This is a genomic window from Comamonas odontotermitis (genome assembly GCF_020080045.1).
Lineage (GTDB): Bacteria > Pseudomonadota > Gammaproteobacteria > Burkholderiales > Burkholderiaceae_C > Comamonas > Comamonas odontotermitis.
In genome coordinates, this window is record NZ_CP083451.1 from 1,363,938 (window position 1) to 1,472,093 (window position 108,156).

The window sequence follows — 108,156 nt, forward strand, 5'->3', positions numbered from 1 at the left end:
AGGCACGGCCACGGGGCAGTACAGGCGGGGTGCGGGTCAGATCCAGTGCCAGCAGCCAGGGTTTTTGGTGTGGCTCCAGTGTCAGTTCGTAGCGCAGTGGCTCGCCGGTGGTGACGATGTCGTCAAACAGCTTGTCGTCGGTTGCGCGAAAGCTGGGAGTGGCGCGCCAGGTGGTGCCATCGAAATCAGCCAATACCGGGCCGCGCCAGTAGAGCTGGTTGGAGGGTGGCGGCTGGTTGCCAGGGGTATCGAACCTGACGCGAAACGCGATGCCTTCGTCTTGCGCCAGTGATGCCATGTTGCCGACCGTCATTTCATCGGAGAGCCCTGTTTTCCCGGCATTCGGGTTGGGCACGCCCCATAGCGGAGCCATGCGCGGAAAAAGCACGAACAGAGCCAGTGTCAGTGGCGCGCCGATGGCGATCATCTTCAGCGACAGGCCTGCCGCGTATTTGAGCGAAGGCTGGCCCACCGGCATGTGTGCATTGACCAAGGCGGTCAGCAGGCCCACCAGGCCAATCGCGATGGCCAGGGCGGTGAGCAGCGATTGCGAATGCAGAAAATTGGCCAGCAGCGCAAAAAAGCCGAGAAAGAACACCACCATGGCATCACGCCGGGCGCGCATCTCCATGGTCTTGAGTGCCAGCAGCATGCTGATGAGGGTGACACCGGCTTCCGAACCAACGATGGTTTTGTAGCTGGCAACCGTGGCACCCACCACACAAGCCAGCAGCGCCACCAGCACCCAGCGTCCGGGCAGCGGCTTTTGGCGCACTGCAAGCACACCGCGCCACAACAGCAGGGTGTACGCAAGTGCCGTCGCCCAGATGGGCAGGGATGCCGCAAGTGGCAGCAGCACCCAGGCCACGACGACGAGCAGAAACACGGTATCGCGCGCTTCGCGCGGCAGACTGGGCCATGTGGAGCGCATTGCAGCGGACGGAGGGGACAGGTTGTGTGCCATGTGCTTCCCTCAAGCCAGCGCCAGTGCCCGCAGGCAGGCCAGGCGGTGCTCTGCGCCGGTGTCCGGGGTTATCTCTCCGCGACCAGTCTGTATACGCAAACCGTAGCGCAAACCCTGCTGGTCTGCTGCAAGCACCCAGGCTGTGAGGCGCGAGAGCTGCGCCTCGCGTTCGGCAAGGCCGCAGCGGCTGGCGTCCAGCCACAGGTCCTGCTGGGCCTGGTGCTGGTTGTCGCGCACCACAAAATGGCTGCTGCCAGTGCCCATCTCGGTTGCCATGGCGCTGGCTGCCTTCTTCCACACCACCAGTTTCAAGGGGTCACCGCGCCGGTAGCCGCGCACGCCATCGAATTCGCCACTCGCTGCACGCAGGCTGGAACTGCTGCCCATGCCTGCATCGGCTGCGCCCAGTGGTAATGGCGGCGGGTGGGCCTCGGGGCTGGGGTAGATCAGGGCGTTTTCACTGCTGCGGAACACGGTCCACATCCGGAACACGCCCAGCGGAAAGCGGGTCTCCACCACTACCGCTGGCAAAGGTTGCCATCCGCGCTGCTGTGCCAGTGCGGCGAGCTGCACGGTGGCGCTGGCCTGAGCGCCGACGTCTGCCATGCTGTATTTGTCGTCCTGGTAGTGCCGCACGCCCAGGGCGTAGCGCGCGCGGCGGTTGGGGTTGTCGATGCGCAGCTCTACGCGCAGCGCCTGTCCGGCAAACTGTGTCTGCGGCGCATGCAATGACAATTGCAGGCCCAGCAGGTTGCGGTAGCCGATGCCAATGGAGACCAGGGCCGCTCCAGTCAGCATGAAGGTCAGCAGAAAGCCCAGATTGAGCTGAAAGTTGATGCTGGCCACCAGCAGCACCAGCAAGGTCAGGCCCAGCATGCAACCCGCACGGGTGGGCAGCAGGTACAGATTGCGCCGCGTGATGGTGTGGACGCTGCTATGGGCCAGTTTGCCCAGCCACCACAGGCGCATGCGCTGGCGCCATTGTTTGGGCCAAAATGGGCTTTGGCGCATGTCTGTAAAGCGCAGAGTGCTCACCTTATTGCAGCGGTACGCTGTCCATCATGGCGCGCACCTGCTCGACTGCGCTGCGGCCTGCGCTGCTCACCGGCACCAGGCGGTGCGCCGTGGTCTGCGGCAGAATGGCCTGCACATCATCGGGGGCGACATAGTCGCGGCCATGGATCAGAGCCTGTGCCTTGGCGGCGCGGATGAGACCGATGCCCGCGCGTGGCGACAGGCCCTGCACAAACCACCGCCCCGAGCGTGTGGCCGCAATCAGTGCCTGCACATAGTGAATCAGCGCATCACTGGCGCGCACACTGCTCACTTCCTGCTGCAGGAATTTCAACTCGACGGCAGAGGTCAGGGCGGGCAGCTGGTTGGCGATGTCGCGGTGCCCCTGGCCGGCCAGCAGCTGGAACTCGGCCGCCTGGTCGGGGTAGCCGAGCGAGATGCGCATCAGAAAGCGATCGAGCTGGCTCTCGGGCAGGGCGTAGGTACCCAACTGCTCCAGCGGGTTCTGTGTGGCGATGACAAAGAACGGCTGCGGCAGCGCACGCGTGGCGCCTTCGACGGTGACCTGCTTTTCCTCCATGGCTTCGAGCAGGGCGCTTTGCGTCTTGGGGCTGGCGCGGTTGATCTCGTCGGCCAGCAAGACCTGGGTGAACACGGGGCCCGGGTGGAAGACGAAATTCTGCTGTTCGCGTTCGTACACCGACACGCCCGTCAAGTCGCTGGGCATCAGATCGGCGGTGAACTGCACGCGCGAGAACTGCAGGCCCAATGTGCGCGCCAGAGCGTGCGACAGCGTGGTCTTGCCCACGCCGGGTACGTCTTCGATCAGCAGGTGACCTCCCGCCAGCAAACAGGTCAGACAATCCTGAACCTGAGCCGGTTTCCCCACAATCACCGTGTTAAGCTGAGCCAATAATTTTTGTATGGTGTGCTGCGTTTGCATGCCATAACGATATACGACAAAAACAATCAAGGAGACGAAAGCGGTGTCTAAGACAGGTTATTTCACACATCGCGATTGCTGGATGCACGATATGGGCGCGGGCCATCCAGAGTGTCCGCAGCGACTCGATGCCATTGAAGACCGGCTTTTGATGACGGGCGTGGGCGATGCGTTGGAGCGGCGCGACGCGCCCAAGGCCATGGTTTCCGACCTGGAACTGGGCCACGATCGCTTGCACATCGCCGCGATCCGGGGTCTGTCGGAGATGGCCGCCGACAACCAGGCCGTGGGCGGTCCGGCCACCTTGATGCTGGATACCGACACCTCCGTCAACGCGCATACCTGGAACGCCGCATTGCGCGCTGCCGGGGCTGCATTGGCCGCTACCGATGCCGTGATTGGCGGCGAGATGGAAAATGCCTTCTGCGCGGTGCGCCCACCCGGCCACCATGCCACGCGCAAACAGGCCATGGGATTTTGCTTTTTCAACAATGTGGCACTGGCAGCCAAGTACGCGCTGATGCGCCACCAGCTGCAGCGCGTGGCGATCGTGGATTTCGACGTGCACCACGGCAACGGCACCGAAGACATCTGCGCGGGCGATCCGCACATCCTGATGTGCGGCATCTTTCAGCATCCGTTCTACCCATTCAGTGGCGACAAGGACCCGGCTGGCAACATGCTGAACGTGCCGGTACCTGCCTATACCAAGGGCATGGACATCCGCGAGATTGTGGAGACCTACTGGATGCCGCGGCTGGAAGCGTTCAAGCCCGAGATGATCTTTGTCAGTGCCGGCTTTGATGCCCACCGGGAGGACGACATGGGCCAGTTGGGCATGGTCGAGGCTGACTATGCCTGGATCACGCACCGCATCAAGGATGTGGCGCGGCGTTTCAGCAAGGGGCGGATCGTCTCCTGCCTGGAAGGAGGCTACATGATGGCGCCGCTGGCGGCCAGCGTGGAGGCCCACATCCGTGTTCTGGCTGATTTGTGAGGTGAAGCTCTGATGACGGATTCTGCTGTTCTTCTGCAAACCCGCGATGCGCGGGGCGTTGTGACCCTGACGCTGAATGACCCCGCACGCTTCAATGCACTGGGGGACAAAATGCTCGCCGCACTGCAGGCGGCCCTTGTGACCATTGGCAAGGACGAAACCGTGCGTGCCGTGGTGCTGGCCGCCAATGGCCGCGCGTTTTGCGCGGGCCACAACCTCAAGGACATGGCTGCGCACCCGGATCGCGCCTGGTACCAGGATCTGTTCAACCGCTGTACCAAGGTCATGCTGGCCATTCAAAAACTGCCGGTTCCGGTGATTGCACGGGTGCAGGGCATGGCTACGGCAGCCGGTTGCCAACTGGTTGCGCAGTGCGATCTGGCAGTGGCCAGCAGCGACGCCAGTTTTGCCACCAGTGGCATCCACTACGGACTGTTCTGCGCCACGCCCAGTGTGCCGCTGGTGCGCAACGTACCCATCAAACGGGCAATGGAGATGCTGCTGACGGGCGATTTCATCAGCGCGCAGGACGCGCTGGTGCAAGGGCTGGTCAACCGGGTTGCCAGCGAAGACCAGCTCGATGCCGAGGTGGAGCAGCTGGTTGCTGCAATCGTGAGCAAACCGCGTGTTGCCGTCAGTATGGGCAAGGCCCTGGTCTACCAGCAGCGCGAATTGGGCCTGGAGGCTGCCTACCAGACGGCCAGCCAGTGCATGGCAACGAATATGATGGATGCGGATGCACAAGAGGGCGCGCAGGCCTTTGCCCAAAAGCGCAAGCCGGTCTGGCCGCAGGGCTGAAAAAGCCCGGTAATGGATGGCAAAGGCGGCATGTGCACGGCATATGCCGCCTTTGTGTTTTGGCGTCAATCTTTTCTAGGGAATGGAATGACTACCGGGTGGTCATGGAATGGTCTATGGATATCTTTGAGAAACTGATTCACGATTTTCGCCAGGCCAGCACCTTGCTGGAGCTGGGAGTATTGCTGGCTTGTCTGGTGCTCGCTGGCTTGTTGGCACGCGCCTTGTATCGCCGCTACGATGGCGGGCCATCCGTATGGTTTGGCACTTCAGCCTGGGGTGGTGCCCTGTTTCCACTGCTAGCCCTCTTGTTCACCGCCGGGGCCCGTATGGTGGTGGAGCACTACCAGCCCGTGTTCCTGCTGCGTCTGGGTGCGCAGATTCTGCTGTCGCTGGCAGTCATCCGCCTGGTGGCACGCGTACTGGCCAAAACCTTTCCACACTCCACCGTGGTAAGGCTCATTGAGCGCATCTTCTCCTGGCTGGCCTGGGGTGTCGCCGTGCTGGGCATTCTGGGCGTGCTGCCAGCTGTGACGGGTGAGCTTGATTCGATCCGCTTTGCGTTTGGAAAAACCTCGATCTCCATTCTGGAGCTGCTGCAGGGTGTTTTGTCGGTCGGCATCGTGATGATTGTGGTGCTGTGGATTTCGGCCACATTCGAGCAGCGGGTGATTGATGACATGGTCAGCGATCTGTCGATGCGCAAGATGGCCGTCAATTTGACGCGAATGGTGCTGATCACCGTGGGGCTTTTGGTGGCACTGTCGCTGGTAGGGGTGGATCTGACGGCCTTGTCCGTGTTGGGCGGTGCCTTGGGCGTCGGCCTAGGTTTTGGCATGCAGAAGATCGCCTCCAACTATGTCAGCGGCTTTCTGGTGCTGATCGAGCGGGCCCTGCGCATTGGCGACAACGTTCGAGTGGATGGCTTTGAAGGCCGAATCACCGACATCCGTACCCGCTACACCGTGATACGTGCCGGCAACGGGCGCGAATCCATCGTGCCCAATGAAACCCTGATCACCCAGCGGGTGGAAAACCTTACCGCTGCCGACCAGAAATTCAACCTGACCAGCAATATCGTGGTCGCGGCAGACTGCAATGTGGCCCAGGTTCAGCAGATCCTGCAGGAGGCAGCTCTCGCGCAGACGCGGGTGCTCAAAACGCCGGCACCTGTGGCCTACCTGGTCAATTTTGCCGCCGATGGGCTGGAATTCAGCCTCAGCTACTACATCAACGACCCGGTCAATGGACAGGCCAATATCCGGTCGGCGGTCAATGTCGCGATCCTGGAAGGACTGCGCGCCGCGCAGATCGACATTCCGTTCCCGCAACGGATTTTGCATATTCAGAACAATGCGGGCGGTGCAATACCTGCCGCGCAAGGCTGATGCACTGCCAACTTGTGCGGAAAATGGGGCAGTGCGCAGTGATGCGCAGATAATCAAGGCGACGTTGCCGATTGGGTATGAAAAAGCACGATCGTGCTAATTTGTGCGATGATCGCTTCAGCCATTCCCGTTGTCAGGGGGATGCAAGCAGCAAGCCAACTGGCGCAGACCCATTTCAAATAACTCAGGAGTCGAGGTTTATGAAAGTACTTGTACCCGTCAAGCGCGTGGTGGACTACAACGTGAAAGTGCGCGTCAAAAGCGACGGCACGGGAGTGGACATTGCCAACGTCAAGATGAGCATGAACCCGTTTGACGAAATCGCGGTGGAAGAGGCCGTGCGCCTCAAGGAAAAAGGCGTCGTCACCGAAATCATCGCCGTTTCCTGCGGCGTGGCCCAATGCCAGGAAACCCTGCGCACGGCCATGGCCATCGGCGCCGATCGCGGCATCCTGGTCGAGACCACCGAAGAGCTCCAGCCCCTGGCCGTTGCCAAGCTCCTCAAAGCCCTGGTCGACAAAGAGCAACCCGGCCTCATCATCTGCGGCAAACAAGCCATCGACGACGACTGCAACCAGACCGGCCAGATGCTCGCAGCGCTGGCAGACCTCCCCCAGGCCACCTTCGCCTCCAAGGTCGAAGTCGCGGGCGACAAGGTAAGCGTCACCCGTGAAGTCGACGGCGGCCTCGAAACCCTGCAACTGACAACGCCAGCGGTCATCACCACCGACCTGCGTCTGAACGAGCCGCGCTACGTCACCTTGCCCAACATCATGAAGGCCAAGAAAAAGCAGCTCGACACCGTCAAGCCCGAAGAGCTGGGCGTGGATGTGACCCCTCGCATCAAAACCCTCAAAGTGGCAGAGCCTGCCAAGCGCGGCGCAGGCGTCAAAGTCGCTGACGTCTCGGCCCTGATCGACAAACTCAAGAACGAAGCCAAAGTCATCTAAGCTTCACCCATCCCCCCTGAGTCGCCTGCGGCGCCTTCCCCCCAGGGGGACGACGACCACGCTGGGGCAGCCCCGGCTGCGGGGCGGCCCTTGCTAGTCGTCCCGCCGCACGGGACCGCCAGTTTTGAAGGCCGCAAACGATACCGACACATTGAATTGAAGGACGATAGACATGACCGCTCTCGTTATTGCAGAACACGACAACCACAGCATCAAACCCGCCACCCTCAACACCGTCACGGCCGCCAAGGCCTGCGGAGCCGACGTCCACATCCTCGTGGCGGGTGAAGGCGCAGCCGCTGCAGCCCAGGCCGCAACCCAGATCGCAGGCGTTGCCAAAGTCATCCTCGCTGAAGGCGCATCGCTCAAGGACGGCCTGGCCGAAAACGTGGCAGCGCAAGTGCTCGCCATTGCAGGCAACTACAGCCACATCCTCTTTCCCGCCACGGCAGGCGGCAAGAACGTGGCTCCCCGCGTAGCGGCCAAGCTCGACGTCGCCCAGATCAGCGACATCACCAAGGTAGACGGCCCCGACACCTTCGAGCGCCCCATCTACGCGGGCAACGCCATAGCCACCGTGCAAAGCACCGACGGCAAGAAAGTCATCACCGTGCGCACCACCGGCTTTGATGCAGCAGCAGCCACCGGCGGCACGGCAGCCGTCGAAACCGTGGCCGCTGTCGAGGGCAGCAGCAAAAGCGCCTTCGCAGGCCGCGAAGTCACCAAAAACGACCGGCCCGAACTCACGGCTGCCAAAATCATCGTCTCGGGCGGGCGGGCGCTGGGCAGTGCGGAAAAGTTCAACGAAGTCATCACCCCGCTGGCCGACAAACTGGGCGCGGCCATTGGCGCGAGCCGCGCGGCGGTGGATGCGGGCTACGCGCCCAACGACCTGCAGGTGGGCCAGACGGGCAAGATCGTGGCGCCGCAGCTGTACATTGCAGCGGGCATCTCGGGAGCGATCCAGCACCTGGCGGGCATGAAGGACTCCAAGGTGATCGTGGCGATCAACAAGGACGAGGAGGCGCCGATCTTCAGCGTGGCCGACTATGGCCTGGTGGCCGATCTGTTCGAGGCCGTGCCCGAGATGGTGGGTAAGCTGTAAAAGAGCGCATACAAAAGGCATCCTGCGTGGTGCCTTTTTCTTTGAGCGATACGCGATTGATTTGATGGTTGGAGACAAGACAATGAGCTACAAGGCGCCCGTAAAAGACATGCTGTTTGCGATCGAACATCTGGCAAGGATCGACCGGGTGGCGCAGATTCCGGGCTTTGAGGATGCCGGCCTGGATACCGCTCAGGCTGTGCTGGAAGAGTGCGCGCGCTTCAATGAAGAAGTGGTGGCACCACTCAACGTGCCAGGGGATTTGCATCCCTCCACCTGGAAGGACGGCACGGTCACCACAACCCCCGGCTTCAAGGATGCCTTCAAGCAGTATGTGGAGGGTGGCTGGCAGGGCTTGCAGCACCCCGTGGATGCGGGTGGCCAGGGCTTGCCCAAGACAATTGGCGCGGCCTGTGTCGAAATGCTCAACAGTGCCAACATGAGCTTTGCCCTGTGCCCGTTGCTGACCGATGGCGCCATCGAAGCCCTGCTGACTGCGGGTAGTGATGCGCTCAAGAACACCTATCTCGAAAAGCTGGTTTCCGGCCAGTGGACGGGAACGATGAACCTGACCGAGCCACAGGCTGGCTCCGATCTGGCCCTGGTGCGCACACGTGCCGACAAGGAGGCCGATGGCAGCTACAAGCTCTTTGGCACCAAGATCTTCATCACCTACGGCGAGCACGATATGGCAGAGAACATCGTGCACCTGGTGCTGGCCCGTGTGGCAGGGGCGCCCGAAGGGGTCAAGGGCATCAGCCTGTTTGTCTGCCCCAAGTTCCTGGTGAATGGTGACGGATCACTCGGGGCGCGCAACGATGTGCACTGCGTCAGCATCGAGCACAAGCTGGGCATCAAGGCATCGCCCACCTGCGTGCTGCAGTATGGTGACAACGGCGGTGCGGTGGGTTACCTGGTGGGCGAGGAGAACCGTGGCCTCGAATACATGTTCATCATGATGAACGCTGCGCGTTACGCCGTGGGTATGGAGGGCGTGGCCATTGCCGAGCGCGCCTACCAGCATGCAGTGGCCTACGCCAAGGAGCGTGTGCAGAGCCGCCCGGTGGACGGCAGCGTGGCGGGTAGCGCCACCATCATTCACCACCCGGATATCCGCCGCATGTTGATGACCATGCGCGCCTACACCGAAGCTTGCCGCGCGATGGCGCTGACGGGAGCCGCATCATTTGATGCTGCGCACCAGCACCCCGACGCAGAGGTCCGCAAGGTCAATCAGGCGTTTTATGAATTTCTGGTGCCGCTGATCAAGGGTTACAGCACCGAAATGAGCCAGGAGGTGACCAGCCTGGGCGTGCAGGTGCATGGCGGCATGGGTTTCATCGAGGAAACCGGGGCAGCCCAGTACTACCGGGATTCGAAGATCCTGACCATCTACGAAGGCACCACTGCCATTCAGGCCAATGACCTGGTGGGCCGCAAGACGGCGCGCGATGGCGGGCAAGTGGCCAAGGGCATAGCCAGCCAGATCGAGGCGACCGAGAAGGCACTCATTGCCAGCGGTACCGAGGGTGCAAGGTCACTGGCCATCAATCTGGAAAAAGCCCGCAAGGCGTTTTTGGATGTGGTGGATTTTGTCGTCAGCACCAGCAAATCGGCCCCCAACGACGTGTTTGCCGGCAGCGTGCCGTATGTGATGTTGGCGGGCAATCTGGTGGCGGGTTGGCAGATGGGCCGCGCCTTGCTGGCAGCGCAGGAGCTGCTGACGGCCGGCAGCGGCGACAAGGCCTTCCTCGAAGCCAAGGTGACAACCGCTCGTTTCTATGGCGAGCATATTTTGGTAAAAACCTCGGCATTGCGTGATGAAATTCTGCATGGCGGCGCATCGGTGATGGCCTTGCCGCTCGATAGCTTCTGATGTCAGGGCAGGCGGCCAGTGATCACCCCCTGGATTGCCATGGAGCAGAGGGCTGCTTGCGCAAACATGGTGGGCGTGAGCAGCTTTTTTACACCGATTACCTATGACAGGCGGCCTTTTGCAAAAACAGCTGTTGGCAGGCCCGAAGGCCTTTTGAATCGAAGGAGATCCCATGTCCCAACTTCCTGGCGCATTGAAACACGTGCCGTTTCCGGTGATCGGTTCGCCGCTTTTCATCATCAGCAATCCCAAGTTGGTGATTGCACAGTGCAAGGCGGGCATTGTGGGCTCCATGCCTGCGCTCAATGCCCGGCCGGCCGAGCAACTGGAAGACTGGCTGGCAGAGATTACCGAAGAGTTGGCTGCGCACAACCGCGCCAATCCGGACAGCCCCGCAGCACCGTTTGCCATCAACCAGATCGTGCACCGCACCAACGAGCGTCTGGAGCATGACATGGCGTTGTGCGAAAAGTACAAGGTGCCTATCCTCATCACTTCACTGGGGGCGCGCGAAGACGTGTTCCAGGCAGCGCACAGCTGGGGCGGTGTGGTGCTGCACGACATCATCAACAACACCTTTGCGCACAAGGCCATCGACAAGGGGGCGGATGGCCTGATTGCCGTGGCAGCAGGTGCAGGAGGCCACGCGGGCATCAAGAGCCCGTTTGCACTGGTGCAGGAAATCCGTGAATGGTTCGACGGCCCGCTGGCGCTGTCGGGCAGCATTGCCAGCGGCCGCTCGGTACTGGCGGCGCAGGCCATGGGCGCAGACTTTGCCTATATCGGCTCGGCCTTCATCGCGACCGATGAAGCACGTGCCGTGGAAGAGTACAAGCAGATGATTGTCAGCTCCAATTCGGATGACATCATCTACAGCAACCTGTTCACTGGCGTGCATGGCAACTACCTGAGCCCGTCGATCCGCGCGGCTGGCATGGACCCGGACAACCTGCCGGTCTCCGATCCAAGCTCGATGAGCTTTGGCAAGGAGCGCAAGGCCTGGAAAGACATCTGGGGCAGTGGCCAGGGCATTGGCGCCATCAAGCAGGTGGTGCCGGCCGCAGAATTGGTGGCGCGCCTCAAGCGCGAGTATTTCGCTGCCCGTGACGGATTGGTGGAGCGTGCTGCCGCTGCCGAGCGCTCCGCTGCAGCAAGTGAGAGTGCTGTGGCCTGAGCACCGTGCTGGCCTGCGAGCTTGCGCTTTGGCCGTTGTACAGCTGATTACAGAACTTTTGGCAGATGGTGCGCTCCAATGGTGCGCCATCTGCTATAAGTTTTGTATGTTTCAGCGACGCAGGCCACCTGCCTTTCCAATATCACGCCGCGCCTGTATAGGTGGGCTGCTGGCGTTTTCGGCATTGCCCGGTTTTGCCGCAGGCGTGGAGAGAGCGGCCTCGTCCGCCCTGCCGCAGGGCGCGCGCAGCATCAGCATTACCCAGTCTCAATTGCAGAGCGCTGTGGCGGCCAAGTTTCCGCTGGCGCGGTCGTGGCAGGGTATGGTGGTGATTCAGCTGCAAAAACCCGCCGTGCAGTTGCTGGGCAGCAGCAACAGCCTGCGAACCATGCTGGATATCTGGGTGACTGAAAAGCTGATGAACACCGAGTATCCCGGCCAGATAGCACTGGATTTTGGCCTGTACTACAACGACGCTGACAGTACCATCCGCATGCAGCATGTCCGCGTAGAACAGCTCCACATGCAAGGCGTGCCACCCCAGTACCAGCCCATGTTCCAGACCTATGCGCCGCGCCTGGCGGAGCAGGTGTTGAACGGACTTGCCGTGTATGAGCTTCCCGCCAGCCAGCGCATGCTGCTCAAAGGCCTGGGCTACACGGTGCACAGCATGGACGTGCAGGCGGACAAGCTGCGCATCGTTCTCGCGCCCAAGCCGCTTGGCACTGAGCAGCCCTAGAACGTCGACACGTTCTTAGTCGTTGATTTCTTTTTTGCCTGGTGATTTGCCCGTCAGCCGGTCCTTGAGACTCAGTACGCGGGTGACGGCGCTGCCCATGCCCATCAGCTGCATGGCGGTTTCCGGGTTCAGGCGTTGCACGTCGTCAAACCAGGTCATCAGGCGGTCGATCAGGTCGTACATCTCCTGCATGCGCTGCTGGGCGTATTTCTCATCGTCCGAATGGGTTTCCTGCAGCAGGGCGGAGCGCAGCATGGATTGCGTGGGCTCGATCTCTCGGCGGCGGCGCTCTTCCGCCAGTGTGCGGAATATCTCCCACACATCGTTGGGTGACTCGAAATACTCACGCCGGTCACCAGGCAGGTGGCGCATATGCACAAGGCGCCAGGATTGCAGCTCTTTCAACCCCATGCTGACGTTCGAGCGCGAGAACGACAGGCCTTCTGCGATCTCATCGGCATTGATTGGGCGAGGCGACAGAAAGATCAAAGCATAGATCTGCCCCACCGTGCGGTTGATACCCCAGCGGCTGCCCATTTCGCCAAAATGCGAAACAAACTGGCGGGTGAGTTCGGGCAGAGGAGCTTCGGGCGTTTTCATGGTTGGATTATCGGTCTTTTCAGAAAATGCTGAATCCATTGCGGTCGGGCACCGGAGCGGTGAGGATTCTGCTGTGTAAAGAGGACGAATTTGTGTGTTGCGGCGTCAACCAGCATACGCAAACAGGCGTTAGACCTTGAGCAGCACTGTTTATGCAGTGTTGCGACTGTGTTTGACCATTGTTGGTCTCCACTGCTGGATGGCTTTCCTGGCGTGCCCCTCCAATCCACGTTTGCAGCGATTGAGTGGAACGGGCCAGTCTTCCCCCAGCGGTGAGCGGCCGGCCTGACGACCTTGTCTTCTACAACAACGCATAACAATCGCAATCTGTGGCTGGACGTCATCAAAGGAGCATGCTGCGCGGCGATCGTGTGGCATCACCTGGCCTTCTATGGCCCGATGTCCAACGTGGCTCGCCAAGTCACCCCGGGTGTCATCGACTGGCTGGCGGACTATGCCCGCATCGCCGTGCAGATTTTCCTGGTCATGGGTGGCTACCTGGCTGCCGCGAGCCTGGCGCCCCAGGGCATTGCACGGTTTGGCCAGCCTCTGGAAAAGATCGGCAAACGCGCGCTGCGACTGCTGGCGCCGTATTCCGTTGCACTGCTGTTTGCCGTGCTGATTGCCGCCTTGGTACGCCCCTGGTTTGCGCATGAATCCGTACCCGGAGAGCCCAGCTGGCACCAACTGATTGCCAATGCCCTGATGCTGCAGGACATCACGGGTGAAGATGCGCTGTCGGCCGGTGTCTGGTATGTGGCCATCGATTTCCAGCTGTTTGCCGCAGTGACCTTGCTGTTTGCCGCCACGCGTGGCTGGGAGCGGCGTTGGATGGGGCTGTCCGTCAGCCAGTACCTGGTGATTGGCCTTACCGCACTGTCACTGTGGGTGCTCAATCGCAACAGCGATCTGGACATGTGGTTTGTCTACTTCATCGGCGCCTATGGCGTGGGCATGCTGGCCTATTGGGGCAGGTCCAGCAGCCGACCCTGGGCATGGACGGCGTTGCTTCTCCTGCTGGGGCTCGTTTCGTTCGAGATCGAATTCCGCCTGCGGATTGCCGTAGCCTGCGCCAGTGCCGTGGCTTTGCTGTGGCTGATGCGAGTGCCCTCCGATGGCAAGGTGGGCGATTGGCTGGCGGGCCATATTGCTCCGCTGCGCTGGTTGCAGTCGCTGGGGCAGTTTTCGTATTCGGTGTTCCTCGTCCACTTCTCTATCGTGGTGTTGTGCAATGCCGTGGCTTCGCAGGTGATTGCGACACAGCCCTGGCTCAACTGGCTGGGCATGTGTGTGGCATTCGCACTGTCACTGCTGGCGGGGCGTATGCTCTATCACTTTGTGGAGGCGCGTACGCCCAGCCTCAAAGGCGTGGCGCGCTGGGAGCTGGGCTTTATCGGCGCAGGCCTTGTCGTGAGCTTGTTGAGTGCCCGTTTTGCGCTGTAAGCGCTGGTCAATGTGACCCGTCATTGACTCGTCCTGTCATAGGTTGACACCTATTCGCGACTAATCTCCAGCCCAAGCTGGTTGGCGAGAGACGCCCGATGTACTGCATCGGGCGTTTTGTATTTTAGGGACAGGTGCGGCCGGCGCTCGTTGTACAGCCGTACCGATTCGCCCACCATGGTGCGGGCCTGCGAGAGATCGGCAGGTCGTTGCAACAAGTATTCCATCTTGAGGATTCCATTGACCCGCTCAGCCAGAGCGTTTTGGTAGCAATCGTAGCCATCGGTCATGGAGCAGGTGATGCGGTGGCGTGCATGGATGCGCTGGTATTGAGCCGAGCAGTACTGAACACCTCTATCAGAGTGGTGTACGAGCGGCTGATCTGTTCGCCGCTGACGCAGTGCCATCTTCAACGCTTGGCTGACCTGCTTGGTCTCCAGACTATCGTGCACGTGCCAGCCCACGATCTTGCGCGAGTAGGCATCGGTCACCAGGCTCAGATAGGCAGTCTTCTCCTTGGTGGGTAGATACGTGATGTCAGCGACCCATAGCTGCTCACAACCACTTGCCACTGTTTTGGTCGGGCCCTCCTTGAGTAGATTGGGGTGCCTGCGGTAGTGATGATGGCTATTGGTGGTCTTGTGGTACGCATGCCGTGGCAGCACCAGCATGCGTGCTTGGCGCAGGACAACGAACAGTGCATCGCGCCCGATCTGGATTCCCGCCTGTTCAAGCGGCGGCTTGAGCAAGTGCAGCAGTTTGCGCGTGCCAATGCGTGGCTGATGGCGCCTCTCTTCACTGGCCAACTCCACCACCGCCTTGTCCCGCTCGCTGCGTGCACGCTGGCAGACCAGGCGCTTGTAGTGCGCTTGGCGGCTGATTCCCATGTAGCGGCAAGCCCTCGTGACGCTTAACCCTTTGACGAGCTTTTGCGTGAGGACTTGCCCGCAGGCTTTTTTTTTGACTTGGACTCCGTAGTCGCGCTTGAGCACGTTCACTACCGCTTCAAAGAAGGCCGCTTTCTCGCGGGCTTCTTTCAGCTGCACTTCCAGCTCCTTGATGCGCTGCTCTGGAGTCAGCAGCTTGGGCGATTCAGGCATCTTCTGTAATCCTTTGCCCCTTGATGATGCAGCTTTCCAGTCCTGCCGTCCGTGCTTGCGAAGCCACACCAGTACAGTTGAGGCGCCCTGGATTCCGTACCGCTCATGGGCCTGCCGGTAGGTCAGCTCACCTCTTTCTACTTGATCGACTACTGCGAGTTTAAAAGCCAGCGTGTAGTCCCGTTGCGTTCTCTTAACCCACTGTTCCATTTGACTTTCCTTTCTGTTCTTCAGAAAGGTGTCAACCCAATTCAGGACGGGTCACATGTGAAACAAAAGCACGCCATGGCGTGCTTTTTCATTGGGTTGCCGTGGGCCTGAAGGGTCAGCGGTGCAGTTCGCCAGCGCGCTCCGGCTGGTAGACGATACCGGTCACGCGGACGGTCATGCTCTTGCCGCCCACCGACGGCCATGCCAACTCGTCTCCGACCGACAGACCCAGCAGTGCGCTGCCGACGGGGGCGAAGACCGAGACCTTTTCGGTGCTGCCATCCAGATCCTTGGGGTAGACCAGGGTGAGCTGAAACTGTTTGCCTGATTCAGCCATGTCGAAGGTGACAGTCGAGTTCATGGTCACCACATCGGGCGGAATATCCGTGGGCTCGACGATGTCAGCGCGCGCAATTTCCGCTTCCAGATCCGCTTTTCCAGGGAAAGCCGCAGCAGACATTTGTGCCAGCAATGCCTCCAGGCGATCCACGTCCAGCGACGACAAGATGAGATGGGGCTTGCGAGACATCAAAACTTCCTCCGGATGATGAAAAGTCGAACTGTAGGCGATCCGCAATCTCGCACCATATTGGTGCGAATAGAAGCTGGCCAATTCGTCCGATTGGCAAGTCTGCCTCGTCTTTGTATACTGTATAAATATACAGTATCAGCGATGAAATACCATGCCGCAAAACAAGCATTCCTCTCGCTCTCCCATCATCGCTAATGGTGAGGAGTGGGTGCGCACCAGTGAAGATGCGGAGCCGGCACCAGTGGCGGCTGCGCCGGCTCGTTCTCTTCTGAAAGGGCGCGGTGCGGTCTCTGCGCCCCTGCACCGGTTTGCCAAAGAGCAGCGCGAATGGCTGGATGATGGCTGGAATGGAGCCGTGGCTCAAGGTGTCGGTATGGATGCGGAAGAGCATGATGCCTCGCACGACGAAGCGATCTGGTGGCGGCAGGCTGCGCAGGCACTGGGCACCCAGGTGCACGAGGAGCGGGCACGCAGCGCGATCCAGAAGAACGATTCCCCGGATATCTTCTTCGACCATTCGGTCAACCCGTACCGGGGCTGCGAGCATGGCTGCATCTATTGCTATGCGCGGCCATACCATAGCTACCTCAACCTATCGCCGGGGCTGGATTTCGAGACGCAGTTGTTTGCCAAGACCAATATTGCAGAGGTGCTGCGGCGTGAGATCGGCCATCCCCGCTACCGGCCGGCCTCGCTCAACATTGGCTCGGCGACTGATTGCTACCAGCCCATCGAGCGAGACTGGCGGCTGACGCGGCAGGTGATCGAGGTCCTGAACGAAGCCTGCCACCCGTTCTCGGTGATCACCAAAAGCAGTGGTGTCGAGCGTGATATTGATTTGATAGCGCAAGCCGCAAGCCACAAGCGTGCTGCGGCCTATATCACCATCACCACGCTGGATGGTGGACTGGCGCGGTTGTTGGAGCCCCGCGCTGCCGCTCCGCGCCGAAGGCTGCAGACCATACGCCGCCTCGCAGAAGCTGGGATTCCCGTGGGGGTCAGTGTTGCACCGCACATTCCCTTTCTGAACGACGACATGGAGCAGGTGCTGGATGCTGCACGTGAAGCAGGTGCAACCACCGCTTTCTATACAGTGCTGCGCCTGCCCTGGGAGCTGAACGGTGTGTTTCAGCAATGGTTGCAGGCGCACTACCCACAGAGAGCCCCGCGGGTGATGGAGCGTGTGCGCGACCTGCACCAGATCAGCGACGAGGAGCGCGCGCGCGGCAAAAGCTACAACAGCGACTATCTCACCCGCATGAAAGGCCAGGGCCTGTGGGCGCAATTGGTTCGCCAGCGGTTTGTGCGCAGTTGCGAGCAGCTGGGTTACGGCCGCGAGCGTGAGCCGCTGGATTGGGCTCCGTTTGCTGCATGGCAGCAGGGCCAGCGCGGGCCACAGCAAAGCAGCCTGTTTTAGCCTGGGTTGGGTGCATACAGAGTTGCCACCCGTGCTGCTGGGGCAGATATTCAGGCGGGGGCGCCGGTATGGGCTGCCATGCCCGCCACACCCGGGCGTGCCTGGCTGCTGCCGGGATTGGCGCAACCGGCAAATATATCCAGCTTGGCGTTGTGCAGGCTGGTCTGCACATCCGTCAGGCCCAGCACGGAGTGAAAGTAGTTGTCGTGGCTGATCCTGCTGCTGCCCAGGGATTGCTGCAGGCAGGCCGTGTTGACACCCATGCGCTGCTGCATCAGCGGCGACAGCCAGGTGATCCAGGGTACATGCTTTTGCACGTCGGGTGCTACGGAGTAGGGCAGGCCGTGCAGATAGATGTTGTTCTCGCCCAGCGATTCGCCGTGGTCGGCCACGTACATCATGGCAGTGGGCTGGCGCTGGCCTTTTTGCTCCAGCCAGCCAATCAGGCCGCCCAGCATCCGATCGGTCGCGACAATGCTGTTGTCGTAGGCGTTGACCAGCGACTCACGGTCGCACGATTGCAGGGCCACATTAGTGCACTCGGGCGCAAATTTCTTGTCCTGGGAAAGCGAGCGCTTGAAGTATGCCGGTCCGTGGCTGCCCATCTGGTGCAGTACCAGCACCACACCGCGCGCACGTTGTTCTACAGGCAGCGCGTCGATGCGATTGTCCAGATCGTCCAGCAGGGCCATGTCGACGCACTCGCCGTCCTTGCAAAGGGCGGCCTGTTCCTGTGGATTCAGGCCAATGGCTTTGCCTGCATCGGCTTTTTCGGGAGCGGATGGCTGATTGCTGGCGGGCAGGGTTGCGGCACTGTGTACGCGCGCGCATACGCCCTTGCAGCCAGACTGGTTGTCTACCCACAGCACGGCGAGGCCAGCGCGTTGCAATACATCCAGCAGGTTTTCGTAGGATTTGCTGCTGTTTTGACCATCTTGCCCCAGGTGCGAGAACATGCATGGCAGCGATACCGCAGTGCTGGTGCCGCAGGACCAGGCGTCCTTGGCTACGATCAGGTCATTGCGGGCAGAAAGCTGGGGCGTGGTCGCGCGGTTATAGCCATACAGGCCAAAGTTGCCCGCACGGCCCGTTTCTCCCACCACCAGCACATAGATGGGGTATTGCGACTGGCCGATGTAGCTGGCGCCCAGCTTGGCATCCTGACCAATGGGGTAAAGCGTGGTGTCACGGCGATGGAATTGCTGCACGCCCAGGCTGCCTGCGGCATACAGCGTGGAAAGCGGATTCATCATGTAGCGCAGCTGTGTGTGGTTGCGCATGGTGGAGGAGATGGGGCGAAAGCCTGCCAGAACCACCAGCACCATGGCCACCACGGCCAGCAGCATGAGCGCGAGCTGGCGCAGCAACGGGCGCCAGCTGGTGTTGCGCTGCAGACTCTGGCGCAGCAACCACCAGGTAGGTGGTATGGCGATGGCCCCTACGGTGACAAAGAGGCTCCAGTGCAGCAGATCGCGTGCTTCGCGCACATCGGTTTGCAGCACGTTGACCAGCATGGACGCGTCAATGGCGATGCCGTAATTGAGCATGAAGTACGCAGCGAACGCCGTCACCCAGCACAGAAGCACCATCACCGGCTTGGATGCACGGCCCCAACTGAGCAGATTCAGGATGGCCCAGCAAGCGAAGGCAATGGCCAGGCCGAGGGCGAGACCCAGTCCCCACGGCTGGGTATTTCCCTGGCCGGAGATGCCTGCAACAGCTTTCCACAAGGCCAGATTGCCGATGCTGGCAAGCCATAGGCTGATGACCAGCGCAACCCACCATACGGGGCGAGCCTGTACCAGGCCTCGGCTGGAGCGCAATGCCAGTTCACCCAATGCGGGCGCATTGCCCGCTATGGAGGGAGGAAGTGCAGCACTGCCGGGGGGGACAATGGATTTACCAGCGAGAGAGAGCAGCCGGGCAAGAAACTTCATCCGCGCATGGTCGCGGGGGGAGCTTAAAGCGGCATTAATGTGTCACAGATATGAAGTTGACCCTTGGCAGTCCCTTGAGCAGGCTATTGCACGGTAGGAGGGGACTGCGTGTTGTACAGGTCAAGAAAAAACCCGCCAGAGGCGGGTTTGTGCTGCGGGTGCACCTCATTATGAGGTGCTGGCAGAGGCAGATCAGCGTTGTGCGATAGGCTTGACGTCGCGCACCACCGAGCCGGTGTACAGCTGGCGAGGACGGCCGATCTTGTACTCGGGGTCTGCCATCTGCTCGTTGAGCTGGGCGATCCAGCCCACGGTGCGGGCCAGGGCAAAAATGCCGGTGAACAGCTTGACAGGGATGCCGATGGCGCGCTGCACGATGCCGGAGTAGAAGTCCACGTTCGGGTACAGCTTGCGCGACACGAAGTAGTCGTCTTCCAAGGCAATCTTTTCCAGCTGCTTGGCCAGGGCGAACAGCGGATCGTTTTCCAGGCCCAGTTCTGCCAGGATCTCGTTGCAGGTTTCCTGCATCAGCTTGGCACGTGGGTCATAGTTTTTGTAGACGCGATGGCCAAAGCCCATCAGCTTGACGCCGCTGTTCTTGTCCTTCACCTGTTCCATGAACTCGCCTACCTTGGCAATACCGCCATTGGCCTGGATGTGTTCCAGCATGTTCAGGCAGGCTTCGTTGGCGCCACCGTGCGCAGGGCCCCACAGGCAGGCCACACCAGCGGAAATGGCGGCAAACGGGTTGGTACCCGACGAGCCGCACAGACGCACGGTGGAGGTCGATGCATTCTGCTCGTGGTCTGCGTGCAGGATGAAAATGCGGTCCAGTGCGCGTTCCACCACGGGGTTGACCTGGTATTCCTCGCAAGGGTTGCCGAACATCATGCGCATGAAATTGCCTGCATACGACAGATCGTTCTTGGGGTACATGTAGGGCTGACCAACGCCATACTTGTACGCCATGGCAACCAGGGTTGGCATCTTGGCGATCAGGCGGATCGCGGCGATGTTGCGGTGCTCAGGGTTGTTGATGTCGGTGCTGTCATGGTAGAAGGCCGACATGCCGCCCACCAGACCGGTCAGCACAGCCATAGGGTGTGCATCACGGCGGAAGCCACGCAGGAAGAACTGCATCTGCTCGTTGACCATCGTGTGCTGGGTCACGGTGTTCTCGAAGTCGGCCTTCTGCTTTTCATTGGGCAATTCGCCGTACAGCAGCAGGTAGCAAGTTTCGAGGTAGTTGCAGCTCTTGGCCAACTGTTCGATAGGGTAGCCACGGTACAGCAGTTCACCCTTGTCGCCATCGATGTACGTGATGGCGGACTGGCAGGCAGCCGTCGAGAGGAAACCTGGGTCATAGGTAAACATGCCGGTCTGGGCATACAGCTTGCGGATGTCGATCACATCCGGGCCGATGCTGCCCTGGTAGACCGGCAGGTCCACGCTTGCTGAGCCATTGCTAAACGATAGCGTGGCTTTGTTGTCTGCTAGTTTCATAACTGGTTCCTTCTCGAGTTAGTCCGCTAGGGATGTGCGGTGTTTTCGGCTGCGCAGCATTCCCAGCACTTCATGAACATCAGGTGTGTCGAGGTTGTCTGTTGGTTCCTTGCGGTTGAGCAGCAAGTCCAACAGATCGTTGTCCGACAGATTCATCAAAGCGGTCAGCCCTTGCGCCTGGCGGACATTCAGGCTTGCTCCATAGGTGTGGAAGAACTGTTCGATGAAGATGTCGTTCTCCACCAGGCCGCGGCGGCTGCGCCAACGCAGCAGATCACGGGCACGTTCATCCAGCAGTTCGTTTTCCATCTTTGCTCTACCCGGTTCTTAGACGGCGCGACGCACCATCAGTTCCTTGATCTTGCCAATGGCCTTCGTAGGGTTGAGGTGCTTGGGGCACACATCCACGCAGTTCATGATGGTATGGCAACGGAACAGTCGGTACGGGTCTTCCAGGTTGTCCAGGCGTTCGCTGGTGTGGTCATCGCGGCTGTCCGCGATGAAGCGGTAGGCCTGCAGCAGACCGGCCGGGCCCACGAACTTGTCGGGGTTCCACCAGAACGATGGGCAGCTGGTCGAGCAGCTGGCGCACAGAATGCATTCATACAGGCCATTGAGCTCTTCGCGCTCTTCGGGTGACTGCAGGCGCTCCTTGTCGTTGGCGACAAAGCTGTCAGCCATCAGGTAGGGCTTGATCGAGTGGTACTGCTTGAAGAACTGGGTCATGTCCACGATCAGGTCGCGGATCACTGGCAGGCCAGGCAGCGGCTTGAGCACAATCTCACCCTTCAAGGTGTTCATGTTGGTCAGGCACGCCAGACCATTCTTGCCGTTGATGTTCATGGCGTCCGAGCCGCAAACGCCTTCACGGCAGGAGCGGCGGAACGAGATGGACGGATCCATCTCCTTGAGCTTGACCAGCGCGTCCAGCAGCATGCGCTCGTGGCCGTCGAGTTCCACCTCGACCGTCTGCATGTAAGGCTTGGCGTCTTTATCGGGGTCGTAACGGTAGATTTTGAAAGTACGCTTCATTTGGGATGTTCTTTCGTGGGCTGCGTGGATTTAGAACGTACGGACCTTGGGAGGTACGGATGGCACGGTCAGAGGCTTGAGCTGGACCGGCTTGTAATCCAGGCTGTTGGAATCGCTGTACCACAGGGTGTGCTTGAGCCAGTCGATGTCATTGCGGCCCAGAGGGTACTTGGGATCGTCGGCAGGATGCTCGTAGTCATCCACGGTGTGGGCGCCACGGCATTCGGTACGGGCAGCAGCAGAAACCATGGTGGCCTGCGCCACTTCGATCAGGTTGGCCACTTCCAGTGCTTCCATGCGGGCCGTGTTCCAGACCTTGGATTTGTCCTTCAAGGTCACACCGCCCACGCGAGCGCGGATCTCGGCAATCTTCTTGACGCCTTCGTCCATGCTCTTTTGCGTGCGGAACACACCTGCGTGCTGCTGCATGCAGTTGCGGATGTCGTTGGCCACGTTCTGCGCATACTCGCCGCTGCTCGATTCGTCGAGCTTGTTGAGGCGCGAGAGCGAGAAGTCGGAAGCGTTTTCAGGCATTTCCTTGAATTCGCCATAGCCATTGACGTAGTTGACGATGTGCTTGCCGGCCGACTTGCCGAACACCAGCAGGTCCAGCAGCGAGTTGGTGCCCAGGCGGTTGGCGCCGTGCACCGACACGCAGGAGCATTCGCCCACGGCGTACAGTCCGTTGACCACGTTGTTCTTCTCGCCATCCCACACCACGACCTGGCCGTTGATGTTGGTAGGAATGCCACCCATCTGGTAGTGGATGGTGGGCACCACGGGGATTGGCTCCTTGGTGATGTCCACGTTGGCAAAGTTGTGGCCGATCTCTTCCACGGACGGCAGGCGCTTGTGGATGGTTTCGGCTCCCAGGTGGGTCATGTCCAGCAGGATGTAGTCCTTGTTGGGACCGCAGCCACGGCCTTCCTTGATTTCCTGGTCCATCGAGCGCGAGACGAAGTCGCGGGGTGCCAGATCCTTCAGGGTGGGCGCATAACGCTCCATGAAGCGTTCGCCTTCGCTGTTGCGCAGAATGGCGCCTTCGCCGCGACACCCTTCGGTCAGCAGCACGCCTGCGCCGGCCACGCCGGTGGGGTGGAACTGCCAGAACTCCATGTCCTGCAGCGGAATGCCGGCGCGTGCCGCCATGCCCAGGCCGTCGCCGGTGTTGATGAACGCGTTGGTCGATGCCTGGAAGATGCGGCCAGCGCCGCCGGTAGCCAGCAGCACGGCCTTGGCGTGCAGCTCATAGAGATCACCGGTTTCCAGCTCCAGCGCGGTCACGCCGACCACGTCGCCCGATTCGTCACGGATCAGATCCAGTGCCATCCACTCCACGAAGAAGTTGGTCTTGGACTTGACGTTCTGCTGGTAGAGCGTGTGCAGCATGGCGTGGCCGGTACGGTCGGCTGCAGCGCAGGCACGTTGCACGGGCTTTTCGCCATGGTTGGCCGTGTGGCCGCCAAATGGACGCTGGTAGATCGTGCCATCGGGATTGCGGTCAAAAGGCATGCCGAAGTGTTCAAGTTCGTACACAACCTTGGGTGCTTCACGGCACATGAACTCGATGGCGTCCTGGTCGCCCAGCCAGTCGGAGCCCTTGATGGTGTCGTAGAAGTGCCATTCCCAGTTGTCCGGCGACATGTTGCCCAGCGATGCGGACACGCCACCCTGCGCCGCCACGGTGTGCGAGCGGGTGGGGAAAACCTTGGACAGTGCAGCAACGGACAGGCCAGCCTTCGACAGCTCCAGTGCAGCGCGCAAGCCAGACCCGCCTGCGCCAACGATGACCACGTCAAACTTGCGTTTGGTGATGTTCTCTTTTGTATAGCTCATTGTTTTCTTTCAATCGCAGGGATCACAGACGCCACAGGACCTGGAGACCCCAGCCGAGGCAGCCAACCAACCACACCAGCACGAACACCTGCAGCACGAGGCGCAGGCCGGCAGGCTGGATGTAGTCCATGAAGATTTCGCGCATGCCCACCCAGGCGTGGTAGGCCAGAGCCACCAGGGTGCCGACGGTGATGAACTTCATCCACTGGTGGGCAAAGATGCCTGCCCACTGCTCGTAGCCGATGGGGCCCTTGATCAGCAGTACCTGCACCAGCAGGGCCACGGTGAACAGCGCCATCAGCAGGCCGGTCACGCGCTGGGCCAGCCAGTCGCGCAAGCCGTAGTGGGCACCTGTCACGACACGCTTGGAGCCGTAATTGACGGACATGGGGAGATCCTTTCTATTCTTTGGTAATGCAATCGCAGGTGATCAGTACAGGCCAAACAGCTTGGCGCCCAGGATCGCGGTGAGGATCAGACTGATCGCAAAGCAGGCGAGGGCCGACGAGCGGCCAAATTCCTTGGTGACCGACTTGTGCGAGACATCCATCCAGATGTGGCGCAGGCCGGCGCAGAAGTGGTGAAGATAGGCCCAGATCAGTGCCAGCACCACCAGCTTGATGAACCAGCCAGCAAAAATGCCGACGCCCGTGTTGAAGGCGGCGGCAAATCGGGCGTAAGAGTATTCCGACGAAATCGAGGTATCGAGCAGCCAGATCACGAATGGCAGCAGCAGGAACATGATCAGACCGCTGGCGCGGTGCAGGATCGACAGCTTGGCAGCCGCGGGCAGGCGATAGGTCGTGAGGTCCGATAGAGGGTTGATATTTCGGAACTCTGGCCGCTTTTTCGTGGTATCTGTCATGGTGAGGATATCTTTCGTGGATGTAACTGCTATGTAATCGGGTTGCTCAAACCGGGAAAATTTTATTGCAATGCAGCGCGAAGGTCTAAGGGTTTCTCATTAAACCCCGGGGTGATCGCTATGACTTGACCGGCGCACTAGCTCAGGGTATTGCTGTAGTGGTGGGTGTCCGTGCGGTAAAGTCCTCGTCGTAATTCCATGGGAACATCGTTATAGGTATAGGCCACGCGCTCCACACTGAGAAGCGGGGTGGCCTGGTCTACTTGCAGAAGCTGGGCCTGCGCTTCGTCCGGTAGCACGGCGCGCAGTTTCTCCTCGGCACGCACCATGCGCACGCCGTATTCCACCTCGAACATGGCATAGGTGGCGCCGGGGTAGTCACGCATCTGCTCGGCAGACAGGCCTTTGAAGTTGCTGCTGGGCAGCCAGAGGTCTTCCAGAATGGTGGGCGTGGATGCCAGAACCAGCACGCGCCGCACGTGGATCAGGGATTCACCCGTGGGGACCTGCAGCAGCTTGCAGATGTCGCTCAGGCCTTTGATGGTACGGCACGAAATGATATTGCGCTGGGTGGGCCCTTCCTCGTTGCGGTCACCGGCATCGGGCAGCAGCCGCAGAAAGCGGTATTGCACATTGCGCTCCGCATGGGTGGCCACAAAAGTGCCCTTGCCCTGGCGGCGTAGCAGCAGATTCTCGGCAGCCAGTTCGTCAATGGCCTTGCGCACGGTCCCCTGGCTGACACGGTAGCGGGCAGCCAGCTCCATTTCGCTGGGAATCATCTCCCCTGGCTTCCAGGCCCCTGCCTGCAGGCTTTGCAGGATCAGGCTCTTGATCTGCTGATAGAGCGGGCTGAATGCCGGTGCGCCGCCACCCACGCTGTCGCCTGCAGGCGTGCTGCTGGTGTCGTTTGCGTTGGGGGTGGAGGATGTCATGCGCTTGTCTCTTCGGAGGCTTAACCTCTCGTGCGCCGCTCGTCGGGCGGCGCCAGTCAGTTCGTATCTGGGATGCACATATTGTAGCAACCGAAGCTGCAATCATATCTTATATAAGACATAAGACAAATTGACTGAGTGATCTGTTCAAGAGTACACTTGCACGTTGTTTACAGGCCTGTAACTGGGATGCTGCCAGCCGTAAAGCGACATGTTTTACCGGTAATGGCCTGGATGGACACCTCTCATCTATTTTCTGGAGTTTTCCCATGAGCAAGAAGCCCGTACGTGTCGCTGTCACCGGCGCCGCTGGTCAAATCGGTTACGCCCTGTTGTTCCGCATCGCTTCCGGCGAAATGCTGGGCAAGGACCAGCCAGTCATCCTGCAATTGCTGGAAATCCCGGACGAAAAGGCCCAGAACGCGCTCAAGGGCGTGATCATGGAGCTGGAAGACTGCGCATTCCCCCTGCTGGCTGGCATCGAAGCCCACAGCGACCCCATGCAGGCTTTCAAGGACACCGACTACGCGCTGCTCGTGGGTGCCCGTCCTCGCGGCCCTGGCATGGAGCGTGCCGACCTGCTGGCCGCCAATGCACAGATCTTCACTGCACAAGGCAAGGCGCTGAACGCCGTGGCTTCGCGCAACGTGAAGGTGCTCGTGGTGGGCAACCCTGCCAACACCAATGCCTACATCGCCATGAAGTCGGCACCTGACCTGCCAGCGAAGAACTTCACCGCCATGCTGCGCCTGGATCACAACCGCGCTGCCTCGCAGCTGGCTGCCAAGGCCGGCTTCAAGGTGGGCGACATCCGCAAGCTGACCGTCTGGGGCAACCACTCGCCCACGATGTATGCCGACTACCGTTTTGCCACCGTGGACGGCAAATCCGTGAAGGAAACCATCAACGACCAGGAATGGAACAAGGACGTGTTCCTGCCCACCGTGGGCAAGCGCGGTGCTGCCATCATCGCCGCTCGCGGCCTGTCGTCGGCAGCCTCTGCCGCCAATGCCGCCATCGACCACATGCGCGACTGGGCCCTGGGCTCCAATGGCGAGTGGGTCACCATGGGCGTGCCTTCCAACGGCGAGTACGGCATCCCTGCCGGCATCGTGTTCGGCTTCCCTGTGACCACCGAAAACGGTGAGTACAAGATCGTGACCGGCCTGGAAATCGATGCCTTCTCGCAAGAGTGCATCAACAAGACCCTGGCCGAGCTGCAAGGCGAGCAGGACGGCGTCAAGCACCTGCTGTAATCTAGCGAGGCAATAGACATGGTTCAGTGGAATGCCCAGCTCTACAGCCGCTTTGAGGACGAGCGTACGCGCCCGGCCGCCGAGCTGCTGGCGCGCGTGCCCTTGGCTGATGATGCGGCGTGTGTCGTGGACATCGGCTGCGGCCCGGGCAATTCCACCGAACTTCTGGCCCGGCGCTTTGTGCATGCGCAGGTGCTGGGTGTCGACAATTCGCAGGACATGCTCACGGCTGCGCGTGCACGTCTTGCGAATGCCCGCTTCGAACTGTCAGATATCGCCAGTTGGCAGCCTGAGAAGATCAATGGCCGCCTGCCTGACCTGATCTTTGCCAATGCTGCACTGCAATGGGTGCCGGATCATGAGCAGCTATTTCCGCGCCTGCTTGGCATGCTGGCGCCCGGTGGCGTGCTGGCCATCCAGATGCCGGACAACCGCGAAGAGCCTACGCACCGCCTGATGCGTGCAGTGGCTGCCGAGCAACCCTGGGCAGACCATATCGGAGACCCGCATGCGGTTCGCACCGATTTGCTCGCCTTGAATGACTACTACGATTTGTTGGCCCGTGGCGCGCAGGTAGATGTGTGGCGCACGGCATACCAGCACCCAATGGACAGTGCCGAGGCCATTGTCCAATGGGTTCGTGGCACCGGACTGCGTCCGTTCCTGGAGCCTTTGAATCCCGAGCTGCAAGCCAGTTTTCTGACCGAATATACGCGCCGCATCGACGCGGCCTACGGCAAGCGCAGCGACGGCAAGCGCCTGCTGGCGTTCCCTCGCTTGTTTTTGGTGGCCAAGCGCCCCAACTGATGTCTGATATGAGCGTTTCTGCCATCCATCCTGCACAGGTTCTGCTCGGCGCCCAGGGCGGCGCCCTGAGTTTGCCGGTGTGCGACCACTACAGCGGCGTGGAAGAGCGCATGCGCAAAAGCTTGGCCTTGCAGGCAGAAATGGCGGCCGAGTTTGGCCGTTGCGTGTTCGATGTGACCCTGGACTGTGAAGACGGCGCTGCCGTCGGGCAGGAAAAGGAACATGCGCGGCTCGTCGTATCGCTGGCCAATGGCGCCGCACCGGGGGCTCGTGTGGCTGCACGCGTGCATGCGGTGGATCATCCGTCGTTTGCCGATGACATCGCCATGATTGCAGGCGAAGCGGGCCACAGGCTCTGCCACATCATGCTGCCCAAGGTGGAATCGGTGGACGATGTGGTGCAGGCGGAAAAGCTGCTCCAGCGTGCGACCGGTGCAGATGTGCCACTGCATGTCCTGATCGAATCGCCGCAGGCGGTGCACCGCGCTTTTGAGATCGCAGCGCACCCGCGCGTGCAGAGCATCAGCTTCGGGCTGATGGATTTTGTGTCTGCACACGGCGGCGCGATCCCTTCCAGCGCCATGGGCGTGCAGGGGCAATTCACGCATCCGCTCGTGGTGCGGGCCAAGCTCGAAATTGCTGCTGCCTGCCATGCCTATGGCAAGGTGCCGTCGCATTGTGTGGTAACAGAGTTTAAAAATCCTGACGCGATGCAGCAGGCTGCCCACAGGGCGGCCAGCGAGTTTGGCTATACGCGCATGTGGAGCATTCACCCCGCACAGATTCGCCCGATCCTGCAGGCATTTGCGCCGGCAGAGGCAGAAGTCGCACTGGCTGCACGCATTGTGCGGGCGGCGGCCGATGCGCAGTGGGCCCCCATCAGTGTGGATGGAGTGTTACACGATCGCGCCAGTTATCGTTACTTTTGGCAAGTTTTGGAGCGGGCTGCGCAAACCGGCTGTCCTTTGCCGAGTACAGTGCGGGAGTGGCTGTAACCAGATCCGGTCAGCCCTTTCCCTGTTTCTTGCGTTGTATCGCGGGAGTTATTGTTATGAAAAATCGCGTGATTTCGTTGTTGGTGCTGGCTCCTGCGCTGGCCTTGGTTCAAGTGGGTGCACAGGCTGCAGAAAAGAAGCCCGCCAAGCCTGCCGCCGCTACGGCCAAGAAGGCCGCAGCCCCTGCCAAGAAAACGACTGCCAAAAAATCCACCGCCAAGAAGGGTGCAGCGGTTGCCGCTGGCGCTGCTGGTGCAGTAGCCGTCGGCTCTGCCGCCGCCATTCCGACCCAGCAGACGCTCACGCCAGCCGAGCTGGCCATTGCCGAGCAGGTGTACCAGGGCCGCATCAGCTGCGAACTGGGTGCTTCGGTCAGCATTGCCAAGGACTCGGTCAACCCCGGCTACTTCTTTGTGGAAGGCAAGGGCTTCAAGTACCACATGTCGCCTGTTTCCACCTCCACCGGCACGGTGCGTCTGGAAGATGCCAAGGCAGGTGCGATGTGGCTGCAGGTGGCCAACAAATCCATGCTCATCAACCGCAAGCTGGGCCAGCGCATGGCTGACGAATGCATGAGCCCAGAGCAAAACCAGGTGGCTGAAGCCATCAAGAAAAACCCCCCCGCCGCCTTGTTTGAAGGCAACGGCCGCTGATCCCTGTCAGCGGCGCGGATGCAGCAGGCACGGCGCGCCCCACCATTGAAATAGAGAACCGGAGTAAGTATGTTGAAAGCCTACCGCGACCATGTGGCTGAACGCGCCGCACTGGGCATTCCCCCGCTGCCCTTGGATGCCAAGCAGGTTGCCGAGCTGATCGAGCTGATCAAGAACCCTCCCGCTGGTGAAGACGCTTTCCTGCTGGATTTGCTGACCCACCGCGTGCCCCCGGGCGTGGACGATGCCGCCAAGGTCAAGGCGTCCTTCCTGGCAGCGGTTGCGCATGGCGACATCAAGGTTGGCCTGATCTCCAAGGCCAAGGCGACCGAATTGCTGGGCACCATGGTGGGTGGCTACAATGTGCAGCCGCTGATCGAATTGCTGGACGATGCCGAAGTCGCCACGGTGGCCGCCGATGCGCTCAAGAAGACCTTGTTGATGTTCGATTACTTCAACGACGTCGCCACCAAGGCCAAGGCTGGCAATGCCAAGGCGAAGGAAGTGATGCAGAGCTGGGCCGATGCCGAATGGTTCACCTCGCGCCCCAAGGTTGAGGAAAAGATCACTGTCACCGTGTTCAAGGTGCCTGGCGAAACCAACACCGACGATCTGTCGCCAGCACCCGATGCCTGGAGCCGCCCCGACATTCCGCTGCACTACCTGGCGATGCTGAAGAACACCCGCCCCGACGCGGCCTTCAAGCCCGAGGAAGACGGCAAGCGCGGCCCGATGCAGTTCATTGACGACCTGAAGAAAAAGGGCCACCTCGTTGCCTACGTGGGCGATGTGGTCGGCACCGGCTCTTCCCGCAAGTCGGCCACCAACTCCATCATCTGGGCGACCGGCATGGACATTCCCTTCGTGCCCAACAAGCGCTTCGGTGGTGTGACGCTGGGCGGCAAGATTGCGCCGATTTTCTTCAACACGCAGGAAGACTCCGGCTCGCTGCCGATCGAAGTCGATGTCTCGAAGATGGAAATGGGCGATGTGCTCGACGTCTTCCCGTACGAAGGCAAGGTCGAGAAGAACGGTGCCAAGATCGCCGACTTCGCCCTCAAGAGCGATGTGCTGCTCGATGAAGTGCAAGCCGGTGGCCGTATCAACCTGATTATTGGCCGTTCGCTGACCGCCAAGGCTCGCGAGACGCTGGGCCTGCCTGCATCCACCGCTTTCCGCCTGCCGCAAGCCCCTGCTGCTTCCAATGCAGGCTTCACGCTGGCGCAGAAGATGGTCGGCCGTGCATGTGGTCTGCCAGAAGGCCAGGGCATTCGTCCCGGTACCTACTGCGAGCCTCGCATGACCACCGTGGGTTCGCAAGACACCACCGGCCCGATGACCCGCGATGAGCTCAAGGACCTGGCTTGCCTGGGCTTCTCGGCTGACATGGTGATGCAGTCCTTCTGCCACACCGCAGCCTACCCCAAGCCCGTGGACGTGAAAACCCACCGCGAACTGCCTGCCTTCATCTCCAACCGTGGCGGCGTGGCCCTGCGTCCTGGTGACGGCGTGATCCACAGCTGGCTCAACCGCCTGCTGCTGCCCGATACCGTGGGCACCGGCGGCGACTCGCACACGCGTTTCCCCATCGGCATCTCGTTCCCCGCAGGCTCGGGCCTGGTGGCCTTCGGTGCTGCCACCGGCGTGATGCCTCTGGACATGCCTGAATCTGTGCTGGTGCGCTTCAAGGGCGAAATGCAGCCCGGCGTGACGCTGCGCGATCTAGTGCACGCAATTCCTCTGTACGCCATCAAGGCAGGTCTGCTGACCGTGGCCAAGGCTGGCAAGAAGAACATCTTCTCGGGCAAGGTTCTCGAAATCGAAGGTCTGCCCGATCTGAAGGTGGAGCAGGCATTCGAGCTGTCCGACGCCTCGGCAGAGCGCTCGGCTGCTGGCTGCACGATCAAGCTCAACCCCGAGCCAATCAAGGAGTACCTGACCTCGAACATCGTTCTGATGAAGAACATGATCGCCGACGGTTACGCCGACGCCAAGACCCTGCAGCGCCGCATTGAGAAGGTGGAAGCCTGGCTTGCCACGCCCGACCTGCTCGAAGCCGACAAGGACGCCGAGTACGCCGCCGTGATCGAGATCGATCTGGCCGACATCAAGGAGCCTATCGTCTGCTGCCCCAACGATCCGGACGACGCCAAGTTCCTGTCCGAAGTGGCCGGTACCAAGATTGATGAAGCCTTCATCGGTTCGTGCATGACCAACATCGGCCACTTCCGCGCTGCAGCCAAGCTGCTGGGCGGCCAGCGTGACATCCCCGTCAAGCTGTGGGTGGCACCGCCAACCAAGATGGACCAGAGCGAGCTGATCAAGGAAGGCCACTACGCTGCCTTCGGCACCGCTGGTGCTCGTACCGAAATGCCCGGCTGCTCGCTGTGCATGGGCAACCAGGCACAGGTGCGCGAAGGTGCGACGGTGATCTCCACCTCCACCCGCAACTTCCCCAACCGCCTGGGCAAGAACACCAACGTGTTCCTGGGCTCGGCCGAACTGGCTGCCATTGCATCGCGCATCGGCAAGCTGCCTACCAAGGAAGAGTACCTGCAGGAAATGGGCGTGATCGATGCCGACAAGGCCTCGGTGTACCGCTACATGAACTTCAACGAAATCTCCGAATACGCAGAAGTCGCAGAGAAGGTCTGATGCCCGGCAGCCTGAGGGCTGCTGAAGCACGAGGCTGCATTTGCCACCCCCCTAGAAAACCCCGCCAGATGATGTCTGGCGGGGTTTTTTCATTGCATCGGCAGGAGTGCTGCGTTCGGCCCGCGCAGCCCGGGCGATCAGGCGTCGGGAGCGCCGTCCGCAGCCTGCATGGCGGCACGCATGTCCGCCAGGGCCGTTTTGGTTGCGGCATCCGCAGGAAAGAAGGATTCGACCGCCAGCTCCTGCAGGGTCACATCCACCGGCGTGCCGAAGATGGTGATGGTGCTGATGAAGCTCAGCTTTCCCAAAGCGGTGTGCAGCTCGAAGGGTACGGCAATGTGGCTGCCGGGGGCTGACCCGTGCGAGGCATCATCGCCGCCCTGGCAGGGGTAGGCGGCGATTTCATCATGCAGGGCCTGCAACTGGCCGTCGGCCGTTGCTGCAATCTGTTGTTGCAGGCGGTGCAGCAGGTGGGCGCGCCACGCTCCGGCATTGGCCAGGCGCGGGCCCAGCCCGTCGGGGTGGAGGCTCAGGCGCAGAACATTCACCGGGGGCTCCAGCAGGTGCGGCGCAACGCCTTCGAGCAGCAGCGGCACGATGGCATTGGCGGCCACCAGATTCCAGTGCCGGTCCACCGCGAGCGCGGGGTTGGGCTCATGGCCCTGGAGCACCAGTTCCACGGCCTGGCGTGCGGCCGCCAGATCGGGGTGGTCAAGCGGGCGCGCCTGGTACATGGGCGCAAAGCCCGCAGCAACCAGCAGCGCATTGCGCTCGCGCAGCGGCACCGACAGGCGCTCGGCCAGACGCAGCACCATCTCGCGGCTGGGCTGCGCGCGGCCGGTTTCCACATAGCTCAGGTGCCGGGTCGAAATATCGGCTTCCAGCGCCAGGCCTTGTTGGCTCAACCGGCGGTGCTGGCGCCAGTGGCGCAGGTGCTCGCCAAATGGGGCGCGGGCACCTGGTGGCGCAGTGGATGCAGGAGTCGCATGAAAGGAGGGCGCAGTGCTGGTGTTCATGCCTGCATCGTAGTGGCAAGCGGGGAGGGCGGGCCATGACCTGCGAGGTTATCGACGCAGTGCACGCAGATGGGAACCATGGAGCCCTGCAGCCGGTACTGGACTGGCCGCAGACCTTCTTCATTCAACAGGAGTCTTTCATGTCCGTCTTTGCTTCTCCCCGGTTCTTGCCCCGTGTGATGTGGGCCGATGCAGCGTCCTGTGCGGGTACAGGTATTGCCCAGCTGGCTTTTACGCAGCCGCTCGCCCGCTTGACGGGCCTGCCTCCATTCTTGCTGGCCGGGACGGGCCTCTTTCTGCTGGCCTATGCCTTGGCTGCAGGCTGGATGGCGCGGCGCCAGCCAGTGCCGCGCACGCTGGTCGGGCTGGTCGCCGTGGGCAACCTGGGCTGGGCGCTGGCTTGTGCAGCCCTGGTTCTGGGCTCCAGCCTGGTATTGAGCGGCTGGGGCGTGGCATGGGTGGCGGTGCAGGCGGTTGTTGTGCTGGCCCTGGCCGATCTGCAGTGGATGGGGCTGCGCGCCACGCGGCAGGCAGCAATGCCGGGTCAGCGGGCGGTTGCCTGAACTGCCGCCAGAGGCCACCCCACTTGACTCGCAGGCAGCTGGAAGCAGGAGCCCAGCCTCCACGCTGGGCCTGCTAGCAAGGCATCAATGCAGCTTGACTTCAAAAAACGCTTCTTCCACCGCGATGTCGCGAAAGCCGGCAAACCGGGCGCGCTCAAAGGCCTTGAGCCAGCTGCGGGCTAATTGCTCCTGGCCGGGGTTGATCTCATCAGCGCCTTCTGCAGCGCTGCTCCACGCTTCCCATGCCTCCACCAACGCTTGTTCCGAAGGGAACTGGCGCTGCAGCTCTTTGACAAAACGCGCTTCTGCCTTGCTGCGCAGCGCCGGTTCAATGCCCTGGCAATCCTGCAGGTGGGCTTCGATCAGGGTGACAGTTTCCATGGATGAATATCTGTATATAAAAACAGTATTGAGTATCTTATGAAACTGTTTATTTGTACAGGTATTTTGTGCGAATTGTTTCGCTGCATCCGCAGAAGAGGGTGTTGCATGGCATGTAGCCCGCCAGGCCCAAGCACAGAAACCGGCGGGAAAAACGCTGCCGGTCCTGAATTAAAACGCTATGAAAATGATAGTTGAAGTGCGCACTGTATAAGCACTAGTGGGTAGTTTTGCTTGGATGAGGGTACCCGTGCCTTTGGCTGCTATACCTTGCCTTTGCCAATGGCGCTGACGGCTGCGCGCAAGTTGTGCAGCAGGTCCTCCACCAGTGCGTTGTCCGGCTGGCTGCGCCAGATTGCCAGCAGTTCGGACACGGGGTGTTGGCCCTGCAGCGGTCTGAATACGACCCGTGGCATGCCCACGCGCTGCAGGGCAGCGGGTACGATGGCGGTTCCCTGGCCGTGGGAGACCAGCGACAGCACCGACAGCCAGTGCCGCACCTCGTGGCGAATCTCCGGGGCAAAGCCATGGGCCATGCACATCTGGTAGATGCGCTGGTGGTAGACCGGCGAGACGGCGCTGGAAAAGAGAATCAAGCGCTCGTTCTTCAGGCGCGCCAGATCAATTTCCGGCTCCTTCGCCAATGCGTGGCCTTCGGGCAGGCAGGCGACGAAGGCCTCCTCCATCAGCAGCTGGCTGGCAATGCCTTCGGGCAGCAGAATGCTGTGCACCAGGCCCAGGTCAAGCCGTCCCTGCTGCAGGCCCTGCACCTGCTCGGCACTGTTGAGTTCGAGCATGTCCACGCGCACCTGCGGGTGCTGCGTCTGAAAGGCTGCCAGCGCCTGTGGCACGCCACGGTACAGGGCCGATCCGACGAACCCGAGCCGCAGGTGGCCGCGCACGCCGTGGCCCACATCACGCGTCTCCTGCACTGCCTGCTGGGACAGCGTCAGCAATTGCCGCGCACGAGGCAGCAGGTGCTCGCCCGCAGGCGTCAGGCGCACGCCCTTGCTGGTGCGCTCGAACAGCTGGGCACCAATCTCCTCTTCCAGCTGCTTGATGGCTACCGACAGCGGCGGCTGCGATATGGACAGGCGCCTGGCCGCGCGGCTGAAATGCAGTTCTTCGGCGAGGGTTGCGAAGTAGTTGAGAAGGCGCAGTTCCATGCTGTCTCCTTTAATCTGGGCTCCTCCGTCCACGGTTGGTTCCATGGCTCTGGGACGCTATTAATATTTAATATGTATCGATCAAGATTTTAATAATATTTGACGCGAATCGGTCAGGGTGCTGAAATTCAGCGATCAAACACAGGCTGCGCTGCAGGCTCCAAGGTGGAACTGTGGCGACAGACCCGCTTTCCAGGAGACGCGCATGTCCGCCCATGACCAGCCCCAGCATACTGCCGTTGCCAAGACGGTGCTGTCCAACGAACACCCGGTGCCAGATCGCCACGGCGCCAATTTCTACGAGACCGATCCCGAGCTGCAGACACTGCTCAGGCTGTACCTGCCTGCCGATCTGCTCGCGCATCTGCAGCCGCACTTTGCGCGGATGGGAGAGTTGGCAGGTGGCCGGATCGACGAGCTGGCAGGCATTGCCGACAAGAACCCGCCCACGCTCGAATACCGTACCCGCGCGGGCGAAGACAGGCAGCGCATCATCAAGCACCCGGCCTATGAAGAGCTGGAGCGCATTGCGTACGGCCAGTTCGGCCTGCAGGCCATCTCGCACCGCGACGACATGCTGGGCTGGAAGGGCAAGATGCCGCCCATCGTCAAATATGCGCTGACGTATCTGTTCGTGCAATCCGAGTTCGGGCTGTGCTGCCCGCTGTCGATGACCGACTCGCTCACCCGCACCCTCAAGAAGTTCGGTGACCAGGCGCTGGTGGACAAATACCTGCCCCAGCTCCTGTCGCTGGACTGGGACACGCAGGCCCAGGGCGCCATGTTCATGACCGAGCAGGCGGCGGGCTCCGATATCTCGAACACCCAGACCGTTGCCAAGGCGGCTGCCGACGGAAGCTGGCGCCTGATAGGCGACAAGTGGTTCTGCTCCAACCCCGATGCTGCATTTGCCATGGTGCTGGCGCATGTCGATGGTGCGCCTGCCGGCATGAAAGGCATATCGCTCTTCTTGCTGCCGCGCACGCTGGACGACGGCAGCAACAACCACTACCGCATCATCCGCCTCAAGGACAAGATGGGCACCAAATCCATGGCCAGTGGCGAGATCCGCATGGATGGCGCCGTGGCCTATCTGGTGGGTGAGCAGGGCCGGGGCTTTGTGCAGATGGCCGACATGGTCAACAACTCGCGCCTCTCCAATGGCGTGCGTTCGGCAGGAATGATGCGCCGCGCCGTGGCCGAGGCCGAGTTCGTCGCGCGCGAGCGCATCGCCTTCGGCAAGCGCCTCGAAGACATGCCGTTGATGCAGCGCCAGCTCGACAAGCTGCGCGTGCCCGCCGAGCAGGCACGCACCATGGTGTTCCAGACTGCGCGCACATTGATGCGCTCGGACGCGGGTGAAGAAAACGCCTACGCGCTGCTGCGCATTCTCACGCCGATGATCAAGTTCCGCGCCTGCCGCGATGCGCGCAAGGTGACAGGCGACGCCATGGAAGTGCGTGGCGGCTGCGGCTACATCGAAGAGTGGAGCGATCCGCGCCTGGTGCGTGATTCGCACCTGGGCTCGATCTGGGAAGGCACCAGCAACATCGTGGCGCTTGATGTGATCCGCGCCATCAAGCGCGAAGGCTCGCTGCCGGTGCTGCAGGCCTATCTGAAGGATTTGCTCGACCACAGCACGACCACCGCTGGCTACCGCAAGGCGCTGGAAGACGCATTGGGCCGCGCCAGTGCGCTGGCCGAGCGCGCCGCGCAGGAAGGTGGCGATGCGCTGGCCCGCCAGGCCGCCACGGGCCTGTACAACTGCACCACCGCGATTGCCATGGCGTGGGAAGCGGGCAAGACCGGATCAGCCGAGCGCCTGCGCCTGTCGCAACTGGTGCTGCTGCACCGCGTGCTGCCCCGCGATCCGCTGGAGAGCGGCGCCGTGCCTGCCGACTGGCGGTAAGGCGGCGACCGGTTGATATAAGCAGTTTTAGGAAAAAAGTGGTGATGGCACGCACGGGGCGTGCGCCATAAGCTACTTTTTTGATAGTGAATTGGCCTGTGGTGCGGCGCAAAACCGTGCTGCAGGCTGCGAAACAACAAGATGCAAGGAGACAGATGATGAAAAAACGCAGCATGTTGCTGGCCCTCGTGGCCGCAGGTGTGGCCCAGTGGATGGGCGCTTCGGTGGCCAGTGCGGCAGAGAAGTTTCCCGATCGCCCGATCATGTTCACCGTGCCCTTCCCGCCGGGCGGTCCCACGGATGCCATGGCGCGCATTCTGGCCACCGCAATGACGCAGGAGCTGGGCCAGAGCGTGATCGTGGAAAACAAGGCGGGCGCTGGCGGCAACATTGGCGCCGAGTACGTGGCGCGTGCCAAGCCTGACGGCTACACCATCATGTTTGGCACCTCCGGCCCGCTGGCCATCAACCAGAGCCTGTACAAGGCCATCAAGTACGATCCGCGCACCAGCTTTGCGCCCATCATCTACGTGGGCTACCTGCCCAACATCCTGGTGGTCAAGCCCGATCTGCCCGTCAAGAACGTGCAGGAGCTGATTGCTCTCGACAAGGCCCAGCCCGGCAAGCTCAACTTTGCCTCGTCGGGCAACGGCGCTTCGTCGCACCTGGCAGGTGTCATGTTCAACGGCGTTGCCGGCACCCATCTGCAGCACATCCCCTACAAGGGCACGGGCCCTGCGCTCAACGACCTGCTGGCCGGTCAGGTGGACATGACCTTCACCGACATCCTCACCGCCATGCCGTACATCAAGACCGGCAAGGTGAAGGCGCTGGGCGTGGCCACCGCCAAAAAATCCAGCGCCATGCCCGAGATTCCGACCGTGGCCGAGCAGGGCCTCAAAGGCTATGACGTGAGCGTATTCTTTGGCGTGGTAGCGCCCAAGGGAACGCCGCAGGACCGCATCCAGGTGCTGAACCAGGCGTTTTCCAAGGCGCTGGATTCGGACGCTGTGAAGAAGGCATTTGCCGCCCAGGGGCTGGAGGCATCGCCTGACCGTTCGCCAGCCTACCTGGCGGGCTTCATCAAGACCGAAGTGGACAAGTGGAAATCCGTTGTGCAGCAGTCGGGTGTGACGCTGGATTGAACGCACAATCAGGGCCCAACCATCAGCATCCGAGCATGAGCAATACTCCGCAATCCATTCCCAATACCGGCGCGCTCAAGGGCGTGCGCGTGCTGGACCTCTCGCGTATCCTGGGTGGCCCGCTGTGCGGCCAGATCCTGGGCGACCATGGCGCCGATGTGCTCAAGGTCGAGCCGCCGCAGGGCGACGACACCCGCACCTGGGGCCCCCCGTTCCGTGACGGCGTAGCCTCGTACTACTTTGGCCTCAACCGCAACAAGCGCATCCAGTTCATGGACCTGGCAAGCCCCGAGGGGCAGCGGGAGATCAAGGAGCTGATGGCGCAGGCCGACGTGGTGGTGGAAAACTTCAAGGTCGGCACCATGGAGAAATGGGGTATCGGCTACGAGCAGATGCAGCATGTGTTTCCGCACCTGGTGTGGTGCCGTGTGACCGGCTTTGGCGCCGACGGCCCGCTGGGCAGCCTGCCCGGCTACGACGCCGCCATCCAGGCCATGGCAGGCTTGATGAGCATCAATGGCGAGGCCGACCGCGACCCGCTGCGTGTGGGCTTGCCCGTGGTCGACATGGTGACGGGCCTGAACGCCGTCATCGGCGTGCTGCTGGCGCTGCACGAGCGCGCGGCCAGCGGCCAGGGCCAGCTGGTGGATGCATCGCTCTACGACGTAGGCATTTCGCTGCTGCACCCGCATGCGGCCAACTGGTTCATGAACGGCAAGATTCCCGGCCGCTCTGGCAATGCCCACCCCAATATCTACCCGTACGATGTAGTGAGCACCGGCACCTCGCCCATCTTTCTGGCCGTGGGCAACGACCGCCAGTTCCGCCTGATGTGCAAGCACCTTAGCCAGGAAGGGCTGGCGGACGACCCGCGTTACGCCACGGCGGGCCAGCGCTCGGTGCACCGGGCCGAGCTCAAGCCGCTGCTGGAGACGGCTTTTGCCGCGCTGGACGGCGTCAAGCTCGCGGAGGAGCTGATGGACATCGGCGTGCCCGCCGCCCCGGTGCTGAATGTGGAACAGGCCCTGCAGGCTCCGCACACCCAGCACCGCGAGCTGGTCGTCAGAATGGGCGAATACACCGGCCTGGGCGCGCCGGTCAAGCTCAGCCGCACGCCTGCGTCCTACCGCTTTGCGCCGTTGACGGAAGGCAAGGCCTTTCTGGATGCCGCCAACGATGCCTAGGCGGTGATTACCGCGCACCGCATGACGCAAAAGAGGCCGCAAGGCCTCTTTTCCATGGTCGTTCCCTGGGGGCTACGCCATTCAGGGGTCATGCCATTCAATTCAGCAGCCGGATGCCCGTGCGCTGAACAAATGCCTCATAGCTGATCGGTTTGCCTGCGCGGGTGGATTTCTGGTTGGCCTGCAGGTGCACCCAGCGCTCGCCGGTGGCCGGGTCGTACACCATCTTGAACACGGCGTCCGGCACCCAGACCTCGCTATTGCCAATCGTGTGGGGCTGGCGGCTGCTGAACACTGGGCCGGTGATCACGTACACATCGCCTCGGGCGCGGCGGATGTAGCGGCGCGTATCCTGCTCGATCTGCGACCAAGGCTTGCCGTTCTGCGTCGGGTCCTGCGGCACCATATTGGCCAGCGAATAGCTCTGCGCCTTGCCAAAGGTGGTGCTCATATCGCCTGCCGCAGCCATGTGGCCCCGGCTGAAGCCCGAGCGGCGGTAGTCGGAGAGCAGGGCGCGTTCGGATTCGGGAAGGCGAGCTTCCTCATAGAACTTGTCATTGCGCTTCAGATCCTTGGCCTTGTTCAGCATTCGGGCGTTCAGGCGCTGGGCGGTGTAGAGCGGCGTCTTGGTCTGGCCCGAGTGCAGCACCGCAAACTCCTCAAAGCACAGCGCACGCTGCTGGCCATAGCCTTGAATGACCGGGGGCTTGCCGGAGAAGAATTGCGGGCAATCATCAAAACCTGCTGCAAAAGCCGTAGCGGCACAGGAAAGCAGGGCGGGCGCGAGAAGAAAAGAGGGGCGGAAAAACATAAGCGCGCAAGTGTTGCACAACTTGGCGGGCTTGCGGCCAAAAAACCTCGCGCGCTGCGGGCATTGAAAAGGCTATGGGCTTGCAGGCAGTTCCATTAAAAAAGCCCAGAGCTGCTGCGCATGCGTAGGCAATTGCTCGGGGTTGCGGCAAGCCAGCACCAGGTGGCGTGCGGCCCATCCGGCAGCCAGGGGGAGGATGCGCAGTGGCGTCTGTGGCCAGCGCTCAACGCAACGCTGTGCGGCAGCCTGCGGCACCAGTGCCGCGCCCAGGCCCATGGCAGCCCAGTCGCACAGGGCGTCGAGATGCGGCGCTCTGGCACGGTAGCGCAGGCCAACGCCTGCCTGCAGCGCCTGCGTGGCAATCAGCTGCTGCAAGGCATGCTGTGGCAGCAGTCCCAGCAGGGGCAGATCCTTGAGGTGGGACAACTGACTATCTGCCGGCAAGCCTTCGAGCAGTGGCGCAGGGCCCAACAGCACCAGCGGGTCGGCGCGCCAGGTCTGCGTATGCAGTGCGCCGGAGGCGGCTGCGTTGGAGAGCACGCCCAGGTCTGCCTCTCCGTCCAGCAGCGCGCGTGCAATGGTGTCGCTGGTGCATTCGCGCAACTCCAGTCGCAGCAGCGGGTTGGCCTGCATGAAGGCACCCAGCGGTGCAATCAGGTGTTCGCTGATGGCCGAGGTGTTGGCCAGCAGTTCGATGCGTGTACCCAGCCCTTGGCCAAAAGCCTGCATGTCGCCCGCCATCTGCTCCATCTGCAGCAGCATGCGGCGTGCGTGGGGCAAGAGCACGGCCCCAGCCTCGGTGGGCAACACGCCGCGCTTGCTGCGCGAGAGCAGGGCCATGCCCAGCACGGCTTCCATGCCACGGATGCGCTCGCTGGCTGAAGCCAGGGTGATGTGGCTGCGCTCGGCGCCCTGGGTGATGGTGCCTGATTCCACCGTGTGCACAAAAAGGCGCAGGTCCTGCAGATCAAAACGCATGGCGGGCAAAGCGTGAAAGGGAGGTTGGATGCATCAGTCCATGGTAGCGGACGGGTAATGTTCTGAATATGGATTTTCCATAGTAATAATCAGAAATATCCAGTTTGTCTAAAGAAAATATCTGATTCAGAATTTTATCTATGGAAAAAACTGAAATGAATGGGTGCCTGCATGGCTTGCCGCTGCTCCCTCCGGTCGCAGATGCGGGCTGTGTTGCCATGGCTGCTGCAAACACGCAGGCCTATGGAGGTGGCGCATGACGGATCCGGGTTGGTGGCTGGGTGTTGCAGCCGTCTTTGTAATCGCAGGCATGGTCAAAGGAGTGGTGGGCCTGGGCTTGCCCACGGTGTCGATGGCGCTGCTGGCGCTGTGGCTGACCCCGGCAACGGCTGCGGCCTGGCTGGTGTTGCCCTCGATGGTGACGAATATGTGGCAAATGCGCCCCTGGCCCCAGTTGCGCGTATTGGCACGGCAGCTGTGGCCCATGCAATTGGGCGTGGTGATTGGTACCTTGGGCGCGGCCTGGCAGTTTGGCGCCTTGCAACTGGCCAGCAGCCAACGCTGGTTGGGCGCGGCGCTGGTGTTGTATGCGCTATGGGGTTTGTGGGGCAGGCCCTTGGTGGTTCCGGCTTCTGCTGGTGGCAGGCAGCAGTCGCTGGCGCATAGCATGTTGGGCGCGCTGGTGGGTGCGGCCACAGGTGTGGTGACGGCATTGACCGGCGTGTTCGTCATCCCCGCCGTGCCCTATCTGCAGAGCCTGGGCTTGGGCAAGGATGCCCTGATCCAGGCCATGGGCTTGAGTTTTTCGGTATCGACCATCGCACTGGCCATCAGCCTGCAGCAGCATGGCGGCGTGGCCATGGCCGAATGGGCATGGTCTGCACTGTGGCTGCTGCCCGCACTGGCAGGCATGTGGTGTGGCGAACGGCTGCGCGGGCGACTGTCGCCCCAGGTCTTCAAGCGCTGCCTGTTTGCGAGCCTGTTGTTGCTGGGGACCTATATGGTAGTTCGCTGAAAAAGTGCGCTGAAAACAAAAGCAGCCGAAGCTGCTTTTGTTTTTTGCTGCTGGCGATCAGCACATGTGCGGAGTTTGCCGTGCGCTCAGTCCTTGGGTCGGAAGCCGATGACGAGGTTGCTCGGCACTGTGCCATCCACATCCTTGGGCAGCGTCTCGGTCTTGTGCATGGCGCGTACCACGGCGTCGTCCCAAGCCTTGTTGCCGCTGGATTTGACCACGCGCACGCCGACGATGGTGCCGTCGGGTGCGGCACGTACTTCCAGCTCAGCCCGCGGATTGCCCTGGATATCGTCCGGGAAGGCGATATTGGGGCGCACCTTGGCTGCCACACGGCCACCATAGCCGCCGGATGGGCCACCTGCGCCCTTGGCAGTGCCACTCGGCGAGCCGCCCTTGGAGGCGCCGGATGCACCATCGGCCCCCGCCAAGCCCTGCATGCGGGCCAGGTTGGCGGCGCGCTGGGCTTCGGCGGCCTTGGCATCGGCTGCTGCCTTGGCTTTGGCCTTGGCGTCGGCTTCTGCCTTGGCCTTGGCATCGGCCTTGGCTTTTTCGGCCTTCTCGCGCTCGGCTTGTTCCTTCTGGGCTTTTTCCTTGGCGTCCTTTTCCTTTTGCAGGCGATCTTTCTTCTCCTGCTCCAGGCGATCCTTCTTGTCCTGCTCGGCCTGCTTCTTGCGATCGGCTTCCTTGCGTTCGGCCTCGGCTTTCTGCGCCTTTTCCCTGGCTTCTTTCTTCTCTTGCTCGATGCGGTCCTTCTTGTCCTGCTCGGCTTGCTTCTTGCGCTCGGCTTCCTTGCGTTCGGCCAGTTCGCGCTCCTTCTGTTCCTTTTGCTCGCGCAGCTTCTTTTCCTGCTCCTTTTTCTTGCGCAGGGCAATCTCGGCTTCGTGGTCGTCGTCATCCTCCTGTGCAGCAACAGGCTTGGGCGGCGGCGTCACCACGGGTTTGGGCGCGGGAGCAGGTGGTGGGGGAGGCGGTGGCGGCGGTTCAGGCACCGGCTGGGGAGCGGGCGGGGGCGTGACCGGGGCAGGCGCGGCCTGCTCATTGGTGGGGGCCCACAGCTCGGCCTCGACAGCGGGCTGGTCGCTGTCTCGCGGGTTGCGCACCGTCCACAACAGTGCAATCACCACCAGCAAATGCGCAACCGCTGCCAGGGACCAGGATTTGGTCCGCGACGGTGGCTTGGGTGGTGCGAACTGGTCGCGTTCTTGGCGAGGGGACATGGAGGCTTTTCGTCTTTTGCTTACTTGCTGGCGCCGCCTGCAACCTGCAGGGCAATGCGCTGCACATTGGCACGCTGCAGGGCGCCCATGGCATCCATCACCTTCTGGTAGCTCAGGTCCTTGTCGGCCACCAGCAGTACGGCACTGTCATCGGGCTGTTCGGTCTGCCAGGCCTTGGCGGCATCGCCCAGCTCCTTCACCGTGAGGGCTTTGGTGGCCTTGCCGGTTTTCAACTGGATGGTGCCGTCCTTTTCGAGCAGCACATGGGCGATGTTCTTGGTCGGCGGGCGTTCGCTCTTGCCTGCCTTGGGTACATTGATGGCGCCGGGCGTGAGCATGGGTGCCGTCACCATGAAGATGATGAGCAGCACCAGCATCACGTCGATGAACGGAACCATGTTGATTTCGTTCACGGTGCGGCGGTTGCGTTTTCCGCGAGAGGCTACGGCCGGCATGGCAGTTTCCTTTGAATCTTGTTAATGCGCCGCGTGCAGCGGCTGGGCGCCCAGGTTGCGCTGCAGAATGTTGGAGAACTCTTCGATGAAGGTTTCCTGCTGGCTGGCGATGCGGTCGATGCCGCTGGAGAAGCGGTTGTAGGCCGTGACGGCCGGAATGGCGGCGAACAGGCCCATGGCGGTGGCTACCAGCGCTTCGGCAATGCCGGGGGCCACGGTGGCCAGTGTGATCTGTTCCATGTTGGCAAAGCCGGTGAAGGCATGCATCACGCCCCACACGGTGCCGAACAGGCCGACGTAGGGCGAGACCGAGCCGATGGTGCCCAGCAGCGACAGGCCCGATTCGATCTCGTCCATCTCGCGCTGGAAGCTGGCGCGCATGGCGCGGCGGGTGCCGTCCAGCAGGGTGTCGGGGTTGGTGATGTGGCGCTCGCGCAGCTTCTGGTATTCGCGCATGCCACTGGCAAAAATGCGTTCCATGGGGCCGCAGGTTTTGACGTTGTGGATGGCGTTCTGGTAGAGCTCGTTCAGGCTCGATCCAGACCAGAAATCGGTCTCGAAGGCTTCATTCTTGTTCTTGATCGATTTGAGCATGCCCACCTTGCGCAAGATGGTGGCCCAGCAGGCGACCGAGGCGCCGACCAGGATCAGCATCACGAGTTGCACTACCCAGCTGGCGTGCAAGACCAGACTGGCAATGGACATTTCTTGGGGGTTCATGAGATGGTTTGAATCAGGGTTGGAGGAATTCTTGCGGGCCGCATGCTGGCAGCATCGACCCAGCCGATACGGATTGTGCCTTCACACAGCAGCACAGGTGTATCCGTTGGTTGCTTCGGTTTTAAGAGCACCTGCTGCGCTATGGTCATGGACGCGCGGCCTGCGGATTGGAGTTGCGCGGTGACGACGAGTTCATCGTCGAGCCGTGCAGGTTGTAAATATTTGATATTGGCCTCGCTCACCACAAACATGCCGCCTACCTCGTCGCGCAGGCGCTGCTGCTCGATGCCCAGCGAGCGCAGCCATTCGGTGCGGCCGCGCTCCATGAACTTGAGGTAGTTGGCGTAGAACACGATGCCGCCGGCATCGGTGTCTTCCCAGTAGATCCGGATGCTGTGTGTGAAGGGCAGGGCACTGGAGGTCATTGCATAGCGCCTCAGGCCAGGAGCTTGCGCAGGCGGGCGATGGCCTCCTGCAGCTGTTCCATCGAGTTGGCAGTGGAAAAGCGCACAAAGCGGCCCGTGTCCACGGTGCCGAAATCGCGCCCCGGCGTGATGGCCAGGTGGGCCCGCTCCATTACGGCATAGGCAAAGTCCCAGCTGCAATCCTTGCCGGGTGCGATGCCCAGCTTCTGCGCCGCCTGCGTGCAATCGGCCCAGGCGTAGAAAGCGCCATCGGGCGCCACCGGCACGGGCAGGCCGAGCGCTTCGAGCGCGGGGATGAAGTAGTCGCGGCGCGCCTTGAATTCGGCGCGGCGGCGTTCATACTCGGCAATGCTCTCGGGGGCAAAGCAGGCAAGCGCCGCATGTTGGCTGATGGTGCTGGCACAGATGAAGAGGTTCTGCGCCAGGCGCTCGATGGCGGGCGCCAGCGTCTCGGGCACCACGGCCCAGCCCAGTCGCCAGCCGGTCATGTTGAAGTACTTGCTGAAGCTGTTGATCGAGATGATGTCTTCGCCCAGGGCAAGCGCCGTCTGGCCGTAGGCGTCGTCATGCGACAGGCCCAGGTAGATTTCGTCGATGATGGTGAAACCATCCCGCGCCTTGACCACGTCGTGGATCTTGCGCAGCTCGGCGGGTGCAATGGAGCTGCCGGTCGGATTGCTGGGCGATGCCAGCAATACGCCACGTGTCCGGTCGCCCCAGGCGGCGCTCACCTTGTCGGCGCTCAGCTGAAAACGCTCTTCGGCCGTGGTGGGCAGCAGCACGGCATTGCCTTCCGCTGCGCTCACAAAGTGGCGATTGCAGGGGTAGCTCGGATCGGGCATCAGAATCTCGTCGCCCGCATTGATGAGCGCCAGGCACACCAGCTGCAGCGCGGCCGATGCGCCTGCGGTGATCACGATGCGGCGGGCCGGAATATCGACGCCAAAGCGCTGCGCGTACCAGGCTGACAGCGCCTCGCGCAGCGGTGCAATGCCCAGCGCAGGCGTGTACTGCGTCATGCCGCCCTCGATGGCCTGGCTGGCGGCTTTCTGCACCAGAGGTGGCGCGGTGAAATCGGGCTCGCCAATGTTCAGGAAGATCATGGGATCGGCCGTGCCCGCCACCTTGGCCGCCAGTGCCTGGGCGGCCTTGGCCACTTCCATCACATAGAACGGTTCAATGCGGTCGGCACGGTTGGCAATCTTCATGGTCTCTGCAATCAAGGGTGAAACAGGTGCTGGCGCTTGCTGTTGATACGCAATGCGCTATCAAAAGTATAACTGTACGGTAGATAAGCGCAAAAGCCAGAACCGATGCCGGCAGCCTGTGCGGGCATCGGTTGTCTGGGGATCAGGCCGCCGTGTTGCGGTCGGCTGCCACTTCGGCAGCGCGCAGGGCGGGTGCCAGGGCATTGAGCACGGCGTTTACATACTTGTAGCCATCGGTGCCGCCAAATTCCTTGGCCAGTTCGATGCTTTCGTTGATGACCACACGCCAGGGCACATCCAGGCAGTGCTGGAACTCGTACACACCGATCCACATGCAGGCGTGCTCGATGGGCGAGATCTCGGCCATCGGGCGGTCGAGGTGCGGCACGATCTGGGTGTTGAGCGCTTCGGCATTCTCGATGCAGCCGTGCAGCAGGGCGTCGTAGTGCGCGGCGTCGGCTTTGTGAAAGCCTGCGAGGTCGCGCGTGAAGCTGTCGATGCTGCTGGCGCTGTTGCCGCTGACCAGATGCTGGTAGAGCGCCTGCAGCGCAAACTCGCGCGAGCGGCTGCGGGTGGACTTGGAGGCGGCCTTGCGCGCGCCGGTCGAGGTCAGGCCCTTGCGGGATTGGCGCGGCGGGCGCTTGTCGGGAGAGGATTCGCTCTGGTCGTGGTTGTTCATAGTGTTTCCAGCAGGTTGGCCATTTCGACGGCGACGATTGCGGCATCGCGCCCTTTTTCCGTCTGGCGTGCAATGGCTTGCGCTTCGTTTTCGGTGGTGATGATGGCGTTGGCGATCGGAATCTGGAAGTCCAGCGCCACGCGCGTGACGCCAGCACCCGATTCGTTGGCCACCAGCTCAAAATGGTAGGTTTCGCCTCGGATGATGCAGCCCAGGGCGATCAGGGCGTCGAAATCTTCCGATTCGGCCATGGCCTGCAGGGCGACGGGCACTTCGAGCGCGCCGGGCACGAGGACGTGGCGGATGTTGTCTGCCTGCACGCCCATGGCTGCCAGCTCCTGGAGGCAGGCGTCTGCGAGGCTGTTGGTGATGCTTTCATTGAAGCGCGCCTGCACGATGCCGATGGACAGCTTGCTGCCGTCGAGGTTGATGGCCTTGCCTTTTTCTGCTCCAAACATGGCTTATTCCTTGCTGATGTATCCGGTGATTTCGAGTCCGTAGCCTGCCATGCTGGGCAGGCGGCGGGGGGCGCCCATCAGGCGCATTTTCTGTACGCCGCAGTCACGCAGGATCTGCGCGCCGATGCCGTAGGTGCGCAGGTCCATGCGGCCACGCTCGGGCGCCTGTGCGGCGCGGGCCTTGCCGTCGAACTGCTGCACCAGCTGGCTGGCGCTTTCATTGCAGTTGAGCAGCACGGCCACGCCGCTGTCCTGCCCGCCCAGGTAGGCGAGGCTGGCGTCCAGCGTCCAGCTGTGCATGGAGCGGTTGGTTTCCAGCAGGTCCATTACCGACAGGGGCTCATGCACGCGCACGGGCACGTCGGTCTCGGCCTTCACTTCGCCCTTGACGAGGGCGATGTGCACGGCATGGCTGGCGCGGTCTTCATACAGGTGGGCGGTGAATTCGCCGTGCGCGGTCTGCAGGCTGCGGCTGCTGATGCGTTCGACCAGGCTTTCGTTGCGGCTGCGGTATTCGATCAGGTCAGCAATGGTGCCGATCTTGATGCCGTGTTCGGCGCAGAACAGCTGCAGATCGGGCAGGCGGGCCATGGTGCCGTCGTCCTTCATCACCTCGCAGATGACAGCAGAAGGCGAGCAGCCAGCCATGCGTGCCAGATCGCAGCCCGCTTCGGTATGGCCTGCACGCATGAGCACGCCGCCATCGACGGCCTGCAGCGGAAAGATGTGGCCGGGCTGCACCAGATCGCTGGCCTTGGCATGGGGCGCCACGGCGGCCTGCACGGTGCGGGCGCGGTCTGCGGCCGAGATGCCGGTGGTGACGCCCTCGGCAGCTTCGATGGAGACGGTAAAGGCGGTGGAGAGCGGGGCGCCGTTGCGCGCCGTCATCTGGCGCAGCTCCAGGCGCTCGCAGCGCTCGCGGGTCAGGGTCAGGCAGATCAGGCCTCGGCCCCACTTGGCCATGAAGTTGATGGCCTCGGGCGTGACATGGTCCGAAGCCAGCACCAGATCGCCTTCGTTCTCGCGGTCTTCTTCATCGACCAGGATGACCATGCGCCCAGCGCGCATTTCGGCAACGATTTCCTCCACCGGAGAGATCGGTGCAGGGGACAAGGGGCTGCTCATGGATTGCCTTTAAAGAACATAGGTGGCGGGTTGCCGTTACGTCGCCTGGCAGGCGCTGGTGGCACCGGGCAGGCAGTAAAAACCCCAATTTTAGACCAGGCACATGGCGCTCGCGGGGGGAGGCGTCCATATTTGAGAGCGAGAGAGGGCTACGCACTGCGCAGGGCCCGCTTGCTCGGCGTGGATGATCAATATTCGCCGCGCAGCAGTACCACATTGCCATCGGGGTAGGCGACGCAAGGCAGGATGCAGCCTGCCTCCTTGTCTTCGGGGCTCAGGCCCGGCCATTCAATTTCGTAGTGCACGCTGCCTGATTTGAGGCGGCCCACGCAGGTGCGGCAGGTGCCGTTGCGGCAGCTGCTGGGCCAGTCGACGCCGCCTTCTTCCAGCGATTGCAGCAGCGGCGTGTCGGCCCAGGCGTCCACCTGGATGTCTTCGTTATCGATTTGGGCGTTGTAAAGCTCTGGAGTGATCGGCATGGGGAATCAATGCACGGGCGGTAGCCGGGTGCGGGTAACAAATCAAATGAAAAAAGCATAGCGCCTTGCGCTTGCCTGGTATAAGCAAACGGCCAAAACGATAGTTGGGCCATGTTTTGCTGAAATTGCGGGCAATGTAACACGTGTGTAATAAAAACATGGGCTTAGCGGTTGAAATGGCCGGGATCGGCCACTTATCCACATGGTTGTTCAGCAAATTTCGGGATAACCCTAGGAATCCTCTGCAAAACTCCCTGCCGTGGTCTGAACGCGGTCTTAGGCGATCCGCGTCCATCCCATCTGGCGAGGGTGTTGCAGAGGATTCCTGGGAGTACAGCCCTGTCGCCCAAGCGGCGCAAATGGTGGTGCGGCTGGCTTACAGTGCCTCTGCATCACGGCTTTCGCGCTTGGGCGGAGGCAGTCAAACAATACTGGGGTGCCTGCGTGCACTCCGCAGCCAAAAAAGGTGCAGCTATGGGATTGGACTTCAGCGAACGGGTGGCGATTGTGACGGGCGCAGGCGGCGGTTTGGGCCGCGAGCACGCGCTGGCCCTGGCGCGGCGCGGCGCCAAGGTGGTGGTCAATGATCCCGGTGGCGCGGTCGATGGCCGCGGCAACTCGTCGGCAGCCGAAAAGGTGGTGCAGGAGATCGAGGCGGCAGGCGGCATTGCCATGGCCAACCATGCATCGGTCACCGATTTTGCGGCTGTCGAAGCCATGGTGGCCCAGGTGATGGAGCGCTGGGGCCAGATCGACGTGCTGGTCAACAACGCAGGCATTCTGCGCGACAAGAGCTTTGCCAAGATGGAGCTGGACGATTTTCGCCAGGTGCTCGATGTGCATCTGATGGGCAGCGTGCACTGCTGCAAGGCCGTGTGGCCCCATATGCAGGCGGCCGGGTACGGGCGCATTGTGCTCACCACCTCGTCATCGGGCCTGTTCGGCAATTTTGGGCAGAGCAACTACGGCGCTGCCAAGATGGCCCTGGTGGGCCTGATGCAGACCCTGGCGCTCGAAGGCGCCAAGTACCACATCCATGTCAATGCACTGGCGCCCACGGCGGCCACCCGCATGACCGAGGGCCTGATGGCGCCCGAGGTGCTGCGCGCGCTGCGTCCCGAGCTGGTGTGCCCTGCCATGCTGGTGCTGGCGCACGAGAGCGCACCCACCCGCACCATTCTGTGCGCAGGCGCAGGCAGCTTCGAGGCGTCGCACATCACCATGACGCGCGGCGTCCACATCAGCACCGAATGCGTGCCGCTGGCCGATATGGATACACGCCTGGCCGAGCAGTTGCCCCAGGTGCTGGATCGCCAGGGCGACGCCGTGCCCGACAACGGCTTTGTGCAGGCCGACATGGAAATGCGCAAGGCCCTGCAAAAGCTGCATTGAGCAGGCCACGTGCATTGGCGTGCAGTTGGAGTTGAAAAAACAATAGCTGGTAGCGCGCGTCAATATTTCGTTTCAATAGGTTTTATATTTGTAATGCAGTGCTGGCAAGCGTTGACAGCTCTCGTTTTTGCCAGAAAAAGGCGACGGGCTGCGACCGCCTACACTGCCCGCAGCGCTTGCGCAGCGGTGGGCTGGCAAAATCCCGGGGCGGGCGCGGGCTGACTGCGCGTGGCGCAACCAAGGCGGGCACAACCTGATAATGTGCTGCCTCAGCTTGGCACACAACAATGCAGATGAACCATATCCAACAACGAATCGACGCGGTCGGCCGCGAGCGGCTGCTGCACATCGGCCGAGGCATTGAAAAAGAAGGCCTGCGCGTGACCGAGGACGGCGCGCTGGCGATGACGCCGCACCCTGCCGCCCTGGGCTCGGCCTTGACGCACCCCAGCATCACGACCGACTTCAGCGAATCGCAGATCGAAATCATCACCGGCGTGCACCAAAGCGTGCAGGGGTGCCTCGACGACCTCTCGCAGGTACACCAGTATGTGTACCAGGTGCTGCAGGCCAATGACGAGCGCCTGTGGATTTCGAGCATGCCCTGCTCGCTGCCGCCGGACGAAACCATCCCGCTGGGCAGGTACGGCTCGTCCAACATCGGCCGCAGCAAGAGCGTGTACCGCATGGGCCTGGGCCACCGCTATGGCCGCCGCATGCAGACCATCTCGGGCATCCACTACAACTGGTCCATGCCCGGCATCAGCAGCGAAGAGTACTTTGCGCTGATCCGCAACTTCCGCCGCCAGGCCTTTGTGCTGCTGTACCTGTTTGGCGCATCGCCGGTTCTCTGTCCGTGCTTTGTGGAAGGCCGGCAGCACCAGCTGCAGCCACTGGGCGACGGCAGCGGCGCGCTCTACCTGCCGCATGCCACATCGCTGCGCATGGGGCGCCTGGGCTACCAGAGCGACGCGCAGGCGTCCATCAGCGTCAGCTACAACCACCTCAAGGGCTACGCCGATTCGCTGTACGGTGCGCTCACCCAGCCGTATCCGGCCTACGAGAAGATTGGCATCCAGAACCTGGGCGGCGAATACAACCAGCTGGGCACCAGCCTGTTGCAGATCGAAAACGAGTTCTACGGCACCATCCGCCCCAAGCGCACCGTGCAGCGCGGCGAGCGCCCCCTGCATGCACTGCGGGAGCGTGGCGTCGAATATGTCGAAGTGCGCTTGATGGACATCAATCCATTCGAGAGCATGGGCATTTCGGCGCAGACCATGCGCCTGCTGGACGTGTTCCTGCTGCACTGCCTGCTGTCAGACAGCCCGCCCGATTCGCCTGCCGAAATCGCCGAGATGAAGCACAACCAGCACCTGACTGCCGAGCGCGGCCGCGAGCCGGGCCTGCAACTGCAGCGCAATGGCCAGCCGGTGCTGCTGACCGGGTGGGCCGCAGAGGTGCTGCAGGCCTGCGCGCCCATTGCGGCGGCGCTGGATGCTGCCCACGGCGTGCAGGACTATTCGCAGGCGCTTGCTGCAGCGCACCAGTTGCTGGCCAATCCCGAGCAGACGCCATCGGCTCAGGTGCTGGCAGCGGTGACCGGACAGTTCCAGGGCCAGTTCAAGGCCTTTGGCGCCGCGCAGTCGCAAGCCGCCCGCGCCGCCACGCTGGCCCAACCCTGGAGCGAGGCACTGACCGCCAGCTACCAGGCCCTGGCGGCAGACTCCGTCGGCGCCCAGAAATCGCTGGAAGCGGCCGACACCGTGCCGTTTGAAGAATGGCGCCAGTGCTATATGTCGCCCGAGCACCTGGTCGTTTGACACCGCTGGTGAAGCCATCCATACCCAAGCCCGCCTGCGCGGGCTTTTTTGTTGCACCCAGGCTGCAGCGCGGGGCAGAGGATTGCAAGAAGTTGCAAGCGGCAGCCCGCTTCTCTTTTGATAGCTGACGGCGCGCACCATCGCGGCGCTATCATTTGTCTGACAACAAGAACTCCATCCATCCCGTATCGTTCAGCCATGGCGCATTTCTCTCCCGACCGCAGCTGGCGCACCTTCAAGCGCAGCCTGCTCAACCACTATGTGCTCAATGGGCTGGAGGTGGCGCTGGGCCTGTTCCTCGTCACCACGCTGGTGCACCTGGTCTGGGGCGTGCAGCATGCGGCGGCGGCCTCGGTGGGGGTGATTGTCACCATCGTGGTGGACATGCCGGCGCCCAAGCGTGGCAAATTCTGGCGCATGCTGCCTGCGCCGCTGCTGGGCGCGCCGCTTTTCTGGCTGGTGCAGCTATTGCACCAGCACCCGGTGCTGCTCGGCTTTCTGGCCGTGTTCTCCACCTTCTTCGGCTTTTTGTGGATGGCCTGGGGCAAGCGGGGCGGGCCGGTGGCCATTGCCGTGGTGCTGGCGATGGTGCTGGCCATGTCGATCACGCCGCAGCCCGGCCATGTGCTGGAGGTGGCAACGCAATCGACCCTGTTCTTCGTCATCGGTGCTGCCGTCTATCTGGTGTACGCCGTGGCGGCCAACGCCATCCTCAACCTGCGCTACCGCGTGCAGTTCATCGCCGATACGGTGCTGTCGCTGGCCGCGCTGATGCTGGAGCAGGCGCGCATGGTGCTGCCCGACGCCGCGCGCCATGTCGGGCTGGACGACGAGATGGTGGACGGCGAGGCCTATGGCGACAACCTGGCCGACCGCAATTTCGGCAGCTTCTCGCGCCAGAGCCCGCAGGCGGCGCACATGGGAAACCTGCTGGCGCGGCACGCCGCCTTTGCCGACCAGCTGCAGGCGGCGCGCGACATCGTGCTGGAGAGCCCGCGCACCCCACGCCGCCAGCGCCTGGCGGGCATGCTGATGCAGATGCTCGACATCCGTGACCATCTGCTCGCCTGCGAGCTCGATCTGGAGCACCTGCGCAAGGTGCCCGAGCAGGCACCCATGCTGCTGGCCCAGCAGGCCATGCTGCGCGCGCTGGCGCTGGAGCTGGTGCACCTGGCAGACAGCCTGCTGTGGGCGCGCAAGCCGCAGCCCATGGCCAACCTGAACACTTTGCTGCTGCCCATGAAGGCGGCCTGCACACCGCGTCAGCGCCTGGAAGAGACGCTGCCCGACCAGTACGACCCCGCAGCCCTGCCGCCGCAGGCGCTGTCACAGGAGCTGAGCGAGCGCATCGTGCGCATCCATGGCGAGGTGAACCGCCTGATCCAGCTGGGGCGCGACGAGGCTGAGCCCGATCTGGCCGTGGTGCGTGCCAGCTGGCAAATGTTCGTCAGCCCCACAGCCTGGTCGTGGTCGCCCTTCAAGGGGCTGATGAGCTGGGATGCACCGCCGCTGCGCCACGCCATTCGCGCTGCGCTGGCGATTGCACTGGGCTATGTGGTGGTACAGCTTCTGCCCTGGAAGGCGCATGCCTACTGGGTGCTGCTGACCATCGTGGTGGTGCTGCGCGGCAGTCTGGCGCAGACGCTGGAGCGGCGCACCATCCGCGTGCTGGGCACCTTGCTGGGCTGCGTGGCGGCGCTGGCCATTCTGTCGGCCCACCTGCCGCCGCTCGCGCTGATTCTGTGCCTCACGCTCGCGCAGGGCATATCGCACGGCTTTGCCCTGCGCCGCTACCTGTTCACCGCCATGGGGGCTACCGTGCTGGGTCTTGTGCAGGCGCACATGCTCAATGCCGAAGGCAGCACGAGCTTTCATATGTTCGAGCGCGTGGTCGACACCATCATCGGCACCGGCATCGCCTGGGCCTTTGCCTATGTGCTGCCTTCGTGGGAGCGCTCGCAAGTGCCTGCGCTGGTGCAGCGGGTGCTCAAGGCCCAGGCCGCGCATGTGCGCACATCGCTCTCGGTGGAGCAGTTGCAGGCCGTGGACAACGCGCCGGAGCTCGCCTGGCGCCTTGCAAGGCGTGAAGCCTATGACAGTCTCTCGGCATTGGTGCAGGCCGTGGACCGTTCGCTCAAAGAGCCGCGCGCCGTGCAGCCGCCGCTGCAGGCGCTGGAGCAATTGCAGGCCCACTGCTACCAGTTGCTGGGGCAGATGACCTCGGTCAAGATCATGCTGATGATGCGCCGGGGGCAGACGCCATCGTCGTTTGCCGTGCAGCAAATGCAGGAAACGGTGGCTGATGTCGATGCGCACCTGCTGGCGCCCGTGGCCGCAACGCCGCAGCCCGGAGACGCCGCTTTGCCCAAACCGCCCGCGCCAGAGCCCGTGCCTGATCCGGAAGACCGCGACCTGCTGCCCTGGCTGATGCGGCGCCTTGCGGCATCGCGCATCCTGGCGCGGCAGCTGCAGGCCGATGCAGCGCAGATTCACCAGGCATTGGCACGGCAGGAGCCTGAAATGCCTGCCGCAGAAGCCGCGCAGGCCCACTGATCAACGGCAGGATTGAATGCCCGACGGGGTGCCGGGCGAGGTGGGGAGCGCCTCGGTGTCGGCCAGGGCCTGCAGCGCGCACTCCTGCCAGTACATGGCGGCGGCAAAAAAACCTTCCCACACGCAGCCATTGCAGCCACGGCCGCAGCAGGTGGTGGGGGCATCGGGCGGCGCGCGCAGGCTGATGCGGCGTGCCGTGGCTGCTGCCAGCAGCGTGTCAAAACAGTCTCGTGCGGCTCGCAGACTGGTGAGCGACTGCAGGGCGGGCAGGGCAGTGGCGGCCGAAGGCACCGTCATTCCGAGGGGCGTGGCGGCACGGCCTTGCGGCGCAGGCCAAAGCGCACCACAAAGGCCGCCCCCAGTACCAGGGAAAACCAACCCACCGCAGCGGCCTTGGCGAAAACTCCCTGCACAATAGCGCCTTGGCTGACAGAGGGCGACACAACAATCACCAGCCCGATCAAGACCAGAATAATGCCTTTGATGAGCAGATCCTGATCGGATTTTCGCTGCGCATCCCACTGGCGTTGAGATAAAGAAGACATGGCTGCATTATCCGGCACCTGCGTCGTCCGCAGGCGCACCGGGCCCTGGCAGCCTGCAGAAAGCAAGATTATGAGTATCCAATGGTTCCCGGGGCATATGCACCTGACGCGCAAGCTGATTGCCGAGCGCATCAAAGACATCGATGTGGTGATCGAGGTGCTCGACGCGCGCATGCCGGGATCGAGCGCCAACCCCGCCCTTACCGAGCTGACGGGCCACAAGCCCACGCTCAAGATCATCAACAAGCAGGACATGGCCGACGCCGCGCGCACGGCGCTGTGGGTGGACTGGTACGACGCGCAGCACGAAACCAAGGCCCTGCCGCTCGATGCCAGCGAGCCCGCGCCCGCCAAGCGCCTGGTGGAAGCCTGCCGCAAACTGGCCCCCGGGCGCGGCGGCATGGCCAAGCCGCTGCGGGTGCTGATCTGCGGCGTGCCCAACGTCGGCAAATCCACCCTGATCAACAGCATGAGCGGCAAAAGCCAGGCCAAGGCAGGCGACGAGGCCGGCGTGACCAAGGACGAGCAGCGCATCGTGCTGGACGACGATTTCTACCTGTGGGACACCCCCGGCATGCTGTGGCCCAAGATCATCGTGCCGCAGACCGGCTACAACCTGGCCGCCTGCGGCTCGGTGGGTCGCAATGCGTATGACGACGAGCTGGTGGCTCTGGAACTGTTGCTGTACCTGCAAAAGCACTATGCCCGCCGCCTGGACGAACGCTACAAGCTCGGCCTGGACGACGACGAGATTGCGGCGCTGCACGACGACGAACTGCTGACCCTGATCGGCAAGAAGCGCGGCGCGGTGATGAGCGGTGGCCGGGTGAACCTGCAAAAGGCGGCAGAGCTGCTGATCACCGATTTCCGCACGCAGATGCTCGGTCGCATCACGCTGGAGACGCCGCCAGAATTCGAGCAGTGGCGTGCTGCAGGAGAAGCCACAGAGGCCGAGCACCAGGCCAAGAAGGCCGAACACGCCAAGCACCGCAAGGCTGGCCGCAAACGCTATTGAGACAACAGCAGTTGGCGCTTGCTGGCTGGCTGCCGCGGGCTCCAAAGGCGGGGCATGCAAAAATGCTGCCCATATCGACGCCTTGCAGCGTGCTTTTCGCATCATTGGCGACTTGCCGGCAGATAGCATCCAAAGCCAGCACAAAGTCGTGCAAAGCCCGCTGTTGAGAGGTTGCATTTTTGCAACGAATTTTGTATAATGCTTGATTCCCGCCAGTCTTGGCACTACATTCATCGCTCATCTTCCTATCGCTGCAGTAACGAATGACCTTCTGCAGCGCACCGCAAGGAGTTTTTGCTATGTCCTGTTTCATGTTCAACCATTTCGACTGAACACGGTTCTTGCCCCGGCTGAACTGTGGTCACACCGTTCAGCCTCGGCCCAGATCGCTGCCCGCTCCCCTTGCAGGCAGGATCGACAAAAGCCCTGGCTTCCCCGCCGGGGCTTTTTGTTTGGGCCCGCGCCTTCCTGTTACCTGTGCAGGTGCCTGGCGCGGCCCGTGAGGAACCGCACAATGAGTGCAAAAACCGTTTCCCGCGCCTATGGAGAAGGCCGGGTCAAGGCCTTGCGCCGCATGAAGCAGCCGATGGCGCTGCTGATCGTGGCCGATGCCGCTCCTTTCAACCCTGTTGCCAAAGCCATGGCCCAGCGGCGTCTGTCCGGCGCCGCTGGCAAGCACATCCGCAGCCAGGGCGCGCAGCGCCGGGCCGACCGCATGGCTTTGCAGCAGGTCATACGCAGGGATGGTCGTGATGACTGATTCCGTTTTCAAACCATCCGACGGCTTTGTCCTCTTGGGTACGCGAATGGTTGAACAATGGAAAGCCTCTGCCAATGATGAGAACAAGAACATGAACGATCTGAGAACCCCGAGTGAGCTGCTCCTGCGTGAGCAGATGCATGAACGTCAACAAAACCTGCAGGCCATTGCGGCGCAGCTGAAAACCGAATTGATCGGTATTGATGACGTGATCGACCGTGTCATTGGCGCCGTGCGCGCCTGGTACGTGATGCCGCAGCTCATTACCCGCCCCGTGATCGTGTGCCTGTGGGGCCTCACAGGCACAGGCAAGACCCAGCTGACCAGGCGCCTGGCGCAGCTTCTGGGTTTTTACGATCGCTTTGTCGAAGTGCAGATGGATGGCTTCAGTCAGAACAGCGGCAACTACGGCGCATCAACGATTTCTGGCACGCTCGAGAGTGCCGGTCTGGTCGAAGGCGTGCCGGGTATCCTGGTGCTCGACGAGTTCCAGCGCTACCGCACGGTGAGCAGCCGGGGTGAGGACAGCAAGGTCGAGCGTTACCAGGACGTGTGGGCGCTGCTGTCGGACGGCAAGCTGCCACCTGCGCTGTCGGAGCTGCACAACATGGAGCGCAAGCTGGCCGATGCGCACTATGAGGCGGAGCGCGAAGACGAGGATGACGAAGAGGAGCGACGCAAGAAGCAGAAGCTGCGCTACAAGATTGACGCCTGGGACGCGCAGGCGCTCAAGCGCAGCCTCAAGCTGGCCGAGCCGCTGATCGAGATCATGCAGTGGAGCAACGACTACATCCACCAACTGCTGGTCAAGTTCCGCGAATCGCAGCAATCCTGGGAGACCGACTACAGCAAGCTCCTGGTGTTTGTCTGCGGCAACCTCGACGAGATGTACACCGAGACGGCCAGCCGCGTGGAGGACTGTGACACCGATGCCGACATCTTCCACCGGCTCACGAGCCGGTTGTCGTTGATCGATGTCAAGCGCGCGCTGGCCGAGCGCTTCAAACCCGAGCAGATTGCGCGGCTGGGCAACCACCATGTGATCTACCCATCGTTCAGCCGCGCTACCTATGAGCAGCTGATTGCCGCTACGGTGCGCAACTACGTGCAGGGCATTGCCGACAACTGTGGCCTGCATTTCGTGATCGGCAGCGATGTGCTGGCGCAGATCTACCAGAACGCGGTGTTCCCCACCCAGGGCACGCGTCCGCTGTTCTCGTCGGTGCACACGATCCTGTCGAGCTCGCTGGTCGATGCGGCGCTCTGGGCGCTGGAGCAGGGGGCGCAGGCAGGCCAGTCGCTGCAGGTGCACATGGCGCCTGATACGGCGGAGCTGGTGGTGCAGATGCAGCTGCCGTTGCATGAAGCCGTTGGCGGGCAGGTGCACAGCCAGCGCTTTGCCGTGCCGCTGGATCTGAACCGGATCAAGCAGCGCACCAGCGCAGATTTCCGCGCGCTGCTGGCGGTGCATGAGGCGGGACATGGCCTGGTGTATGCGCTGCTGTTTGGCCGCGCGCCGCAGGAGCTCAAGATCAACATCGCCACGTTCGAAGGCGGCTACAACAGCTTTACCGAGCTGCAGGCCACCTCGCGCCGCAACATGCTCGACATGGTGTGCGTGGGGCTGGCTGGCCGCGCTGCCGAGCGCCATGTGTTTGGCGAGGCCGCCTGCACCACCGGTGCCGAGCAGGACATCCGCCAGGCAACGGCCGAGGCTGCGCGCTACCTGCGCCACCTGGGCTTTGGCGACCGTCTTTCGCGCACCGATGTGGCGGACGAATCCGGTGAGAACATGAACACCGAGGTGGAGCCGACCAACACTGCCATCGAAGCACTGCTGCAGGCGCAGATGCTGCGTGCCCAGCAACTGCTGGTGCAGCACGACGCCTTGCTGGTGGCGATGACGGAAGTGCTGATGCGTGAGGGCCTGATCACCCCGGCCGCGATGGTGGCGCTGTGTGCTGCCCAGGGCCAGCCCGTGGCGCTCACAGTGGCCAAGGGAGGCGACGCGCCAGAGCCCAAGCTGGTGCTGGAGCCCTATGCCAGCATGCTGGCAGCGCATACCCAAGGGGCTGCATAGACCGCGCGGCGGCGCTGCCGTATTTTTGAGCGTACAGCGTTTTTAAGTTGAGTTGCTTTTGAGCCACCCATGGACTGCGGGTGGCTTTTTTTATGCAGCGTTCATACTGCTGCTCGGTTAGCTGTAACGGGGCGTTTGGTGCCTAAGATTCTCTCAGGTCATGCAAGCCTGAAGGCTCCCTGCAACATATATGCTTCTATATTAATAAATGCGATTTCATTTTGGTGAAAATGTAATATATATATTAATCTGGGGGGATGATGCAAAATATTCCAATCTATATAGAAAGGAATGCATATGCAAAAAAATAGGGCGGCTCGACTGCTAAGAGCTGCTGCATGCTTGGGGCTCATGGCATGGAACTTATCCAGCCACGCCCAGGGCGTAAACAGCACGGCTTTTGTTCAAACGGTTGCAGGCGGGGGCACTGCTGCAGCCACCGGAAAAGCCATTTCTCTGAATATTGGCGCCCACGGGGAAGTAGTATTTGATGCCGCTGGAAATTTCTATATACCTGACTATAACGGAAGTCGCGTTATCAAGGTAGATTTAGCAGGAAATTTCACAGTAGTCGCTACCGGCGCCACCTTCACCGACTTGGCCATTGATACCGCGAACAATATTCTTTATGCAGCGGGTTATGGCTCGGGTGCAATTTTTCGCGTAGACCTCAACACCAATACGCAGACTGCCTTGATCAGCCCTGGAGGCACACCAGTGGGTGTGGCACTGTCGCCGGACGGAACAAAGCTCTACTACAGCATCCAAACTCAATGCAGTTGGTACCGCTTGGATTTGCCAAGCACCACGCCCACTCTGATTGCTGGAGATGGAAACTGTACTGCCCCGTTTGTGACTGATGGTAGCAGCGCAACTTTAGGTAGCTTTCATGCTAATAACGAAGGCGTTGTTGCAGACGGCAATGGCAACGTATACATTGCAGACGCAGGTGACAACCGCATTTGGCGCATCAATGCGGCAGGCACTGCAAATATCATTGCAGGCAATGGCATTGCAGGCACTGCAGGAGACGGCGGGCCCGCCACGGCGGCCAATCTCAACTTTCCAGACTTCATGGTTCTGGATGCCAATGGTGATCTGATCTTTTCAGACCGAAATAACTCGGCGATTCGCAAAGTGGCTTTGAGCACCGGCATCCTCACCACACTGACGGGCGGCTTGGCAACCACCACATCGTCTGCCAATGGAGAGCCTTTCGCCACCACGAATTTTAATGTCACCATAGGGCTGGGTATTGATGCTGCAGGCTACTACTATGTCAATACAAGTGGGTTGATCCGACGTTTTGCGCCATTCCCCATCACCATGGGCAAGACGGTGACCAATGCACCCCCAGAAGGCGTTTCGGGCAGCTTTGGCCTGGGTATTTCTTGTAACGATGGCAGCAGCAACCCCGGCACGCTCACACTGGGCAATCAGGCAACCAATAGCCAGTTGTTGCAATACATGCCGTCACTCGGGGCAACTTGCACCGTGGCAGAAAGCACGCCATTGCCTGCCGCTCCCGCCTACCATGAATGGACGGGTGCACCGAGTTACTCCGTTGATGGCGGTGCGCCAACCGCGCAACTTAACAACCTGCTGATTGACAGCACGGGTCATTCGGTGATGGTGACCAACAATCTTTTGCGCCAGACCTCCACTTTGAACGTGACAAAGCTGATCGCACCTAGCACGGTGACAGCGGCAGGAGATTTTGGTTTTGCCGTAAATTGCCAGACCCCTGTCGGTAGCTATACAGGCACGGTGACCGTGGCCACAGGCAATACGGCATCCAGCGCCATCAGCGTACCTGCAGGTAGTACAAATTGCCAGATCAGCGAGACGAGCAAAGCCACGCCGCCCCAGGGCTACCAATGGATTGATCCGGTGTATCAACAACCGTCTGCTGGCCCGCTGCAGGATGGTGTTGCCGTGAGTGTCAGCATTACCAATACGCTGCGCGCCAACTCTAGCGCCAGTGCTGCACCTGTGCCTGTGCTTTCTTTGCCTGGGTTGTTGGCATTGGGGGTTTTGATGGCTGGCGTTGCAGGTTGGGGCCGCCGTCGCAATCTGCAGTAAACTGGTGACGGAAGAGAGATTGGTGCGATTTCTCTTCCGTGCATTACTGGTTCATGCACTGTAAGCGCTCATCTCTGGCGCCAGTCTGCTTTCAAGCCACCCGAGAACTGCGGGTGGCTTTTTCATGCGGCTTTCAAGCGGCCCTTTGCAGCCCTCACGCATACATTCATGCCGCTGCAAGCGGCTTCATTGCGCGCTATCGGCTCCTTTGCCGGTCAGCTGGCGCACGGTAAAGCCTTCTTTCTGCAGCAGTTGCAGCAGGTTGTTGTCTCCCACCATGTGCAGCAGGCCGACGGCGATGAACAGCTTCGGGTGCTGGGCGACCAAGGGGGAAATGCGTTCTGCCATGCGACGGTTGCGGTCGTCGAGCATGGCGGTTTTCATACCCAGGTCGTCCATGCAATTGCAGGTACGCATCAGCGTCTCCAGGGCCGCCAGATCGCCGCTTTGCCAGTGGCGCACCAGGTCGCCGGTGATCTCGCGGCTCTTGCCGCTGCGGATGTCGTCCAGCACCTTGGTGATGTCGTCGGGGGTGGCCAGGTTGGCCAGCGAATCCTTGCCGCCCAGGCCCATGGCGTCGAGCTGCTCCTGCGCAGTTTCGAGTGCCAGGATCGGCCGGCCCCCGGCCTGCGCCATGGCTGCCAGGTTCAGATCGATGCCAAAGGCCATGCTGTAGCCATCGCGCGACACATCGGCCACGGCGAGTGCCAGTATCTTGGCAATGGTGGCCATGCCTTGCCAGCTGCTGCGCTCCACGCACAGCGTCTGGGCCATGGCATCCATGCGCGCACGCAACTGCGGGTTGTTGCGCATCACCAGTTGCTGCGCGTCGCTGTCGCGGGCCATGGCCTGCATCAAGGTCTGCAGGGTTTGCGGGTCCAGCGGATTGAGTTCCAGCGCAATGGCGGGGGCGGCGCGCAGGGCCCGCGCGGTACGCGGGCCGGGGTAGATCCACGGCAGCTTGCCCAGGTGAATGGTGCCTAGCAGGTACGCGGTGTGCTCGCCTTTGCGCAGTTCCCACAGAACGCCTTGGTCGGGATGCTGGCGCTGTGCCTCGGCCTGGTAGTCGGCCGGGCTTGGCAATGTGGGCGCGGGGCACTGCAGAGGCGCTGCGGCGGTGCTGGTACTGGCAGGTGATTGCGGAGCGCGGGCCTGCGCGCCAGGCGTGGCCAGCAGGGCGCCGCCTGCCAGCGCCAAAGCCGCAAGGCCCGTCTTGACACAGGATGTCTGAAAATAATTTACTATATTTTTGATAGCTGATGGCGCTTGACAGTATTGCGCCAGAGGCAGTTTTCTCCGCAAATCTCTCTCCCGGTAGTGGCAGAGCGCATTGTTGCCGCAAACGCAAAAAAAGCGAATGCCGGGCATTCGCTGTGTTGTGCCAAGGCAGCGGTGCGTTTACTGCGCCTGGATCTGGGCTTCCCGCACCACCTTGCCATTGGCTTCCCATTCCTTGCGGATCAGGGCCTGGAACTGGTCTGCGCCCATGGACAGCGGGATGTTGTCGAGCGAACGCAGCTTGTCCTGCACCTCGGTGTGGGCCAACTGGGCGTTGATGGTCTGGTTCAGGCGCTGCACCACGGCAGCAGGCGTGCCTGCCGGTGCGTAAAAGCCGAACAGCGAGGTGAGGTTGGCGCTTTGGTAGCCCAGCTCGCCGAGCGTGGGCACCTGCGCAAATGCCGCGGCGCGCTCGGGGCCGGTCACCGCCAGCACGCGCAGCTTGCCTTCGGCGATCAGCGCATTGATGGGCGCGTAGGGGTTGGCCACCAGCAGATCGAACTGGCCGCCTGCGGCATCGGTGATCAGCTGGCTGCCGCCCTTGTAGGGCACGTGCACGAGGTTGGCGCCGGTCTGGCGGGTGAACTGCTCGATCATGATGTGGCCCAGCGTGCCGTAGCCGGAGCTGGCGATGGTCACGCCCTTGGCGCTGGCCTTGGCAGCAGCGAGCACGTCGGCAACGCTGCTGCCCTTGAAGGCCTTGGTGGCCAGCAGGTACACCGGTGCATACATGGTGGAGGCCACGGCGCTGATCTGCTTCATCGGGTCGTAGGCCACCTTCATCACGTGCGGCAGCAGGGTGAGGGTGCTGATGCCGGAAAAGGCCAGCGTGTGGCCATCGGGGGCAGAGCGAGCGAGCGCGTCCATGCCCATGCTGCCGCCCGCGCCGGGCTTGTTGTCCACGATGATGGAGGTTTGCAGCAGCGGTGCCAGCAGGTCGGCAAACTGGCGCGCCACCACATCATTCACGCCACCGGCCGGGAAGGGCACGATGATGCGGATGGGCTGGCCGCCGGGCCAGGGCTTGTCTGCAAAGCTGCTGCCGCAGGCAAGGCCCGCAGCCAGGGCGGCGCCGGTTTTCAGCCATTGGCGACGGGAGAATGGGGAAGTCATGGGCATCCAGGGCATATGAAGGGCTCAGGGCTCAGCGCACGGCCTGGGTGTCAAACCAGCGGCGCGCCAGGCGGTCCCAGAAACGGGCGCCCAGATCGAGGTTGTTGTCGTTGAAGTCGTAGCCGGGGTTGTGCAGGCCTACCCCGGGCTGGCCATCGGCGCCATTGCCGATCCAGCCGTAGGCGCCGGGAACGGCTTCGAGCATGAAGCCGAAGTCTTCGGCGGTCATCGCGGGCAGCACATCGGTGTGTGCATGGGCGTCTCCCACCATCTCGCGCATCACCTCGCCCATGAACACCGCTTCCTTTCTGTGGTTGGTGGTGTTGGGGTAGCCGGGTTTGATGATGACTTCGGCGCTGGCAAAGTGCGCCTCGGCAATGTGGCTGCTGATGCGGTGCAGGCCGTCGATCAGGAACTGTTGCGAGGCATTGGTGAGGTTGCGGCAGGTGCCGTAGATGCGCGCTTCGTCGGGGATGATGTTCTCCACTGTGCCGGACTCGATCTTGCCGATGGTGAGCACTGCGCTGTCCAGCGGATCGGTGCCGCGCGAGATGAGGGTCTGCAACTGGCCGACGATGGCGCAGGCCACCGGAATCGGATCGATGGTGGTGTGGGGCAGGGCGGCATGGCCGCCACGGCCACGCACGATGATCTCGAACCGCAGCGCCGCTGCCATGATGGGGCCGACGCGCACGCCCATCTCGCCCTGTGGCAGCGCGGGCCAGTTGTGCAGCGCAAACACGGCCTGGCAGGGAAATTGGGTAAAGAGCCCGTCATTCATCATGGCGCGCGCCCCGGCACCGCCTTCTTCGGCGGGCTGGAAGATCAGGTGCACCGTGCCATCGAAATCGCGCTGGCGCGAGAGCAGCTCGGCCGCGCCCAGCACCATGGTGGTGTGGCCGTCATGGCCGCAGGCGTGCATGCGGCCTTCGTACTGGCTGATGTGGCCGAACTGGTTGGTCTCCTGCACGGGCAGGGCGTCCATGTCGGCGCGGATGCCGATGGCAGGCCCCGGGTTGGTGGCATCGCGCCCCTTGCCGTGAATGCTGGCAACAATGCCGGTGGTGCCCAGGCCCCGCGCCATGGGGACGCCCAGCGCCGTGAGGTAGGCTGCAATCTTGTCAGCCGTGCGGCTTTCTTCGTACTTCAGCTCCGGGTGCATGTGCAGGTCGCGGCGGAATGCGGTGAGTTGGTTGATGTTGGGTGCGTTATCTTTGTCGATGTACATGGCTCAATCTCCCGGGATCGATGAAGGCGGCCGGGCCGGTGGTTGCACCGATTATGCGGCTGCCAAAACTACTTCTGTTTATATGGTTAGGCCCATCATTGTCACCCGCAGGACGCGCCGGGCATGGGTGTGGGCCATGGTGGGCTGCATCGGGATTCCATTGGCAGCCAATACATGAGGCTGGGCCGGGTTCTGAATTTTTATCGAATTTATTTATTAAAGTATTTGTTATTCTGATAAAACCCTGTTCTGGTTCCGGATCCGATTCATTGAATGCTGTGCGGGAGATTTGCATGAAGGGCAGTTTGATCAGAAGCATAGGCCTGAGCGCGTTGATGCTCGCCGTCTCTTGCGCGTATGCGCAAAACAGCTATGCCCCGCAAAACGGTACCTGGGTCGTGAGCAGTGAGCTGGACGGCAAACCAGGCCGCGGCCTGGCGCTGGATGTGCAGTTTGGCTCGATGGTGCTGCAGCTGTATGGGTACAACGCAGACGGCTCGCCCACGTTCTACATGGCCAGCGGCAATTTTCAGATGGCGGTGGGCACGCCCTTTGTCGCGCCTCTCAAGCGTTACGCAGGGGGCCGGTACTTTGGCAGTGATGCGCGCGATGCCCAGGAGCTGGATACGGCTGGCGATGTCACCGTCATTTTCGACAGCGCCACGACGGCAACCTTGACGCTGCCCGGCGAACAGCCGGTGCGCATCGAGCGCCTCTACTATGACAATCCACTGATCCAGCCGGGGCAGCGAGCCACATTCTTGCTGGGCCATTCCTGGCAGCCGGATGCCTCGGCGCTTGCGGCCAGCCTGGAAATGACCGGCGACGGCTCCGTCAGCTTTCAGTACCCGCGCTATGACCCGGATGCCAACAAATTCCTGACCATTCAATGGCCTTGCAAGGCAGAGCAGGCGCGGCAGGCCCTGGTCTGCGAACGCCTGAGGGACGATGGCGAGGTTCTGGACCGCGTGGTGCTCAAGCGTTATCTCAACGAGCTGATCGGCGTGGTGGAGACCAATGATGTGCGGGGCTCCAACCGTGGAGCAGAGGCTTTCAAGGGCCCTTTGCTGACCGTGCATGACAGCAGCAACACATTGAAAGCCCTGCCGCTGGACACAGCCACGCCGCCCGCAGGCGCGGCCGGGGCCGTGGTTCCCGACAGCGGCACCTGGGTGGTGACGGAAGAGAGCACCGGCCAGCCCGGCCGGGGGCTGAGCATCGACCCGCAAGGCGGGCAGGTGCTGGTGCAGGTGTTCAACTACGGCAGCGACGGGCAGTCGACCTTCCATATGGGTACAGGCCCGTACCAGCAGGGCGCCGCAACCGTGGCGCTCAAGCAATACCGAGGCGGTCGTTCCCTGGGCGGTGCGGCCGCGTCGGGTACCGAAATGGGCGAGCCCCAGGCGATGGGCCTGCAATTCGATACGGCCACCAGCGGCTGGGTACAGTTTCCGGGCGAAGCGGCAAAGCGCATCCATCGCTTTCAGTTTGGCGTGAACCATTGGTTTGTTGAGACCAGCAGGCAGCCATTGATGTATCTGGAAGGGGAGTGGTCTGCGGTATCAGCCGATCCCAACATGGCGCTGCGGACCAAGCTCTCGCCGGTCAACTGGCAACCAGGGGTCAATCCGCCGACTTCGTACGAAAACGTGCCCGATATCAACTCCAGTGAAAAAGTGAAGTGCTGGTACGAGCAAACCGCCGACGGCAATGTGCGCTGTAAGGTGACGGACAAGCGGCTGGGCAGCTATCCGGAGCTGGAATACCGCTTTGCGCTCAGCTACCGGGGGCGCAGCCTGGCCACCGTGTACCGGCTGCTGGGTGACCAATCGGTGCTGCTGCTGGGGCAGGTGCCTTTGATCCGCACAAGCAATTTTTACACCGCATTTGACGAGGGCATTGGTTTGCCCAGAACACGCTGACATGGCGAGCCGTATGGAAGACGGGGATTTTGTATGAAGCGTTTGCGTAGACAGATACTGTTGCTGCTGGGGGTTGCCGCAGGCATGGCTCCGGCGTGGGCCGCGCGTGATTTCACGCCGCTGGCGGGCACATGGGTGATCGATGCCGAGCTGGATGGCAAGCCAGGGCGCGGTCTGGCGGTTGACGTGCAGGGCAATGCCGTCGTGCTGCAGGTCTATGGCTACGAGACCGATGGCGCCGCCACCTTCTACATGGCTTCTGGCCAGATGGACGGAGACAGTGCAGTGCTGCCGCTGCAGAAGTTCAAGGGGGGAGTCGCCCTGGGCGGTGCGGTGCAGGATGCAGCGCTTGCCGAGAGCGTGGGCAATGTGCGGCTGCAGTTTGCCAACGGCGTGCAGGGCAGCATCCAATTGCCTGGTGAGCCCGCGTATGCCATGCGCCGCTTCATCTTCAACCCGCGTGGTGAACAGCCGACCTACCGGCGGCAGCGCTTTGCGCTGGCTGAACTCGATGCCGAGCGCCATCCCGTTGGTTTATGGAATCTGGAGGTCTATGGCTCGGGGCGCTTGATCTTGAAAGGGCAGGCTCCATCGGCATACTGGTACTTTGTATGCCAGCCAGCCGATGAACACGGCACCGTGGAGTGCAGTGGAGAGGTGCCAGCTGACACATCCACCAAAAAAGTTCGGCTGAGTTACCAGCAGCATCTGTATGACCTGAGCGTCCTGATGGAGGTCGAGGGTGAGCCCGCTCGCCGGATGGTTGGCGCTTACCAGGACACTGCGACACCGAGGTCGATGCCATCAAGTGCCGATCAGATATGGTTTTCGGGATTTCAGGGAGGCTATGGAGGGCAGCGCATTCCAGAGCCGGGTACCTGGATCGTGCGGGATGAAAAGACCGGCAAGCCCGGTCGCGGCTTCAGCCTGGATGTGCAATTTGACCAGGCACTGCTGCAGGTCTTCAATTACCGGCCCGATGGCCGCGCCACCTTTCACATGGGCTCGGGAGAATATGCCAAATCGAAGGCACAGATTGCACTCAAGACCTACCAGGGGGGGCGCTACCTGGGCGGGCCGTGGCAATCGGCCTCCGAGGCATCCGATGCAGGGTTGACGACTGTCAATTTTGACCGCATAGACAGCTACAAGAACATGAATGAAGGCTCGATTCGCCTGCCGCAGGAGCCGCTGCGCGTGATCGAGCGTTTTGAGCTGCAGCCAACGCGTCCCGATCTCGCCAGCCTGATGGGCGATTGGATCTTTACCGACAGAGATCTAGAGTTCTTTGTTGCGTTGAACAGGATCAACGGCAAGGTGCTGAGCAATGAGGCTGGAGATTTTCAGTGCCAGTTCATCGAGCTGCTGACGGATACCGTGGTCGAATGCACGAGCGTAGCTGCCACTGATAAACGGGCCGTTCGTTTCAGCTTCCCTTTCAGCTACCGAGGGCGCAGCGTGGCCACGGGCGGCATCGCCTTTCGAGTCCGTGACAGGTTTGGCAATCTCACAGGCGTGGGTCCACTCATCAAGCAGTAAACACGTTCTAAGCAAGTGCGCTGGCAGATGAACGGTTGTGGCGATTGCGCAGTTGCGCCTATTTTGCGAAATGGTGCAACAGGTGCTGCCATTGCAGCAGGCTGGGGTGATCGCCTGTAGCGGGCGGGCATTCCCTGGCTGTGGGCCATTGAAGGCCGCTGTGCAGTTGCAGAGCCTGTTGCGTGTACGGATGCGCCAGGTGCATGCCCCAGGCATGCAGCCATAGCCGCTGCAGGCCCAGGCGCTCGGCCCACCAGCGGTTGAGCGGACCCTTGCCGTGGGTGGCATCGCCGATGATGGGGTGGGCGATGTGCTTGAGGTGGCGGCGAATCTGGTGGCGGCGCCCGGTGTGCGGCTCGGCCAGCACGAGCGACAGGCGCGTGCCGGCAAAGCGGCTGTCATAGGCATCGGGGTGTTCCAGCGCGGCCAGCCTCGAAAAACGGGTCTGAGCAGGTTGGGCGGGGGCGTCAGCCGGTGCGTCGTCGGGGCGCAGGGCGTGGTCTACCTCACAGTGCTCCGGCGCCCAGCCGCGCACCAGGGCCAGGTAGCGTTTGTGGATCTGGTGGTTTTCAAACTGCGCGCGGGTGCGGCTGGCGGCTTCGGGGTGCAGGGCCAGCAGCAGCACGCCGCAGGTGCCTTTGTCCAGCCGGTGCAGCGGGTAGACATGCTGGCCGATCTGGTCGCGCAGGGTCTGCACGATGAAACGTGTCTCGCCCGCGTCCAGCCCCGTGCGATGCACCAGCCAGCCCGCTGGCTTGTAGATGGCAATCAGGTGCTCGTCTTGCCACAGCACGGGCAGTGGGCTGCCCTCGGCATGCGTGTGCGCAACAGCGGGGTCGATGGTTGGAAGCATGGGGTGAAATTGGGCTGTAGCGCTTGTCAGTAAAGCGCAGCAAGCTATCTATTTTATAGTTTTGTGCCTTGCCGTGCTTGCCACAGCCCAAACAGCACCATGCCTGCCAGCATGGCAGCGCTGAAGATGGCGGCCGATTCCATGCCCGCTGTGATGCCGACCAGCGCCGGGCCGGGGCAGTAACCGGCCAGACCCCAGCCTATGCCAAAGAGGACCGAGCCCACGACAAGCGGCGCGTCGAGCGCCTTGCTGGCTGGCAACTGCATGGCCTCGCCCAGCAGGCTGCGCTGGCGTTGGCGGGCCAGTGCAAAGCCGGGCAGCCCCACGGCAATGGCGCCGCCCATCACCAGGGCCAGTGAGGGGTCCCAGGCACCGGCCAGATCGAGAAAGCCCAGCACCTTGTGAGGATCGGCCATGCCCGATACCAGGAGGCCCAGGCCAAACACCAGGCCCACGATGGCAGCAATGATGGTGGTCATGACAGTCTCCTTACAGAAAGTGGCGCGCCACAAACACGGTGGCAAAACCGGCAGCCATGAAGCACAGGGTGGCGACCAGCGAACGCATCGACAGGCGGGAGAGCCCGCACACGCCGTGCCCGCTGGTGCAACCCGAACCCAGGCGCGTGCCAAAGCCCACCAGGAGCCCGGCGATCACCAGCACCGGCCAGCTTGCCGGGCTGGCTGCCGCAGGCATGGGCGCAAACAGGCCATAGACCCAAGGCGCAGCCAGCAGGCCAATGATGAACGCCACCCGCCATGCCTCACCTGACGCGCGTGGTGGCAGCAAACTGCCCACAATGCCGCTGATGCCGGCGATGCGACCATTGAACAGGACGAGCAGCACGGCGGCCAGGCCGATCAGGGCGCCGCCAAGCAGGGCGGCCACAGGGGTGAAGGCGGTCATATCAATGGTCATGGCGGGCTTTCGTGGGGGGGAAGGGGTGCAGTGCATCAGGGCGCGGGGCAGTACTGGGTGTACATGGTCTGCAGCAGTGCCAAAAGGCGAGCGTCGGCGACCTGGTAGTAGATGTTCTTGCCTTCGCGCCGTGTGGTGACGGCGTTCTCGCGCCGCAGCACGGCCAACTGTTGCGACAAGGTGGGTTGCAGAATGCCCAGATGTGACTCCATATCGCTGACGCAGCATTCGCCCTGGCTCAGGTGGCACAGCAGCAGTAGTCGGTCTTCGTTGGCGAGCAGCTTGAGGGCCGCAACTGCCTGCTGGGCGGCGTGGCGCATGGCTTCAGGGGGCAGGTGGTGGGCGGTAGGACTATCAGTCATCGAAAGGCAGGTTGACATGGAGCCTTGCACAGAGGCCTGGTTTTCATTATATTAAAATATATATTGTTTTTTGTGAATGTGTTTTTAACCATGGTATCTTCCGCTCCATTCGGCATTCAGGCGTTTTTTGACGAGGTGACGGGCACCGTCAGCTATGTGCTGCACGATGCCGCGAGCCGTGCGGCGGCGGTGATTGACCCGGTATGGGACTTTGACGCCAAGAGTGGCCGCACCAGTACGGTATCGGCCCAGCGCATCGTTGATTACCTGCAAGCGCAGCAGCTGGATCTGCGCTGGGTGCTGGAGACGCATGCACATGCCGATCACCTCTCGGCTGCCCAGTGGCTGCGCGCGCGGGTGCCTGCCGGTACGGCCCGCATAGCAGCACCGGTTGTGATTGGTCAGCACATCATCGCTGTGCAGAAGGTGTTTGGCGGCATTTATGCAATGGATGATTCCATCGCACCACAAGGGGCAGACTTTGACAGGTTGTTGGGCGATGGCGATGTGCTGCAACTGGGCGCCACCCGCATACGCGCCTTGAGCGTGCCGGGCCACACGCCCGCAGACCTTGCCTATGCGGTAGAAGGTGGCGATGGCAGTGGTGTTGGTGCCATTTTTGTGGGCGACACCCTGTTCATGCCCGATGTGGGAACGGCGCGCTGCGACTTTCCGGGCGGCGATGCGCACCAGCTCTATCGTTCCATCCGCAAACTGCTGGCGCATGCGCCGCACACCGCGCTGTACGTCTGCCACGACTACCCGCCTGCAGGCCGTGCTCCCGCATGGTGCAGTACGGTGGCCGAGCAGTGTGCCCACAACATCCATGTGCACGACGGCATTGATGAGGCCGCGTTTGTTGCAATGCGTCGGGCACGCGATGCAACGCTGGCTGTACCGCAGTTGATGCTGCCTTCGGTGCAGGTCAATATCCGTGCGGGCAAGCTACCGGAAGCGGACGCGCAGGGCCGGTGCTTTCTCAAGCTGCCGGTGAATGCGCTCTAGCGGCGGTAACTGTTCTCGCCTTATCGGCCGGCAGACTGGTGCTGCGCGTCTTCAAAGCGGTTCACATTCCACAGGCTGGGGAAAAGCCGCGTCCACAACCCCACCACGGCCAGCGTGCACAGCCCGCCTGCCACGGCGGCGGGCACGGCCCCCAGCAACGCAGCGCTGCTGCCCGCGCGGAACTCGCCCAGTTCATTCGAAGAGCCGATGAACAGCATGTTGACCGCGTTGACGCGGCCCCGCATGCCATCGGGCGTGGCAAATTGCAGTAGTGCGCCGCGCACGTACACGCTCACCATATCGGCCGCACCGGCCACTGCGAGCGCGATGCAGGACAGCCACAGCCAGTGCGACAGCGAGAACACGAGGTTGGCGATGCCGAAGATGGCGACAGCCAGCATCATGCGTTTGCCCACATGCGTGCCAAAGGGGCGGTTGCTCAGGTACAGGCCCGCGCAGACCTCGCCCATGGCCATGGCGCTGCGCAGCAGGCCCAGGCCTTCGGGGCCGGTGTGCAGCACTTCGTGCGCGTAGATGGGCAGCAGCGCCACCACGCCGCCCAGCAGCACGGCAAACAGATCGAGCGAGATCGTGCCCAGCACCATCGGCCTGCCGAAGATGAAGCGGATGCCGGTACCAAAGCGCTGCCAGATGGTGTCGGCGGGTGCATCCACCCGGTCCTTCGCACGGGGCGCGGCATACAGTACCTGCACGCGCAGCAGCAAGACGGTGCCGACCGCAAACGCCAGCAGGCAGGTGCCATAGGTCCATTCCGCGCCACCTGCGGCATACAGAAAGCCGCCCAGCATGGGCGCGCCGATGGCGGCGCACCGCATGACCACGCTGTTGGTTGCGATGGCCTTGGGCAGCAGTGCCTGCGGCACCAGCTGTGGCAGCAGGCTTTGCAGGGCCGGGCCGGAAAACGCCCGCGTAGCCCCATACAGCACCAGCACGGCATAGATGCCGGCGACGCCCGCATGTCCATGGCCCGACAGCCACAGCAGCAGCGCGCTGCAGACGCCGCCGATGGCCCAGCTGGCTGCCAGTACCTTCTTGCGAGGCAGGCGGTCAATCAGCTCGCCTGCCGGCAGCAGCAGCACCAGCATGGGAATGAACTGTGCCAGGCCCACGAAGGCCAAGGCCATCGGATTGCGCGTGAGGTCATACACCTGCCAGGCCACCACTACGGCCTGGATCTGCGTGGCGCCAACGGCAAACACGCGGGCCACCAGAAAAGTCAGAAAGCCGCTGTGTTGATCGCGCAGCAGGGGAGGGTGGGCTGAGGTGGGTGGAACGGGCATGGATGGCAATGACACGCGTCTGGGCCGCATGGCGCAATCGAGGCAACTGCAGTGTTGTTGGTGGTTGTGGCGCCATTCTGCCACGGCGGCTCAACTCTTATATAAGAGTTAGGCTTCGCAAGCGTGCAACAGGGTGTTGCCCAAAAACTGGGCAAGAAGAAAATGTGCTTGAAGATCAAGTATCTTGGTCGCTTTTGCCAAGCTTATGCACAGAAGCATCCCCGCTGGATGGGAATAACTGCGACTGTTGCAAGAGCGCCCTCGGCCAAGCCTGGCGGGCAGGAGCGGGCTTTGCATTGCAGCGGTAGAAGGGGCAGCGCGCGGCCATGAAAAACCCCCGGCAAGCCGGGGGTGGATTTGGTGTTGCGTGCAGCGCTTACTTGGTGCGCTCGGATTCCACCGTCATGTCCAGCACGTAGGCGTAGCGCGAGGCGTCGGCAGGCGGGTTCTGCACCGTGTAACGCTTGACGCGCAGCACATTGCGAATGCCCGGCTCATGCTGGTAGCCTTCGATGTTGCCGTAGAAGTTGCCCCACTCACCAGTCGTGGTCTTGCGGCCGGCGCTGTCATAGTGCACATCACGAACCTGCAGGCACTGGGTTCGCATCACGCCTGCGCTGCAGGGCTTGGTCTGGGGGCCCACTTCCAGGAAGATGGTCTCGCCCGCATTGCCATACTTGGTGGCATTGGTGGGCACGGCCTTCAGATTCCAGCGGCTGCCGTCATTGAAGCTGAGCACCATGCTCTGCGGGTTGGCATCTTGCGCAATGCGCACGCTTTGCGCGCGCGGCAGTTGGGCGCCAACGGCTTGTTCCAACTGCATCACCCGGCCGTCGGCGCAGGCCATCTGGGTCGAGATCATGTTGCCGATCGTGATCTTGTCGCCATCGAGTTGGTAGCTGCCGCCGAGGTTGTTGCAGATCTTGGTGGAGACCAGCTGCTGGCCAGGCTGACTGCCCGCAGAAAAGTTCAGGCGCACGGCAGTCTTGGGGGCCAGCGCGGTGAAGCTGGGCAGCGCGCGGCCGGATTGGTCCTGGGCGCTTTCCAGGTCCCAGTGGTAGGCCTGCAGGGTTTTGTTGAGTGCAGAGGAGTTCATGCCGGGATTGGTGGAGGAGGATGCGCCAGGCTTGCTGGTGGAGGGGTCGGCCGAGCCCGTGCTGCTGCAGGCAGCGATGCCGAGCAGGGCGGTGGAGGCGAGAGCGGCGAGAGGCCAGCGTGTCATGGTGGATTCCTTTCTGGATGTGGGATGGTAGCCGATGGGGCTGCCAGCCGGTGGTTGGAACGCAAACACGTTCAACAGGGGTGTGCGCCATCCTAGAGGATGGGCATGTACGCAGGTTGTAGGCTGTTATCCGTTTTGATGGCCTGCGTGTGAGGGGATGCTGCGATGCAGTACTGCACAAAAGATGAGCAGTGATCAATAATTTTTATAAAACAAAGGCTTGCGGGATTGTCCCCAGGCTTGCCCACACCATCGCCCACAGAAGTGAGGGATAAGGTGGGGGCGATCAGCCCGGCAGGAAGAGCGCCGGGTCGACCATGGTGCGGTTGAGCATGACGCCCCAGTGCAGATGGGGGCCGGTGACTCGGCCGGTGGCTCCCACCTTGGCAATGACGTCGCCCGCCTGCACTGCGTCGCCTACGGCGCAATCGATCTTGCTCAGGTGGCAGTACATGGTCAAAAAGCCGGAGCCATGGTCCAGCCATACGGTATTGCCGTTGAAGAAATAGTCGCCCGTGTCGATGACCTTGCCTGCGAGCGGCGCCTTGATGGGGGTGCCGGTGGGGGCGGCGATGTCCATGCCGCTGTGCGGATTGCGCGATTGGCCGTTGAACACGCGGCGCAAGCCGAACGAGCTGGAACGCCGCCCCGGCACAGGCGCGGGCAGCACCATGCCGGCTGGAGAAACATTGCTGAAGGTGGCCATGACCTGCTTGAGGTGGGCGCTTTCCCGCTCATAGCGGGCATTGTCCTCGGCCGAAAGATCGACCGTCTTGGGCGCCACCTTGAGCCGCTGCTCGCTGTACTTCTTGTCTCGTACGGTGTAGGGAACGGTCCGGCTGCCTTCTGCAGTCTGCACGCGGATACTGGCGGGCCCCACGACGGCAGACAGTGGAATACCCACCAGGGCCGTCCATTCAATCGCGTCACCCAGCACCAGCACGGGCATGTCGCCGCTGAATGCCTGGGGGCGGCTCGCCGCGGGCCCCAGCGAGAGCCGCGCCACGCCGCCTGGCACCCGTGAATCTGCCGGCCAGCCATCGGAGGCGTGGGATGGCGCAGCCTGGAGGCCAGGCGCAAGCATTGCAGCCGCGCAGCCCAGCACCATCTGGCGGCGGCTGAACCCCTGGCTCGTGGCAGTGAGGTCTGCGGATGTAACTGAATGGAACATGGCGAAGATCAGATTCTGTGAGTTGCTTTAAAAAGCATAGCGCCTTGCGCTTACCCATAGAGCGCAAACCTTGCATTTAATATGCAAATTTTGGTAAACCAGACGATGTGTAACCCCGATGGCTACGGGGGCTGGTAGCATATTTGATGCTATCCTTTTTGCAAATGGTAAAGCGACTGGTGGACTGGCAGGCACGGGATGTTTGCCGGTGCGACTGCAGTAGCCCATCCATCCGTTACAGTAACAGCGGCCATGGGTGCCAGGGCGTTTTCCGCAGAACCATATTCCGGGAGTTGGTGTCGTTCATGTTGGGCAAGTATTCAGACAGACCTTACCTTGCGCGTGCAAGCGGCAACCTGCGGCTTCGCACTGCAGCATGGGTGCTGATGGCTGCCGGTGTGGCCCTGGTGTCGGGCTGCGCAAGCCTGGGCGGCAGCCAGGACGGAGCCCATTACAACGTGGTGGCACGCGAGACCTTTGGCTCGGCCAACACCTATTCACGCCTCTTCGATGCCTCGCCCGAGCGCACCTGCGAAGCGGCACGCCGCGCGCTCCTGAGCCAGGGCTACCTCATCAACGTGTCCAAGGACAAGGAAGTGGAAGGCCAGAAGACCTTCCAACCTGCGCCGGACAACAACCAGGTCATCACCATCCGCGTGGTGTGTGCCCCTGACAGCAAGGACGGCAAGGTCAGCCTGGGCTTTGTCTCGGCGCTCAAGGACACCTACAACCTCAAGAAGAGCAGCAACTCAGCCAGCGTGGGCGTGGGCGCGCTGGGCTCGCTGTCGCTGCCATTCTCTGCCGGCAATGACTCCCTGATCAAAGTTGGCAGTGAAACCGTGAGTTCGGCTACGTTCTACGACAGCTTTTTTGACCTGATCAAGTCCTTTCTCCGCCAGGACGACAGCCTGCGCCAGCAGAGCCTGCACGACGGTGAGGAGTTTGTGGAATAGCGGCGGCAATGCTGCGGCGCAAAACGGATACCCCATGAAAAACCGGCTCAGGCCGGTTTTCTTCTTTGGCGAGGCGGCTCCCCCGCTCATGGGCTTCGCATCGCATGTTGAGCAAAGCAGCGCTGCACTTGCAGGCAGCCAGGTGCTGGGTTAAAAACAGCCATGAGCAACACAAGTGTGGAGCGTGCGAAATGCCTCTGAACCATGAAGTGCGGGACGAGATTACGGTGCTGGTGCATGGCGGGTTTGAAGATGCCTCGCGCATCGTCGAAATCATCGTGGACGAGATGTACGAACCTGGAGAACTGGACGAGGAGGAGGTGCAGGCCTTTGTGGGCCAATGCTTTGCTGCATTGGAGCTTGCCAAAGGCCAGTGGCCGCGCGTGACCGACTGTGATCGCCTCGACCAGGCCTTTGACCAGCTGGAGCAGCAGGGCGTGGTCTGCCTGCAAAACGCGGGCCATACCCAAAGCGATGGCTATGACGATATCCGCGAGGAACTGCGAGAGCGCAGCGATGCGACGCGTTTCATCGGCTATTGCTTTTTCCACGGACAGGACCTGGCGCGGGCGGTGCGTGGGGGCGGGCTCTACCTGGCCTTTGGCCCGCTGGACGCGGCACTGGAGCATTCGCTGGGTCTGGAGGTCGGCCAGCGTGTGATGCGTGCGCTGGTGGCAGCAGGCCTGCATGCGCAGTGGAATGGCTCGTTTGATGAGCGCATATCCGTGCCGGTGTTTGACTGGAAGAGTCGATGACACAGGTCAATTGCTATATTTCGATAGCAATGGCGTAGAGGCTTGAAGGAGATAACCGTTCCCTCATCGGTGTCTGCGCTCATCGCAGTATGCGCAGCGCGTGGCACTGCTGAATCACACCGGGTTTCGTGGAGGTAGTTTGATTGGAATCAGACGGTCATCGCAGTGGTCTGACTGGAGAGTTGCCAATAGCAGCCGGTCTCGGCAGATGCAAGCAGACGCTCAACGTCCCGGCTAAACGGGCGAAGACGCCGGGCCACTAGGCCCAGGGCCGTGATAACGGCTCCGTTACGCGTCCGATGGAATGAAAAGTTGGGCTCGGAGACCCAAGGATGTGACAACCATATGGTGTGGAATGCACGATGGCAGGCCAACATCAAAAGAGATTTACAAAACCGAGAATCGTCGACCAGGCCAGCTCAAGCAAAGCCCACGCGGAAAACAATCCGTTCACCACAAGAAAAAGCGCGCCAACGACAATCACTAAAGCGATGAGTTGCACAGCCTTCATGCGGTGAAGTCTCCCGAAAAAACCAATTTCTTCATTGGGCATGTTTGGCTCTTGCCGAGATGCCGTAACGTGTACCGTTGACCAATTTTAGATTGGTTGTGCACTGTTCTCTTTGGGGCGATAGCCGTCATCTTCCACTAGTGATGCAGGTCAATCCTGGCTGTGGGTGAGGGGGCTTCGCCGGGGTGAGGCGGCAGTTGCCTAGCTCTCCAGTCGCGCGGTAAGGGCAATAGCCTGGCGCTGGTGGCATAGCGCTCGGGCGGCAGCTTCGTGTGCTCTTTCAAGATCCATCTTCAGGCTCCTTGGCTGCTGCCATATTCTGCAACCAAAAATGGAACGCACCCGGGATAAATGCTTGAGCTGCAGTCTTAACTTTGCTTCGCTTTTGCTACAGCGGAAACTGAAAAATTGGTCTGGAAGACTGTGCAGATCAACAGTTTGCCGAAGCAGAAAACTACAGTATTGATAGCGTGGAATCGTTGCAGAGACTGGCCTGCCCGACTGGAATCGAACCAGTGACCCACAGCTTAGAAGGCTGTTGTAAACTCAAATTTAATAGCATGATACCCTTACTTCATGCTGTTCTTACGAGGTTGATCATTTGTCAAAAGCGGAGCGCTCCGCTTTTTCAAAATCTGCAAATCTATACTTGGCGGTTATATAGACTTAGGGCTGTCACTTTGTGGGTCTGACCTGAGGCCCTCGCCGCAGATAGTGACGCTTGGTGGTTTGCACCGAGGTATGCCCCAGTTGGTCTGCTGCGGCTTGCTCTCCGCGTTCGTCCGCGACATCGTCCGCCGCCTTGGCGCGAAGGTCGTAGAACCAGAATTTGCGAATATCGTTGGCGAGTTGCTGGTTTTTCGCGCCTTCGGCTTTTTCGGCTGCAGCAGCGCGCGCTGACTCAAATGCGTCCCGCAGCATTTGCTTTGTCATTGGCATTCCGTGGATGCTGACAAGCAGGCATTCTGTGCCTGCATTGATGCGGGCCTTGCGATCCGATATACGCTTTAGTAGGGCTTGTAGCTCTCCCTCGATGATGAAGCGCAGAGGTGCAGCCGTCTTGCTCTGCTTTATAACTAGTCGACCATCTTGGATATTTTTGGTTGTTAGCTTTCTCGCATCGCCTGGGCGCTGGCCAGTCAAATAGGCTAGATCCATTGCGTCACGTAGCGCATCGTCCGCGACTGCATAGACTGCCTGGTATACGGCATCGGTGATGTAGACCTCTCTTTTGCCGAGCGCGAACCCCTCAATGCCTGCGCATGGGTTTTCGTTTTCGGTCCACCCCCAGGCGCGGGCTGTATTGAACATGTGAGAGAAAACACGCTTGAGGCGGTTTGCGGTGGTTGGCTTGTCTTTGGACCATTGCAGCAGCTGGTAGACATGTTTTGGTTTGATCGCATCCAGCGGGGCTGGGGCGGGTGTGCAAAAGAACTCCACAAGTTTCTTTATGTCACCACGTTGTGTTGCCTGGGTCGACATTGCCTTTTCAGGAAGGACTTTGGCGATGTATGACGCCGCGAGATCAGCAAATGTTTTTTGCGGCGCTGCTTCTGAACTGTTTGATAGCTCAAGCCATCGTTCTACGGCCTTGAAATAGTCTTGACCGAGGGCAATTTCTTTGCCCGATTTCCCGGTGTCGAAATAGTAGTAAGTCTTGCCAGAGCGCTGTTTGCGGGCCCGGAAGTTCGGCATTGCATTAACCATGGCCAAAGGCCGGTTCCCAGGCGGGCGCGGCCATCTCCTTCTTATCTTTCCCTTCAATGAAGGCGCGGACGACAACTGGGCGCCCTGCGGCGTTCAAGTGGAAGGGTATTTTCATTGAGCGCAGACAGTCTGCTTGCCGTTGCTCGCGTGTGCGTCCGGGCTTGCCGCCTCTGACGCCTGTGAGTTCTTTGATTTCATCTGAAGTGAGAAACAGGGTCATATCCATTCCTCCAAAAAAGAACCCCGCTCATTGGCGGGGCTCGGGTTCGTCTTGTTCGGGGAGGGGTGCTCGTTTGTCACCCCATTTGCGGGAGCGTTTGGTGGTCATGTGACTTTGCCCCCAGCCTCCTTGATTGCGGCCAGAACGGCATCAAGCTTGTCTTTTGGGCATTCAAGGGTTCCGTAGGCTGTGTTTTGTGTTTTCCGCCAGCGCCTGAAATAGGCCTCGAAACTCGTGCCGTCTTCACCGGGCCAAGGCGCTCGTCCGGGACCAGAATAGAAGACTACTCCGCCCGCGATCGAAACTGCCAGAGCGTCTGGGATTTCGGAAATTTCGTCTTCTTGAGAGCCGTCCTTTGACAGAATCAGCACATCCTCATGCCACACGCCATCCAGCCAAAAGCTGGGGTCGTTGTAGAAGCGCTTGAGCTCGGCGCCAGTTGTCTTGGTTGTCATATTTTTTCTCAGTGATAGTTGGAAGTTGTTTACATGCGAGGAGATGGCCCGCCGTCCTGCACTGGCAGTGGCTCCCGCTCAGGTGGGGGAGGGGCGGCTGAGAGCATGGCTGACCAGCAGTCATGGCAGGGAAGCACCCATGTTTTGGTGTTGCCTGCTTTGATCATTTCCTCAGTCGGCTCCATTGGCACCAGGCGCCACCCATCCGGCACAGCCTGCCGCGCTGATAGCTGGGCCAACTGCTCGCGCGCATCGATGTTCAGTCGATTGGCCATGTCCAGGCGCTGGGTTAGAGCGGTGACTTGCTGCTCGGCTGCTGCGGCGCGGTTGGTCTGGGAGGCGCGCTCGGCCTTGAACTGCTGTATCTCTCCAATCAACACTTCGAGGTCAGAGGTAAGCAAAATCGCTTCAGATGATTCGCCCGCGTCGAAGCCGTGGATGTGATCTTTATCCAGGCCCCTGGATTGCTTTCGGCGGTCGATGTAGGTCTGCACCCGCTGCTGTGCTTCGGTCGTGTCGGTCATTCCCGCTTCTCCTGTGTGATCGCAAGCGCTTGCTCTGCGCTTCTGAGTGCGTCGCGCTTGTTGTCTTCGCTTCCCCAGGCGTTAGGCTGAAAGAATGTGTGCATGTCGGAAAGCGCAGACTCCAGTTCTATAGCGCGGGCGAAGAGCTTATTGAATTCGACGGCACTGACATAGAAGCCTAGGCCTTCAATAACTTGGCACTCTGTTCTTCCGTCCGCTGCGTATACCTTGTCGGTCATGGGGCCCTCACATCGATGGCGTAAACCTGCACTGCTTCCAGGCCGAAGTGCTGGTGGGTGATGGTCTTGATCGTGAAGCCGCGCCAAGGGCGCACCAGGCGCCTGGCGTGGTCGCCTCGGGCGGGGTAGCCCAGGGTCAGCACGATCTCGTTGTAGGTGCGGCCCTCCAGGCGCTTGGCCCAGTGTGGTGTGCACAGCCTGAATTCCTCGGTCTTGGTGCCGTCTCGGATGGCCTCGAAGTATTCCCGCTTGAGAGGGAGGTGAAGGGTTGTCATGGCGCCTCTTTCCGGCGATGTGAGTGGTTCATGAACCCCCACCCACCGCTGGGCTTGGTGGTGTCGGAGTGGCCTTCACAGTTTGGGCACAAGGGAGCGCCGCAAACGAACTGGCCGGTGTGGTCGCATTCGTGGGTGGCCTGCTCACCGCAGACGGTGCATTTGACTGCCTTGTGCTTTTCGCAGTGGTTCCCCTCGCAGGCAGCTTTGCATTGGCCGATCCACGAAAGAACGTAGGTGCATTGGGTCATGGTGCCTCCTTGGGGGCGGGCTCATCTTCGTTATCAATCTCAATCACCATGTGCATGAAATGAATCTCGTTGTTCGGCACATTGAAGAGCCAGTTGAAGAATGCGACGAATGCGGACGCTAATGGATCGAGGCCGAGGCGTCGCAGTGCTTGGTAGCGTGTCACTCTTCCTCCTTCTTGGCCTGGGCGGGCTGGCCCTCCCTCTGTTGGGCGCGCTGGGCATCTTGAAGTACGGTTTCTATTTCAACGCCGTGATGAATAGCGCGCAGAGTGAGTTGACCTCCAAAGCGCTTGTGCAAATCGGCGGCAATGTCTTCCTGATAGCCCTCGCGGTGTAAGGCACAGGCCGTCTTTATGTGCTCAACAAACACCTTGCCCTGGTGCTGCAGTTCCAGGCTATAGACGATCTGCTCGCCATTGGCTGGACATGCAGCCACGAATGTGTAGCGGTAGGTATTCAAAGCAGAGTTCCTTGTTCTGGCTCCAGTAGGGCCGGTGCTGACTCCCACGTAGCAGGAGCGTTGTGAGCTTCAATCCGAGCGCGCATGACAGCGGCGCGGGCTTCTTTTGTCGGCGGTGTGTAAGTGCCGCGCCATGCTTGGTCGATGCCGATATTTCGACCGATATTGGTGCTATCCGCGCTCGCAAATGGCAGGCGCGAGAACACAGCGGGGTTGAGCATCCGTAATCCATGCAAGCGCACGCCGGGGCGGCCCTGGTCGTCACAGACGACGGCCATGGCTTCGGAGATACGGCGCCACCACTCTGCTGTGCCGACCACTGCGTATTCGCCAGAACTGCCGATACAGATGCGGTGCCAGTCGGCGGCCAGGCGTTCCAGTCGGTCCAAGCCTTCGTGCATGTGCCAGACCGGAGCGCCGAACCAGCGCGGCAGCGGCCACTCAGCGAGCAGAGCGTCGTTCGCAGCCTCATCGCCATCGATTACGTCGGGGATCACGGCAAAGTCGCATGAAGGGATGAGTAGCGCATCGCCAGCCCAGGCGTAGAACCCGCTCCAGTCACTGACTGGCTGGCCAGACTTCCACGCCGAGAACGCACCGTTGTCCACGGCGAACGACTGGCAAACGCTGGCCACCAAGCCCAAGTTTCGCGGTTCGGCGAATGAAACGAAGCCGTGCCCGGCCTGTAGCACTTGCGCGGCGGCAGTTTCAGGCGTGATGGGGAGGCCGTGATAGTGGATCACCTGTCACATCCCCTTCGCGGCATTGCCGCCTTCCTGGGCTGCAGCCATGGCGGCGTCGATTGCAGCTGCGTCTTTGCAGTGGCTGATGCGAAGCGAGTCCATGTCGATGTGATCGCATGCCAATTCAAGCGCATGCAGCAGTAGCGCATCGGCGGGCTTTGCGTTTGCGGCTGCCGGTGTGGCACGGTAGGCTGCAATAGCTGCGCGTGCTTTGATCATTGACGCATCGCTTGGTGCGCCGTCGAAGTCGAGCGACTCGCACACATCGACCATGGATTCCAGCGCCTCAAGCAGCGCGTCTGCTGCAGGCGCTGCTGGTGCCGCATCCAGCGCATCAGCGGGCTGGGCCTGGGGTGCTGTGTAGAGCGGCGTCCAGTCGAAGTGATCTGGACAAGGCGCAAGCACCACCCCATCTTCCCGGCCAATGCGTAGATCATCTGCAGATTGCCCGGCTGGCTTGAACCAGAAGTCGCCAAAGCTGTCTCCATGCCTCTTGTAACGCCACGCCACCGGCTCGGCCTGCACCTCTGTCTGGGGTGGTGTAACTGGGCTGTTTGCAATCGCGTACATCAGTGCAGCATGTTCATCTACAAACTGAGCGAAGGCAGATTCTGGGATGCGCGCATCAAGGTCCCCTTGAGACTCATTGATAGGCTCTGCTGCGCTGTGCAGAGCCGACATTGCATCTTTGGCGCGCATCAGAGCGGCTTGCTGCCAGTCGATCAGAGAGGAAAGGTGACCGATGGAAGCAGTCAATCCAACTATCTCAACATCGCGCACATCTGGCTCCGCCAGGTCACCTGCCGAGGAACCCTCGGTAGCTGGAAGTGCTGGGGTGGCGGCAATGGCGGCGTGCAGCGAGAAGCCAGTCCAGGCGGCCTGCACCCACGGGCTGGCGTACTGTCCGTCATGACACTCCAGGCTTGCATGCGGGCAGTGCTTGCGTATCTCCAAGGCAAAGGCCTCACGCTGATCATGCACAGCCATCGCTGCGGGCGCCTGTGCTGCCACGGCCTGGGAGGCCAAGTGGGAAGTACATGCATCCCAAGCGTCTTCTGCTATCCCTTTTGGATTTGTGCAGTCAATGCCGCCGTGGTTATCACAAGCGTCGTTGTGGTAATCCGAATACCACTTTTCAAATGCATTAAGGGGCGCGGAGGATGGGGTAGGTTCAGCCATGGTGGGCTCCAAAATGAAGAGCCCGCCGTGATTGCTCAGGGCGGGCTGCGAATAGGTGCCCACTGTGGGCGGTAGACTAGCGGGCTATGACCCTCTACGACTCGATGCTTGGCGCTCTACGTGAGCACTGGAAAGCCAACGGCAATGCCTATCCGCAGTGCTTTGAACTGACCAAGATTGCCCTTGATGACTTGAATGCAGGCCGGACTCTGATCAGGAAGTCTGTTGGACTGAAGCCGCTTGAAGGCAATGACTTCAACGAGTTCCACGGCGTCAAACTCGTAGTCGGAGAGAGCAATGCGCTGGTTGCAAAGGATGGGACGCGGGTTCCTCTGCAGGCCTGAAGCTGGAAAAAGAAACACCCCGGCAGTGCGGGGTGTGGAATAAAAAGGCCGACTCTCACGAAAGTTCAGGAACTGGAAAAAGGAGGAGTGATATGAGGTCGGCTGAGAAACCTAACTCCATGATTAACAAACGTTTAATTGTTAATTGATCCTGGATGGACTGCAGTTTGCCAAATCAAAAAACTCGCATATGTGCTGAGTTTTCCAATGTTGATGTCGGCTAATTCCTACACACTCTCCGTGCTTCAAAATGGCACATCGCTGTCATCGCCGTAGTCGTCTCGTGATGTCTGTTGGGGTGCTGCAGTACGGCTGTGTTGGCCTGGCCGTTCGTGGTTGCCGCCTGGTTGCTTGTCCTTGCGCTTCAAAGAGAGGCTGAGAAATGGATTGCCGTTCTGTGATTGCTTGATCCAGCCGTCGACGAAGTATTCCACCCCTTCCACATTCAGTGTGCCAGTGCGATCAGGTTTGCGATCGCCTTCTTGCTTGCGGTCGTTCACGAACATAACGCCGCGGTTGGTGTTGTCGTATCCAGTCATGGTTTGCCTTTCTTCCCTCCAGCCTTCCCGGAGGGTGTTGATTAACGGATGTTGTTCAGGATTTGGTGGACGAGTCCGATGAAGTCTGCTCGGCGCTGCCTGAGGCGCTCGATATCTGCGGTGTAGTCACTGCGGTGCAGTCGGTGCACGATGAGCTGCTTGCCCTCTTTGAACTCGCCGCAGTAGCTGATGAAGTCCACCCAGTCACGGGTGGTGCAGTCAAGATGGCCAATGAGCTGCCAGCGGTAAGCCGGGTCAAATGACTGGCGCATCAAGGTGGCGTAGTGGACTGCCGCGGTAACCGACTTGATTTCAACGACTCCATCATCCCCGACCAGCCCGTCTGGAGAGTCGCCATAGTCCCCCCAGTCAAAAAAGCCTCCATTGCCTACGCTGACGAAGTTCTCCTCCTCGTAGAGCATGCGGGCAATCGGCTCTTGCTCATGGCCGCGCTCGGTGTGCTCGCTGGAGAAGCTGTACTCGGCCTTGCGCCCGGTATCGATTTCCAAAGCAATCTGCAGAGCATATTTTTTAGCGGGTTCACCGAAGGCTTTGCCATCATTCGCCATGAAGAGGCCAAAGCTAGAGCAGGTGGCTTTGCCGAGACGGAGGGCTAACCAAGCCTCGGTGTTCTGCTGCACATCATGAAACTGCATCGGCTTGCTCCGCACATTCACGCGCAATCTGTTCCTGGTGCTCCGCGCTCATATCAACACGGGCAAGCACTTGACCTAGGTGTCCGTCTCGGCGATATGCTGTTTTGGCATTCTCCCAGCCCTTCGCATTGGCTGGAGTCAGAACCTTTTTCTCGGGAGTGAATGGGCTGATGCGCAAGCCCTCTACCGATTCTTTGCCAAAGCGTACGTTGTGATCCACATAGACCGTGATCCTGATGTTCTGCCAGTCGTCAATGAATGGCGACCCGGTCAACTGACGCATAGTCTTGCTGTTGGTGGCATTCAGGATCATTGGCTTAAGCTTCTCGCCCGGGCGCAGATCGCGCTCGGCAAAGAAGGCCGTGTTGAAGAGATCCTTGGTCTTCTTTGTCTTGTCCGCCTCCAGGGATACGCGGGCCACAGTGAGAACGGTTGGCTCTACGATGTCAGCGCTACTCAGGTAGGGGGAGTCGAAGGCTTTCCGATAATGGGTTTTCTCGCTCATATGCTTCCTTAACTTGCCAGCCTTGCCTGCGCCACGCACACAATCAGTAGGGCAGTGGCGAGTAGAAATAGAAAGGGCGGCTTACGAGGCCGCCCTAGTTGGAATGGTTGGTAGATCATTGTTTGTTCTGCAGCGCGATCAGGCGCCGGTACTTGTCGAATGTCTTGCGGATGTCGGTTGCTACAGCCGGGGTGTAGCGGTTGGCCTTCTGTCCTGGCAGTGGGCAAAGAGGGCGGTTGGGCATGGTGAGCATTGGGGTTTCCATGATGCCTCCCGTTGTCAAAGCTGGATGATCTTCACCTTGGAGCGTTCGCCCAGGTTCATGCTGAGTACGAGGTCATATGCCTCCCATCGATCGATGCAAGGCACTTTAGCGAGGGTTGCATCGTTGATCCAAATCTCGTAGTAGTTCATGATTTAGCTCTCCTCATCTGTGCCCGCTTGGTTGCCCATTTCTGCTCAGTAACGATTGCTGTAGCACGGTCGCTTGCAATCTCAGCATGCCCGCAGACATGACGGAAGCAGTAGCCGTTGCTGGCAATCAGGTCGCCGTCTTTGTCTTGGTAGGCGCGACTCTTACCCTTCCAATACGGCCAGTCGCGCGCCAAAATCTCAAGTAGAGTCATCTCACACCTCCTTGTATGTGGCGAGTGCAGCTCGGGCGCTCTTTTGCGTGTCCGAGTCTTGGTGTCCGGCCGGTTTGAGGAACTGATATGAAGCCTCCAAGTCTTGAAGAGTCTTCCGCAGTTCCCTGTACCCCTCCAGCAGCTCCCGAGGGCTCAGGCCGCACTCGTGAAAAACTGTTCCGGCCTCGGCGATGAGGGTTGCGCTGTCATCCGCTTCTGCGCTGTCGCCTTCAATTCGTGCAATCACCGGCCCGGGCGCTCCATTGCCTGATGGGGTCATGCGCGACCATATGGTCCAAGGGCTGAATCCTTCGTTGTCATCAGCAATCCAAGGCCCCGGCGTTGGTTTCAGCTTCTCACTCGTCATCTTCAATCCCCTTAACTTTGAATTCCCAGATCCCGGGGTTCACGATCGTGCTGGGCCGCAGGAGTGCTGCCAGAGCAGTGCTGGATGCATCGAAGAGTGGTATGAACTCGTCGTCATAGGGCGGTTTCACCAGCACTTGCTGGCCGCTCGCTAGGGCCCGCAGGTAGGGCGCATTGGTGTGTTCCATCACCAGTCCCTCCCGGCTTCCTCTGCCTCTGCTTCCAAAATGTCATCACACTCGTCCTGCATGACTTCACGGAGGTAATCGCGCAGCATTTCGCCAGCCTCAAGGGGCTTGCTCGCTTTGAGCAGGCAGAAGATCGCGCCGAGAGTGTCGGGATCGAAGTTTTTGAATGCTTCCTGGTGCACGCTGTTGAAGCGCTGGTCGAAGATTGAATTGCTGGAGCGCTGCTTTTCCAGCCAAGCTGCCCGCGCGTCTTGTCGGTCAACGCCTGCTTTGTGGGCAGAAGCAAGGCGGGAATAGTGAGCGTCAGAAAATCCGTTCATTTCAATCTCCCAGGAATAAAAAAGCCCGCATGTAGCGGGCGAATCCAGCGTGGTAGTGCTGGAGTGTGGTTAGTGAATAGATAGTCCAAGCCAGATTGCTTTGCAGATCAGTGGCTTGCGGTCAATATGAATAGATTGGTGAATAGATTCGCCAGGATTGGCAACATCTATGAATAGGAGATGGTGGCAGGTAGCGATCTCCTGCTTGTCTATGCCGCGCCTTAGCTGCCACCGCCGAAGCGGGATAAGAAGTACACGCGGTTTATTGGTTGCTTCGGGCTTACCGGATATTTACGCAGCTGTGTCTTACAGCCCGACTTCTTCAGCAACCATCGACTCTTCGCCTGCGCATCGCAACTGCGCATTCACCATCATTTGAGCGGGCTGGTGGTTATTCCAGCGATCTGCTGCAGCAGCCGTGCCGTTCCTATACGCGCCCCGCCGCTCAAATGATGACCCTCTTTCGAGGATATGAGTACCAAAAGCATCAAATCATCTGAAATGATGCTCTTGGGTAGCTTATGTGGTTGCCTTGGCGATGGCTTCTTGGGCTACCCACGTTAGATCTGTTGTGCGACCGACTGAATCTGGTTTGTAGACCTCAGGGTTTGCGTAGAACTGCAGCGCAGCCAGCAGTTCAGGGGCTGCAGCAATCAGGCGGGCGTTTGCCTCCTGAATGCTCAATTCTTCGCCTGAGATCGTTTGGGCCACATCTGAGTAATGAGGGGTGTATGTTGCGCCTTCTGCTTGCGATATGTTGAAGCGCAAGCCTGCACCTTGATACAGTTCAAATTCCTCGAAGCGCCATGGCCCCGGCGTATGTTTCGCTTCCATCTTCATCCTTCCGCGCCTGTGCGCAAAAATTGAAAACGCCCTGAGTAGGGCGCTTGGGGGTTACTTGGGGGGGCTGCTACCATTTGCACATCAACGCCTTCTGGAGCGCGAGTGCAGCAATGATCACAACTAGTACCAACAGGTTCAAGTACAGAGCTATGGCAGCAGCAGGCTTCAAAAAGAAGTCCACGCTCCAGGCTCCTGCTATGACCAAGAAGGTACTTCGTTGGGCCATTCGAAGCCGTTCGCGCAACCTGTATTTGGTGTTCCTGTCTTGGCCATACATCGCGATCTTTCTCTCGGCAGTTGCCACTGCGCTGTTTCTGCCTGCATGGATGTACTGGAGCATTGCATTGCTGTCGCTCACGAAAGCAATTAACCGAATGCTTGTCGCAGATGCCGCTTGGAAGCGCAGAGGCAGACTAGAAGACCAAAGCACTCACTGAAAAGCGCTTTGGTTTTCTCCCCCGGCCTAACCGGGGTTGGCTGATCTATACCCGCCGAAGCGGTCCCAGCACTTGGCCTATTGCGGTAGCCAATCCTCCACCCTTCGCACTCGCCGGAGCATGGGTCGCCCTCGGGTCATAGCGGTTAGCTCCGCGCTGTCTATCACTGCACTTCGCTATCGCTGCAACTCCCACTGCGCTCCACTGGAGCTAGACCTTCCTCTTGCATCGAGTCGGTTCAGGGGCCGGATCGCTACCCCTTCGGTCGTTTCGTGGTTGTTGCTGCGATGGGTGAATATTAGCGTTACGCAAAATGTATGTCAATAGCGTAACGCGAAATTGGCGCGAAAGTTTCTGTTCGCTCGCAATCGCCGACTCGGCGAAGCAGGAAAATGTGGTGTGTAGGGTGTGTGCAGCCCCAACCCAGCCAGCAAAAAACCGCCCGGAGGCGGTTGTGCGGTGCTGACGCAGAGTGTCTAGGCTTCCCGTTCTTCGAGCCAATGCGATCCGGCCCCATACACCTCATTGCCAACCTCTACGAGAGTCTCAAGCATGCAGCGGTTATATGCATTGTCTGGATGCCACAGGCCCGCGTAGACCGGGTGCCCCATTTGGTCAAATCTTCCTGCAATTCGCCATGCGACACGGATCTCTGCCATGCGCTTGGTGGCAGTGATTGGTTCAAGCTGTTCTGTGGCGTTCATGATAGGGGATGGTAAGGCCAAAGCAAAAAAAGCCCGCATCAGCGGGCTAAGCACCTACAGCATAGTGCCATGGTGCCTCCGCTCCCAGAGGCAAGGAGATGGTAGGGCACTAGTGGGGAGGGCGCTTTGAGATGGGTCAAGAGCAGGAACACTCTGGAGAAGCGGGCGCAAAAAGGCGAAAACGCTTGAAGCGAACGCCATCGAACTCCACCTCGCCATCCGGCTGAAATCCCAGTCTTCCTACCCCTTTGATTCTTGTTCTTGAGAGCGGCAGAAGAATGGTTATGAAATCCAACCCCATGGTTGTGAATGCGCGTTTGATGATCTCTTCGTAGATAGCTTTGCCGCTTCCCCAGAAGTGCGGGTGAAGTACCAGTGCGAGATCAGCATCGCCTTCCTCGTACTGCAATCCGCCCCAGCCTGCAAACTGATGATCGATGAAGAATGCCCACGGGCCATACCCGTGCTGCTCCCACTGGGCATCCTTCTGCTTCACCCATTCCTTCGCCTTCACTTCGTCAAAATCTGGGCTGCCAAGGGGCATTTGGCGCAACACGTCAGGGTGGTTGTTGAGCGAGATGATGTCTTGCAGACTGGCTTCGGTGAGTCGCTTGAACTCTAGGTCCATTGTTCTATATCAGTGTGATCTCTTATCGCTATATCCAGAGCTGCCAGGGGCGGTGAAGCTTGGTCGACTTAGCAAAAAGCCCGCGCGAGGCGGGCCAAAGTCCTATCCATGAAGAGTCCTCATTCTAGGTCACTTCACCGGGAGTTGTCAGCCTACAGAATCGGCGGCTTGTAGGCAAAAGAAAAGCCACCAGGCGGCGGCTTGATGTGTATTAATGAGGTGCACTCCTAGCTTCTGAATGCCACCTTTGTGAATGTAATCTATTCCATGCCTTTTCAATGTGAGCAGGCTTCATGGTCTGGCTTTTTCGAAGATTCCACTCTTGTATTGCTTTAACTGCAATGCTGACTGATTCGTCAGCATGCGGGACGCGGCACATCACCCAATGGACGGAGCTGAGTAATTCCATGCCATAGGTGTCTTCGAATCCATCAATGAGCATTTCTACACGCTTTACGCGTGCAGCAACATCAGAGTGTTGCTTTAGTAGATCTGCAGATTCCTCGGTCGCCCCCTCTAGTAAAAAAAGTGGCTTAGATGGCTTGTCGTCTCCATCGCCAAATCCCTCGATATAATGCTTCTCCATACGATTAAGAACATGGCGTAGATTTAATGCATAAGGACCGTAATAATGCTTTTTATAGTTTAATCTTAGATTCTCACCGGCTTCTTGTAGAAAATACATTAATTTCTGTGCTTCTAGTACAGTAATGAATGGATCCATCAGCCCCTCTCGATACTTGCTAAGCATCATAATTAATGTAGCCATTGCTACACTTAATTTAGGCTTCTCTGTCATGTTTGGCATATCCTTGGCATCTGGGGCTCCACTCGGTGGATAAACCAGAACGCGAACATTTTGGACGGACTTTAGCTTATCTTCGATAATTGGAAGAACAACAGACCAATCCAAACCTCCGTTGCCACATCCGAGTGGAGGGACTGCAATAGATTGGATATTAAGTCTTTTGATGTTAATCACAAGATCATCTAGTCCAGCTTCTATGTCTGAAACTTTACTTTTTGATCTCCACTTTCCTTTTGTCGGAAAATTAATTATCCACTCAGGTCCTTCGCCGAAACTTGATACATGATAAATATGCATTTTCCCAAGCTCGACATGTCCAGCTTTGCAAGCGGCTGCATAGTCCTTGAACATATCCGGAAACATATTCCGAAATTGCAAAGCTATACCTTTGCCCATTACGCCTTCGGTGTTTACTGTGTTCACGAGGGCGCTAACTGGAGCTTCTAGCAAATTACCATTGGTGATTTCAATCATCAGTAGTACCAATCACGCTTTGTTGCTACAGGAATTGAATGACCTGATGCGTTTAACATCGACTGAACTCGACGAGTTACGTCGTCATTATAGCAGCCAATGCCCTTAAATGCAATAAGCGGGAAAAAATCAGCAACTAGAAATTCAGCTTGTTTTTCGAAAGTGACATCGCTCCAGTATCTGGCTTGAATCGCATCCCAGTTCAAACTATCCAGGCTCTGCAGACTATTACTAAACTGCGCCGCATGCGAGCCTGCATTTCCATCTGAAATTGCCCATTGGGATTTGCCGCTTATGGCAGAGGCTACACTTGAAACAAGATGTACCACTTCGCTCTGATGCCCCCTAGGCTTCCCCGTTTCTCCTTGATTAACTATGAAAAGCATAATTGATCTAGGGGAATAATAAAATGGTACAAATTCGCCAACGAATTTATTGCCGCAGCAATCTACTTTTATTTCTTTTGCACGCCTCTCTTTTATGTGTGAGTAACCAATATCACTTTGAGGGCCACCCATTTCTCGCATTGATATATCTGAATATAATCCCCCCTGATTTATGATTGCGGGCAAGTTCGCTACATCTGTAATGTGATAGATCCATGTGGTTTCAATGTTTTTAGTCATAGATTTTTAATGTACAGCGTCTAGTTCCTTTAGCTAAGCAGGGAAAAGGCGATCCAACACCGCCATCCTTCAACCCCGCCCCCTTATATCCACCCCAGCCTAAGCGCACAGAACAGCCCCACCCAGAGCAGCATCAAGGCAACGAACGCAAAGGTAGGGCCGCAAGAATGTCTACCATGGTTTCAAGGGAATTCATTTCGACTGAGCCAACCGATCAATTTTGGCTTGAAATCGAGCAGTGACCTTAGCAAGGTGCTTCCCATTGATTTCAGGCCAAACTCTATAAACTTCCGCTGTAGCGAATGTGTTCGCTGACACGAGTGCCTGACCCGTGCCGGATGAGTAGAAGGCTATGGCATCCTGCAATTGCTGCGAGGAAAGCATCTTGGCATATGACGCTGACAGGACTTCAAGAAATTCGCTCTTGGTAGGTCTCGAGCAGGCCTCTAGGAAGTACTCTTCATAGGCAGCAACAATGGCTGGCCATTGCTTATCGCCAGGGCGAATGCCTCTGAAATAGTTTGGATTCTGCGCAACAAGCGTGTGAGGTGAGACAGCGCGATGCGTTTGAATGCAGGCATCGTGGTACTTGCTGTATTGATCTTCGTATCTCAGTAGATCCACGAACTGCCTGGCCGAGTCCTCGTGGGCGCTGGCTGCTTTTGCGCTTACCGCCATGAAGAGAATTGCAAAGACTAGCGGTAAGCGAAGCATAAAGAAATCCTGCTGAGTTAAGGCCAAAGTGCACATGGACAATAGATTTGAATGCACTGTGATCATCTTCGCCGAGTCCACGGGAGCACTCAACGATTCATCTGAGAGCCCTTGCGATACTCCAGTCGCAGGGGCTTTCCTGCTTTAGGGGGCTACTGTTCCCTCCAGCCTCACCAACCTCTGAGCCAGCGTCTCTGCGTCATAGAGCATGGCCTCTCGTAGTGTTGTTCCGACACTCACAGGCCCGTAGTACACATTGAACGCCTTCGGTGCTGGCTGGTAGTGCCTGGCAGTCTCTCCGATCACATCAGCAATGGTTGACTGCCACACCTCCCCAAGCAGCTCCCGACCATCCAAGATCCTGCCGTGGTACTCGCCTTGGTCTATCTTCTCTATGCGGAGGGTGGGGAGCATTTACTGAGGGCGTTGGTTAGCTTCATCTCGGCGATTGATGGCATCGAGAGAGTACCGAATGGACTCGCTGTCTTTCATCTGCTTTGAAAGCTGCAGCACCCGAAAGATTACATATGGCACTACTGCAAAAGCTACAGCCATAGCGGCTGCAGCTGCCTCTTGTGGAGCACTCTTCGCGCCCATGAATCCCAAAATAAGAGTGAGCCCTCCAACCAAAGCTCCGATGATCGAAACAATCCCCATGAAATACATGTTGCCTCCTTAAGCAGCCGCGCATCGGCTTGCTGTAACAAAAAACAACATTCTATCGACCCAATCCTTACGGTAGCTTACAGCTGTTGGCGGAGAGCAATTAAAAGTCTTTAGTGTTGGCTTTAAGCCGCTTCTCGAAATCTTCCTTCCGTTGAGCATCTGCGACTCTTCCTGATATTTCCACTTTCCCCTCATCTACCACAGATGAGCGGTAAGTCAGGACCAATTTCTCGCCCTCAACAATCCACGTCTTCTCTGCATTGGGAATGCTGTTGCCCATCTTGTTCATGAATGGTGTAGAGTCAATCTTGTCCGGCTTCCCATACTTTTGTGTAAGGGTCGCGTCGAGCACAGCCATTTGGTCCGTGCTGATAGTCAATGAAACTGATGAAAGCTTTCCCTCGGAGAAAGTTGCATACCCATATTTGGGCGCTGCCCCGCCATAAGATGTGCCTAGTGCGCACTCTGCGGATGAGGCTCTAGGGGCTGAAGAGAAGCTGCTTTCGCAAGATGATTGGAAAAACGAACAAGCGGACTCGCGACAGGCATAGAGCGGTATCTTAAATTTAAAGCGCGCTATTGAATCGCCAATTCTCACATTCTTATATGAAAGGCGAGGATCGTTCTCAGGTGGGTCAGGCTCAATATATGCTTCATTTACCGGCCTCGCGAGCGTCTTTGGATTTTTTTCTAATTCCGCTTTGTATTCACTAAGAGTCAGTGTCCTTGCTCCAGTGAAAACTCGCTCTACTTGAAGCGTATCTCTCCCAACTGAGCAAACGATTTTTTGACCCTTAGATATCAGGGCAACGTTCACTGCATACTGTCCAGAGAGATTTTGGATGCCATCATTATGAGTGCCCCAAGCATCGGGAAACTCATTTTTGCATGCCTGCACATACAGTGGAAACTTAGCTTCAGCAGCGTTTCTTGTCGCCTCCACCTCAGCCTCAATCCTCTTTTGTTCAGCAATTGATATGCCGCCATTGTAATTGGCGGCGCACCCTGATAAAGCGGCTATAGCAGCCAAAGCAATTACAACCTTCTTCATAACCCCTCGCAATAGATATTAGAACTGTTCACTTCGCCATACAGTTAGCACCTTCCCAATCACTTGGAAGTGCTGATTCTTCGCTGAAATGTCGTAGGGTGGATAGTCTGGGTTTTTGGAAATAATTCGGTAGACGAATCCTGGGCCTTCAAATTCAGGAACGCGCTGAACAATTTTGATGAAGCCTTCGTCGCCCACTCGGAAGAAGTAGATTCCTTCATGATTGACGGTGCGCACCCCCCGATCCACTAGTAGAGGATCTCCGGGGTTAAACATTGGCCTCATGCTTGGCCCGAAGCCCGTGACGATGCAAAGATTCTTCAGCGAACTGTACGAAGGTACATTCAAGTGGAGCCAATCAGCACTAACGTTCCAACTACGAATCACGCCAGGTTGATCCTTCAGAAGAAGTCGGCCGCGGCTCCCCATCCCTCCACCAGCGTCAAATTCTGTAATGACGAGGTCTCCATTCCCAGAAGGATCCTCATGCGGGGCAGGGGCAATGCTCTGCAATTCAACATTGCCTGAATGGTCCTGATCCAGCCAGCCCATAGGCTTTCCAAAAGCGGACTCAATGCGGCGAGCAGTTTCCTTGCGCATTCCTCGTGGCTTGCCTGTCTTCGAGTCTTTGGCCCCAACCCTGAGATTGGTGAACTGAGCAGGGGACATGTCCAGGAGCTTAGCAGCGGCAGATGCCCCATTGGACTCTTCTTCAAGAGTCTTCAGGTTGTCTCGCCGGATTTGGTCTATATCACGCATTCTTTAATTTCATAGCACAACGCTAAAGATGTCTATGTGCGTAACGCTATTGCTATTTGTTTTGCGTTACGCTAAACTGATTCGCATGACGCTATCAGACTACATCAAGACTCAAGGACGGGGCGGTTTGACATCCCTGGCTAGAACGATTGGCGCGCACGCTCCAGATTTGTCTAGGTGGGCAGCTGGAGAGCGCCCGGTCCCCATCGAGCGCTGTGTAGCTATCGAAGCGGCCACTGGCGGCGCGGTTTCGCGCATTGACTTGAAGCCCAACGACTGGCAGCTGATCTGGCCCGAACTCACCCCCAAGCAAAAGGAGGTGGCATGACTGCATCACGCCTCCCACTTCCGATGGCATACGCAGACCCTGCATTTGATGCCTGTGTCGCAGTGGCCCTGGACACCCCTGAACTCATCGCCGAATTCGACCGACTCTATGGCGCTGACCTGACGGGCGGCAAACCCGAAGAGGGCGACATGCGTGTCTTCGTGAACTTCGTCCATCGAAGTCTGTATCTGGCTTTGCCCGACGAGTCGATCCATTCCATGCGCAAAGCGGCGCTCGCCGCTATTGCTTAACCCAATTTCAACTTCGTGTTTTTTAAGAGAAAGGAAGAACACACCATGTATGCGAACCCCGTCCACATTCGTAGTGAACGATTCAATTTGTCGCTCACCCCTGCAGAGCGTCGTCTGGTTGAGGCGGTTGCCGAGTTGAACGGCACCCAGCCGTCCGTTCTCATGCGAGAGCTGGCTATCGAGGGTTTGAAGCTTTTGCATGGTTCCAAGTCTGCCGTGGTGAGCGAAGAAAAGCGACACGCACATGCGTAACCCACCAGGAACTCTCCAGTGCATCCAACCCATGACACCACATTTGCAGGCAATGAACTATCCGCACTAGAGGCAGAAGCAGCCGCCCAAGGGGTGACTGTCAGCGAACTAGTGAGCCGTCTCGTCTCGTCAGAGATCCAGCGCAGGTATGTCATCCCTCGACTGTCTGCTGCTCCCGTAGTGCCTTTCCCAAAGAGACGCACCCTTCCAAACACTTTCGCGTAACGGATTTGTGATGAATGCCTTCACCAAGCGTAACGAATCAATCGCCACCCACTTCAAGCCACCTCGAATCCTCAAGACAGTAGACCGCAACCCTCGATACCACGGCTACTACATCGAAAGCGGGGCTAAGGCCCAGGAATCAACCCTCAAGACCCAACGAATTTTGAAAGGAGCACTGAGATGAACAACGTCCGAGTAAACGACCCAATTACTAGCGTGATGGCTGGTGAGCGTGCTGCTCGTTTTGCTGGCAAGCACTACCCCCGAATTCTCGCTGCGCTGAATGACGAGAAGGCTCTGACTGCAGGAGAGATTGCCCAGATCACGGGAATGTCGGTAGAGCAGGTCTGTCGCCGTCTGCCCGAACTAGAGCGTGAGCGCCAGGTGCGTGTTTTGCAGTTTGAAGGCCATGACCTTATCCGTGACGGATACCGCGTATGGGAGGCCACATGAACGACGACACAAAAGAAAAACGCCTGCGACTTCTTGCAAAGCGTGCAGGCGATTTATCTGTAGCGGCTTATCTCGGCGGCAACCGGGACAAAGCCATTTATCTCAACAAAGTGATGAAGCGGATTCTAAAGATGTTGAAGCCATTTGACAAGGGGCCAGCGAATGCGTGATTACGGCGTTGTCTCGCCCAAGTTCTGGATCGGAGATACCGGCAAGGCTTTGCGCGGCAATGCTGCTGCGCAGGTGCTGGCCCTGTATCTGATGACCTGCCCACACGCCAACATGATTGGTGTCTTCCACTGCCCAGTCCTCTACATGGGCCATGAAACCGGACTTGGCTTCGAAGGGGCTTCCAAGGCCCTTGCAAGCCTAATTGAGTGCGGTTTTTGCACCTATGAAGAGGCTTCTGAGACTGTTTTTGTCCATCGCATGGCTGCATTCCAGATCGGCGATGCACTGGCCCCAGCAGACAAGCGATGCAAGGGTGTTGAGCGTGAATGGCAAAACATCACTTCCGCCACTTTGAAGGCTGCATTCTTTGCTATCTATTCAGTAGCGTTTCATCTGCCAAAAGCTGGTGAAGAAGCAAGCCCCTCGGAAGGCCCTTCCAAGCCCCATGGAAGCCAGGAACAGGAACAGGAACAGGAACATGTAGATGCTCCTTCTGCGAAGTCGCCACGGGCAACATCGCTTCGCGCTGACTGGATTCTTCCTGATGACTGGAAGTTGTGGGCAGAAAAGGAGCGACCCGATCTGGATGCGCTAGCGGTAGCCAACGTGTTCCGTGATCACTGGATTGCAAAGCCTGGAAAGGATGGCCGAAAGCTGGACTGGCAAGCAACCTGGCGAAACTGGGTGCGAAACCAGCGCGGAGGTGTCCTGCCTCGCAAGCCGCAAGGCGGCGGAATGGGGGCTTTCGTATGAATGGCATGGCCCAACTGCTGGACCTGCGCCGGAAGCGCTTCAAGCCCGCATGTGCTTACGTCTTTGACGACAACTCCTGGCTGTTCAGGGTAGAGGCGGATGAGTGGCATTCCCAGCCAAACCGCTTTGATGGTAGCCAGCTCTACGCCCACATCCAGATTGATGAAGAAGACATACCAGAGCGGATTGATTTTCGGCCATTAACCGGCTTGGAAGTCCACCTAATGGGCTATCGCAGTGACGAGCGCACTTTGCGACTTTACGAGGCAATTAAGCGCGTTGGCCCGCTGATTTTGGCAGCGCCAACCAGCACCTCAGTAATGATTTTCAAGAAAGAAACCGGCGATGAACTACATCCTAACTCCTGATGACATTGACTTCTCCGCCTACGAAAAGGAGACAGACGCACAGCAAAAGGTCAAGCCTGCTGGTGACTATGTGCAGGAACTGATTGACCGCATCAAGTCGCCTGTGCGCCCAAACCATCGTTACATGCCATGGGGCAAGACCTACGGCCTGTTCCAGTTCCGTCCGGGTGAGGTGACTGTGTGGGGTGGCGCAAACGGCAATGGCAAGTCAATGGTGACTGGCTTTGTGTCATTGGGCCTGCTGGCCCAGGGTGAACGCTGCTGTATCGCCTCGTTCGAGATGAAGCCCATCCGTACCTTGGAGCGCATGGCCCGCCAGTTCTCTGGCAACAACCCGCACGATCCCGCTTTTGCTGGCAGCGATGAAGCCAAGCGCGCCTTGCTAGAGCTCTATGGCCAGTTCAAGGACTGGACCGACAACCGCCTGTGGCTCTATGACCAGCAGGGCACAGTTACCGCATCCCAGGTGTGCGCAGTTGCCCGCTATTGCGCCAAGGAGCTGGGCGTAACGCAAATGTTCATCGACAGCCTCATGAAGTGCGTTCATGGAGAGGATGACTACAACGGCCAGAAGGCGTTTGTTGACGAGCTGACGGCTATTGCCCGTGACTACTCGATCCACATCCACTTGGTGCACCACATCAAGAAGCCACCCAGCGAAGACCAGAAGCCCGGTAAGTACGACTTCAAAGGCACGGGGGCTATTACTGACCAGGTGGACAACGTGATCGCTGTGTGGCGCAACAAGCCCAAAGAGCGCAAGCGTGAGGCAGGCCAGCAGGTGGACGAGAACGAACCCGATTGCCTCCTGATCTGCGACAAGCAGCGCAACGGCGAGTGGGAGGGAACCATCGGCCTGTGGTTTGACAAGGAAAGCCAGCAATACCTGCCTAACCCCAATCAACGACCAATGGAAATGTCAGTGCCCGGTGGTGCCAACTACTGAGAGGAGCAGAAATGATCAAACAGCACCAAATCTACACGCTCCCAAGCGGGGCCATTGTGAAGGTCAACAGCAAGGTGGTGGGTTGCCCGGATTGGAACTGCATCTACCAAGACAAAGGGCGTCTGGGTGTGCAGATCAGCCTGAGCGCGGCATTCATCAGCAAGTTCGGGGAGGTGTGGGCGTGAAACTCTCTACAGAACTACAGGAACGAAAGCGGGCATTCCAAGGCTACGGATACCTGATGGAGGCCAAAAGTGCATGGCGCTTTATCGAATGGAGAGCTTTCAAGCGCAACGTTCTCTTTGGATGGAACTTGAGCAGAAATGGTCCGTGGGAAACCTTGAAGGCGAGCGGGACTGCAACGGTCAACTACTTCGTAATTCAGCGGCTTCTGATGATTTCAAAAGACGGCGAATTGCTCCAGGGTTGGCAAATAGTTTTAGGGCCTTTGTTGGTCAACTTTTCTGTGATGAAGGAGGCCTAGTGACATGTACCCAATGCCAAGCAATTTCAAAGCACCAAGCCGACCCGGCGAAGAGATCCATGTTCAACCCAGCATGCCTGTGGTGTGGAGCAAGGGCAATCCAGTACACGCAACGGGTTCTGCTGATCGGTCGAGATGCAAAGGTTCAACGGTGCCGGGAGGTTCTGGCCAGGTGGCTGGAGTTGGGCCACTCGGAGGCAGAAATCAGGCGGCTGGCAAAGCAGGGTGCATGGGCTGTAGAGCCTGCAAACCGAGTAACTAAGAAGTAGGGGGTTGGCTGTGACTGACTTTTCTGTACGCCCGTCGCATGGGAATCAATCTTCTGACGTGCTCTGCTGCACGGTATCTGCGCCTCAAGTGGCGGACATACCAGTAGCAATCACTTTGGAGCCAGCCGAAAGCCAGAGCCACATAGAAGGCGGCTACCCAGCTATTGAATCCACTCTTCGCAGTAAGGAAGCCAATGACTGATCCCAGAACAATCACTGACCTCAGCCAGAACTTCAATAAGGCGATGGTCAAGAAGCGCCGCTGGCGGTACAGCCGGAATTTATTGAATGCTATAGGCGCGATCTTCATTTTGGTTGGGATGGCCTGTGAGGGCGCTCTAAGTCTGTTGATTGGCGTCGGATTCGTCTGCTGGACTGCGGCAGCCTACATCGAGACAAATTGTATTGGAGACCGAAAGAAATGAGCGCACTAGATACCCAGATCGGCGGCGATCACTATAAAGATATGGCAATCCAGCCAATGGAGTACAGCATGGCAAACAAGCTGGATGCATGCCAGCACACAGCCATCAAATACATCACCCGTTTCCGTGAAAAGGGCGGTATTCAGGACCTGGAGAAAGCCAAGCATGTGATTGACATGTTGATCGAATTCGAGCGCAACGCAGAAGACGAGGGTGTCAAAACTTGGCCTCCACTCACTGAGGGCATCTTGAAGGGCAAGCCAGGTATCGAGTTTGAGGTGCGAGAAGTGGTAGGCCAGCATGACTGAGCGCATCAGCCTATCCCTGTGGGAGCCTGTGCAGGCTAAGCAGGCGGTAAATCACATCTGGAATACGGCCAAGGCGCTAATGCTGGCAGGCCATAGATTGGTGATCACTCTGGCGCCAGAGACGCGGACGCAAGCGCAGAACCGCCTGATGTGGCCCTTGCTCACTGCGTACTCCAAGCAACTGCAATGGCCTATCAATGGGCGCTTGGTCTACATGACGCCGGATGAGTGGAAAGATGTTCTGAGTGCTGCATTCAAGGGCGAGACGGTGCGCCTTGCAATGGGCCTGGATGGCGGAGTGGTGATGCTGGGCCTGCGTACCAGCAAATTCAGCAAGAAGCAGTTTGCAGAGTGGATTGAGTTTTTGTACTCGACCGCTGCGGCGCGTGGTGTCGATCTACCGGCATGGGAGGGTGAAGAGTGAAGCCCTTCAGCCCTAAGCCCCGCCAGTGCAAGGCCTGCCCGCAAACCTTTGTGCCGGTCCGCCCGATGCAGACGGTCTGCTCGCCACGCTGCGCGGTGAAGAAGGTGCGCCAGGACAAAGCAGAGGAGCGCGCAAAGGTCAAGACGCGCAAGGAGAAGAGCCTGACGCCATCTCAGCGCCGGGCTCGCGCCCAAGTGGAGGTGAATGCATACGTTCGGCTGCGCGATGCCGACTTGCCATGCATCTCCTGTGGTCGATTCCATGAAGGTCAATGGCACGCTGGGCATTACAGAAGCCGTGGCGCTGCTATCAATCTCGCGCTTGATCCCCGCAATATCCACAAGCAGTGCCAGCCATGCAACACCCACTTGCATGGGAACGCCATCGCCTACCGCGCTGGGCTTGTAGAGCGGTACGGGCTTGCATTTGTGGAGGAGCTGGAGGCGGACAACACTCCGCGCCACTACACCGATGCTGATTTCGACGCCATCCGGGATGAATACAGAGCAAAGACGAACCAATTGAAGAAAGAGAGATTGTGATGGCTGAAATTATTACGACGCAAGAGCGCTATGCCGCCGCAACTCAATCGTCAAGCCTGCGAGTGCAGGGGGAGAACATTCCGGGCGATGCTGACTATCTGATTGCAGCCGGATGGTGCAAATCTCGCTTTGGTGCTGCCTTGATGCGGTTGCAGGCTGAATGGGACGGTGCCGAGCGCTGGGGCATCAAGGTTCCTGTGAAGCCCACAAGGAGAGCAATCATCTCCGAAGCCCAGGTCACCATCAAAAAAGGGATCCGCAAGATCACAACTGAAAGTATGGAGGCGGCGCGGAAAAAGCTGGAGAAGCGCTATGAGACTGAATTGGGCAAGGTGATGAGGGCTCTCAAATCCCTGCCGGAAGTTGCCCAAAGCCTGCAGATCAGATTGCTTATGGATGGGCATTCTGCTGATTTGGCTGCTCCTTTGCTGTTGCATTGGCTTGATCCTCAGTGCAAGGCGTGCCATGGAACAGGTCTACAGGCCCAATCGGAGCGAGGTTGCGGCAAGTGTCGAGAGCATCCAGGCCTGGCAACCACTCCTGGAGACGAGATCGGCAAAGAGATCATTTCGTTTCTGAATGGGTGCGCGAGTAGGGCAAGCGGAGAAACGAGAAGCTATTGCAAGCATTGACAAGGTGTGGTAGCATGCGCACATGGCTCGCAGCGAAAAATATTCCAGCCCGCCATGTCATCGTTGAATGCCCTGTACTTAGCCCGTAGCAGTACAGGCAGCTAGAGATGGGTAGCCGCGCCCTGAGAGATCAGGGCCATCACACATGCTGATTGCGAACACCTAAGACGTGGACCTCTGCCCCAGGCCCGGAGGAAGTGCAAGAGATTCCGGCCAGTCAGCAGTTGTGATGAAGAAAGGTGCCAGTAACCACTGCTTCGGGAGGTGGGTAACCTGGTTGTTTATCGACGGACGAACTTGGCTGTGCACGGCTGGGGTAGTCGCTGGAACCGTCACCAGCAGCCCGAATCATCCTTTAAGCGGCGGCGTGGAGAGCAGACACGCAGACTAAGCAGTTTGGTGCGTACTTCCTACAGGCATAGCCTGATTAACGGGGTTGTTCGGAATCGCATCCAGTCGGGTTAGCAACCGGCCCGCTTAGAAGATGGTCAAGCAGCAATGTAGGTCCGGACGTAACCGGGCGCCATTTAGTCCCAGGGTTTAAAGCCTGGGCAGATCAATGACCTCATGCGTGAGGATTTCATTGGCAGCAGGTGGGAGCCCTGTACATGACTGCTCGTAGATGCGTCAACGATCAGGGTTCGCAGTCCTATCCCTGATGCTGGATGAAGCAATTGCTATCCTAGGACGGCGATTAGCAAACATGTAACCAGCACTAGCATCCAGCCTCGCCAAGTGCGGGGCTTTTTCGTTTTAGCTGTCACCAGATGCTCTACCGCCCCAGCAATCGAGCGCCAGTATGGGGAGCGCCTGTGTGACGGCTTCTGATTTTGGGGCCTGTCGTTCAACGGATAGGACTCCCGGCTTCGAACCGGGCGATGAGGGTTCAATTCCTTCTGGGCCCACCAACACCCAGCCTCGCCTAGTGCGGGGATTCCTTTTTTGACCATGTGTGCTTCGTGGATGGGTAATAAGTCACTTACATCCGGTTTATTGTCTGGAATGAGCGTACTGTGAAGACATGGGGGTAAATCATTGCTCCCTGAACTAGACCGGAGGTCTACATGTCATTCCTTTCCAATCCTCACCTCAGCAACCGACCGACGAAGATAGTGAATGCAGATCAGTCTCCAAAGCCTGATGACAAAAAGCCGGAAGAGAAAAAGCCTGAAGAGCAGCAGCCAAAGAAGGCAGCAGACTCTGCCTGACTCTCCAGATAGTTAGTACGTGACACCACAAGTAGGAGCTTCGGCTCCTTTTTTCATTTCCAGCTGCAGCAAGCGCGGCCCACTCCAGAGTGGTTTGATGGAGTGGCATCTCCTTCCCCAAGCTCACGGGGTGCTTGTAGAGCGAACGGCATCCCTTAGCCCATGTGGGTAGTCCGATAAGGGCCCTATCAACTAACGCCCGCCTCGTGCGGGCTTTTTTATGTGAGTTGCAGCTCGGAATGGTTCGGGCTGCGACCCGATACAAGGAAAAACATGTCAAACAAGACTATGACCGCAGGTGTTGCGGCTTCTGCTGTGCTGGGTGGATTTGCCGCGCTGCTACTGAGCTTTGTTTGGGTTGCCGCATGGTCTGGCTTCACTCTGTCAGTGCTATGGGGCTGGTTTGTGGTGCCAATGTTCGGCCTGCCTGCGCTGTCTGTGGCCCAGGCATACGGGTTCGCGCTAGTGGTTCGTGCCGCCAAGGGGCTGGATACACGCACTGAGAAGAACCCAGATAGCTTCGGCGCTGCTCTGGGCAGGGCTTTTGTACTTGCGCCGATAGCGTGTGGACTGTTCCTGCTATTCGGATGGGTGGCGAAAAGCCTTGTTTGATCAATCTCTGGAGAGCGTATGCCCCTGACACCTAAGCAGGAGGCCTTTGCCCTTGCTTATGCGGAAACGGGCAATGCTTCCGAAGCGTATCGGCGTTCGTACAACGCTGAGAACATGAAGCCTGAAGTTGTTGCCAACAAAGCCAGTGCATTACTGAAGAAGGGTGATGTTAGGGTGAGGGTTGAGCAACTACAGGCAAATGCGGCAGAGCGCCACGATTTGACCGTTGATGACCTGTTGCGTGAGTTGGAAGAAGCGCGGACAGCAGCAAGCACTTCGGACAAGCCACAGGCGGCAGCAATGGTTGCAGCAACGATGGGCAAGGCAAAGTTGCTCGGCTATCTGACGGAAAAGGTAGAGCACTCAGGCGAGATCAAGACGCCGGAATTGAGGTTGGTGCTGCATGGAGCTACATCTACAGCCAAAACAAACGGAGGCGTTTCTTAGCCAGGCAACCGAGATTCTCTATGGCGGAGCGGCGGGTGGTGGCAAGTCTCATCTGATGCGCGTGGCCGCAATTGCTTGGTGCATGGATATACCTGGATTGCAGGTGTACCTGTTTCGGCGCTTGTCCGATGACCTGCACAAGAACCATATGGAGGGGCCTACCAGCTTCCCATCACTGATGGCTGAATGGATCGATCAGGGTCACGTCAAAGTCAACTGGTCCAAGAACTTCATTGAGTTTTGGAATGGGGCGAAGATTCACCTGTGCCATTGCCAGTACGAAAAGGACGTGACTAAGTACCAGGGTGCTGAAATCCACGTTCTTCTGATCGATGAGCTGACCCACTTCACGGACAAGATCTATCGATACCTGCGCGGCCGCTGCCGCCTGGGCGGGCTTAAGCTTCCTGAGAAGTACAAAGGGCTGTTCCCCCGCATCAATGCCGGATCGAATCCTGGCGGGGTGGGGCACAACTGGGTGAAGGCCACATTTGTTGATCCTGCCAAGCCTATGGAGATCGTCCAGCAGACGAAGGAAGAGGGTGGCATGCTTCGGCAGTACATCCCCGCCAAGCTCGCAGATAACGCGGCACTGCTGGAGAACGACCCGGACTATGCGGATCGGCTGGAAGGCTTGGGCAATGCTGCCCTAGTGAAGGCGATGCGTGATGGTGATTGGAACATCGTTGCAGGCGGAATGTTCGATGATGTGTGGATCGAGGCTATCCATGTACTGGAGCCGTTCGATATCCCATCCACTTGGCGCGTTGATCGCTCGTTTGACTGGGGTAGCTCCAAGCCATTCTCTGTGGGCTGGTGGGCTGAATCTGATGGTTCGCCTGCCATGCTCAGAGATGGTACTGAGAGAAGCTTCCCCCGGGGCACGTTGTTCCGCATAGCGGAATGGTACGGCTGGAATGGAAAGCCCAATGAAGGGTTGAAGCAGAGCGACTCAGCAACGGCGCAAGGCATTCTCAAGCGTGAGCAAGAAATGCGCATTGAGGCCAATGTTCGACCAGGGCCTGCAGATAACGCAATCTTTGACGAGGTCAATGGCGATAGCCCGGCCAAGATCCAAGAGAGGCACAAGGTGCGCTGGGAGCGCTCAGACAAGTCACCTGGCTCTCGCAAGCGCGGGTGGTCGGTGATGCGCGAGCGCCTGCGGGCCTCGATGGCGGAGCGAATGGAAGAGCCTGGCCTGTTCGTGTTCAGCACCTGCAGGCAGTTCATCCGCACTGTTCCAGTGTTGCCGCGTAGTGAAACAGACCCTGACGATGTGGACACCAAGGCTGAAGACCACGTAGGCGACGAAACGAGATACCGGGTGTTGGCCGTCAAGCGCACAGCCAAGGTTGAACCATTCCGCTGGTAAGGAAAACATGACAGCAATTAACTCAAAAAACGCTGCCGTCGAGCGGATGAGCAAGGCTTGGGCGGTGATCGATCCGCTGATGGGCGGAACCCAGGCAATGCGTGACGCTGGAAAAGCGCTGCTGCCGCAGCAGCCCCGCGAAGACGCCGCTGACTACCAGTATCGCCTTGATACTGCAACGCTGTTCCCGGCCTACCAGCGCACCTGCACAGTGATGTCGGGAAAGCCGTTCTCCAAGCAGATGACCATCAATGAGGATGTACCTGCAAAGGTGAAGGCATTGTTGCCAGACATTGATGGCCAAGGCCGCTCTATCCATGCATTTGCCTCCCAGCTCTTCGCTGAGGCGCTGTCGCACGGGTTTGGCGGGGTGCTGGTGGACTACCCGGCAGAGGGCGGAAAGCGGCCTTACTGGACGCACTATGCGCATGACTCCATTCTGGGTTGGCGCCTGGACACCTCCGAAGGGGTGGCGCGACTGACCCAGCTCCGGCTGCATGAGGCCGCTGAGGTTGAGGATGGCGACTACGGGGTGAAGATGGTGCAGCGCGTGCGGGTCCTGACTCCTGGCGGCTGGGCGCTGTACGAGCAAGGCACGGACGCATGGGCCTTGGTGGATGAGGGGGTGACCTCTCTCAGCTACATCCCATTTGTGCCGTACTACGGCAGGCGTATCGCTTTCATGGAAGGCGCGCCGCCACTGGTTGATCTGGCGCATCAGAACATCAAGCACTGGCAGCAGCAAAGCGACCAGGACGATTCTGTGTTGTACGCCAGAAAGCGGCTATTGGTCTTCACTGGCGTGAATGATGGCGAATTGTCTGCTCCAACCTCTGGTAGCTCATATGCACTGCGTTTCGAGCGTGCAGATGCGAAAGCACAGGTGATCCAAGGCTCTGCCGAGTCGGTGACTGTAGGCCGCACTGAGCTGGAGGCGCTGGAAGACCAGATGATCCAGACGGGTGCCGAGTTGCTGGTGAAGCAGCCAGGCCAACGCACGGCGACAGAGGCATCCAACGACGCCGAGGCCAATAAGTCCACCCTGCAAAGCACGGTTGAGGACTTCGAGGACGCGATGGATCGGTGCCTACAGATCACCGCAGACTGGCTGCAGGCTGGCAATGGTGGAACTGTGTCGCTGTTCAAGGACTTTGGAGCGGCGACCCTCACTGATGCCTCTGCACAGTTGATTCTGGCGCTTCAAGGTGCAGGCATGCTGACTAAAGAAACCACCATCGTGGAAATGCAGCGCCGGGGCGTTGTAGGCCCAGATGTGGACCCTGAGACGGAGATCGAGAAGGTTCAAGCCGAAGGGCCAAGCCTGGGGAGCATGAATGGTGACGGTGAATGAACTCCTCGAAGATGAAGCTGTTCGGCATGCTGTGGGCCTCCAGGGCTACTCCAACGGCGTTTTAAACCGGATCATGGCCATCTTGAACCGGTCGGACAAGCGGATGCTGGATGAGTTGATCTCAATCCTGTCCGATGTTGACCCGATCACGTTCAAGGCAGAGCGGCTAGCCTCGATGCTGGCCAGTGTTCGGACGATCATTGGCGCGGGGAATACTGAGGCTGGGCAAAAGTTGCTTGAGGAGCTTAGGCAGTTCGTTGACTACGAAACTGCTTATCTACATCAAATGCTGTTGGCCAACACACCAACGGCGGTTCATGTAGCTGCGGTATCAACTACTGCGGTCTACTCAGCAGCCATGTCCAGGCCGTTCCAAGGCGTACTGCTCAAGGAGGTTTGGAAGGACTTGACAGCACAGCAATTCAAATCCGTGCGCCAGGCCATTGCTCAAGGCTACTTGGAAGGTAAGACGACGGAAGCCATCATTCGCGAGCTGCGCGGCACCAAGGCAAAGGGATTCACTGATGGGCTGCTGGAGAAGTCACGGCGCGATGTTGAGGCAGTGGTGAGAACCGCCATCGCTCATACAGCTGGGAATGCTCACGATGCCTTTTACGCGAAGAACTCCGATGTGCTCAAGGGCTTGAAGTGGTCTGCCACCCTGGACCTGCGTACAACGCCACAGTGCCGGATCCGAGACGGAAAGCTCTACACGCCGGAGACGCACAAACCAATAGGTCATGAGATACCCTGGGGCGCTGGGCCTGGGCGATTGCACTGGCGATGCCGGTCGGCTTCCATTCCAGTGGTGAAGTCCAACAAGGAATTGGGGATTGATCTGCCGGAACTGGAGCTGCGCAACAAAAGCAGGGCGAGCATGGACGGTCAAGTGCCACCTGACACGACCTATGGAGACTGGCTGAAAAAGCAGTCTGCAGCGCGCCAGGATGAGGTTCTAGGCCAGACCAGAGCGCGACTTATGCGTGACGGGAAGCTAGATCTGGCTGATATGTACTCTCACAAGGGCGTGTTTCTCACCCTGGATGAGCTTCGGCAGCGTGACAAGCGGGCTTTTGAATTGGCCGGTCTTTGAGTAGACTTGGCTGGTGACCAAACTATCCATCGTTCCACCCCGAGAGCAGACGCCCTCTGAAAAGCTGCTGAGCGGCATCAAGGGCATCAAGCCACCGCCTGGAGTGCTTCAATGCTCCAAGTGCGGCAGTCGCACGGTTATGACAACCACGACCGGGGCGAGCATTGATGAGAATGGCCGTTACAAGCGGGGCATCGTGTGTGACGACCGCATCTGCTACCACTGCGACAAGATGGGCGTTTGGTCGCCGATGATGCCGCAGACGCCACGGGTGTTCAAAGAACGGAAGCCGAGGGCGCCAAAACCTAAAGTCGTGAAGTAGGATAGCCATTCATTTCATAGGAGGGTGAATGAGCTACGTTCTTGCAACAACACAAAGCAAAGTCAAGTGGTACAAGTTCAGCTTCGGGCAATCAAAGCCCGGCGAGCAAGAGCTTGTAGACGTTCTTGATTTAGATGTGGTTCCAATATTTGGGGATAAGCAAACAGCAAAACTGGCCGCTCAGTCAATCGGCCTCAAGACATGGCGATACGTCAAGATTTAATAAATTCCAAGCCAGCCTAACCCGCTGGCTTTTCTTTTTCCTGGCCGCCAACGAGCAATCTGAGGCGGCATTTTCGTGGCCGCTCAGTGTGATGCCCTGGGGCCTTTTTCATGCCCGAGACGGGCGTATTCAACTGCGCCAGAGATTGGCGAAACCAACATGACTTTGAAACTCACCGTCGATTCGCTCGACTCGGTTCCTGAAAACGTGCGCGATCTATACAAGGAAGTGGACGGGAAGTTCCGCCTTGATCTGGATGGCTACGAAGACCCGGCAGGCCTCAAGTCTGCGCTCGACAAGGAGCGCCAGGCGGCAAAGGATGCCAGCAAGCAGGTCAGCGCCTGGAAGGCC

The 108,156-nt window shown here is 59.8% G+C and carries 128 protein-coding genes and 1 tRNA gene (2 of these 129 running past the window's edge); 59 read left to right on the forward strand and 70 right to left on the reverse strand.

Going from position 1 to position 108,156, the window contains the following annotated elements; all coding sequences use genetic code 11:
• The 3 genes in view from LAD35_RS06275 to LAD35_RS06285 are tightly spaced (at most 25 nt apart) and all read right to left on the reverse strand, a layout consistent with a single transcriptional unit that may run on beyond the window.
• Window positions 1–964 carry the 5' end (the start) of a transglutaminase family protein gene (locus tag LAD35_RS06275; protein WP_224151850.1) on the reverse strand. 1,118 nt of this gene lie to the left of the window's left edge, so the window shows 964 of its 2,082 coding nt (coding positions 1–964); its start codon is at window positions 962–964; its stop codon lies off the left edge, out of view.
• A 9-nt stretch (window positions 965–973) separates the two neighbouring features.
• Window positions 974–1,975, reverse strand: coding sequence for a DUF58 domain-containing protein (locus tag LAD35_RS06280; protein WP_224151851.1), 1,002 nt, complete (start codon window positions 1,973–1,975; stop codon window positions 974–976).
• A 25-nt stretch (window positions 1,976–2,000) separates the two neighbouring features.
• A complete protein-coding gene (locus LAD35_RS06285; protein ID WP_224151852.1) occupies window positions 2,001–2,921 on the reverse strand; it encodes an AAA family ATPase in 921 nt (306 codons plus the stop codon).
• A 43-nt stretch (window positions 2,922–2,964) separates the two neighbouring features.
• On the opposite strand from LAD35_RS06285, the gene LAD35_RS06290 reads away from it, so the two are divergent.
• From LAD35_RS06290 to LAD35_RS06325, 8 genes are all read left to right on the forward strand, one after another.
• Window positions 2,965–3,918: a histone deacetylase family protein gene (locus LAD35_RS06290; RefSeq protein ID WP_224151853.1), complete on the forward strand. Its 954-nt coding sequence runs from the start codon at window positions 2,965–2,967 to the stop codon at window positions 3,916–3,918.
• A 12-nt stretch (window positions 3,919–3,930) separates the two neighbouring features.
• Entirely contained in the window at window positions 3,931–4,716 is a 786-nt protein-coding gene (locus LAD35_RS06295; protein WP_224151854.1) for an enoyl-CoA hydratase, read from the forward strand.
• Window positions 4,717–4,832: 116 nt separating this feature from the next.
• Entirely contained in the window at window positions 4,833–6,104 is a 1,272-nt protein-coding gene (locus LAD35_RS06300) for a mechanosensitive ion channel family protein (RefSeq protein ID WP_224151855.1), read from the forward strand.
• 200 nt (window positions 6,105–6,304) lie between these two features.
• A complete protein-coding gene (locus LAD35_RS06305; protein WP_224150070.1) occupies window positions 6,305–7,054 on the forward strand; it encodes an electron transfer flavoprotein subunit beta/FixA family protein in 750 nt (249 codons plus the stop codon).
• 172 nt (window positions 7,055–7,226) lie between these two features.
• The gene (locus LAD35_RS06310) at window positions 7,227–8,159 is read left to right on the forward strand and encodes an electron transfer flavoprotein subunit alpha/FixB family protein (protein ID WP_224151856.1); all 933 of its coding nucleotides are present in this window, start codon (window positions 7,227–7,229) and stop codon (window positions 8,157–8,159) included.
• Window positions 8,160–8,241: 82 nt separating this feature from the next.
• Window positions 8,242–10,035 carry an acyl-CoA dehydrogenase gene (locus tag LAD35_RS06315; protein WP_224151857.1) on the forward strand — a complete coding sequence of 598 codons (1,794 nt, stop codon included), beginning with the start codon at window positions 8,242–8,244 and terminating at the stop codon, window positions 10,033–10,035.
• 172 nt (window positions 10,036–10,207) lie between these two features.
• Window positions 10,208–11,209, forward strand: a complete 1,002-nt coding sequence (locus LAD35_RS06320; RefSeq protein WP_224151858.1) for an NAD(P)H-dependent flavin oxidoreductase — start codon at window positions 10,208–10,210, stop codon at window positions 11,207–11,209.
• Window positions 11,210–11,393: 184 nt separating this feature from the next.
• Window positions 11,394–11,948, forward strand: a complete 555-nt coding sequence (locus LAD35_RS06325) for a DUF1439 domain-containing protein (protein WP_224151859.1) — start codon at window positions 11,394–11,396, stop codon at window positions 11,946–11,948.
• A 15-nt stretch (window positions 11,949–11,963) separates the two neighbouring features.
• On the opposite strand, the gene LAD35_RS06330 is transcribed toward LAD35_RS06325, so the two are convergent.
• Entirely contained in the window at window positions 11,964–12,548 is a 585-nt protein-coding gene (locus LAD35_RS06330) for a GbsR/MarR family transcriptional regulator (RefSeq protein WP_224151860.1), read from the reverse strand.
• Between the two features lie 294 nt (window positions 12,549–12,842).
• Here LAD35_RS06330 and LAD35_RS06335 point away from each other — a divergent pair, with 294 nt between their 5' ends.
• Window positions 12,843–13,991 carry an acyltransferase family protein gene (locus LAD35_RS06335; protein WP_224151861.1) on the forward strand — a complete coding sequence of 383 codons (1,149 nt, stop codon included), beginning with the start codon at window positions 12,843–12,845 and terminating at the stop codon, window positions 13,989–13,991.
• 50 nt (window positions 13,992–14,041) lie between these two features.
• Here LAD35_RS06335 and LAD35_RS06340 read toward each other — a convergent pair whose 3' ends face one another.
• Window positions 14,042–15,301 (reverse strand): IS3 family transposase, encoded by a 1,260-nt coding sequence (locus LAD35_RS06340; protein ID WP_224149582.1) that lies wholly within the window; start codon window positions 15,299–15,301, stop codon window positions 14,042–14,044.
• 115 nt (window positions 15,302–15,416) lie between these two features.
• On the reverse strand, window positions 15,417–15,830 hold the full coding sequence (gene rnk, locus LAD35_RS06345; RefSeq protein WP_224151862.1) for a nucleoside diphosphate kinase regulator: 414 nt from the start codon (window positions 15,828–15,830) through the stop codon (window positions 15,417–15,419).
• A gap of 154 nt (window positions 15,831–15,984) precedes the next feature.
• Here rnk and LAD35_RS06350 point away from each other — a divergent pair, with 154 nt between their 5' ends.
• On the forward strand, window positions 15,985–17,250 hold the full coding sequence (locus tag LAD35_RS06350; RefSeq protein ID WP_224151863.1) for a PA0069 family radical SAM protein: 1,266 nt from the start codon (window positions 15,985–15,987) through the stop codon (window positions 17,248–17,250).
• A 50-nt stretch (window positions 17,251–17,300) separates the two neighbouring features.
• Here the strand turns inward: LAD35_RS06350 and LAD35_RS06355 are convergent, their stop codons facing one another.
• The 8 genes from LAD35_RS06355 to LAD35_RS06390 all read right to left on the reverse strand — a co-directional run bounded on the left by LAD35_RS06355 (window position 17,301) and on the right by LAD35_RS06390 (window position 25,355).
• Complete coding sequence (locus LAD35_RS06355; RefSeq protein ID WP_224151864.1) at window positions 17,301–19,187, reverse strand: phosphoethanolamine transferase; 1,887 nt, start codon at window positions 19,185–19,187, stop codon at window positions 17,301–17,303.
• A gap of 192 nt (window positions 19,188–19,379) precedes the next feature.
• A complete protein-coding gene (locus LAD35_RS06360) occupies window positions 19,380–20,690 on the reverse strand; it encodes a citrate synthase (RefSeq protein ID WP_224151865.1) in 1,311 nt (436 codons plus the stop codon).
• 18 nt (window positions 20,691–20,708) lie between these two features.
• Window positions 20,709–20,999: an FAD assembly factor SdhE gene (locus tag LAD35_RS06365; protein ID WP_224151866.1), complete on the reverse strand. Its 291-nt coding sequence runs from the start codon at window positions 20,997–20,999 to the stop codon at window positions 20,709–20,711.
• 18 nt (window positions 21,000–21,017) lie between these two features.
• The gene (locus tag LAD35_RS06370) at window positions 21,018–21,722 is read right to left on the reverse strand and encodes a succinate dehydrogenase iron-sulfur subunit (protein ID WP_224151867.1); all 705 of its coding nucleotides are present in this window, start codon (window positions 21,720–21,722) and stop codon (window positions 21,018–21,020) included.
• A gap of 30 nt (window positions 21,723–21,752) precedes the next feature.
• Entirely contained in the window at window positions 21,753–23,558 is a 1,806-nt protein-coding gene (sdhA, locus tag LAD35_RS06375; protein WP_224151868.1) for a succinate dehydrogenase flavoprotein subunit, read from the reverse strand.
• A 22-nt stretch (window positions 23,559–23,580) separates the two neighbouring features.
• Entirely contained in the window at window positions 23,581–23,946 is a 366-nt protein-coding gene (sdhD, locus tag LAD35_RS06380; RefSeq protein ID WP_224151869.1) for a succinate dehydrogenase, hydrophobic membrane anchor protein, read from the reverse strand.
• Between the two features lie 42 nt (window positions 23,947–23,988).
• Window positions 23,989–24,423 (reverse strand): succinate dehydrogenase, cytochrome b556 subunit, encoded by a 435-nt coding sequence (sdhC, locus tag LAD35_RS06385; RefSeq protein ID WP_224151870.1) that lies wholly within the window; start codon window positions 24,421–24,423, stop codon window positions 23,989–23,991.
• A 137-nt stretch (window positions 24,424–24,560) separates the two neighbouring features.
• Window positions 24,561–25,355, reverse strand: a complete 795-nt coding sequence (locus LAD35_RS06390) for a GntR family transcriptional regulator (RefSeq protein WP_224151871.1) — start codon at window positions 25,353–25,355, stop codon at window positions 24,561–24,563.
• A gap of 269 nt (window positions 25,356–25,624) precedes the next feature.
• Here LAD35_RS06390 and LAD35_RS06395 point away from each other — a divergent pair, with 269 nt between their 5' ends.
• The 5 genes from LAD35_RS06395 (at window position 25,625) to acnB (ending at window position 31,721) form a co-directional block, all read left to right on the forward strand.
• Window positions 25,625–26,611 (forward strand): malate dehydrogenase, encoded by a 987-nt coding sequence (locus tag LAD35_RS06395; protein ID WP_224151872.1) that lies wholly within the window; start codon window positions 25,625–25,627, stop codon window positions 26,609–26,611.
• 18 nt (window positions 26,612–26,629) lie between these two features.
• A complete protein-coding gene (gene tam / locus LAD35_RS06400) occupies window positions 26,630–27,418 on the forward strand; it encodes a trans-aconitate 2-methyltransferase (RefSeq protein ID WP_224151873.1) in 789 nt (262 codons plus the stop codon).
• Window positions 27,419–27,426: 8 nt separating this feature from the next.
• Window positions 27,427–28,413, forward strand: a complete 987-nt coding sequence (locus LAD35_RS06405; RefSeq protein ID WP_224151874.1) for an HpcH/HpaI aldolase/citrate lyase family protein — start codon at window positions 27,427–27,429, stop codon at window positions 28,411–28,413.
• A 56-nt stretch (window positions 28,414–28,469) separates the two neighbouring features.
• Window positions 28,470–29,066, forward strand: a complete 597-nt coding sequence (locus tag LAD35_RS06410) for a hypothetical protein (protein WP_224151875.1) — start codon at window positions 28,470–28,472, stop codon at window positions 29,064–29,066.
• A 69-nt stretch (window positions 29,067–29,135) separates the two neighbouring features.
• Entirely contained in the window at window positions 29,136–31,721 is a 2,586-nt protein-coding gene (acnB, locus tag LAD35_RS06415) for a bifunctional aconitate hydratase 2/2-methylisocitrate dehydratase (protein WP_224151876.1), read from the forward strand.
• A 137-nt stretch (window positions 31,722–31,858) separates the two neighbouring features.
• On the opposite strand, the gene LAD35_RS06420 is transcribed toward acnB, so the two are convergent.
• Complete coding sequence (locus tag LAD35_RS06420) at window positions 31,859–32,737, reverse strand: helix-turn-helix domain-containing protein (protein WP_224151877.1); 879 nt, start codon at window positions 32,735–32,737, stop codon at window positions 31,859–31,861.
• A gap of 140 nt (window positions 32,738–32,877) precedes the next feature.
• Here LAD35_RS06420 and LAD35_RS06425 point away from each other — a divergent pair, with 140 nt between their 5' ends.
• Entirely contained in the window at window positions 32,878–33,300 is a 423-nt protein-coding gene (locus LAD35_RS06425) for a hypothetical protein (protein ID WP_224152603.1), read from the forward strand.
• An 84-nt stretch (window positions 33,301–33,384) separates the two neighbouring features.
• Here LAD35_RS06425 and LAD35_RS06430 read toward each other — a convergent pair whose 3' ends face one another.
• Both LAD35_RS06430 and LAD35_RS06435 read right to left on the reverse strand, forming a co-directional pair.
• Window positions 33,385–33,681: a hypothetical protein gene (locus LAD35_RS06430; protein ID WP_224151878.1), complete on the reverse strand. Its 297-nt coding sequence runs from the start codon at window positions 33,679–33,681 to the stop codon at window positions 33,385–33,387.
• 263 nt (window positions 33,682–33,944) lie between these two features.
• Window positions 33,945–34,847 (reverse strand): LysR family transcriptional regulator, encoded by a 903-nt coding sequence (locus LAD35_RS06435; protein ID WP_224151879.1) that lies wholly within the window; start codon window positions 34,845–34,847, stop codon window positions 33,945–33,947.
• 205 nt (window positions 34,848–35,052) lie between these two features.
• Here LAD35_RS06435 and LAD35_RS06440 point away from each other — a divergent pair, with 205 nt between their 5' ends.
• The 3 genes from LAD35_RS06440 to LAD35_RS06450 all read left to right on the forward strand — a co-directional run bounded on the left by LAD35_RS06440 (window position 35,053) and on the right by LAD35_RS06450 (window position 39,085).
• On the forward strand, window positions 35,053–36,756 hold the full coding sequence (locus LAD35_RS06440; protein WP_224151880.1) for an acyl-CoA dehydrogenase family protein: 1,704 nt from the start codon (window positions 35,053–35,055) through the stop codon (window positions 36,754–36,756).
• Window positions 36,757–36,929: 173 nt separating this feature from the next.
• On the forward strand, window positions 36,930–37,901 hold the full coding sequence (locus LAD35_RS06445) for a Bug family tripartite tricarboxylate transporter substrate binding protein (protein ID WP_377780036.1): 972 nt from the start codon (window positions 36,930–36,932) through the stop codon (window positions 37,899–37,901).
• Window positions 37,902–37,936: 35 nt separating this feature from the next.
• The gene (locus LAD35_RS06450) at window positions 37,937–39,085 is read left to right on the forward strand and encodes a CaiB/BaiF CoA transferase family protein (RefSeq protein ID WP_224151881.1); all 1,149 of its coding nucleotides are present in this window, start codon (window positions 37,937–37,939) and stop codon (window positions 39,083–39,085) included.
• A gap of 97 nt (window positions 39,086–39,182) precedes the next feature.
• On the opposite strand, the gene LAD35_RS06455 is transcribed toward LAD35_RS06450, so the two are convergent.
• From LAD35_RS06455 to LAD35_RS06465, 3 genes are all read right to left on the reverse strand, one after another.
• The gene (locus LAD35_RS06455; protein ID WP_317986732.1) at window positions 39,183–39,896 is read right to left on the reverse strand and encodes a DNA/RNA non-specific endonuclease; all 714 of its coding nucleotides are present in this window, start codon (window positions 39,894–39,896) and stop codon (window positions 39,183–39,185) included.
• Window positions 39,897–39,968: 72 nt separating this feature from the next.
• Window positions 39,969–40,874, reverse strand: a complete 906-nt coding sequence (locus tag LAD35_RS06460; protein ID WP_224151882.1) for a LysR family transcriptional regulator — start codon at window positions 40,872–40,874, stop codon at window positions 39,969–39,971.
• Window positions 40,864–41,094: a hypothetical protein gene (locus LAD35_RS06465; protein ID WP_224151883.1), complete on the reverse strand. Its 231-nt coding sequence runs from the start codon at window positions 41,092–41,094 to the stop codon at window positions 40,864–40,866. Before LAD35_RS06465 ends, LAD35_RS06460 begins: the two co-directional genes overlap by 11 nt.
• A gap of 36 nt (window positions 41,095–41,130) precedes the next feature.
• Here LAD35_RS06465 and LAD35_RS06470 point away from each other — a divergent pair, with 36 nt between their 5' ends.
• Window positions 41,131–41,889 carry a sulfite exporter TauE/SafE family protein gene (locus tag LAD35_RS06470; RefSeq protein WP_224151884.1) on the forward strand — a complete coding sequence of 253 codons (759 nt, stop codon included), beginning with the start codon at window positions 41,131–41,133 and terminating at the stop codon, window positions 41,887–41,889.
• An 86-nt stretch (window positions 41,890–41,975) separates the two neighbouring features.
• On the opposite strand, the gene tolA is transcribed toward LAD35_RS06470, so the two are convergent.
• The 9 genes from tolA to LAD35_RS06515 all read right to left on the reverse strand — a co-directional run bounded on the left by tolA (window position 41,976) and on the right by LAD35_RS06515 (window position 48,658).
• Window positions 41,976–43,109 (reverse strand): cell envelope integrity protein TolA, encoded by a 1,134-nt coding sequence (gene tolA / locus LAD35_RS06475; RefSeq protein ID WP_224151885.1) that lies wholly within the window; start codon window positions 43,107–43,109, stop codon window positions 41,976–41,978.
• Window positions 43,110–43,129: 20 nt separating this feature from the next.
• Window positions 43,130–43,564, reverse strand: coding sequence for a biopolymer transporter ExbD (locus tag LAD35_RS06480; RefSeq protein WP_224151886.1), 435 nt, complete (start codon window positions 43,562–43,564; stop codon window positions 43,130–43,132).
• A gap of 21 nt (window positions 43,565–43,585) precedes the next feature.
• Window positions 43,586–44,284: a protein TolQ gene (gene tolQ / locus LAD35_RS06485; RefSeq protein ID WP_224151887.1), complete on the reverse strand. Its 699-nt coding sequence runs from the start codon at window positions 44,282–44,284 to the stop codon at window positions 43,586–43,588.
• Window positions 44,281–44,709 (reverse strand): tol-pal system-associated acyl-CoA thioesterase, encoded by a 429-nt coding sequence (ybgC, locus tag LAD35_RS06490; protein ID WP_224151888.1) that lies wholly within the window; start codon window positions 44,707–44,709, stop codon window positions 44,281–44,283. The genes tolQ and ybgC overlap by 4 nt, the downstream gene beginning before the upstream one ends.
• 11 nt (window positions 44,710–44,720) lie before the next feature.
• Entirely contained in the window at window positions 44,721–45,917 is a 1,197-nt protein-coding gene (locus LAD35_RS06495; RefSeq protein ID WP_224151889.1) for a pyridoxal phosphate-dependent aminotransferase, read from the reverse strand.
• Window positions 45,918–46,059: 142 nt separating this feature from the next.
• Complete coding sequence (nusB, locus tag LAD35_RS06500) at window positions 46,060–46,596, reverse strand: transcription antitermination factor NusB (protein ID WP_224151890.1); 537 nt, start codon at window positions 46,594–46,596, stop codon at window positions 46,060–46,062.
• Window positions 46,593–47,054, reverse strand: a complete 462-nt coding sequence (gene ribH, locus LAD35_RS06505; RefSeq protein ID WP_224151891.1) for a 6,7-dimethyl-8-ribityllumazine synthase — start codon at window positions 47,052–47,054, stop codon at window positions 46,593–46,595. The genes nusB and ribH overlap by 4 nt, the downstream gene beginning before the upstream one ends.
• Window positions 47,055–47,057: 3 nt before the next feature.
• A complete protein-coding gene (gene ribBA / locus LAD35_RS06510; protein WP_224151892.1) occupies window positions 47,058–48,179 on the reverse strand; it encodes a bifunctional 3,4-dihydroxy-2-butanone-4-phosphate synthase/GTP cyclohydrolase II in 1,122 nt (373 codons plus the stop codon).
• Between the two features lie 188 nt (window positions 48,180–48,367).
• The gene (locus tag LAD35_RS06515; protein WP_184707258.1) at window positions 48,368–48,658 is read right to left on the reverse strand and encodes a 2Fe-2S iron-sulfur cluster-binding protein; all 291 of its coding nucleotides are present in this window, start codon (window positions 48,656–48,658) and stop codon (window positions 48,368–48,370) included.
• A gap of 474 nt (window positions 48,659–49,132) precedes the next feature.
• Between LAD35_RS06515 and LAD35_RS06520 the strand changes: the two genes are divergently transcribed.
• The 3 genes from LAD35_RS06520 (at window position 49,133) to LAD35_RS06530 (ending at window position 54,426) form a co-directional block, all read left to right on the forward strand.
• A complete protein-coding gene (locus LAD35_RS06520; RefSeq protein ID WP_224151893.1) occupies window positions 49,133–50,050 on the forward strand; it encodes an SDR family NAD(P)-dependent oxidoreductase in 918 nt (305 codons plus the stop codon).
• A gap of 293 nt (window positions 50,051–50,343) precedes the next feature.
• Entirely contained in the window at window positions 50,344–51,873 is a 1,530-nt protein-coding gene (gene gshA, locus LAD35_RS06525) for a glutamate--cysteine ligase (protein ID WP_224151894.1), read from the forward strand.
• A gap of 198 nt (window positions 51,874–52,071) precedes the next feature.
• A complete protein-coding gene (locus LAD35_RS06530) occupies window positions 52,072–54,426 on the forward strand; it encodes an FUSC family protein (RefSeq protein ID WP_224151895.1) in 2,355 nt (784 codons plus the stop codon).
• Here LAD35_RS06530 and LAD35_RS06535 read toward each other — a convergent pair whose 3' ends face one another.
• Both LAD35_RS06535 and LAD35_RS06540 read right to left on the reverse strand, forming a co-directional pair.
• Complete coding sequence (locus tag LAD35_RS06535) at window positions 54,427–54,723, reverse strand: oxidoreductase-like domain-containing protein (RefSeq protein ID WP_224151896.1); 297 nt, start codon at window positions 54,721–54,723, stop codon at window positions 54,427–54,429. It abuts the gene before it with no gap.
• Window positions 54,720–54,971, reverse strand: a complete 252-nt coding sequence (locus LAD35_RS06540; RefSeq protein WP_224151897.1) for a hypothetical protein — start codon at window positions 54,969–54,971, stop codon at window positions 54,720–54,722. Before LAD35_RS06540 ends, LAD35_RS06535 begins: the two co-directional genes overlap by 4 nt.
• Before the next feature lie 70 nt (window positions 54,972–55,041).
• On the opposite strand from LAD35_RS06540, the gene ylqF reads away from it, so the two are divergent.
• The 4 genes from ylqF (at window position 55,042) to LAD35_RS06560 (ending at window position 60,908) form a co-directional block, all read left to right on the forward strand.
• Complete coding sequence (gene ylqF, locus LAD35_RS06545; RefSeq protein WP_224151898.1) at window positions 55,042–55,986, forward strand: ribosome biogenesis GTPase YlqF; 945 nt, start codon at window positions 55,042–55,044, stop codon at window positions 55,984–55,986.
• A gap of 514 nt (window positions 55,987–56,500) precedes the next feature.
• Window positions 56,501–56,746: a hypothetical protein gene (locus LAD35_RS06550; protein WP_224151899.1), complete on the forward strand. Its 246-nt coding sequence runs from the start codon at window positions 56,501–56,503 to the stop codon at window positions 56,744–56,746.
• Complete coding sequence (locus tag LAD35_RS06555; protein WP_224151900.1) at window positions 56,739–58,826, forward strand: AAA family ATPase; 2,088 nt, start codon at window positions 56,739–56,741, stop codon at window positions 58,824–58,826. The genes LAD35_RS06550 and LAD35_RS06555 overlap by 8 nt, the downstream gene beginning before the upstream one ends.
• 291 nt (window positions 58,827–59,117) lie before the next feature.
• Complete coding sequence (locus LAD35_RS06560; RefSeq protein ID WP_224151901.1) at window positions 59,118–60,908, forward strand: DUF5979 domain-containing protein; 1,791 nt, start codon at window positions 59,118–59,120, stop codon at window positions 60,906–60,908.
• A 186-nt stretch (window positions 60,909–61,094) separates the two neighbouring features.
• On the opposite strand, the gene LAD35_RS06565 is transcribed toward LAD35_RS06560, so the two are convergent.
• From LAD35_RS06565 to LAD35_RS06575, 3 genes are all read right to left on the reverse strand, one after another.
• On the reverse strand, window positions 61,095–62,105 hold the full coding sequence (locus LAD35_RS06565; RefSeq protein WP_224151902.1) for a TraB/GumN family protein: 1,011 nt from the start codon (window positions 62,103–62,105) through the stop codon (window positions 61,095–61,097).
• Window positions 62,106–62,306: 201 nt separating this feature from the next.
• Entirely contained in the window at window positions 62,307–63,299 is a 993-nt protein-coding gene (locus LAD35_RS06570; RefSeq protein WP_224151903.1) for a Bug family tripartite tricarboxylate transporter substrate binding protein, read from the reverse strand.
• 31 nt (window positions 63,300–63,330) lie between these two features.
• On the reverse strand, window positions 63,331–64,527 hold the full coding sequence (locus LAD35_RS06575) for a M20 aminoacylase family protein (RefSeq protein ID WP_224151904.1): 1,197 nt from the start codon (window positions 64,525–64,527) through the stop codon (window positions 63,331–63,333).
• A 335-nt stretch (window positions 64,528–64,862) separates the two neighbouring features.
• Here LAD35_RS06575 and LAD35_RS06580 point away from each other — a divergent pair, with 335 nt between their 5' ends.
• The gene (locus LAD35_RS06580) at window positions 64,863–66,449 is read left to right on the forward strand and encodes a hypothetical protein (protein WP_224151905.1); all 1,587 of its coding nucleotides are present in this window, start codon (window positions 64,863–64,865) and stop codon (window positions 66,447–66,449) included.
• A gap of 33 nt (window positions 66,450–66,482) precedes the next feature.
• Window positions 66,483–67,988, forward strand: a complete 1,506-nt coding sequence (locus LAD35_RS06585) for a hypothetical protein (RefSeq protein ID WP_224151906.1) — start codon at window positions 66,483–66,485, stop codon at window positions 67,986–67,988.
• Between the two features lie 58 nt (window positions 67,989–68,046).
• Here LAD35_RS06585 and LAD35_RS06590 read toward each other — a convergent pair whose 3' ends face one another.
• From LAD35_RS06590 to LAD35_RS06605, 4 genes are read right to left on the reverse strand one after another with little or no spacing between them, the layout of a single operon-like run.
• Window positions 68,047–68,841, reverse strand: coding sequence for a pseudouridine synthase (locus tag LAD35_RS06590; protein WP_224151907.1), 795 nt, complete (start codon window positions 68,839–68,841; stop codon window positions 68,047–68,049).
• Window positions 68,842–68,894: 53 nt separating this feature from the next.
• Entirely contained in the window at window positions 68,895–69,320 is a 426-nt protein-coding gene (locus tag LAD35_RS06595) for a DUF6691 family protein (protein WP_224151908.1), read from the reverse strand.
• A gap of 10 nt (window positions 69,321–69,330) precedes the next feature.
• Window positions 69,331–69,759, reverse strand: coding sequence for a YeeE/YedE family protein (locus LAD35_RS06600; RefSeq protein ID WP_224151909.1), 429 nt, complete (start codon window positions 69,757–69,759; stop codon window positions 69,331–69,333).
• Window positions 69,760–69,794: 35 nt separating this feature from the next.
• Window positions 69,795–70,139, reverse strand: coding sequence for an ArsR/SmtB family transcription factor (locus LAD35_RS06605; protein ID WP_224151910.1), 345 nt, complete (start codon window positions 70,137–70,139; stop codon window positions 69,795–69,797).
• 72 nt (window positions 70,140–70,211) lie between these two features.
• Between LAD35_RS06605 and LAD35_RS06610 the strand changes: the two genes are divergently transcribed.
• On the forward strand, window positions 70,212–71,126 hold the full coding sequence (locus LAD35_RS06610) for an MBL fold metallo-hydrolase (protein ID WP_224151911.1): 915 nt from the start codon (window positions 70,212–70,214) through the stop codon (window positions 71,124–71,126).
• Window positions 71,127–71,146: 20 nt separating this feature from the next.
• Here the strand turns inward: LAD35_RS06610 and LAD35_RS06615 are convergent, their stop codons facing one another.
• The 3 genes from LAD35_RS06615 to LAD35_RS06625 form a co-directional block, all read right to left on the reverse strand.
• Window positions 71,147–72,427, reverse strand: a complete 1,281-nt coding sequence (locus LAD35_RS06615; protein WP_224151912.1) for an MFS transporter — start codon at window positions 72,425–72,427, stop codon at window positions 71,147–71,149.
• A gap of 376 nt (window positions 72,428–72,803) precedes the next feature.
• The gene (locus LAD35_RS06620) at window positions 72,804–73,649 is read right to left on the reverse strand and encodes an META and DUF4377 domain-containing protein (protein ID WP_224151913.1); all 846 of its coding nucleotides are present in this window, start codon (window positions 73,647–73,649) and stop codon (window positions 72,804–72,806) included.
• Window positions 73,650–73,935: 286 nt separating this feature from the next.
• Window positions 73,936–74,757, reverse strand: coding sequence for a peptidoglycan DD-metalloendopeptidase family protein (locus LAD35_RS06625; protein WP_377780369.1), 822 nt, complete (start codon window positions 74,755–74,757; stop codon window positions 73,936–73,938).
• Window positions 74,758–75,125: 368 nt separating this feature from the next.
• Between LAD35_RS06625 and LAD35_RS06630 the strand changes: the two genes are divergently transcribed.
• A complete protein-coding gene (locus LAD35_RS06630) occupies window positions 75,126–75,773 on the forward strand; it encodes a DUF2242 domain-containing protein (protein ID WP_224151914.1) in 648 nt (215 codons plus the stop codon).
• 191 nt (window positions 75,774–75,964) lie between these two features.
• A complete protein-coding gene (locus LAD35_RS06635) occupies window positions 75,965–76,528 on the forward strand; it encodes a DUF6891 domain-containing protein (protein WP_224151915.1) in 564 nt (187 codons plus the stop codon).
• Window positions 76,529–76,904: 376 nt separating this feature from the next.
• Here the strand turns inward: LAD35_RS06635 and LAD35_RS06640 are convergent, their stop codons facing one another.
• The 11 genes from LAD35_RS06640 to LAD35_RS06690 form a co-directional block, all read right to left on the reverse strand.
• Complete coding sequence (locus LAD35_RS06640; protein WP_224151916.1) at window positions 76,905–77,081, reverse strand: hypothetical protein; 177 nt, start codon at window positions 77,079–77,081, stop codon at window positions 76,905–76,907.
• 633 nt (window positions 77,082–77,714) lie between these two features.
• Window positions 77,715–78,746, reverse strand: a complete 1,032-nt coding sequence (locus tag LAD35_RS06645; RefSeq protein WP_224151917.1) for a tyrosine-type recombinase/integrase — start codon at window positions 78,744–78,746, stop codon at window positions 77,715–77,717.
• The gene (locus LAD35_RS06650) at window positions 78,739–78,966 is read right to left on the reverse strand and encodes a DUF4224 domain-containing protein (protein ID WP_224151918.1); all 228 of its coding nucleotides are present in this window, start codon (window positions 78,964–78,966) and stop codon (window positions 78,739–78,741) included. Before LAD35_RS06650 ends, LAD35_RS06645 begins: the two co-directional genes overlap by 8 nt.
• A gap of 104 nt (window positions 78,967–79,070) precedes the next feature.
• Complete coding sequence (locus LAD35_RS06655; protein WP_224151919.1) at window positions 79,071–79,421, reverse strand: hypothetical protein; 351 nt, start codon at window positions 79,419–79,421, stop codon at window positions 79,071–79,073.
• Window positions 79,422–79,450: 29 nt separating this feature from the next.
• Complete coding sequence (locus tag LAD35_RS06660; protein ID WP_224151920.1) at window positions 79,451–79,945, reverse strand: hypothetical protein; 495 nt, start codon at window positions 79,943–79,945, stop codon at window positions 79,451–79,453.
• The gene (locus LAD35_RS06665; protein WP_224151921.1) at window positions 79,942–80,184 is read right to left on the reverse strand and encodes a hypothetical protein; all 243 of its coding nucleotides are present in this window, start codon (window positions 80,182–80,184) and stop codon (window positions 79,942–79,944) included. The genes LAD35_RS06660 and LAD35_RS06665 overlap by 4 nt, the downstream gene beginning before the upstream one ends.
• Window positions 80,181–80,459 (reverse strand): ASCH domain-containing protein, encoded by a 279-nt coding sequence (locus LAD35_RS06670; protein WP_224151922.1) that lies wholly within the window; start codon window positions 80,457–80,459, stop codon window positions 80,181–80,183. The genes LAD35_RS06665 and LAD35_RS06670 overlap by 4 nt, the downstream gene beginning before the upstream one ends.
• A 247-nt stretch (window positions 80,460–80,706) precedes the next feature.
• Entirely contained in the window at window positions 80,707–80,874 is a 168-nt protein-coding gene (locus LAD35_RS06675; protein WP_224151923.1) for a hypothetical protein, read from the reverse strand.
• Window positions 80,871–81,170, reverse strand: a complete 300-nt coding sequence (locus LAD35_RS06680; RefSeq protein WP_224151924.1) for a hypothetical protein — start codon at window positions 81,168–81,170, stop codon at window positions 80,871–80,873. The genes LAD35_RS06675 and LAD35_RS06680 overlap by 4 nt, the downstream gene beginning before the upstream one ends.
• Entirely contained in the window at window positions 81,167–81,913 is a 747-nt protein-coding gene (locus tag LAD35_RS06685; protein WP_224151925.1) for a hypothetical protein, read from the reverse strand. Before LAD35_RS06685 ends, LAD35_RS06680 begins: the two co-directional genes overlap by 4 nt.
• Before the next feature lie 3 nt (window positions 81,914–81,916).
• Entirely contained in the window at window positions 81,917–82,900 is a 984-nt protein-coding gene (locus LAD35_RS06690) for a hypothetical protein (protein WP_224151926.1), read from the reverse strand.
• Between the two features lie 278 nt (window positions 82,901–83,178).
• Between LAD35_RS06690 and LAD35_RS06695 the strand changes: the two genes are divergently transcribed.
• Complete coding sequence (locus tag LAD35_RS06695) at window positions 83,179–83,436, forward strand: hypothetical protein (RefSeq protein ID WP_224151927.1); 258 nt, start codon at window positions 83,179–83,181, stop codon at window positions 83,434–83,436.
• A 245-nt stretch (window positions 83,437–83,681) separates the two neighbouring features.
• Here LAD35_RS06695 and LAD35_RS06700 read toward each other — a convergent pair whose 3' ends face one another.
• From LAD35_RS06700 to LAD35_RS06740, 10 genes are all read right to left on the reverse strand, one after another.
• Window positions 83,682–83,975, reverse strand: coding sequence for a hypothetical protein (locus LAD35_RS06700; RefSeq protein WP_224151928.1), 294 nt, complete (start codon window positions 83,973–83,975; stop codon window positions 83,682–83,684).
• Between the two features lie 41 nt (window positions 83,976–84,016).
• Entirely contained in the window at window positions 84,017–84,631 is a 615-nt protein-coding gene (locus LAD35_RS06705) for a YqaJ viral recombinase family protein (RefSeq protein ID WP_224151929.1), read from the reverse strand.
• Entirely contained in the window at window positions 84,618–85,136 is a 519-nt protein-coding gene (locus tag LAD35_RS06710; protein ID WP_224151930.1) for a hypothetical protein, read from the reverse strand. Before LAD35_RS06710 ends, LAD35_RS06705 begins: the two co-directional genes overlap by 14 nt.
• Before the next feature lie 115 nt (window positions 85,137–85,251).
• Window positions 85,252–85,401, reverse strand: coding sequence for a hypothetical protein (locus tag LAD35_RS06715; RefSeq protein ID WP_224151931.1), 150 nt, complete (start codon window positions 85,399–85,401; stop codon window positions 85,252–85,254).
• A gap of 14 nt (window positions 85,402–85,415) precedes the next feature.
• Entirely contained in the window at window positions 85,416–85,550 is a 135-nt protein-coding gene (locus LAD35_RS22275) for a hypothetical protein (RefSeq protein ID WP_263434669.1), read from the reverse strand.
• Complete coding sequence (locus LAD35_RS06720) at window positions 85,547–85,762, reverse strand: hypothetical protein (protein WP_224151932.1); 216 nt, start codon at window positions 85,760–85,762, stop codon at window positions 85,547–85,549. The genes LAD35_RS22275 and LAD35_RS06720 overlap by 4 nt, the downstream gene beginning before the upstream one ends.
• A 1-nt stretch (window position 85,763) precedes the next feature.
• Complete coding sequence (locus LAD35_RS06725; RefSeq protein ID WP_224151933.1) at window positions 85,764–86,129, reverse strand: hypothetical protein; 366 nt, start codon at window positions 86,127–86,129, stop codon at window positions 85,764–85,766.
• The gene (locus LAD35_RS06730; RefSeq protein WP_224151934.1) at window positions 86,119–86,316 is read right to left on the reverse strand and encodes a hypothetical protein; all 198 of its coding nucleotides are present in this window, start codon (window positions 86,314–86,316) and stop codon (window positions 86,119–86,121) included. Before LAD35_RS06730 ends, LAD35_RS06725 begins: the two co-directional genes overlap by 11 nt.
• Entirely contained in the window at window positions 86,316–86,636 is a 321-nt protein-coding gene (locus LAD35_RS06735) for a hypothetical protein (RefSeq protein WP_224151935.1), read from the reverse strand. Before LAD35_RS06735 ends, LAD35_RS06730 begins: the two co-directional genes overlap by 1 nt.
• Window positions 86,637–87,155: 519 nt before the next feature.
• On the reverse strand, window positions 87,156–87,470 hold the full coding sequence (locus tag LAD35_RS06740; protein ID WP_224151936.1) for a hypothetical protein: 315 nt from the start codon (window positions 87,468–87,470) through the stop codon (window positions 87,156–87,158).
• 158 nt (window positions 87,471–87,628) lie between these two features.
• Between LAD35_RS06740 and LAD35_RS06745 the strand changes: the two genes are divergently transcribed.
• Window positions 87,629–87,916 carry a hypothetical protein gene (locus LAD35_RS06745; RefSeq protein WP_224151937.1) on the forward strand — a complete coding sequence of 96 codons (288 nt, stop codon included), beginning with the start codon at window positions 87,629–87,631 and terminating at the stop codon, window positions 87,914–87,916.
• Window positions 87,917–88,756: 840 nt separating this feature from the next.
• Here LAD35_RS06745 and LAD35_RS06750 read toward each other — a convergent pair.
• The 8 genes from LAD35_RS06750 to LAD35_RS06785 form a co-directional block, all read right to left on the reverse strand.
• On the reverse strand, window positions 88,757–89,248 hold the full coding sequence (locus tag LAD35_RS06750; RefSeq protein WP_224151938.1) for a GNAT family N-acetyltransferase: 492 nt from the start codon (window positions 89,246–89,248) through the stop codon (window positions 88,757–88,759).
• 211 nt (window positions 89,249–89,459) lie between these two features.
• Window positions 89,460–90,530, reverse strand: a complete 1,071-nt coding sequence (gene darG, locus LAD35_RS06755) for a type II toxin-antitoxin system antitoxin DNA ADP-ribosyl glycohydrolase DarG (protein WP_224151939.1) — start codon at window positions 90,528–90,530, stop codon at window positions 89,460–89,462.
• Window positions 90,530–91,156, reverse strand: a complete 627-nt coding sequence (gene darT / locus LAD35_RS06760; RefSeq protein WP_224151940.1) for a type II toxin-antitoxin system toxin DNA ADP-ribosyl transferase DarT — start codon at window positions 91,154–91,156, stop codon at window positions 90,530–90,532. Before darT ends, darG begins: the two co-directional genes overlap by 1 nt.
• 192 nt (window positions 91,157–91,348) lie before the next feature.
• Window positions 91,349–91,951 (reverse strand): DUF2059 domain-containing protein, encoded by a 603-nt coding sequence (locus LAD35_RS06765; protein ID WP_224151941.1) that lies wholly within the window; start codon window positions 91,949–91,951, stop codon window positions 91,349–91,351.
• Between the two features lie 63 nt (window positions 91,952–92,014).
• A complete protein-coding gene (locus LAD35_RS06770; RefSeq protein ID WP_224151942.1) occupies window positions 92,015–92,284 on the reverse strand; it encodes a hypothetical protein in 270 nt (89 codons plus the stop codon).
• Window positions 92,285–92,536, reverse strand: a complete 252-nt coding sequence (locus LAD35_RS06775) for a hypothetical protein (protein WP_224151943.1) — start codon at window positions 92,534–92,536, stop codon at window positions 92,285–92,287. It abuts the gene before it with no gap.
• A 100-nt stretch (window positions 92,537–92,636) separates the two neighbouring features.
• Window positions 92,637–93,587 carry a hypothetical protein gene (locus LAD35_RS06780; protein ID WP_224151944.1) on the reverse strand — a complete coding sequence of 317 codons (951 nt, stop codon included), beginning with the start codon at window positions 93,585–93,587 and terminating at the stop codon, window positions 92,637–92,639.
• 18 nt (window positions 93,588–93,605) lie between these two features.
• Complete coding sequence (locus tag LAD35_RS06785) at window positions 93,606–94,346, reverse strand: S24 family peptidase (protein WP_224151945.1); 741 nt, start codon at window positions 94,344–94,346, stop codon at window positions 93,606–93,608.
• An 85-nt stretch (window positions 94,347–94,431) separates the two neighbouring features.
• Here LAD35_RS06785 and LAD35_RS06790 point away from each other — a divergent pair, with 85 nt between their 5' ends.
• The 25 genes from LAD35_RS06790 to LAD35_RS06910 form a co-directional block, all read left to right on the forward strand.
• Window positions 94,432–94,674: a transcriptional regulator gene (locus tag LAD35_RS06790; RefSeq protein ID WP_224152606.1), complete on the forward strand. Its 243-nt coding sequence runs from the start codon at window positions 94,432–94,434 to the stop codon at window positions 94,672–94,674.
• Window positions 94,675–94,697: 23 nt separating this feature from the next.
• Complete coding sequence (locus LAD35_RS06795; RefSeq protein WP_224151946.1) at window positions 94,698–94,925, forward strand: hypothetical protein; 228 nt, start codon at window positions 94,698–94,700, stop codon at window positions 94,923–94,925.
• Between the two features lie 45 nt (window positions 94,926–94,970).
• The gene (locus LAD35_RS06800; protein WP_184711156.1) at window positions 94,971–95,177 is read left to right on the forward strand and encodes a hypothetical protein; all 207 of its coding nucleotides are present in this window, start codon (window positions 94,971–94,973) and stop codon (window positions 95,175–95,177) included.
• A 235-nt stretch (window positions 95,178–95,412) separates the two neighbouring features.
• Window positions 95,413–95,586, forward strand: coding sequence for a hypothetical protein (locus tag LAD35_RS06805; protein ID WP_224151947.1), 174 nt, complete (start codon window positions 95,413–95,415; stop codon window positions 95,584–95,586).
• Complete coding sequence (locus LAD35_RS06810; RefSeq protein ID WP_224151948.1) at window positions 95,583–95,855, forward strand: winged helix-turn-helix domain-containing protein; 273 nt, start codon at window positions 95,583–95,585, stop codon at window positions 95,853–95,855. Before LAD35_RS06805 ends, LAD35_RS06810 begins: the two co-directional genes overlap by 4 nt.
• The gene (locus LAD35_RS06815; protein WP_224151949.1) at window positions 95,852–96,025 is read left to right on the forward strand and encodes a hypothetical protein; all 174 of its coding nucleotides are present in this window, start codon (window positions 95,852–95,854) and stop codon (window positions 96,023–96,025) included. The genes LAD35_RS06810 and LAD35_RS06815 overlap by 4 nt, the downstream gene beginning before the upstream one ends.
• Entirely contained in the window at window positions 96,018–96,779 is a 762-nt protein-coding gene (locus tag LAD35_RS06820) for a hypothetical protein (RefSeq protein ID WP_224151950.1), read from the forward strand. The genes LAD35_RS06815 and LAD35_RS06820 overlap by 8 nt, the downstream gene beginning before the upstream one ends.
• 5 nt (window positions 96,780–96,784) lie before the next feature.
• Entirely contained in the window at window positions 96,785–97,147 is a 363-nt protein-coding gene (locus tag LAD35_RS06825; RefSeq protein ID WP_224151951.1) for a hypothetical protein, read from the forward strand.
• Window positions 97,125–98,093, forward strand: a complete 969-nt coding sequence (locus tag LAD35_RS06830) for a DnaB-like helicase C-terminal domain-containing protein (protein WP_224151952.1) — start codon at window positions 97,125–97,127, stop codon at window positions 98,091–98,093. The genes LAD35_RS06825 and LAD35_RS06830 overlap by 23 nt, the downstream gene beginning before the upstream one ends.
• A gap of 11 nt (window positions 98,094–98,104) precedes the next feature.
• The gene (locus tag LAD35_RS06835; protein WP_224151953.1) at window positions 98,105–98,278 is read left to right on the forward strand and encodes a hypothetical protein; all 174 of its coding nucleotides are present in this window, start codon (window positions 98,105–98,107) and stop codon (window positions 98,276–98,278) included.
• Window positions 98,275–98,577, forward strand: a complete 303-nt coding sequence (locus tag LAD35_RS06840) for a hypothetical protein (protein ID WP_224151954.1) — start codon at window positions 98,275–98,277, stop codon at window positions 98,575–98,577. The genes LAD35_RS06835 and LAD35_RS06840 overlap by 4 nt, the downstream gene beginning before the upstream one ends.
• 463 nt (window positions 98,578–99,040) lie before the next feature.
• Window positions 99,041–99,271: a hypothetical protein gene (locus LAD35_RS06845; RefSeq protein ID WP_224151955.1), complete on the forward strand. Its 231-nt coding sequence runs from the start codon at window positions 99,041–99,043 to the stop codon at window positions 99,269–99,271.
• A complete protein-coding gene (locus LAD35_RS06850; protein ID WP_224151956.1) occupies window positions 99,268–99,579 on the forward strand; it encodes a DUF3310 domain-containing protein in 312 nt (103 codons plus the stop codon). Before LAD35_RS06845 ends, LAD35_RS06850 begins: the two co-directional genes overlap by 4 nt.
• Window positions 99,572–100,003 (forward strand): recombination protein NinB, encoded by a 432-nt coding sequence (locus LAD35_RS06855; protein ID WP_224151957.1) that lies wholly within the window; start codon window positions 99,572–99,574, stop codon window positions 100,001–100,003. The genes LAD35_RS06850 and LAD35_RS06855 overlap by 8 nt, the downstream gene beginning before the upstream one ends.
• Complete coding sequence (locus LAD35_RS06860; protein ID WP_224151958.1) at window positions 100,000–100,545, forward strand: recombination protein NinG; 546 nt, start codon at window positions 100,000–100,002, stop codon at window positions 100,543–100,545. The genes LAD35_RS06855 and LAD35_RS06860 overlap by 4 nt, the downstream gene beginning before the upstream one ends.
• The gene (locus LAD35_RS06865; RefSeq protein WP_224151959.1) at window positions 100,545–101,177 is read left to right on the forward strand and encodes a hypothetical protein; all 633 of its coding nucleotides are present in this window, start codon (window positions 100,545–100,547) and stop codon (window positions 101,175–101,177) included. The genes LAD35_RS06860 and LAD35_RS06865 overlap by 1 nt, the downstream gene beginning before the upstream one ends.
• 833 nt (window positions 101,178–102,010) lie before the next feature.
• Window positions 102,011–102,085: transfer RNA gene (locus LAD35_RS06870), tRNA-Arg, on the forward strand.
• A gap of 156 nt (window positions 102,086–102,241) precedes the next feature.
• Entirely contained in the window at window positions 102,242–102,385 is a 144-nt protein-coding gene (locus tag LAD35_RS06875; RefSeq protein WP_224151960.1) for a hypothetical protein, read from the forward strand.
• Window positions 102,386–102,658: 273 nt separating this feature from the next.
• Window positions 102,659–102,997, forward strand: a complete 339-nt coding sequence (locus LAD35_RS06880; protein ID WP_224151961.1) for a hypothetical protein — start codon at window positions 102,659–102,661, stop codon at window positions 102,995–102,997.
• A gap of 18 nt (window positions 102,998–103,015) precedes the next feature.
• Window positions 103,016–103,444, forward strand: coding sequence for a terminase small subunit (locus LAD35_RS06885; RefSeq protein ID WP_224151962.1), 429 nt, complete (start codon window positions 103,016–103,018; stop codon window positions 103,442–103,444).
• On the forward strand, window positions 103,401–104,816 hold the full coding sequence (locus LAD35_RS06890; RefSeq protein ID WP_224151963.1) for a terminase large subunit domain-containing protein: 1,416 nt from the start codon (window positions 103,401–103,403) through the stop codon (window positions 104,814–104,816). Before LAD35_RS06885 ends, LAD35_RS06890 begins: the two co-directional genes overlap by 44 nt.
• A 7-nt stretch (window positions 104,817–104,823) precedes the next feature.
• Window positions 104,824–106,167 (forward strand): DUF4055 domain-containing protein, encoded by a 1,344-nt coding sequence (locus LAD35_RS06895; RefSeq protein WP_224151964.1) that lies wholly within the window; start codon window positions 104,824–104,826, stop codon window positions 106,165–106,167.
• Window positions 106,151–107,260, forward strand: coding sequence for a minor capsid protein (locus LAD35_RS06900; RefSeq protein WP_224151965.1), 1,110 nt, complete (start codon window positions 106,151–106,153; stop codon window positions 107,258–107,260). Before LAD35_RS06895 ends, LAD35_RS06900 begins: the two co-directional genes overlap by 17 nt.
• 350 nt (window positions 107,261–107,610) lie before the next feature.
• A complete protein-coding gene (locus tag LAD35_RS06905; RefSeq protein ID WP_224151966.1) occupies window positions 107,611–107,805 on the forward strand; it encodes a hypothetical protein in 195 nt (64 codons plus the stop codon).
• A gap of 159 nt (window positions 107,806–107,964) precedes the next feature.
• Window positions 107,965–108,156, forward strand: the start of a protein-coding gene (locus LAD35_RS06910; protein ID WP_224151967.1) for a hypothetical protein. The gene runs 549 nt beyond the window's last position; 192 of the gene's 741 nt are visible here — the first part of the coding sequence; it begins with the start codon at window positions 107,965–107,967; its stop codon lies off the right edge, out of view.

Bases quoted from the DNA above. Each gene is read 5' to 3' on its own strand.
- LAD35_RS06280 (WP_224151851.1), bottom strand. From the start codon at position 1,975: ATGCGCCAAAGCCCATTTTGGCCCAAACAATGGCGCCAGCGCATGCGC.
- LAD35_RS06285 (WP_224151852.1), bottom strand. From the start codon at position 2,921: ATGCAAACGCAGCACACCATACAAAAATTATTGGCTCAGCTTAACACG.
- LAD35_RS06295 (WP_224151854.1), top strand. From the start codon at position 3,931: ATGACGGATTCTGCTGTTCTTCTGCAAACCCGCGATGCGCGGGGCGTT.
- LAD35_RS06300 (WP_224151855.1), top strand. From the start codon at position 4,833: ATGGATATCTTTGAGAAACTGATTCACGATTTTCGCCAGGCCAGCACC.
- LAD35_RS06305 (WP_224150070.1), top strand. From the start codon at position 6,305: ATGAAAGTACTTGTACCCGTCAAGCGCGTGGTGGACTACAACGTGAAA.
- LAD35_RS06310 (WP_224151856.1), top strand. From the start codon at position 7,227: ATGACCGCTCTCGTTATTGCAGAACACGACAACCACAGCATCAAACCC.
- LAD35_RS06315 (WP_224151857.1), top strand. From the start codon at position 8,242: ATGAGCTACAAGGCGCCCGTAAAAGACATGCTGTTTGCGATCGAACAT.
- LAD35_RS06320 (WP_224151858.1), top strand. From the start codon at position 10,208: ATGTCCCAACTTCCTGGCGCATTGAAACACGTGCCGTTTCCGGTGATC.
- LAD35_RS06330 (WP_224151860.1), bottom strand. From the start codon at position 12,548: ATGAAAACGCCCGAAGCTCCTCTGCCCGAACTCACCCGCCAGTTTGTT.
- LAD35_RS06340 (WP_224149582.1), bottom strand. From the start codon at position 15,301: ATGGAACAGTGGGTTAAGAGAACGCAACGGGACTACACGCTGGCTTTT.
- rnk (WP_224151862.1), bottom strand. From the start codon at position 15,830: ATGTCTCGCAAGCCCCATCTCATCTTGTCGTCGCTGGACGTGGATCGC.
- LAD35_RS06350 (WP_224151863.1), top strand. From the start codon at position 15,985: ATGCCGCAAAACAAGCATTCCTCTCGCTCTCCCATCATCGCTAATGGT.
- LAD35_RS06355 (WP_224151864.1), bottom strand. From the start codon at position 19,187: ATGAAGTTTCTTGCCCGGCTGCTCTCTCTCGCTGGTAAATCCATTGTC.
- LAD35_RS06360 (WP_224151865.1), bottom strand. From the start codon at position 20,690: ATGAAACTAGCAGACAACAAAGCCACGCTATCGTTTAGCAATGGCTCA.
- LAD35_RS06365 (WP_224151866.1), bottom strand. From the start codon at position 20,999: ATGGAAAACGAACTGCTGGATGAACGTGCCCGTGATCTGCTGCGTTGG.
- LAD35_RS06370 (WP_224151867.1), bottom strand. From the start codon at position 21,722: ATGAAGCGTACTTTCAAAATCTACCGTTACGACCCCGATAAAGACGCC.
- sdhA (WP_224151868.1), bottom strand. From the start codon at position 23,558: ATGAGCTATACAAAAGAGAACATCACCAAACGCAAGTTTGACGTGGTC.
- sdhD (WP_224151869.1), bottom strand. From the start codon at position 23,946: ATGTCCGTCAATTACGGCTCCAAGCGTGTCGTGACAGGTGCCCACTAC.
- sdhC (WP_224151870.1), bottom strand. From the start codon at position 24,423: ATGACAGATACCACGAAAAAGCGGCCAGAGTTCCGAAATATCAACCCT.
- LAD35_RS06390 (WP_224151871.1), bottom strand. From the start codon at position 25,355: ATGACATCCTCCACCCCCAACGCAAACGACACCAGCAGCACGCCTGCA.
- LAD35_RS06395 (WP_224151872.1), top strand. From the start codon at position 25,625: ATGAGCAAGAAGCCCGTACGTGTCGCTGTCACCGGCGCCGCTGGTCAA.
- tam (WP_224151873.1), top strand. From the start codon at position 26,630: ATGGTTCAGTGGAATGCCCAGCTCTACAGCCGCTTTGAGGACGAGCGT.
- LAD35_RS06405 (WP_224151874.1), top strand. From the start codon at position 27,427: ATGAGCGTTTCTGCCATCCATCCTGCACAGGTTCTGCTCGGCGCCCAG.
- LAD35_RS06410 (WP_224151875.1), top strand. From the start codon at position 28,470: ATGAAAAATCGCGTGATTTCGTTGTTGGTGCTGGCTCCTGCGCTGGCC.
- acnB (WP_224151876.1), top strand. From the start codon at position 29,136: ATGTTGAAAGCCTACCGCGACCATGTGGCTGAACGCGCCGCACTGGGC.
- LAD35_RS06420 (WP_224151877.1), bottom strand. From the start codon at position 32,737: ATGAACACCAGCACTGCGCCCTCCTTTCATGCGACTCCTGCATCCACT.
- LAD35_RS06425 (WP_224152603.1), top strand. From the start codon at position 32,878: ATGTCCGTCTTTGCTTCTCCCCGGTTCTTGCCCCGTGTGATGTGGGCC.
- LAD35_RS06430 (WP_224151878.1), bottom strand. From the start codon at position 33,681: ATGGAAACTGTCACCCTGATCGAAGCCCACCTGCAGGATTGCCAGGGC.
- LAD35_RS06435 (WP_224151879.1), bottom strand. From the start codon at position 34,847: ATGGAACTGCGCCTTCTCAACTACTTCGCAACCCTCGCCGAAGAACTG.
- LAD35_RS06440 (WP_224151880.1), top strand. From the start codon at position 35,053: ATGTCCGCCCATGACCAGCCCCAGCATACTGCCGTTGCCAAGACGGTG.
- LAD35_RS06445 (WP_377780036.1), top strand. From the start codon at position 36,930: ATGTTGCTGGCCCTCGTGGCCGCAGGTGTGGCCCAGTGGATGGGCGCT.
- LAD35_RS06450 (WP_224151881.1), top strand. From the start codon at position 37,937: ATGAGCAATACTCCGCAATCCATTCCCAATACCGGCGCGCTCAAGGGC.
- LAD35_RS06455 (WP_317986732.1), bottom strand. From the start codon at position 39,896: ATGTTTTTCCGCCCCTCTTTTCTTCTCGCGCCCGCCCTGCTTTCCTGT.
- LAD35_RS06460 (WP_224151882.1), bottom strand. From the start codon at position 40,874: ATGCGTTTTGATCTGCAGGACCTGCGCCTTTTTGTGCACACGGTGGAA.
- LAD35_RS06465 (WP_224151883.1), bottom strand. From the start codon at position 41,094: ATGGCAACACAGCCCGCATCTGCGACCGGAGGGAGCAGCGGCAAGCCA.
- LAD35_RS06470 (WP_224151884.1), top strand. From the start codon at position 41,131: ATGACGGATCCGGGTTGGTGGCTGGGTGTTGCAGCCGTCTTTGTAATC.
- tolA (WP_224151885.1), bottom strand. From the start codon at position 43,109: ATGTCCCCTCGCCAAGAACGCGACCAGTTCGCACCACCCAAGCCACCG.
- LAD35_RS06480 (WP_224151886.1), bottom strand. From the start codon at position 43,564: ATGCCGGCCGTAGCCTCTCGCGGAAAACGCAACCGCCGCACCGTGAAC.
- tolQ (WP_224151887.1), bottom strand. From the start codon at position 44,284: ATGAACCCCCAAGAAATGTCCATTGCCAGTCTGGTCTTGCACGCCAGC.
- ybgC (WP_224151888.1), bottom strand. From the start codon at position 44,709: ATGACCTCCAGTGCCCTGCCCTTCACACACAGCATCCGGATCTACTGG.
- LAD35_RS06495 (WP_224151889.1), bottom strand. From the start codon at position 45,917: ATGAAGATTGCCAACCGTGCCGACCGCATTGAACCGTTCTATGTGATG.
- nusB (WP_224151890.1), bottom strand. From the start codon at position 46,596: ATGAACAACCACGACCAGAGCGAATCCTCTCCCGACAAGCGCCCGCCG.
- ribH (WP_224151891.1), bottom strand. From the start codon at position 47,054: ATGTTTGGAGCAGAAAAAGGCAAGGCCATCAACCTCGACGGCAGCAAG.
- ribBA (WP_224151892.1), bottom strand. From the start codon at position 48,179: ATGAGCAGCCCCTTGTCCCCTGCACCGATCTCTCCGGTGGAGGAAATC.
- LAD35_RS06515 (WP_184707258.1), bottom strand. From the start codon at position 48,658: ATGCCGATCACTCCAGAGCTTTACAACGCCCAAATCGATAACGAAGAC.
- LAD35_RS06520 (WP_224151893.1), top strand. From the start codon at position 49,133: ATGGGATTGGACTTCAGCGAACGGGTGGCGATTGTGACGGGCGCAGGC.
- gshA (WP_224151894.1), top strand. From the start codon at position 50,344: ATGAACCATATCCAACAACGAATCGACGCGGTCGGCCGCGAGCGGCTG.
- LAD35_RS06530 (WP_224151895.1), top strand. From the start codon at position 52,072: ATGGCGCATTTCTCTCCCGACCGCAGCTGGCGCACCTTCAAGCGCAGC.
- LAD35_RS06535 (WP_224151896.1), bottom strand. From the start codon at position 54,723: ATGACGGTGCCTTCGGCCGCCACTGCCCTGCCCGCCCTGCAGTCGCTC.
- LAD35_RS06540 (WP_224151897.1), bottom strand. From the start codon at position 54,971: ATGTCTTCTTTATCTCAACGCCAGTGGGATGCGCAGCGAAAATCCGAT.
- ylqF (WP_224151898.1), top strand. From the start codon at position 55,042: ATGAGTATCCAATGGTTCCCGGGGCATATGCACCTGACGCGCAAGCTG.
- LAD35_RS06550 (WP_224151899.1), top strand. From the start codon at position 56,501: ATGAGTGCAAAAACCGTTTCCCGCGCCTATGGAGAAGGCCGGGTCAAG.
- LAD35_RS06555 (WP_224151900.1), top strand. From the start codon at position 56,739: ATGACTGATTCCGTTTTCAAACCATCCGACGGCTTTGTCCTCTTGGGT.
- LAD35_RS06560 (WP_224151901.1), top strand. From the start codon at position 59,118: ATGCATATGCAAAAAAATAGGGCGGCTCGACTGCTAAGAGCTGCTGCA.
- LAD35_RS06570 (WP_224151903.1), bottom strand. From the start codon at position 63,299: ATGACTTCCCCATTCTCCCGTCGCCAATGGCTGAAAACCGGCGCCGCC.
- LAD35_RS06575 (WP_224151904.1), bottom strand. From the start codon at position 64,527: ATGTACATCGACAAAGATAACGCACCCAACATCAACCAACTCACCGCA.
- LAD35_RS06580 (WP_224151905.1), top strand. From the start codon at position 64,863: ATGCTCGCCGTCTCTTGCGCGTATGCGCAAAACAGCTATGCCCCGCAA.
- LAD35_RS06585 (WP_224151906.1), top strand. From the start codon at position 66,483: ATGAAGCGTTTGCGTAGACAGATACTGTTGCTGCTGGGGGTTGCCGCA.
- LAD35_RS06590 (WP_224151907.1), bottom strand. From the start codon at position 68,841: ATGCTTCCAACCATCGACCCCGCTGTTGCGCACACGCATGCCGAGGGC.
- LAD35_RS06595 (WP_224151908.1), bottom strand. From the start codon at position 69,320: ATGACCACCATCATTGCTGCCATCGTGGGCCTGGTGTTTGGCCTGGGC.
- LAD35_RS06600 (WP_224151909.1), bottom strand. From the start codon at position 69,759: ATGACCATTGATATGACCGCCTTCACCCCTGTGGCCGCCCTGCTTGGC.
- LAD35_RS06605 (WP_224151910.1), bottom strand. From the start codon at position 70,139: ATGTCAACCTGCCTTTCGATGACTGATAGTCCTACCGCCCACCACCTG.
- LAD35_RS06610 (WP_224151911.1), top strand. From the start codon at position 70,212: ATGGTATCTTCCGCTCCATTCGGCATTCAGGCGTTTTTTGACGAGGTG.
- LAD35_RS06615 (WP_224151912.1), bottom strand. From the start codon at position 72,427: ATGCCCGTTCCACCCACCTCAGCCCACCCTCCCCTGCTGCGCGATCAA.
- LAD35_RS06620 (WP_224151913.1), bottom strand. From the start codon at position 73,649: ATGACACGCTGGCCTCTCGCCGCTCTCGCCTCCACCGCCCTGCTCGGC.
- LAD35_RS06625 (WP_377780369.1), bottom strand. From the start codon at position 74,757: ATGGTGCTGGGCTGCGCGGCTGCAATGCTTGCGCCTGGCCTCCAGGCT.
- LAD35_RS06630 (WP_224151914.1), top strand. From the start codon at position 75,126: ATGTTGGGCAAGTATTCAGACAGACCTTACCTTGCGCGTGCAAGCGGC.
- LAD35_RS06635 (WP_224151915.1), top strand. From the start codon at position 75,965: ATGCCTCTGAACCATGAAGTGCGGGACGAGATTACGGTGCTGGTGCAT.
- LAD35_RS06640 (WP_224151916.1), bottom strand. From the start codon at position 77,081: ATGCCCAATGAAGAAATTGGTTTTTTCGGGAGACTTCACCGCATGAAG.
- LAD35_RS06645 (WP_224151917.1), bottom strand. From the start codon at position 78,746: ATGGTTAATGCAATGCCGAACTTCCGGGCCCGCAAACAGCGCTCTGGC.
- LAD35_RS06650 (WP_224151918.1), bottom strand. From the start codon at position 78,966: ATGACCCTGTTTCTCACTTCAGATGAAATCAAAGAACTCACAGGCGTC.
- LAD35_RS06655 (WP_224151919.1), bottom strand. From the start codon at position 79,421: ATGACAACCAAGACAACTGGCGCCGAGCTCAAGCGCTTCTACAACGAC.
- LAD35_RS06660 (WP_224151920.1), bottom strand. From the start codon at position 79,945: ATGACCGACACGACCGAAGCACAGCAGCGGGTGCAGACCTACATCGAC.
- LAD35_RS06665 (WP_224151921.1), bottom strand. From the start codon at position 80,184: ATGACCGACAAGGTATACGCAGCGGACGGAAGAACAGAGTGCCAAGTT.
- LAD35_RS06670 (WP_224151922.1), bottom strand. From the start codon at position 80,459: ATGACAACCCTTCACCTCCCTCTCAAGCGGGAATACTTCGAGGCCATC.
- LAD35_RS06690 (WP_224151926.1), bottom strand. From the start codon at position 82,900: ATGGCTGTGCATGATCAGCGTGAGGCCTTTGCCTTGGAGATACGCAAG.
- LAD35_RS06695 (WP_224151927.1), top strand. From the start codon at position 83,179: ATGACCCTCTACGACTCGATGCTTGGCGCTCTACGTGAGCACTGGAAA.
- LAD35_RS06700 (WP_224151928.1), bottom strand. From the start codon at position 83,975: ATGACTGGATACGACAACACCAACCGCGGCGTTATGTTCGTGAACGAC.
- LAD35_RS06705 (WP_224151929.1), bottom strand. From the start codon at position 84,631: ATGCAGTTTCATGATGTGCAGCAGAACACCGAGGCTTGGTTAGCCCTC.
- LAD35_RS06710 (WP_224151930.1), bottom strand. From the start codon at position 85,136: ATGAGCGAGAAAACCCATTATCGGAAAGCCTTCGACTCCCCCTACCTG.
- LAD35_RS06715 (WP_224151931.1), bottom strand. From the start codon at position 85,401: ATGGAAACCCCAATGCTCACCATGCCCAACCGCCCTCTTTGCCCACTG.
- LAD35_RS22275 (WP_263434669.1), bottom strand. From the start codon at position 85,550: ATGAACTACTACGAGATTTGGATCAACGATGCAACCCTCGCTAAAGTG.
- LAD35_RS06720 (WP_224151932.1), bottom strand. From the start codon at position 85,762: ATGACTCTACTTGAGATTTTGGCGCGCGACTGGCCGTATTGGAAGGGT.
- LAD35_RS06725 (WP_224151933.1), bottom strand. From the start codon at position 86,129: ATGACGAGTGAGAAGCTGAAACCAACGCCGGGGCCTTGGATTGCTGAT.
- LAD35_RS06730 (WP_224151934.1), bottom strand. From the start codon at position 86,316: ATGGAACACACCAATGCGCCCTACCTGCGGGCCCTAGCGAGCGGCCAG.
- LAD35_RS06735 (WP_224151935.1), bottom strand. From the start codon at position 86,636: ATGAACGGATTTTCTGACGCTCACTATTCCCGCCTTGCTTCTGCCCAC.
- LAD35_RS06740 (WP_224151936.1), bottom strand. From the start codon at position 87,470: ATGGAAGCGAAACATACGCCGGGGCCATGGCGCTTCGAGGAATTTGAA.
- LAD35_RS06745 (WP_224151937.1), top strand. From the start codon at position 87,629: ATGGCAGCAGCAGGCTTCAAAAAGAAGTCCACGCTCCAGGCTCCTGCT.
- LAD35_RS06750 (WP_224151938.1), bottom strand. From the start codon at position 89,248: ATGGACCTAGAGTTCAAGCGACTCACCGAAGCCAGTCTGCAAGACATC.
- darG (WP_224151939.1), bottom strand. From the start codon at position 90,530: ATGATTGAAATCACCAATGGTAATTTGCTAGAAGCTCCAGTTAGCGCC.
- darT (WP_224151940.1), bottom strand. From the start codon at position 91,156: ATGACTAAAAACATTGAAACCACATGGATCTATCACATTACAGATGTA.
- LAD35_RS06770 (WP_224151942.1), bottom strand. From the start codon at position 92,284: ATGCTCCCCACCCTCCGCATAGAGAAGATAGACCAAGGCGAGTACCAC.
- LAD35_RS06775 (WP_224151943.1), bottom strand. From the start codon at position 92,536: ATGTATTTCATGGGGATTGTTTCGATCATCGGAGCTTTGGTTGGAGGG.
- LAD35_RS06780 (WP_224151944.1), bottom strand. From the start codon at position 93,587: ATGAAGAAGGTTGTAATTGCTTTGGCTGCTATAGCCGCTTTATCAGGG.
- LAD35_RS06785 (WP_224151945.1), bottom strand. From the start codon at position 94,346: ATGCGTGATATAGACCAAATCCGGCGAGACAACCTGAAGACTCTTGAA.
- LAD35_RS06790 (WP_224152606.1), top strand. From the start codon at position 94,432: ATGACGCTATCAGACTACATCAAGACTCAAGGACGGGGCGGTTTGACA.
- LAD35_RS06795 (WP_224151946.1), top strand. From the start codon at position 94,698: ATGGCATACGCAGACCCTGCATTTGATGCCTGTGTCGCAGTGGCCCTG.
- LAD35_RS06800 (WP_184711156.1), top strand. From the start codon at position 94,971: ATGTATGCGAACCCCGTCCACATTCGTAGTGAACGATTCAATTTGTCG.
- LAD35_RS06805 (WP_224151947.1), top strand. From the start codon at position 95,413: ATGAATGCCTTCACCAAGCGTAACGAATCAATCGCCACCCACTTCAAG.
- LAD35_RS06810 (WP_224151948.1), top strand. From the start codon at position 95,583: ATGAACAACGTCCGAGTAAACGACCCAATTACTAGCGTGATGGCTGGT.
- LAD35_RS06815 (WP_224151949.1), top strand. From the start codon at position 95,852: ATGAACGACGACACAAAAGAAAAACGCCTGCGACTTCTTGCAAAGCGT.
- LAD35_RS06820 (WP_224151950.1), top strand. From the start codon at position 96,018: ATGCGTGATTACGGCGTTGTCTCGCCCAAGTTCTGGATCGGAGATACC.
- LAD35_RS06825 (WP_224151951.1), top strand. From the start codon at position 96,785: ATGGCCCAACTGCTGGACCTGCGCCGGAAGCGCTTCAAGCCCGCATGT.
- LAD35_RS06830 (WP_224151952.1), top strand. From the start codon at position 97,125: ATGAACTACATCCTAACTCCTGATGACATTGACTTCTCCGCCTACGAA.
- LAD35_RS06835 (WP_224151953.1), top strand. From the start codon at position 98,105: ATGATCAAACAGCACCAAATCTACACGCTCCCAAGCGGGGCCATTGTG.
- LAD35_RS06845 (WP_224151955.1), top strand. From the start codon at position 99,041: ATGACTGATCCCAGAACAATCACTGACCTCAGCCAGAACTTCAATAAG.
- LAD35_RS06850 (WP_224151956.1), top strand. From the start codon at position 99,268: ATGAGCGCACTAGATACCCAGATCGGCGGCGATCACTATAAAGATATG.
- LAD35_RS06855 (WP_224151957.1), top strand. From the start codon at position 99,572: ATGACTGAGCGCATCAGCCTATCCCTGTGGGAGCCTGTGCAGGCTAAG.
- LAD35_RS06865 (WP_224151959.1), top strand. From the start codon at position 100,545: ATGGCTGAAATTATTACGACGCAAGAGCGCTATGCCGCCGCAACTCAA.
- LAD35_RS06875 (WP_224151960.1), top strand. From the start codon at position 102,242: ATGTCATTCCTTTCCAATCCTCACCTCAGCAACCGACCGACGAAGATA.
- LAD35_RS06880 (WP_224151961.1), top strand. From the start codon at position 102,659: ATGTCAAACAAGACTATGACCGCAGGTGTTGCGGCTTCTGCTGTGCTG.
- LAD35_RS06885 (WP_224151962.1), top strand. From the start codon at position 103,016: ATGCCCCTGACACCTAAGCAGGAGGCCTTTGCCCTTGCTTATGCGGAA.
- LAD35_RS06890 (WP_224151963.1), top strand. From the start codon at position 103,401: ATGGAGCTACATCTACAGCCAAAACAAACGGAGGCGTTTCTTAGCCAG.
- LAD35_RS06895 (WP_224151964.1), top strand. From the start codon at position 104,824: ATGACAGCAATTAACTCAAAAAACGCTGCCGTCGAGCGGATGAGCAAG.
- LAD35_RS06900 (WP_224151965.1), top strand. From the start codon at position 106,151: ATGGTGACGGTGAATGAACTCCTCGAAGATGAAGCTGTTCGGCATGCT.
- LAD35_RS06905 (WP_224151966.1), top strand. From the start codon at position 107,611: ATGAGCTACGTTCTTGCAACAACACAAAGCAAAGTCAAGTGGTACAAG.